Origin of the sequence: Streptomyces sp. SM18, assembly GCF_002910775.2 — a bacterium.
GTDB classification, from domain to species: Bacteria; Actinomycetota; Actinomycetes; order Streptomycetales; family Streptomycetaceae; genus Streptomyces; species Streptomyces halstedii.
Genome location: NZ_CP029342.1, coordinates 1,887,457 through 1,999,219 on the forward strand (window position 1 = coordinate 1,887,457; position 111,763 = coordinate 1,999,219).

Consider the following 111,763-nt stretch of genomic DNA (forward strand, 5'->3'; position numbering starts at 1 on the left):
ATGCGCTGCTCCAAGGCGGCACGGCGCTCGCGGAGAAAGGCGACCCGGTCCTGGTCGGAATGGTCGGCGCGCAGAATGGCGACGAAATCTCGCAGGTCCGCGATGCCGAGGCCGGCCTCACGAAAGCATGTGACCAGACCGATCCAGAAGACATCGTCCTCGGTGTACTGCCGGTGCCCGCCGGGGGAGCGTTTGATCGGGCCGATCAACCCCTCACGCTCGTAGTAGCGCAGCGTGTCAAGGGAGACACCGGTCCGGTCGGCAACGGCCGCCGGAGTGAGGAACGTGGTCATCGGGTCCCCTCCCTGACCGCTGTTACCGCGCCTCGGCGAAGCGCGCGAGGTGCTCGTCACCGAGCCGCACATGGCATGCGGCGAGCGCCTCCTCGATCTGCTCCACCTGGCTCGCGCCGACGATGGGGTCGATCCCCTGCCGCATCAGCCACGCGAGGACGACTTGGTTCCTCGTGGCCGACAGCTCTCCGGCCGCGTCCTCAAGGACCGCGAGCACCCGGCCGTTGCCGGGGTGATCATAAGTCGGCGGAAGCGGTTTGTCCCGGCGCACATAGGAACCCCACATCAGCGAGGTGTACGACCACACGCTGAGCCCCTCCGACCGCGCGAAGTCCAAGTCCTCGTCGGCGAGCAGCCGATGACCTGCCTCCGTAAGGAGAGTGAGTGGGCGCGGCTGGACCAACGAGTACCGCAACTGCAGGGCTGTCCACGGCTCGACGCCCTGCTCCCGGGCCAGCGACCGAGCACGCTCGACGCGCCAGGCGGCATGATTGGCCGCCCCGACCTGCCGAGCCGCTCCCTTCGCGACCAATGCCCCGAAGGCGCCGACGGTCTCCTCCAGCGGCACGGCGCGGTCCTCGGCGTGGGCCCAGAGGAGATCGACGTGATCGACTCCGAGACGCCTCAGGCTGTCCTCGACACCGGTCTGTACGGCACGGGCGGAAAGGCCTTCGGCGCTCTGCGGCCAGGAGTGCGGGACGAGCGGATTCTGCCGGACCTTCGTCGCGATCCGCACCACGTCGCGCGCACCGGGGCGGGCACGGAGCCACGCTCCGATGACCCGCTCGCTGGCACCGCCGACGCCGCTCGAATCGGCCCAGAAGGAGTAGCAGTTCGCGGTGTCGAGCCATACACCCCCGCCGGCGACGAAGCGGTCGAGGATCGCGAAGGCGTCGTCGGCGTCGACGCGGGTGCCGAAGTCCATCGTGCCGAGGACGATTTGGGGGCTGGTGATGGTGAGGTCCATGCCCACCATGCTCCGACCTGGTGCGCACTCCAGGTCAAGCGCGGTCGCGAAGAAGCGTCGCGCGCCGGGCGGAACGCGGTCCGGGTGGCGGACACACGAGACGACGTGCCCACCGACGGCGACCCTGTCGAGCGGCCGCACGGATCACGTCGGCCGCCCGCCACAGTGCGAGTCGTGCGCGGGACGACACCCACGCCGTCCCTGCCGCTGTCCGGTCGCACACCCGGGCCTCCCGGGAACCGCCGGTCCTTTCGGCGGCCCAAGGGCCCTTCCGGCCCCCGCCCGTTCTCCCGGGCGGAGGCTGACCGGGCTGCTGTCGCGGTCTGCTGAGTGGGTGTCAGGGCGGTGTGAGGGCGTCGAGCCGGTCGGCGAGGTGCGGGTGGACGGCGGCCAGACGGAAAGGCGTACGAACGGATGCTGGAGAAGGTCCGCTACGAAGGCGCCTACCCCACCCGCGAGAAAGCCGAGGAAGCTGTCCGTCTGGTCCTCGCGGGACTGGGACGCCGGCGGGACGCACCCTCCTGCCTGGGGAACGACACCGGCGCGACGGCCCCGCTTAGGGTGGTCGCCATGTCCGATCGCCGCAGAACTCAGACCATGTCGCCGGCGCTGCTCGGCGTGGCTGACGGTGACTGGTCGCGTGTCACCGCGGGTGAGTCGGGAGCGACCGTCTTTCGCAGCGCGGACGCCACTCGGTACGCCAAGTGCGTGCCCGCCGCAGATGCGGCCGACCTGGAAGCCGAGCGCGACCGGACGGCCTGGCTGAGCGGTCAGGGTGTGCCTGGTCCCCGCGTGCTCGACTGGCGGTCCGGTGACACCGGGGCCTGTCTGGTGACAAGTGCCGTCCCGGGCACACCCGCTGACCAGGTGTCCGCCGAGGACCTGCGGACCGCCTGGGCACGGATCGCGGACGCGGTCCGCCGACTGCACGAGGCGCCGGTGTCCCAGTGCCCCTTCCGCCGGGACCTGGACACCATGGTCACCATGGCGCGGGACGTCGTGGCCCGTGACGCCGTCAACCCCGAGTTCCTCCCCGTCGACCAGCAGCAGACCCCCACCACGGAGTTGCTGGACCGCCTCACCCGGCAGGTCTCACGGCGACGGGCGCAGGAAGCGGCCGACACGGTCGTCTGCCACGGGGATCTGTGCCTGCCCAACATCATCCTCGACCCGCAGACCCTCGACGTGTCGGGCTTCATCGACCTGGGCCGCCTCGGACGGGCCGACCGCCACGCCGACCTGGCGCTGCTGCTCGCCAACGCGCGCGAGACATGGCCCGACGAGGAGCGGGCTCAAGCCGCGGACCTGGCCTTCGCCGAGAGGTACGGCACCGCCCTGGACCACGACCGCCTGCGCTTCTACCTCCACCTCGACCCGCTCACCTGGGGCTGATCGACTCCCCGGGGATCAACGGGCGTCGGTGGCACTCACCCGGTCCACCGCATCGCCGCGCGGGACGCGGTTCTACCTTCTTCGCAGCGCCGAGGGCAGGTACAGCACCACCGCCACCACGATCGCCACCAGGTGTTCCTTTCCCGCCAAGTTGGGTTTGACGACCATCTCGACCAGCATGGCCGCGACCACCAAGGCGGCGGTGAACCACGCGCGGAAGCGGAGGCAGAGGAAGACCGTGAGTCCGACGACGGCACCCGACGGGCCGGTGTCGACGACCAGGGCGTCGTCCGCCGGGAGTCCGAGCGCCCCGCCCGGACCGATCGCGAGGCCCAGCCGGGCGTACAGGGAACCCGCCAGCGTGCAGACGTAGGCGATGAACAGCGTCCGTGGTCGGCCCAGCGTGATCTCCGCGATCCCGAAGGCCAGGAGTACCTGGACCAGCGCGCCCCACACCGGCAGATCGGCGGCCGGCACGAACAGCGACAGCGGAAGGCGCAGAAGCGCGAGCCACCAGGGGTCCGCCGCCCGTACGAATCCGATGTCCTGGACGAGTCCGTAGCCCCAGTACCCCTTGTGCTGCTGGGCCACCTGGAACAGCACGATGAGGCAGAGCGCCGTGAGCGTCAGAGGGATCGCTCGCAGCCCCCGGCCGGCGATTCCGGAACGTACGGCCGCCCGGACGGGGCCCCATTCCCGCTGCGCGAAGAGGGTCACGATGCCCACCGGACGCCGCATCAGGAACCGCTGTGTGCGGGGCGGGGGGCTCGGCCCGTCCGTCGTGCGCGGTCCCCGGGCAGATGCCCGGCCCTCCCGAGGCACGCGGGGAAAGCACACGCCGGACCGGCGGGGGTCAGTTCCCCGCGCGGGGAGCCGGGCACAGGGTTCGACCGGGAGGGGCCGACGACTGGCTGGGGCCGGAGGACCGGTCTCTCGGCCCACTGTGAGCCGGGTGCGTTGATCATCGGGCCAGCCTGACATCACGGTTCCGCCTACGCACCCCAGATGTCCGGTCCGCTTCCGGCGCGACCGGCATCCGGGTGTTCAGGCCGGTCATCGCCTCGGCCCCCCATGGCCCGTACGACGCCGGTGCAGCCACTTCGGCAGGCTCGGCGCTCCGAGGAATCCCTCGGCGCGAGCGCTCGCCACGGTGATGCGCAGCACATCCGCGCTCTTCTCGAACAGCAGGTAGCGCGGTTCCCAGATGGGCCGGTACTTGGCGTTGGCCCGGTACAGCGACTCGATCTGCCACCAGCGGGAGAAGAAGCTGAGAAGCGAGCGCCACAGGCGGAGCACGGGTCCGGCTCCGAGCCGGGAGCCGCGTTCGAACACGGAACGGAACATCGCGAAGTTCAGGGAAATCTGACGGATCGACAGTTCGTCGGCCCGCTCGATCAGTTTGAGCACCATGAACTCGAAGAGGCCGTTCTCGGAGTCGCGGTCCCGCCGCATGATGTCCAGGGACAGCCCTTCGTCGCCCCAGGGTACGAAGCTGAGCAGGCCGCACAGGCGTTCTCCGTCGCGACAGAGCACCATCACGCAGCGGCCGTCCTGCGGGTCGCCGAGACGCCCCAGCGCCATGGAGAAGCCGCGTTCCGTGTCACCGTCGCGCCAGTCGTCCGCGAGGCGGACCAGCTCGGCCATCTCCTCGGGCGGGATGTCCTCGTGGCGGTGGACGCTGACGTCGTAACCCGCCCTGTCGATACGGTTGTAGGCCTGGCGCACACCGCGCATCGCACGGCCTTCGAGGGTGAACTCGTCGAGGTCGACGATGGCCTCGTCGCCCAGTTCCAGTGCGTTCAGACCGTGCCGGGCGTAGATCGTGCCGCCCTCCTCGCTCGCTCCGATCACCGCCGGGGCCCACCCGTGCAGCCGGGCCTGGGCGAGCCAGCGGTCGATCGCCCCCGGCCAGGCCTCCGGATCGCCGATCGGGTCGCCCGATGCCAGTGACACCCCACTCACCACCCGGTAGGTGACGGCGGACTTGCGCGACGGGGACCAGACCACGCTCTTGTCGTGGCGCAGCGCGAAATAGCCGAGGGAGTCACGGTTCCCGTAGCGCTCCAGCAGTGCGCGCAGGCCTCGCCGGTCCTCTTCGGTCATTTCCTCCACGGCCCGCCGGGAGCGGAACGCCGCGTACAGGACCAGCAGGACCAGCAGCGTGCTCATGATGTTGATCAGCACTCGGGCCCAGCCGGGCGTGGTGATGTCCCCGAAGTGGATGTCGTCGTAGGCGAGGGAGACCATGCGGAGTACCCCGTAGTGCCACCGTTGCACGAAGGTCGAGCGTCCGGGGTGGGGGTCGGTGTTGGACACGGTGACCAATGCGGCGGCGAGCAGTGAACACGTCAGGAATCCCACGACCGCGACGACGGCGGCCAGTTTCGGATTGGACCGGTCCCCCTTGGCACGGAACTCGCGCCGCCCGCCGAGCAGTAGGGCGATGAAGAGCGCGGTGACGGACACCGAGACCCAGTTCTGGACGTGCTGGCGGTAGACGGGAAGCCCCAGTGCCAGGACCGCCAGGGCCAGAAAGAGGCCGGCCAGCACCAGGTTGAGGATCCACGCCGCCCGTTTGCGGCGCCGCATGGTGATGGCGAGGAAGAGGGAGATGGAACCCGAGAAGAATCCCGCCGTCAGCAGATAGGGCGTGAAGAACTCGTCGTCGTTGTGCCGCCGGATGTCGTTGCCGAACGAGACCCACACCGCGGCGAGGAAGTTGACGAACGCGACGGCCCGCAGGTACCAGAGCACCGACAGATAGCAGAACCGCGACAGGCTCGTGCGGTCACCGTCTGCCCGCCTGCCCGGTTGAACACGCCCCATGGGGTGACGATAGGACCTGAAAGAGCCACATGCGCGTTCTGCGGCGTTGCCGGTGAGTTGTCCCGCTCCTTGGGCTGTCCCGTCATCCCTTAAGGTGACCCCGTGCTTCTCGGGATGGTGTGCGCCCTGGTCTCGGCCGTCTGCTACGGAACGGCCTCCGTCCTGCAGGCCATGGCCACGCGTTCCGCCGGACCCGGCACCGGATCCGGCCTCGACCCCGCACTCCTGTCCCGCGCCGTGCGGCACTGGCGCTACCCCGCCGGCCTCGCGCTCGACGCGATCGGCTTCCTGCTCCAGATCGTCGCGGTGCGCTCCCTGCCGCTCTACGTGGTGGGTACGGCGCTCGCCGCGAGCCTCGCCGTCACCGCCGTGGTCGCCGCGCGATGGCTCGACGTCCGGCTGGGCCGGTCCCAGTGGGGCGCGGTCACAGCGGTCTGCGCGGGGCTGGCGATGGTCGGCCTCACTTCCGGCCCGGCCGGCGTCAAGGCCGCTCCCGCCGCTCTGGGCTGGTCGCTGCTGGCCACCGTCGTCGTGATCCTCGCCTCCGGGACGCTGCTGGGCCGCCTCTCCGCCGGCCCGCGCGCCCTGGCGCTGGGGCTCGGCGCCGGTCTGGGATTCGGTGCGGTGCAGGTCGCCATCCGGCTGTTCGGCTCCCTGGGCGCTCCTGAGATCCTCATCGGGCCGACGCTGTACGCCCTGCTCGCCGGGGGAGCGACCGGATTCCTGTTCCTCACCTCGGCGTTCCAGCGCGGTTCGGTCACCGTGGCGACCGCCGGCATGGTGCTCGGCGAGACGATCGGCCCCGCCCTGGTGGGTGTGGCCTGGCTGGGCGACCGGTCTCGCCCGGGTCTGGAGTGGCTGGCGCTGGTGGGGTACGCGGTGGCGGTGGGAGGGGCCCTGGCGCTCGCGCGGTTCGGCGAGCCGCCGGTGGGGGAAGCCGGGGCGCGGAACGGTTGACCGCGGCGGGCGCGCCGACGGGCCGCGTCCCTCCGCGCCCGCCGTTCCGCACGTGGCGGCGGCGGTCGTACGCCGACCGGCTGCCGACGCCGGGACCGGTGAGGGCTGGGCGCCCTCGTGCGCCCAGCCCTCACCCCGCGTGGCCCGCTAGGAGCTGGGCGGAGTCAGCACGCCGTCGATCACGTACACCTTGCCGTTGGCCGTGGTGATGTCACCACAGGTGATGGCGGCTGTCTTGTTGACCTTGAAGGAGGTGCCGGAGCCCGTCGTGGTGAGCTTGCCGCCCTCCATCGTGGTGAAGTCGCCGTGCGGCAGCTGGTCCGGGCTGATCTTCTCGCCGACCACGTGGTAGGTCAGGAGCTTCTTCAGCTCGGCCTTGTTCTTGAGCAGGGCGTCCACCTTCGCCTTGCCCATCTTGTCGAACGCCGCGTTGGTGGGCGCGAACAGGGTGGTGTCCTTCGCCTTGTTCAGCGTGTCGGTCAGACCCGCGGCCTTCACCGCGCTCACCAGGGTGGAGAGGTTCGGGTCACGGGCCGCGGCCGTCGCCAGCGGCTCCTTGGCCACCGCGTCGCGCGTGCTCTTGCTGAACGCGGAGCAGTCCGGGCCGAACGGCTTGGTCGCGCCCGGCGACGCCGAGGGCGAGGAGCTCTTGTCGGTGGACGGGCTGGGGCTCGACGTGTCGGCCAGCGCCTGCGGCACCAGCGCCCCCAGTGACAGCGGGAGCGCGAGGGCCGCGGCAGCGGCCACGGCGATGGTCCGGTGGTGAGTGATCTTCATGCCGTTTCCCTCATCCTGAAGGGGGCGGGTCGGGGTGCGGGCCCTGGAGGCCGGCGGGAAGACGACGGCTTCGTCGCTTCGTGGGTGGCTCGGCCGGGGTTGGCACTCGTGCCGCCCGGTCAACCGGGTCGGATGGATCCGGCCACCACTCACCAGTGAAACGGCGTGTACTCCATTCGGCATCTTGGGCGGCCTGCGCCCCGTGACCGCCCTGGTCACGGGGCCATGGGGCCGCCTTGTGCTGCCCCGGCGGCGGCCTCGGTGGCGTATCCCGCCGGTGAGGGAGCCCGTACCGTACCGACGGGTACCGGACGCGGCGGGTGCCGCTCGGACGGCTCACCCGCCGGGCGACGCCGAGGGTCCGCTCCCGTGCAGGTTCCAGAAGACTCCGGGCTGGGTCTGCGCGTCGCACCTGATCAGGGCGAGCCGGGGAGTGCGATCCTCTCGCGAGTCCCATCGCGGGGGAAGGTGCCGGTCGTCCTGGTAGAGGCATCTGTCCTTCGCGCCCGCGATGCGCCACGCCGTACGTTTCCAGGTGGTGCTCTGCCACGGCTTACGGGCCCACCGCTGTTCCGCGTCCGCCGGGGAGCACCGGGCGAGTCCCACACCGGCCTTCACCAGGGTGAGGCAGTGGCCGTGGAAGTGCTGCGACCTGATGGTGCCGTCGTCCCGGATGTCCCACTTCTGTTGAGCGGCACCGTCACAGCCGTTGAGCCTGACGGCACCGTCCTCCGCTTCCGCCCGCACCGCTTCGAGGCACTGCTCGGGGTTTCTGCCCGAGTAGGCGGTGGTCCGTCCGATGTCCGCCAGGATCTCGCCCGGCCGGGGATCGCGGTGGACCTGCTGGTACTGGCGGTGGACCCACTTCGACGCGTCGGACGGCAGCGGCCCCTCGTAGCGGCCCGTCGCGTCGCACTCGCGGGAGCGGCACTCGGCGTGCGCCAGATAACGCCTGATGCTCGCCTCCTTCGGAGGCACGCGGTTCTGGGGAAGGTTGGGACCCAGCGACGACATCGTGTACCCGAGGTAGGAGGACACGGGGATCCCGACGACGTATCCCGCCTGCCTGAAGTAGCGGGCCCCGATGCCGTGGTCGCTGTGGTCGACCCTTCCGCTGAGGCCGAAGGCGAACGAGGCGTTGTCGTGGTCGAGGGTGAGGATCCTCTGCGCCTTTTCCTGCCGGGCCAGGGTGGACAGGGCGCTCACCAGCTGTCCTCCGGTGACGGTCTCCTCGCTCTCGAAGAACGGGATGCTCCGGCGGGTGCCGGTGAACAGTTTGAGCATGCTGTCCGCGCCCTGTCCTTCGGGAAGACCGTCGTGGAGCCCGAAGAAGACCAGGTGTACCGGGGCCGGGGAGGCGTCGAGCGTGAGTGACCGGATGCCGCGGCCGTCGACCTGTACGGTCCTCTCGGTCCAGCGGTCGGGTACCCCGGCGATCACGGCGTAGGCCGCGCGTACGCCCGCCTCTCTCCTCGCGACGTAGTCCAGGGCCGCCCGCAAGGGCCTCTTGCCGTCGTCGCCCGCGGTGAGATAGACGGTGGTGACCGGGCAGCCGGCGCGGACGGTTTCGTGGATCTCCGGATCGATGAAGTAGAGGTCGTCGTCAGGATGGGCCACTCCCACGAGAGTGCGCTCACAGGCTGGGGCGGCCTTGGTGGCAGAGGGGGCCCCTGAGCTGCACGACGCTCCCGCCAGGGCGCACAGGGCCGCCGACGAGGCGAGTACCGTCCGGCGTACCCGGCGGAGCTTCGCCCCGGCCTCTCCCCTCATAGGGCCGCACCTCCTTCGGATTCGTACGACGTCCGTTCCGCCCCGAGGTATACCGGGCGAGCGCCCCGTCCGAGGTGCGCAGCGCGCTCCGGTGGAGTGGCTTCACCCGCTTGCGAAGGGCTGTCCCGTCGGGGAGGTGCTCCGTCGTGGGGGGTGCTCCGTCGTGGGGGGGTGCTCCGTCGGGGCGGGTGCTCCGTCGGGGCGGGCACGGATACACCACGGCTGTGTCGATCCCGCCCCCGCGTTCTTGCGTCCGCGACATTGATCAGCATGGTCGACAGTCGCGGCGATAGTCATGCGGGACCAGGGGGCCCACCCGGCCCGGACGCTCTGTTGCCGGGGCTGGGCCAGGAGCAACTGGGCTCCCTGGACAAGATCGGGCGGGCGTGGGGGCAGGTGTCGGCGCCCCCCGAAGTGTGGCGGGACGCCCTGCCGGTCGATCCGAATCTGGGCACGTTCCCCCCGCCGACGGAGATCCGGGCGGCGCGTGCCGGCCGTGTCCTCCCCATCCCTCCGCTGGGGGGAAGCCCGGGGGAACGGCTCGACGTGGCGGAGCCTCCGCGGGGACGGGCCGGCCGTGCCAGGGTCTGGGCCCGCCGGGCGGCGCTCGGGGAGGCGCTGAGGAGTTCCGCCCTCGTGACGGAACGGATGCGCAAGCTCACGGCACTGCCCGTGCTCTCCGCCGACGCGCTCTCCTCGGTCGCGTACGGTCCCGAGGCGATGGTGGCGGTACTGGTCCTGGCGGGCTCGGCAGGCCTGGCGTACGCGTTTCCCGTCGGCGGGGCGATCCTGTTCCTGATGCTCGCCGTGGGGCTGTCCTACCGTCAGACGATCCGGGCCTACCCGCACGGCGGTGGTTCCTACATCGTGGCGAGTGACAACCTCGGCCAGGTTCCCGGCCTGTTGGCGGCCGCGGGGCTGATGACCGACTACGTCCTCACGGTGGCCGTGTCCATTGCCTCCGGTGTCGCCGCCATCACCTCGGCGCTGCCTTCCCTGGCGCCGGACACCGTCCTCATCGGCGTCGGTGTGATCGTCGTACTCCTCGTCGGCAATCTGCGGGGCATCCGGCAGGCCGGGGCCCTGTTCGCCGCCCCCACCTACGCGTTCATCGCCGCGATGCTGCTTCTCATCGCCTTCGGTCTCGCCGACGCGGCCGGCCGGGGTTTCGAACCGCGTCCGGCCTCGCCCTCCTCCGCCACGGAGTCCCTCGGCCTGCTGCTGATCATGCGGGCGTTCTCCTCAGGCGCCACGGCGATGACGGGCATCGAAGCCATCTCCAACGCCGTCCCGGCGTTCCGGCCCGTCGAATGGCGCAACGCCCGCACCACGTTGACGTGGATGGTCGGGCTCCTCATGGCGATGTTCGCGGGAATCATTCTGCTGATCCATCTGACCGGTGTGGTAACGAGCGCACACGAGACGGTTCTCTCGCAACTCGCGCATCTCACCTTCGGTTCGGGATGGCTGTACGTCTTCATCCAGGCGGCCAGTGCCGGGGTGCTGCTCCTCGCGGCCAATACGGCGTACAACGATTTCCCGCGAGTGCTCTCCCTGTTGGCCAGGGACGCGTACGCACCACGCATCTTCATGCGTCTCGGTGACCGCCTGGCGTACAGCAACGGCATTCTGCTGCTCTCGCTGGCCGCCACCCTGGTGTTCGTCGCCTTCGGGGGGCAGACGGCCGCGCTGATCCCGCTGTACGCGGTCGGGGTCTTCCTCGCGTTCACGCTCTCCCAGTCCGGAATGGTGGTCCACTGGTGGCGGCTACGCGACCGGCACTGGCGCAAGAGCCTGGTCTTCAACGCCGCCGGAGCGCTCCTTTCCGCGGTCGTCTTCATCACGGCGGGCGTGAGCAAGTTCTTCTCGGGCGCGTGGGTCGCCATCATCGCGGTCGGACTGTTCCTGCTGATCACCCTACGCATCAGGCGCCACTACGAGACGGCTTCGTCAGCCCTCCACCTGCGGCCGCACACCGCCGACCTGCCGACGCACACGGCTGAGGAGGCGTCACTCGCGCAACAGCGACGGATCCTCGCGGGAGGAAATCGCCGAACGGTAGCCGTCGGAGGTGAGACGGAAGAACTTCCCCAGGAGATCAATCTCCTCTCGGTCGTGGCGGTCGCCACACTCGACCTCGCGAGCATGCGGGCCCTGGCCTACGCGGCCTCGTCCCTCCAGCCCGTCCTCGCGGTCCACATCAGCGTCACCGAAGAGGAAGCCCAGCGCTTCAGGGGGTACTGGACCCGGTGGGGCGATCACCTGCCCCTGGAGATCGTCGTCTCTCCCTACCGCGCCACCGTCGTCCCCCTCGTCCACTACGTCGAAGCCCTGCACCGCCAGCACCCGGAACTGACGCTGACGGTGATCCTCCCGGAGGTGGTCACCCGCCATCGACGCCACCAGTTCCTCCACAGCCGCACCGCCGCCCGCCTGCGGCGAGCACTGCGCCCCCTCCCCAAGGTCGTCGTCACGACCGTGCCCTTTCACCTGTGAACGCCCGTGCCGGGCGGCGACAACCCGCTCGCACACCGCTCCGCGCACTCGCCGCACGCCTGTGATGGGGATCCCCGGAAACGCGGTACCCCGCTTCATCTCTGTCGATACGATCTTCCCGCCCATCCTGGCCGTCCTGGAGGAGCAGATGTGACGCAGCAGAACACGGACGAGCGGCCGGGTGTCGCCGCCGCCGTCGTCGTCCACGAGGGCCGTGTGCTCATGGTCCGCCGCCGGGTGAGCGAGGGAGAGCTCTCCTGGCAGTTTCCTGCCGGTGAGGTCGAGCCGGGCGAGGAGCGTGAGGACGCCGCCGTGCGAGAGACCCAGGAGGAGACCGGGCTGACCGTGGCGGCGGTGAAGCTGCTCGGTGAGCGCGTGCACCCGAAGACGGGCCGCCTCATGTCCTACACCGCCTGTCAGATCCTGGGCGGCACGGCTCATGTCGCAGACACCGAGGAGCTGGCCGAACTTGCCTGGGTCGCCCACGGTGAGATCCCGGAGTACGTGCCGTACGGACTGTTCCAACCCGTGCAGGAGTACCTGGACGCGGCCCTGACCTCCTGAGAGCGGCTTCGGGCCCCGGCCGCCGTCCTTACCCGCGCATGGGGGCACCCTCCAGGGGCCGCGTCCGCTTCGAGGCCGCCGTCGCTGTTGTACGAGGAGGCGCTGCCTCCGACGCGGGCCGGAGGCCCTTTCCCAGGCACAACCGCAAGTAGCGGCAGACGAGTCGGGCTGTACGCCGGGTTCTGTCACCCGGTCGCCTCGCGGCGGCCGGGGAGACGGCCATCCATCTAGGACCGGCATTGCTGCCGGCCTCGTGCGGTCTACCCGCGAACTCGGGCGGGCCGCCCTCGAACGTTCGCGCAGGAGCACCGGAGTGCTCCCTCTTGACCTTGCTCCGGGTGGGGTTTACCTAGCCGCCTGAGTCACCTCAGGCGCTGGTGGTCTCTTACACCACCGTTTCACCCTTACCCGGGACCGGAGTCCCGGGCGGTCTGTTTTCTGTGGCACTGTCCCGCGGGTCACCCCGGGTGGCCGTTAGCCACCACCCTGCCCTGTGGAGCCCGGACGTTCCTCGGGAGGATCCGGGGATCCTCACGCGGCCGTCCGCCCGGCTCGTCTGCCGTGCCCGCCATGTTACCCGGCGGGGCGGTGCTCTTCGTCCGGCCCCCGCGGCCGGGCCGGGCTTGACCTTGTCGTGGCATCAAGGTTTCTACTGGGTGCCATGCGCATCGGAGAGGTCGCCGCACTCGTGGGAATCACGTCCCGTGCGGTCCGCCATTACCATCACATCGGCCTGTTGCCGGAGCCCTCGCGCCGTGCCAACGGTTACCGCGCCTACACCGTGCGCGACGCCGTCCTGCTGGCCCGGATCCGGCGGCTGACCGAGCTGGGGCTCGGGCTCGACGAGGTACGCGACGTCCTGGCCGACGACGCCGGACGGGATCTCGCCGAGGTGCTGGGTGAGCTGGACGCCGATCTCGCCCGCCAGGAGCGGGAGCTCGCGGAGCGGCGGCGGCAGCTGGCCCGGCTGCTGGACGGGCCCCTGTCCGACCTGGGGCCCGTCTCGCCGGAGCTGGCCGAGCTGCTGGGCACGGCCGCCGCGACCGACTCCCCCACCGCCGTGAAGGACCGCGAGCACCTGGTGCTGCTGGACGGTGCGGGCGGCAGCGCCGAGGTGTACGCCGCGCTGCGGCCACTGGCCGAGGATCCCGCCGTGGTGGCCCTGTACGAGCGGCTGGACGAGCTGGCCGGGGCACCGGCGGACGATCCCCGGATCGGCCCGCTGGCCGCCGAACTGGTCGCCGCCGTACCCGCCGGGGTGTTCGACGCGATCCCGTACGGCGGGGACCCGCACCCGGGCATCGGCGCGGCCCTGCTCGCGGACTACCCCCCGGCCCAGGCCGAGGTGGTGCGCCGGGTGATGGCGGCGATGACCGCCAGGATGCGGGAGCGCCGATGAGCACCCGGGGTGGACGGGATGGACGAAATGGGCGAGGCGTACGGCTCGCGCGCGGCGTGGCCTGGGCCGTCCTGCCCGCCGAACTGGCCCTGGTCGTCTGCGTGGTGGCGGGTGTGCCGGTCCCGGCGGCCGTGCTGTTCGGCGCGGAGGCCGCCGTGCTCGCCGTGCTGGTCCTGGAGGCCTGCGTGCTGTGGCCCCGCTACCGCGCGGAGCGGCGCCGGACCGGGCGGCGGGCGGCGCTGCGGTCGGTGGTGCGGGAGGTGGTGCCCGAGGGGGCGCGCCGGCTGGTCGCGCACGAGGTGCGGGCGCTGCACAGCCTCGGCCTGTGGGTGCTGCGCCGACGCCACGGGGTGCCCCGGGGAGCGGTCGCCTTCGCGTACACGGGCCCGCAGACGGCGATGATGTACGGCCTGCTCTTCGTCGCCGTCGTCGAGACGGTGATGTTCGCCCTGCTGGTGCCCTGGCCGGTCGTCCACCGGATCCTGCTCGTGGTGGACGTGTACGGGGTGGTGCTGGTCCTCTCGCTGCACGCGGCCTGTGTGGTCCGCCCGCACGTGGTGGGCGCCGACGGTTCGCTGCGGCTGCGGTACGGCGGGCTGTTCGACCTGCGGATCCCCGCCGCCTCGGTGGCCCGGGTGCGGGTGGACCGGCGTTTCCCGGACGGCTCACCGGTACGGCTGGGTGGAGACGGGGTGCTGGATCTGTCGGTGGGGAGCCAGACCACGGTCACCGTGGAACTCACCGGTCCGGTCGGGTTCGTACGGCCGCTGGGGAAGCCGGGGCGGGCCCACACCGTGCGGTTCCACGCCGACGACCCGCGCGCCGCCGTCTCCGCCCTCACCGAGGCCCTCGCCCGGTGACCCGTAACCTTGCCGGAGGGCTCCCAGGTGCGGAGTCCCGTGCCACCGCCTGAAGGAGAACGTCTGTGCTCGTGCTGTTGCCGCCCTCCGAAGGCAAGGCCGCACCGGGGCGCGGAGCACCCCTGAAACCCGAGTCCCTGTCCCTGCCGGGTCTTTCCGGCGCACGGGCCGCGGTCCTCGACGAGCTGGTCGAGCTGTGTGCGGCCGACGAGGAGAAGGCCCGCGAGGTGCTCGGCCTGAGCGAGGGGCTGCGCGGCGAGGTCGCGAAGAACGCGGAGCTGCGCACGGCCGCCACCCGGCCCGCCGGGGAGATCTACACCGGGGTGCTGTACGACGCCCTCGGACTGGCCTCGCTGGACGCGGCGGCCAAGCGGCGGGCCGGTACGTCCCTGCTGGTCTTCTCCGGGCTGTGGGGCGCGGTGCGTGTGGGTGACCGTATCCCCTCGTACCGCTGCTCGATGGGGGTGAAGCTGCCGGGGCTGGGGGCGCTCGGCGCCTACTGGCGCGCCCCCATGGCCTCGGTCATGCCGGAGGCGGCGGGGGACGGGCTGGTGCTGGACCTGCGCTCGGCGGCGTACGCCGGGGCGTGGAAGCCGGTGGGCGAGGTGGCCGAGCGCACCGCGAGCGTGCGGGTGCTGCACTCGCGGACGGTGGACGGCGTGGAGAAGCGGTCGGTGGTCAGCCACTTCAACAAGGCCACCAAGGGCCGGATGGTCCGCGATCTGCTGACCGCCGGGGTGCGGCCGAAGGGCCCCGCGGAGCTGGTGGAGGCGCTGCGGGACCTCGGGTACACCGTCGAGGCGCAGGCTCCGGCACGGGCGGGGCGGGCGTGGACGCTCGATGTGGTGGTCACCGAGATCCACTGAGACCGGCACCCAACTGAGACCGGCACCCAGACGTTGCAGCATGCGCAACGTTCGTTGCGCGGGATGTGGTCCGACGGCAGGATGAGGACATGACCTCCCCCGCGCCCTCCCCCGGGTCCTCCGCCACGTCCGCGTCCGTCCTGGACCTCGCCCCCGTCGTCCCCGTCGTCGTCCTGGAGGACGCGGCCGACGCGGTTCCGCTGGCCAGGGCGCTGGTCGCGGGCGGGCTCCCGGCGATCGAGGTGACCCTGCGGACGGCCGCCGCGCTCGACGCGATCCGGGCGATCGCCGCCGAGGTCCCCGAGGCCGTGGTGGGCGCGGGGACGGTGATCTCGGTGGCGCACGTGACCGACACCGTCGCCGCCGGGGCGCGCTTCCTGGTCAGCCCCGGCTGGACGGACACGCTCCTGGACGCGCTGAAGGCGTCCGGGCTGCCGTTCCTGCCGGGGGTCTCGACCACCTCGGAGGTGGTGGCGCTGCTGGAGAGGGGCGTCACGGAGATGAAGTTCTTCCCGGCCGAGGCCGCCGGTGGCACCGCCTATCTGAAGGCCCTGGCCTCACCCCTGCCGCAGGCCCGGTTCTGCCCCACCGGCGGCATCTCGCTCGCCTCCGCGCCGTCCTATCTGGCGCTGCCGAACGTCGGCTGTGTGGGCGGCAGTTGGATGGTCCCTGGCGACGCGGTGGCCGCGCGGGACTGGGCGCGGGTGGAGCGGCTGGCGGCCGAGGCGGCGGCACTGCCGCGCGGCTGAGGCGTCCAGGGCCCGGCCGGGCGGCAAGGTCCGGCCCCGGCCGGGCGAGCCGCCGGCCGGTTGCCCCGCGCCGGTCACCCCGCGCCGGCCGAGCCGCGGGGACAGAGCCCGGTCAGCCCAGGTGGGACGTGTCGTTCAGCAGTCGCAGCGAGGGGTTGCCGTCCGCGTAGTACGCCACCACCGAGAGGGAGGCCGGCGACAGCTCCATGCGGAACAGGGATTCCGGCGGGGCCCCCAGCGCCAGCCTGACCAGCGTCTTGATCGGCGTGACATGGGTGACCAGCAGCGCGGTGCGACCCGCGTAGGCGGCGACCAGGCGGTCGCGGGTGGCCGCCACCCGCTCGGCCACCTCCGTGAAGCTCTCGCCGCCGCCCGTGGGCGCCACCTCCGGGGAGGCCAGCCAGGCGCTCAGGTCCGAACCGAACCGCTCCCGCACCTCCGCGAACGTCAGCCCCTCCCACGCGCCGAAGTCCGTCTCGCGCAGCCCTTCCTCGATCCGGACCTCCAGGCCGAGCCGGTCGGCGACGGCGGCGGCCGTCTCACGGCAGCGGCGCAGTGGGGAGCTGACGATCTCCTGGACCGTGCCACGCTCGGCGAAGGTCTCCGCCGCGCGGGCGGCCTGGTCGCGGCCGATGGCCGACAGTTCGGGGTCGCTGCCGCCGCTGCCGGAGAACCGCTTCTCCGGGGTGAGGACCGTCTCGCCGTGCCGGAGCAGCACGAACGTGGCGGGCGAACCGAGATCAGGCGCACTCCCCCAGCCCACCTGCGGAGCCTGCGCGGCCTGCGGGACCTGCGGGGATTCCGGTGCTCGCGCGGGCGTCGGCGACGGGCGGGCGGCGGCCATCGCGGCCCGGACCTTGGCGGCGCCCGCCGCCGCGTCACCGGGCGGACCGGACGGCTCCGGTTCCGGGGCGGCACGCGGCGTGTCCAGGTCGGCCGTCGAGGACGAGGGCTCCCACTGCCCGCCCCGGCGCCCCGCGTCCATGGCCTCGTTGGCGAGCCGGTCGGCGTGCTTGTTCTCGGCGCGCGGGATCCATTCGTACGTCACGGAGGACGCGGGCAGGATCCCCGCGGCCCGTGCGGCGAGCGGCTTCATGTCGGGGTGCTTGATCTTCCAGCGGCCCGACATCTGCTCGACCACCAGCTTGGAGTCCATCCGGACCAGGACCCGCACGTCCGTGTCCGGGAACAGGTCCCGCACCGCCGTGAGACCGGCGATCAACCCCCGGTACTCGGCGACGTTGTTGGACGCGACGCCGATGAACTCGGCGGCCTCGGCGAGTACCTGCGCGGTGTCGGGGTCGATGACGACCGCGCCGTAACCGGCGGGGCCCGGGTTGCCCCGGGATCCCCCGTCGGCCTCGACGACCAGCTGGCGGGGAGCGGGCATTACAGGCCCGACTCCGAGGTACGGACCAGGATGCGGCGGCAGTTCTCGCACCGCAGCACGGTGTCGGGGGACGCCGCCTTCACGTCGTTGACCTCGGTGATGTTCAGTTCGAGGCGGCAGCCCTCGCAGCGGCGCTGGTACAGCCGGGCGGCGCCCACCCCGCCCTGCTGGGCGCGCAGCTTGTCGTAGAGCTTCAGCAAGTCGGCGGGGACGGCTCCGGCGACGACCTCGCGGTCCTTGGTGACGGTGGCGGCCTCGGCGTCGAGTTCCTGGGTGGCGGCGTCCCGGCGGGCGGTGGCGTCGTCCACCTTCGCCTGCACGGCGCCGACGCGTTCGGTCAGCTCGGTGACGCGCTCCTGGGCGGACTCGCGGCGCTCCATGATTTCGAGGACGACGTCCTCCAGGTCACCCTGGCGCTTGGCGAGCGAGGTGATCTCGCGCTGGAGGTTCTCCAGGTCCTTCGGCGAGGAGACCGCGCCGGAGTCGAGCCGCTGCTGGTCGCGCACGGCGCGCTGGCGGACCTGGTCGACGTCCTGCTCGGCCTTGGTCTGCTCGCGGCTGGTGTCGCTCTCCTCGGTCTGCGAGGCGACCAGCAGGTCGCGCAGTTGCGCGAGGTCGCTGGTGAGCGAGTCGATCTCGGCGTGCTCGGGCAGGGAGTTGCGCTTGTGCGAGAGCTGCGAGAGACGTACGTCGAGGGCCTGGACTTCGAGGAGTCGGATCTGGTCGGCGGGCGCGGCGTTCAGTTGGGGGCTCCAGAAGAGTGGTGGGTGGTCCAGGGGTCGGTGACCTGCTTCGAGACGTGGACCCGCAGGTCCCATCCGTGGCGGTCGGACAGTGCGTCGAGCTGCGCGGCGGCCTGCTCGCACCAGGGCCACTCGGTGGCCCAGTGCGCGGCGTCGACCAGGCCGAGCGGCGAGTGCTGGACGGCCTCGGAGGCCGGGTGGTGGCGCAGGTCGGCGGTGAGGAAGGCGTCCACCCCGGCGGCGCGTACGGCGTCGAAGAGGCTGTCGCCGGAACCACCGCTCACCGCGACCCGTCGCACGACGGCGTCCGGGTCGCCGGCCGTCCGGATGCCCTGCGCGGTGGCGGGGAGCCGGGCGGCGGCGCGGGCGGCGAAGTCGCGGAGGGTCTCGGGCCGGTCCAGTTCGCAGATCCGGCCGAGGCCGCGGCGGCCGCCGGGGTCGGTCGGGTCCGGTACGAGGGGGCCGGTCACGCGCAGGTCGAGTGCGCCGGCGAGGGCGTCGGAGACGCCGGGGTCGGCGGTGTCGGCGTTGGTGTGCGCGACGTGCAGGGCGATGTCGTGCTTGATCAGCCCGTGCACCACCCGGCCCTTGAAGGTGGACGCGGCGACCGTCGTCGTCCCGCGCAGGTAGAGCGGGTGATGGGTGACGATCAGCTGGGCGCCGAGGGTACGGGCCTCGTCGGCGACCGCCCCCACGGGATCGACGGCGAAGAGGACCCGGTCGACCTCGGCGTCCGGGTCGCCGCAGACGGTGCCGACCGCGTCCCATCCTTCGGCCCGCTCGGGGGGCCAGAGGACGTCGAGTTCGGCGATGACTTCAGACAGACGGGGCACGGGGAAAGGCTACCTGCCCCTGGTACCCCGTCGTCCCTGGCCGGGGCGAGTGACCCGGTCCGCGGCCCGTGGCCCGGCGGCGGGCGCCCTGCCCGGCCCGGGGCACCCCTTCACGGGGCCCCCGGGCCGGGCACGGAACGTCATGGACCGGCTACTTCACCAGGTCGGCGCGGAGGTCGTCCAGGACCAGGTCGGCGGAGGTGACGCCGAGGCCCAGGTACCAGGTCTCGTCGGAGACGTCCTTGGCGCGGCCGGCCTTGACCGCCTCCAGGTTCTTCCACAGCGGGTTGGACCGGGCGGTGTCGCGCTTGGTGGCCTTCGGGTCCCCGTAGACGCCGGTGAAGATCCAGTCGGCGTCGGCCTGGTCGATGTTTTCGGGGCTGATCTCCGCGGCGAGGTCGTCGATCTGCTGGTTCTTCGGCCGGGGCAGGCCCACGTCCTCAAGGATCGTGCCGATGAAGGAGGCCTTGGCGTACAGGCGGATGCGGTCCGGCAGGTAGCGGACCATGGAGATGGTCGGCTTGTCCGGGCCGATGTCCTCGCCCAGCTTCACGGCCTTCGCCTCGTAGGCGTCCAGCTCGGCCTTCGCCTCGGCGGACTTGTCGAGCGCGGCGGCGTTGAGGAGGTAGTTCTCCTTCCAGGTGAATCCCGGGCGGATGGAGAACACGGTCGGCGCGATCTTGGACAGCTCGTCGTACTTGTCGGCCGCGCGCAGCTGGCTGCCGAGGATCAGATCCGGCTTCAGCCCGGCGATCGCCTCCAGGTTGAGGTTGTTGATCGTGCCGACGTTCTTCGGGGCGCCCGCGTCCTTCTCCAGGTACGAGGGGATGGCCGCGTCGCCCTCGGAGGGGGCGTAGCCGACCGGCTTCACACCGAGCGAGACCACGTTGTCGAACTCACCGACGTCGAGGACGACGACGCGCTTGGGCGCCGCCTTGAGCTGGGTGGTGCCCATGGCGTGGGTGAGCGTACGGGGGAACTCGCCGGCCTTCGCGTCCGTGCCGTACTCCGCCGTCTTCTTCGCCGCGTCCCCGAAGTCCTTGCCGCCGGTGGCGACGGCGGCCTTCTTGTCGCCGCCCGCGGCGTCGGCCCCGCCCGCACCGCCGGCCCCGTCGTCACCGCAGGACGAGAGGGTGAGAGCGGCGGCTACGGCCAGGCCGACTGCGGCTGCGCCGCGGCGTCGAGGGGACATGTTCTGCTCCAGATCGGGGGGCACACAGGAAACGTTAAGGAAAGGCTCACCTTAGTCAGACAGATCATCCGCAGCACACTCACCCCCTGCCTCTCAGTCGATTCCGAACATCGCCACCCTTATGTGTGAAGTGCGGTGACTCTTGTTGTTCGGCAGGAAGTGCGATACCTAGCTTCGGTTGCCGGAGGTGACCGCAGGATGACTGCCTGTGCCGTCGAGAAGGAGACCGCCGGGGCCGCGAAGGCCGCCACGGCGCTGGAAGCCGCGTCCGGGCCGACGGAACCCGAGGAACCCGCCGAGCCCGAGGAACCCGGCACCGCCGGTACGCCGGGCGCCGAGGCGGCGCGCGGCGAACCCGGCACGAGCGCCGTGGTGAGCCCCGGCGTGGGCGCTGCCGTGGGCGCCGTGGTGAGCCCCGGCGCGGGCGCGACCGCCCGCGCGCCCGGGGCCGCCCCCCGTACCGGCGGCGGATGGACCCGGGTGGCCGCCGCCCCCCGCAGGGGCGGGGAATCCGGCACCGGCACCGACATGTCCACGGGCGCCGTACACCCCCCGGGCCCCGCACGGGCGCCCCAGGCGCCACGTCCCCACGCGCCCGCACCGCACCACCACCCCGAGCCGCACCACCGGCCGGAGCGGCCCGCGTCCGTCCCCCAGGCGCGCGCCGAGGCGCCCGTGCCGCACCCCCGCGCCGCCGAGGGGCACGGCCGGGCCGAGCCGTCCGACCGTCCCAGGACCGCCACCGGCCGTCCCGAGCCGCACCGTCCGGACGACACCCCGGGCTACTTCCGGGTGACCGTGGGGCCCGGGTCCGGCGGGGCCGCGACCTTCGGCGGGGCCGCCACGGCGCACGGCACCGACGCGGACGGGGTCGCCGCCGTGTCCGCCCGGCTCGGCGGCGACAGCCAATCCCTCGTGCCCCTCCCGCCCGGTTCGGCCACCCTCGCCCCGGCCGGGCCGCGTACGGCACCGCACCCGGCGGCCCCGCCCGCCGACACCCCCCGCCCCCATCCGGCCCACCCCGCCCCGCCACGGCCCGCCGCCCCGAGCACCGTCCCGCCCGCCGCCGCCCGCCCCGGCGCGGAGAGCCCGCGCCTCACCGGCGCGCCGGCGCCCGCCGCGGGCCACCGTGCCGCGCCGCTCCTCACCACGCCGGGCGCACGCCCCAGGCCGGACGTACGCCGGGTGCCGCCCGCCCTCGTCCTGGCGGCCGACCACGCCTACGCGGCCCGCCTCACCACCGCACCCGGGGGCCGGGAGGCCGTGGACCCCGCCTGGTACGCGGAGCGGTGGACGCTCGACGGCCCCGAGCCCTACGCCGTCCCCCTCCCCCTGGACCAGCCGGAGGAGGCCGCGTCGGATGTGCTACCGCTCTCCGACGGGCGTGTGCTGATCCGGCGTCGGGTGGCGGACCGGCACGCGTTCTCGCTGCTCTACCCCACCGGCCCCGGCACGGGCGAGCTTCCGCTCGGCGATCTCGCCTGCGGCGAGCTGACCTTGCTCCCCCCGTCCCCGGACGGGCTCAGCGCCTACGCCCTGGTGCCCGGGGACCGTTCCACCGCTGTCTGGCTGGTGGCGGGCGGGGCCTTCGGCCCGGAGCGGGTCGCGGAGGTACCGGGCCGGTGTTCGGGCGGTGTCTGGCTGGACCGGGAGGGGCGGCTGCTGGCGCTGGACCGGCGGTGGGGGCCCGGCTCACCGGTGAAGGCCGTCGCGGTGGACCTGGAGCGGGGCGGCGAGGTGACCCCGCTGCTCCAGATCGCCCCGGAGAGCGACGACCGGCTGCTGCTGGCCGATCCGGACAGCGGGCTGCTGCTGATCCGCTCGGACGCGCCCGGTGAGGACCGGCTCGGCTGGGGCGTGCTCGGCAGTTGCCTGCCGGTGCGCTTCCCGGAGTGCCTGCGCCTCCCGGACCTGACGCTGACCCCGTTCGCCGTGCAGCCCGGTCAGATGCTGATGCCGGAGAGCTGTGCGGTGGCCCTGCGGATCGACGGTCCGGCCGGTGGCTGGGTGGGGGTCTGGCGGCCGTCCGGACGCAGGCTGGTCCCGTACGCGGCGCCCGCCGGATGGCAGACCGGCTCCGGCTTCTGGTCCCGTGACGCCGTGCTGCACCTGCCGTACGCGCAGGACGGCGCGCCCTGTGGCGTGGCCCTGCTGGAAGCAGCGGCGGACGAACCCCACCAACCCGCCACGAACGGAACGGAACCGTCCGGGGCGGAGCCGACTCCTGGTCCGTGCAGGCCCGTTCCGCTCGGCGAGGCGCCCCTGATCCGTCGTGCGGTGCCTGGATAAACTCGGGTCCGCGCTGCGCAGCCGTTCCGTGCGGGTGCCGACGGTGACCGCGTCGGGGGACGGTGGCGGGGCTGCGACCCACACACCAGCGATCGCAACGGAGTGACTTCCCACATGTCTGAAGCCCGAACCGACACGACCCGGACGCGCCCGCCGGAGGCGGACGCGGAGCGGGCCGCAGCCGGCGGCTCCGGAAAGCACCGAGGGGGCGCGTCGGCGGAGAACGCCGCCGCACAGCCGAACGGCCGCCACCGGCGGCAGTCCGAGGGGGGTGGCAGCGCGGCGGCCTGAGCCGCGCCGACACGGTGTCCAGGGCCGTCCCGGTCGCACGACCGGGGCGGCCCTCGGCGTACCGGGGGCCGGCCGGCCCCCACGCCCCCAACCCCCGGCGGGCACCCAGGACATCTGTCACGGGTGACCGCGTACATGTGCCCCTGCCGCCCGGCCCGCACGCTCCGTAACGTCATCGGCATGACGCGGACAACGGGGAAACGGGCAGCGGGAATCCAGAAAGCGGCGGGCCAGGCAACGAGCACACCGGGAGCAAGGCCACCGGGAACAGGACCACAGGCAGCGGGAAGTCCGGCGGCGGACAGCACACCGCCCGGCCCCGCGGTGGTCTTCACGGCGGCGGTCAAGACGTTCGGTACGCCGGGCGGCACCGTCCGGGCCGTGGACGGTATCGACCTCACCGTGGAGCGCGGCGAGACGGTCGCCCTGCTGGGGCGCAACGGCGCGGGCAAGTCCACCACCATCGGGCTGCTGCTCGGCCTGGACACCCCGGACTCCGGCACCGTCCGGCTGCTCGGCCGCGACCCGGAGGCGGCGGTACGTGCCGGGCTGGTCGGGGCGATGCTCCAGGAAGGGCGCCCGATCCCCCGGGTGACGGTGCGGGAGCTGGTCGGCTTCGTCGCGTCCACCTATCCGCGCCCGCTGCCGGTGGCCGAGGCGCTCGCGCTGGCCGGGGTGGCGGCGTACGCGGACCGCCGTGTCGACAAGCTCTCCGGCGGCCAGACCCAGCGGGTCCGGTTCGCCGTGGCCCTGGCGGGTGACCCCGAGCTGATCGTGCTGGACGAGCCGACGGCCGCCCTGGACGTGGAGGCGCGCCGCGCGTTCTGGGAGTCGATGCGGTCGTACACGCGACGCGGTAACACGGTGCTGTTCTCCACCCATTACCTGGAGGAGGCGGACGAGAACGCGGACCGCATCGTCGTCCTGGACCGGGGCCGGATCGTGGCGGACGGCAGCGGAGAGGCCATCAGGGACGCGGCGGCCGAGAGGAGCGCGGCGGCCGGGGGCCAGGTCTCCGTCGATCTCCCGGACGACGGGGCGCAGGGGCTGGAGCTGCTGCCGGGCGTCCTCGCGGTCGAGGTACGCGGGGGCCGGGCCCTGCTGCGGACGGAGGATCCGGACGCGACCGTGGTGGAGCTGGCCCGGCTCGGCGCCGTACGCGGCATCGAGGTCGGCAGGGTGACGCTGGAGGACGCCTTCCTCTCCCTGACCTCGCCATCGCCCTCAACCTCGCCCTCGCCCGACGGGCGGGCCGGCCACCCGAAGGAGACCGTCTGATGTTCGCGTACGTCGTGCTGGAGATCCGGCGCACCCTGCGGGACACCGCGTTCCTGGTCCTCGGGACGGGAATGCCGGTGCTGATGTATCTGCTCTTCACCAACCTGGGCGGGGCCGGTGACTACGACGAGTGGAAGGCCGCGTCGATGGTCGGTATGGCGGCGTACGGGGCGCTCGTCTCGGCCATGTCCATCGGTACGGGCATCGCCTCGGACAAGTCCCTCGGCTGGCTACGGCAGTTGCGGGTCATCCCGCTGGGGCCCGGCCGGGCGGTGCTGGGGCGTGCGGTCAGCTGTGTGGTGACGGTGCTGCCGACCGTGGTGGCGGTGCTGCTGGCGGGGGCGCTGGTGAACGACGTGCGGCTGGCCGTGTGGCAGTGGGTGGTCCTGGTGCTGCTGCTGTGGATCGGCGCGCTGCCCTTCTGTCTGCTCGGCATCGGCAACGGATACCGGCTCACCCCGCAGAGCACGGGGGTCGTCAACATGGCCTGTCTGATGGGTTTCGCGGTCGTCGGCGGACTGTGGTTCCCGCTGGAGGCGTTCCCCGGCTGGCTGGGCTCGATCGGTGAGTTCACCCCGGCGTACGGCTTCGCGGAGCTCGGCCGGTCAACCGTGGCCGCGGAGCTCCCGACGGCCGGTCCGGTGGTGATGCTGGGCGTATGGCTGGTGGTGTTCGGCGCCTACGCGGTGGCCTCGTACCGTCGGTCCGCACGGACCGTGTGATCGGAGTGCCCATGTCCCTCGCAGCGCACCTCACCCGCCCCCCGAAGGGCCCCCGCCGTGGCAGACGGCTGCGGCGGCCGGGCCCTCCCGGGCCGTACACCCTGCTGCCGTGGCTGCTGCTGGGGCTGGGCGCCTTCTCCAACCTCTGGCAGGGCGAGACCCCGAACCCCTGGATCGGCGCCCTGGGGCTTCTCGCCTTCAACTCCCTTTATGTGTCGGTGGTGTTCCGGGGCTTCGATCGCCACAAGAGGGACAGCCCCACCTCGTACCGGCTGCTGGTCGCCATGGGCGCCATCACCTTCTCCCTCGCGATCGGCTACGGGGGGAACTGGCTGCTGTTCTTCCCGCTGCTCTCCCTGGCCTGCGGCACGATCCTGCGCGGCCGGTGGCTCGGGGCCGGGCTGATCACCCTGGCTCTGTGCGCGAGCGCCGTGGCCGCGTGGCGGGGCGACCACCCTTCCGAGTCGTGGACGATCGGCTACGGGACCTTCATCTCCGGCGCGGTGACGGCGGCGATCCTCACCCTGTCCGAGACGGTGATGGAACTGCGCGCCACGCGGCAGGAGTTGGCCCGGAGCGCGGTGGAGCAGGAGCGGCTGCGCTTCTCCCGCGACCTGCACGACCTGCTGGGGCACACGCTGTCGGTGATCGTCGTGAAGTCGGAGGCCGCGCGCCGGCTCGCTCCCCACGACCTGGACGCCGCGCTCGAACAGGTCGAGGACATCGAGTCGGTGGGGCGTCAGGCGCTGACCGAGATCCGGGAGGCGGTGACGGGCTACCGGGAGGGGAGCCTGTCCACGGAGCTGGAGCGGGCCCGCTCGGTCTTGACCGCCGCCGGGATCGAACCGGTGATCCGCCGCTCGGGCCCGCCGCTGGAGCCGGGGACGGAGACGCTGTTGGGCTGGGTGGCCAGGGAGGCGGTGACCAACGCCGTACGCCACAGCGGCGCGACCCGCTGCGTGTTCACGGTCGGCTCGACACCCGACCAGGTGCACCTGACCGTCACGGACGACGGCGCGGGCCCCGTGGACTCCGGCGCCACGGTGGGCGGTACGGGGCTGAAGGGGCTGGCCGAACGGCTCGCGGCCGTGGGCGGCTCGCTGGAGTCGGGTCCCGGCGCGGAAGGCGGCTTCACCGTCGAGGCGCGGCTCCCGCACGACACCGCGTACACGGGCCCGCGGGCGGCGGAGGCGGAGTGCGGCTGAGCGGGGGCCTCGCCCCGCCGCGCCCCGTCACGCGGCGCATGGCGGGGCGGGCGGGGGCCGTACGGAGGCCGACGCGTCAGACGGTGGAAAGCGCCTCGCCCCGGACGCCCGCCATGAACGCGGCGAAAGCCCCGGCGCCCACATCCAGCACCGGGCCGCCCGGACGCTTGGAGTCACGGACGGGGACCACACCGCGCGAGGCGGCCAGGTTGACGGCGACCTCGACACAGGCGCCACCGTTGTCGCTGTACGAGGAAGTGAACCAACGGGGAGATTCGGTCGTCACAGGATGCCCTTTCGTCGCTGACAGGACTGACAGGACTGACAGGTCGTGGCCGCCCCGCTCAGACGGTGCCGAACGCCCCCGCCCGGACGCCCGCCACGAACGACGCGAACGCACCGGAGGCCACACCGAGCACCGGGCCGCGCGGATCCTTGGAGTCGCGGACGGGGACCACACCGCGCGAAGCGGCCAGGTTGGTGGCGACCTCCACGCAGGCGCCACCGTTGTTGCTGTACGAGGACGTGAACCAACGGGGGGATTCGGTCGTCACGGGGTGCCCTTTCGCAGCTGGCGGATCATGGCCACGGACGACGCCTGGGAGGGCGCCTCGGCCTGTAACTGATGGTAGGCCGTCAACAGGGGGACAACGGAAGTGCTTTCCCGTTCGAGATGGCCTTGTTGGGCGGACTCGGCATATGACATCAGGGACCGGTCCGGCATCGTCAGTATGTAAAGCGGCAGGTCGAACGGACGCCGCTCCCCCATTTCGAACGGCACCACCTGGAACACGGTGTTCGACAGCCCGGCGAACTCCTCCAGTCGCTCCAACTGCACGTCCATGACCCCCGGTCCGCCAATGGGCCGCCGGATACAGCTCTCGTCCAGCAGCGCGAAGACCAGCGGCGGGCTGGACCTGACGAGCGCGGTCTGTCGTTCCGCGACGAGCGCCACCCGTTCCCTCGCCTGGTCGGCCGTGATCGCGCCCCGCTTCACCGCGCTGTCCGCGAGTACGGAGGCGTACTCCGGGGTCTGGAGCAGGCCGGGCACGACGCCCACCTCGTACAGCCGGATCTCGGCCGCCCGGCCCTCGTACCCGACGAACTCGGGGAATCCCTCCAGCAGGCTGCCGTGCCGGATCTCGCGCCAGGCCCGCTCGAAGGTGTCGGCCATACCCCCCGTACCGAACACGCGATCGAGGCCCCGCACGAGACGCAAGGTCGGAAGCTTGCGCCCGGTTTCGACGGAGGAGAGGTGGGTGCCGGAATAGCCCACCTGTTCCCCCAGCCCCTCCTGCGTCCAGCCCAACTCTTCGCGTGCCACGCGCAGACGTGCGCCGAAGGCCGCCTGCGGGCTGCTGTCGGGGTTCAAGTCCTTACGGTTCACCGGATGACCACCAACTGTCCGTCCTCAACTGACACGTTGAACGGTCCTCGACTCTAGGCCACGCTGACCGCCCCGGTAGTCGCGTCACTACGGAGAGGAACGGTCGTGGCCGACAGCATCGCCCCGTCCAAGGAGCCGGAACCCCCGCGTGTCCCCGAGCGCGGCACCCTCGTGGTGGACACCACCAGGGGTGACCTGGTGGGTGAGTTCCGAGGGGTGGCCGGGCCGTACTGGTCGCTGCGGCCCATACGCGGCGGGCCCGAATGGGAGGTGGACCCCGCGCACGTCCGCCTCGCCGGTGCCGGGGAACGCCTGCGCGCCGAGACCGCCCGCGCGAACGCCCGGAGCCGGGGAGCCGTGCTGTGACCGGCCTCCACCCGAGCTGCGCCGGTGACGCTCCGTGAGCGGAGATTCACCGGAAGGTGTCATGCCCGCCCTGCCCGTCACGCCCGGTCCCGCGCGCCGTCTGCCCGACCGGGCACCCTGTCCCGCCCCACCGACGAAAGCCGCACCCGTGAACCAGTGCACCGGCTTACTGTTCCTCCCGCCCCCGGACCATGTCGCCCGGCTGGCCACCCCTGACCGCCCCATGGAGGCCGGGTACGTCCTGTGCGAACTCGGGGAGGGGCACGGGGGCGTCCACGCGGGCGCGTTGTGGGATGACGACGCGAACGACGGTGCGGTGTGGGCGTGTTGGGACGGGGACGGCAGATGCCTCGCGGGGCTTCCCTGGTGCCCCGCGACCACCGGCGGGGGCGACGCGTGCGGCCTGTTCGCCGGCCATCCCGCCGGACACTCCTGGGAGGTGGTGGACCCGACCCAGGAGGCGGTCCTGGCCCATCTGGAGCGGGAGCACCCCCATCCGTGGCGACGCCAGGACGGGGCGGGTTGAGGCCCGCCGTACGGTCACCGCCCGAGCGGGACGCGGGGTGGCCGCCCGGGACCAGCGCGCGGAGTGGCCGCCCGGACCACCCCGCGCGCCCCTGTCACTCCTCGTCGCGCAGCCGGGCCGCCAGCGCTACCAGCGGCTCGCTCTCCTCGGTGTGGCCCAGGGCGGTCAGACGGGAGACCGCCGCGTCCAGGCGGCTGAGGGCGGCAGCGGTGCGCTCCAGGTAGACGCCCTCCACCGCGCCCGCGAGCCGGACGCACTCGGCCCACTCTCCGGCGCGGTCCTTCTCCTCCCCCGGCTCGCCGAGCAGCGCGAGGGCCTTCTCCAGGGCGGCCAGGGAGTCCTCGTGGGCGCCGGCGTAGGCGTTGACCCGTCCGTGTTCGTAGGCCAGGGCGCTGTCCAGGGAGCGGCCCCGGGCCTCGTACCCGGCGGTGCGGGCCTCGTCGGCGATCCGGCCGGCGTCGGCGAGGTAGGCGAGGGCGTCGGCCAGACCGTCGGCGCCCTGCCGCTCGGACTGGAGGCGGGCGAGTTCGCGCAGGCAACCGCTGAGCTGCTCGTAGCGCGGGGACCGTGCGTGGGCGGCGAGCGCCTGGTCCGCGGCCTGCCGGGCCCGGCCGAAGTCACCGGTCTCACCGAGGAGTACGGCCGTCTCCGCGGCGATCATGGCGTGGCTGGCCGGGTCGTCGTCCCAGCCGGCCGACTCGGCGGCGAGGGCGACGAACTCCACCGCGGCGGCCTTGAGGTCCTCCCCCGCGTGCAGTGCGCGGGCCCGGGTCAGGCGCAGTTGGGCCACGAGCCGGTCGTCCAGCTCTCCGGCGGCGACGTCCGGCTCGGCCAGGAGGGAGTCGAGCAGGGCGATGCAGTCCTCGACACGGCCCAGGTCCAGGCTGAGCTGGGCGGCGCTGCTGTACGCGCAGTACGCGTCGGTCCGGCTGCCGTTGCGCAGGTCCGCCTCCGCCGCGCGCGTCAGGTGGCGCAGGGCCTCCTCGGGGCGGCCCAGGTGCATGCAGGCCTCGGCCAGAGCGCCGTGGAGACGGGCGGTGTCCACCAGGTCGGCCGGCCAGTCGGCGGCCCGTCGCAGTGCCTCGGCCAGGTCGTCGTACGCCGCCCGCGCGTCCCGGAGGCCGAGCTGGACGCTGCCGCGCAGCCCGAGCGTGCGGGGCAGGTGCCAGGCGGGGCCGTCCGTCCTCAGCCGGGCGAGGAGGGCGTCGACCTCGGTGAGCGCGGCGGGCAGGTCACCGGAGAGGGCGTGCGTGTTGGCCCGCAGCAGCCCGGCGCCGGAGATCTGGACGAGGACGCCGTGCCGGGTGGCGAACTCCTGGAGCAGGTCCGCCTCGGCGAACACCGGCGCGATGTGTTCCTGGCTGCCGGACGTCTGGAGGCGCAGGCCGAGCGCGGTCGCGCGGAGCCGCAGCAGCCGGGCCTCCTGGTACGGGGCGAGGCCGGATGTCTCCTCGTGCAGACGGACCATGGTGGCGTGGGCGGCGGTCAGCGCGGCGGTCTTCGCCTCGGCCCCGTCGTCGGCGCCTTCGGCGGGGATCTCGGCGGTGGCGAGCAGGGCGCAGGCGCGGGCGAGCGCGGCGTGCCCCGGGGCCCCGGCGTCCTCGTACAGGCCCGCCGCCTCCTCGTGCAGACCGGCGGAGTCGGCGTGCGCGTCCTTCTCGCCGGCCAGGGTCGCCTCGTCGTCCAGCAGGTCCGCGCGCAGGCGGAGGAGCGGGCCCACGGCCGGGTCGTCGGGGTGGGTGTAGTCGCGGGCGGCGACGAGCGTACGCAGCCGCGCCCAGCAGGCCTGGGCGTCCGGGTGCCCCTGCTCGTCCAGCTCCCGCGCCCGGACCACGAGCGCGGGCAGCGACTCGGGGACGGCGGGGGCCGTACCGGCGGCGGGCTCGGGCGCCGGGGCGGCCGGGGCCATCTCGTCGAGGCCGCGGGTGCGCAGGGTCAGTTCCAGCGCGTCCAGGAGCGGGGCGCGGTCGAGGCGGGCGCGGCGGCGGTCGGTGTGGGTGGCGGTTCCGTTACGGGCGTCGAAGCGGGCGGCGAGGTCGTCGGCCCGGTCGCGCACCTCGGCGCACAGACCGGCCACCGTCCAGGTGCGGCCCGCGTATCCGGCGGCGGGCAGTGAGCCGTGGCCGAGGAGTTCGACGCGGCGGAGGAAGACCTCCACGCCGGTGAGGAAGTCGAGCAGGTCCAGCGGCGAGTCCACCTCGTCGAAGAGGTTGCGGTTCTCGGCGAGGAGTTCCAGGCCGCGCGCCTCGTTGCCGGTCAGCGCGCAGAACTCCAGGTGGCGGCCGACCTCCCCGGCCATCGAGGGGTTGCGGCGGCAGGCCCGGTAGCCGGAGAGGTGCAGTGCGCGGGCCTCGTCGGCGCGGCCGGTGCGCAGCAGGGGCAGCAGTGCGTGGGAGATGGAGCGGGCCGGTTCCTCCTGGCAGGACTCCTTGCCGGCCAGGACGGGTTCCCAGGCGCGCAGCGCCCGCTCGTCGTCGCCCGCCGCGAGGTGGTGGAGGGCGCGCTCGCAGGTCTCGCAGGCCTCGCAGTCGCTGAGCGGGGTGCGGGTGCGGGCGGCCCACAACTCGTAGGCCAGGGTGGTGTCCTCGCCCCGGTGGGCGGCGAGCTGGTACGCCTGCCCGTAGTAGGGCTGGAGGTCCAGTCCGGCCTTCTCGTAGCGGTCGCGCATCTCCGTGAGCCACTGGCGCAGGCTGGCCAGCGGTATCTCGGGCAGCGCCCGCAGGGCGTTGGCCACCCACTTGAACCGCCAGAACAGCTGGTGGCGCAGGCGTGCGTCGAAGACGTCGGGCTGCTCGTCGAAGAGGGTGAGCAGGCGGGCGAAGACGACGGGCGATTTACGGGGTTCGGAGCCGTAGGTGTACGCCTCCTGGAGTTCGAGGAGGGCGTGGGCGAGCGGGACGGGTTCGTCGAACCGCTCGGCGGCTTCGACGAGTTCCTCGGCGGTGACGGTGCGGGTGCGGCCGTAGGGGCGCCCGTCGTTGTCCTGGAGCGCCTGGTACAGCTCGTCGGTGGTCTGGGGTGCGGTCGGCATCGTCAGCTGTCCTTGCGGAGGGCGTGGGCGAGGAGGTCGAGGAAGGAGCGGTTGATGAGGCTCGACTCGGAGGGTCTGAGGGGGCGCCGGGAGAGCAGCGCGGCCTGCCCGTAGAGGGCTTCGGCGCTGGTCCGGGCGAGTTCGGGTTCGTCGATGGCGACCGCGGTGCGGACCAGCGGGTTGAGCTGGTTGAGGATCAGCTGCGCCCGCGGGGCCTCCTGGCTCAGGGCGCCCAGGATGTCGCCCCACAGACCGCCCTCCTGCTCACGGGCGATCTGGGAGCGGGTGCGCTCGTGCCGGGCCTCGCGGCTGTCGACGAGGAGGGCGGGGGCGGAGGCGGGCTGGAAGGCGCGGAGCGCGACGTCGCAGTCGAAGACGGCGAGGGCGTCGCGGGCCTGGGCGACATAGGCGGCGGCCGCCAGTTCCGTGTCCCGGTCCACGGGGTCGAGGTGGGCGGTGAGGGTCGCCGGGTCGAGGTCGGCGACGGTGGCCTCGGGCCTGATCTCGGGCAGCCGGTGGACCAGTTCGCGGTCGTAGGTGTAGCCGCCGTTGACGACGCCGAGTCCGGCGGCCGAGGCGATCGCGGCGACCTGCCGGAACTCCTCCACGCTCGACGTCACGAGCACGGTGCGGTGGGCGCGGGCGAACGCGTCGAGGGTGGTGTGCCCGTCGGTGGTCTCGAACGGCAGCCAGGGCAGCAGCATCCGCAGGATCTCGTCGTCGTGCACGGCGAGCGACTTCACGGCCAGGTGGTGGGCCTGGAGGAAGCGGGTGAGCAGGTCCGGGTCGCTGGCGGCGGCCCGGCTGATCCAGGCGCGCAGCCGCTCGGCGAGGGCGTCGCGGACGGCGGCGAGGGTGTCGTCCTCGTAGAGGGACTCGCGGGACGCCGTGGGGCGCAGGCTCTCGGCGTCGATGACGCAGCGGACGAAGAACGCCCATTCGGGCAGGATCTCCTCGGCCTGCTCGGAGAGCAGCATGCCCTTGACGTGCACCCGGTGGCCGTGGCGGCGTCCGGCCGGGACCGCCTCGGGCAGGACGCAGGCGATGCCCTTCAGCCCGACGGCCGGCAGGTCGAGGTCGATGGTGTCCAGCGGGGTGAACCCGAAGACGTCCTCGCCGTACGCGGCCAGTGCGCGGGAACGCGTCCCCGGCGTGGGGTACGTCCGGGCCCAGGGGGCGGGCTCGGGGTTGACGGACGCTCCCGGACCGCCGGTGCCGTCGTCGAAGGTCACCGGGTGGCGCAGCAGGGAGCCGAAGTGCCGGGCCAGTGCGTGCACCCGCTCCGGCCGGGTCCATTCGCCTGCGTCGGCGCGCGGGGTCAGGGTGACGGTGGTGCCGGGCGCGGGGCGGGCGGCGGCGGGCAGGGTGCGGACGGTGTAGCTGCCGTCGCCGCGTCCCCGCCATTCCACGGTGGGCGCGTCGGGGGTGCGGGCGGAGCGGCTCACGACGTGGATCTCGTCGGCGACGAGGAAGCAGGAGAGCAGGCCGATCCCGAACTGGCCGATGAAGTCGGCGCGTTGCTCAGCGATCCGTTCGGCGCGCTTGCTGCTGCGGCCGATCGTGGCGAGGAAGGCGTGGACGTCGGCCTCGGTGAGGCCGACGCCGTCGTCCTCGACGCGTACCACCGAGGCGTCGGCGTACAGGCGGATACCGAAGGCGTCGGCGGGGGCGGCCGGGTCGAGGCCGTGCCGGGCGGTCAGCGCGTCCACGGCGTTCTGCAGGAGTTCGCGCAGGTAGACGCGCGGGCTGGAGTAGAGGTGGTGGGAGAGGAGGTCGACGAGGCCGCGCAGGTCCACCTGGAAGGTGTGGTCGGCGGCCGGGTTCGCGGCGGGGTCGGGCAGAGTCATCGGGCAGTCCGAGGTGGGAGGGCGAGAGGGGCGGGGCGGGGCCGGTGTGCGTTCAGCCGCGCTGTCGGCGGGCGAACTCCTTCTCGGGCTCCGCGAAGTAGGTCCAGGGCCAGCTGGTGTAGGCGCCGTCGAGCTCCTGGAAGACGCGGCGGACCGTGTGCCGCTCGTCGGCCAGCGACAGGGCCATGGCGAACAGGTGCAGGTCGTGCCGCCAGCTCGGGCCGCGCACATGGCCGGGGTGGAGGACGCTGTGATCGGCGGCCGCCCGCAACTCGGCCTGGACCTCCGGGTTTTCGAGGACGTGCGCGTCGTCCGACTCGACCCATTCCTCGATGTGGGCCATGGCGATCACACAGCCGAGCCGGTGGCCCTGCGGGGCGCGGGCGAGCGCGTCGCGGGCGAACTCCAGGGCCTGGCCGGGCTCGCCGCTCCACCGGGGCTGGAGCTGGGACACCCAGGCGAGGTGGGTCTCCAGGTCGAGCGGGTCGCGGCGCAGGGCGGCGTCGAGCCGGGTCTCCGTGACGGCGCGGTCCAGCGACATGCCGCGGCCGGAGGTGAGGAGCTGGCTCCACGGCGTGACCCAGTCCGGCCGCGCCTCGGCGGCCTCGAACAGGTGCTTCTCGGCGATGCGGAGCCGCTCGTGGAAGATCCGCCACTGGTCCTGGGTGACGTGCACGGCACGCTGGGCGGTACGCGCCTCCCAGCCCCAACTGATGTGGCGGGCACCGGATATGAGCAGGGCGGTCGCCCGGTGCTCCTTGTCCTCCTCGACGGCCCGGCCGATCCAGTCCTGCACGCCGTCCAGTTGGGCCAGCTCGGCCAGCACCTGGTGGTCGCGGCCGAGGTCGAAGGGGGCCAGTGCCGCCTTGACGCCGTCCCAGTCGCCCGCGTCGGCCGACTCCACCAGGTCGAGCACCCGCGTGTCCCCGAGGGCGCGCAGCGTGTACGTCCCGTTCTTCTGTCTGCGCGGGACGGGGAGGGCGTACGGATCCGCCGTCGGTCTCTCCCGGCCCCCACCGAACAGCTTGCCGAACATGCCGTGCCTCCCCTGGTCCCGCGTGATCGTCGGGTGCAGCATAAGCGGACCCACCGACATCGCTTCCACAGGGTATTCACGGGTACTTCACGATTCCGAGGGCGTGGTTCCGGTCCCGCTTCCGGCCGTCCTCCGGCCGTCTCCCGGCCGTCCTCCGGCCGGTGCGCGGGGAGCGCGTCCGGGTCCGGACCACCGCCGCCCCGCCCGCCTACGCTGTCTCCCGTGACCGAAATGCCGCAGGACCACCGCCCCGCCAGGTCCGTCCGCGTTCTGCTCGCGGAGGACCAGGGCATGATGCGCAGCGCGCTGGCCCTGCTGCTGGGCATGGAGCCGGACCTTGAGGTGGTCGCGCAGGTCGCGGCCGGGGACCAGATCGTGGGCGCGGCGCTCACCTCACGCCCCGACGTGGCCCTGCTGGACATCGAACTGCCGGGCCTCAGCGGCCTGGACGCCGCCGCCGAGCTGCGCACGGAGGTGCCCGACTGCCGGGTGCTGATCCTGACGACGTTCGGCAGGCCGGGCTATCTGCGGCGGGCGATGGAGGCCGGGGCGGCGGGGTTCCTGGTGAAGGACGGGCCCGTGGAGGACCTGGCGAAGGCGATCCGGCGGGTGCTGGCCGGGGAGACCGTGGTCGATCCGGCGCTGGCCGCGGCGGCCCTGGGCGCGGGCCCGAGTCCGCTGACCGCCCGGGAGCGGGACGCGCTGAACGCCGCCGTGGACGGGGCGACGGTCGCGGACATCGCGGCGAAGCTGCACCTGTCGGAGTCGACCGTACGGAACTACCTGTCGTCCGCCATCGGCAAGACGGGGACCCGCAACCGCATGGAGGCGGTACGGGCGGCCCGTCAGCAGGGCTGGCTCTGAGCCGGGGCCCCGCGCGCGCCGACGAGACCGGCCCCGCGACCTGACCACGCGCCGACGAGACCGGCCCCGGCGACCTGACCGCGCCGACGAGAACGCACCGATGACCCGCCCGCGGGCCGGCCGCCGTCTTCCGCCCGCGCCGACGAGACCGGCCCCGGTGGCCCGCCCGCCGGAAGGGGCCGCCCCGCGCAACCCCCCGCGGCGGTCCCGCCGTCAGGCGGACGGGTCCAGCGACCGCTCCGGGGCCGTCTCCGTACGCTTCTCCGCGCTGCGTTCCACGCGCCCCGCGGGACGTCCCGACGTGCGCCCCGGCAGCCACAGCAGCATCAGGACCGCCCCGGCCAGCAGCACCACCGTGGCCGTACGGAAGGCCAGGGCGTAGCCGGCGGTCATCTCCGCCGCGCCCGTGGCTCCCGCGGTCCGGGCGGCGGCGACCGTGGACAGCACCGCGAGTCCCAGGGCGCCGCCCATCGTGCGGGAGGTGTTGACCAGGCCGGAGACGAGCCCGGCGTCACCGGGTGCCGCGCCGGAGGTGGCCAGCGTGGCCAGCGGGGTGGAGGCCAGCCCGGAACCGGCCATCATCAGGATGCCGGGCAGACAGATGGCGGTGAGGTACGCGCCGTGGGACCCCATCGTGGACTGCCAGCCGAATCCGGCGGCGGCGACCAGCACCCCGGCCACCGCGAGGGGCTTGGTGCCGACGCGCGCCATCAGCCGGGGCGCGGCCTTCGAGCCGAGGACGACGGCGACCGAGGTCGGCATCAGGGCGAGACCGGCCTCCAGCGGCGTGTAGCCCAGGACGTTCTGGGCGTAGACGGTCATGAAGTACCACATGCAGAAGGTCGCCGAACCCAGCAGCAGCATGGACACGTTGGCGGCGGCGACCGCCCGCACCCCGAGCACCCGCAGGGGCATCAGCGGGGCGGCGGTCCGGGCCTCCACCAGGACGAACAGGCCCAGCAGGGCCAGGCCGCCGAGCAGCGGAACCAGGGTGTCCGGGGACGTCCAGCCCGCCGCCTCGGTCTGCACGATGCCGTACGCCACCGTGGCCAGGCCCGCCGTGACGAGCACCGCGCCCGCCAGATCGACGCGGCGCCGGTCGCCCGCCCGGCCCTCGGCCAGCCACAGCGCGGCGCCGACCAGGACCAGCACGCCGACGGGCACGTTGATGAGCAGGACCCAGCGCCAGGACAGGACGTCGGTGAGGACCCCGCCGACCAGCCCGCCGGCCGCGCCGCCGCCCGCGCCGACCGCCATCCAGGTGCCTATCGCCTTGGTACGCGCGGGGCCTTCGGGGACGGCGGCGGTCAGGAGGGTGAGCGTCGCCGGGGAGAGGACCGCGGCTCCCAGCCCCTGGCCGGCGCGGGCGGCGAGGAGCTGCCAGCCCTCCTGGGCGAGGCCGCCCGCCAGGGACGCGGCGGTGAACAGACCGAGCCCGATCAGGAACATCTTCTTGCGGCCGTAGATGTCGGCGGTGCGCCCGCCCAGCAGCATGAACCCGGCGAACGCGATCGAGTAGGTGTTCAGGACCCATTGGAGCCCTGACGCGCTCAGACCCAGGTCGGCGCGCATGGAGGGCAGCGCCACGTTGACGACGGACACATCGAGGAGCACGAGGAACTGCCCGGTGCAGGCGGCCACGACCACGGCCCAGGTGCGGGTCCTGGAGCGGGCGGGCAGCAGCGGGGGCGGGGAGACATCAGCCATGACTGTCATACTCTCAGGCGCCCTGCACCCCGTACATCCGCTGGTGGCCCGCCCCGGGCTCCGCCCAACGGCGTAGGACCTCTCACCGCCCGTTGTGTGAACCGGCGCGTGTTTCGCTCCCGTTCATCGGAAAATCCCGGGAATTCAGCGGAATACCGCGTCCGTACGGAAGGTTTCAGTGTGCACTTAGTTGGTGGCCTGGTGCCGCCCGCCCGGGGTGTGCCGCCGCATGCCCCGGCACCGTCCTGTCCTGCCCCTTCTTCCTCACCCGGAGGCCGTACGTATGCAACGGACGACGCACGAACAGCGAACCGGGGAGCTCCCGGACCCGGGAAAGGGCCGAAGCTCCGGTGTCGTCCCCGTCCTCGCGTTCGCGGGCATCACCGTCGCGGTGATGCAGACCCTGCTCGTCCCCGTCATCAAGGACCTGCCCGCCCTGCTCGGCACCGATCCGGCCAATGCGACCTGGGTGATGACCGCCACCCTGCTCGCCGGAGCCGTCGCCACCCCGATCATGGGCCGGCTCGGTGACCTCTACGGAAAGCGGCGGATGCTGCTCTCCAGCCTCGCCGTCATGGTGGTCGGCTCGCTGATCTGCGCCTCGACGGACGATCTCGTCGTCATGATCACCGGCCGGGCGCTCCAGGGCTTCGCCATGGGCGCGATACCCCTGGGCATCGGCATCATGCGTGACGTGCTGCCGCGCGAGAAGCTCGGTTCGGCGATGGCCCTGATGAGTTCCTCGATCGGTGTGGGCGGCGGGCTGGCCCTGCCGGCCGCCGCCCTGGTGGCGCAGCACGCCGACTGGCACGCGCTGTTCCTCGCCTCGGCCGGGCTCGGTGTCCTGGCCATGACCCTCACCGTCCTGGTCGTCCCGGAGTCCGCCCTGCGCGCTCCGGGCCGCTTCGACCTTCCCGGGGCGCTGGGGCTCTCGCTGGGCCTGGTCTGCCTGCTGCTGCCGGTGACCAAGGGGAGCGACTGGGGCTGGACGTCCCCGCTCACGCTCGGACTGATCGCCGCGTCCCTGGTGATCCTGGTCCTGTGGGGCCTGTTCGAGCTGCGCAGCCCGGCGCCGCTGGTGGATCTGCGCACCAGCGCCCGCCGCGAGGTGCTGCTGACCAACCTGGTGTCGATCATGGTCGGGGTGGCCTTCTACGCGGTGTCGCTGGTGCTGCCGCAGTTGCTCCAGCTGCCGTCCTCGACCGGGTACGGGCTCGGGCAGTCGATGGTGGTGGCCGGGCTGTGCGTGGCGCCGCTGGGCCTGACGATGATGTTCGTGGCCCCGCTGTACGCCCGTCTGTCCGCCCGCCGCGGTCCCAAGACCACCCTGATCCTGGGCATGCTGGTGATAGCCCTCGGCTACGGGGCGGGCCTCGGCCTGATGAGCGCCCCCTGGCAGACCGTGGTGATCGCCGTGGTGCTCGGGGCGGGGATCGGGCTCGCCTACTCCTCGCTGCCCGCCCTGATCATCGGCGCCGTGGACGCGTCCGAGACGGGTGCGGCCAACGGCCTCAACACCCTCATGCGTTCGATCGGCACCTCGCTGTCGAGCGCGGTCATCGGCATGGTGCTGGCGAACACCTCGGTCCGCGCGGGCGGGGTGGACATCCCCTCCATGGAGGGGTTCCGCACCTCGTTCGTGATCGCGACGGGGGCGGTGCTGGCCGGCCTGGTCCTGGCGTCGTTCCTGCCGTCGCCGCGTCCGGAGCGCCCGGTCCTGATGGCGAGCAGCGCGGGCGACGCCCGCGCCGCCTCGCCGTCCGTGGCGGAGTCGGCCGCCGTCAGCGCGCCGGGGCGTCGAACCGCGGCTCCGTCGTCAGCAGACGGGACACGTCCGTCCCCGTAGCCAGCTCCTGGGGCGGGGTGCCACGGGTGAACAGCCGTGCGGGGCGGGCGCCTTCGACATGGGCGACGCCGTCCCGCACCCGGAGCCAGGAGCCCTCGCGCAGTCCCAGCACGGGGACGTCGTTCTCCTCCAGGAACTCGGTGAGCCGCTCCTCGCGGGTCTCGCCCTTGTGGGTGCTGTCCGGGTCCGGGTCGAGGTAGTGCGGGTTGATCTGGAAGGGCACCAGACCCAGCGTCTCGAAGGACGGCGGCTGCACGATGGGCATGTCGTTGGTGGTACGGAGCGTCGGCGCGGCCATGTTGGTCCCGGCGCTGGCCCCCATGTAGGGGAGCCCGCCGCGTACGGCGTCGCGTACGGCGTCGCGCAGCCCGGTGCGGCAGAGGGCGGAGAGCAGCCGGAAGGAGTTCCCGCCGCCGATGAACACCGCGTCGCTCGCGGCGAGTTGGGCGACGGGGTCGGCGTGCTCGTGGATCCCGCGCACGGTGATGCCGGACGGTTCCAGCGCGTCGCGGACCCGGGCGGTGTAGGTGTCGTGGTCCGCGAGGGCGTACGGGACGAAGGCGAGGCGCGCGTTCTCCGGCAGGAACGAGGTGACGGTGTCGAGCGCGTGTTCCAGGTAACCGCGGCCGTACTGGGTGGAGTTGGAGAGCAGCAGCAGATTCAACGGGATTCCTCGGGTCGAACGGGTGGGGCGGGTCGGGCGGTTCAGGTGGCCGTGGTGGTGCGGGGCCGGCCCGCGCGGCCCTTGGGCCGCTGGGGCGGGCGGGTGAGCCGCTGTTCCAGCAGGTGCGCGGCGTGGCGCAGGGCGTCGAGCCGGTCCTCGGGCGCCCCCCGGAACCGGTCCTCGCCCCCGCCCAGGCTGAGGCTGCCGTACGGCTCGCGCCCCAGGAACACCGGTACGGCGACGGTCGCGATGCCGGTGTCGTACTCGCCGACCGTCCAGGCGTACCCCTGGGCGCGGACCTTCAGGAACTCCCGCTCCAGCAGGTCGGGGTCGGTGACGGTCCGCTCGGTGAAGCGGGCCATGGGGCGGCCCCGGAAGAGCCGGTGGCGCTGGTCGTCGGGCAGATAGGCGTAGTACGACTTGCTGGTGGCCCCGGCGTGCGCCGGGTAGAGCTCACCGACCAGCGGGTAGTAGCGCAGCGGCCCGGTCTCGCCCTCCTCGGCGGCCACGCACCGCATGTGGAAGCTGTCCGGGAGGCAGAACAGGACGGTGTCGCCGGTGGTGCGGCGCAGCTCCTCCAGGACCGGGGCGGCCAGCAGCTCCAGGGACCCGGAGCGTTCCCAGAGGCGGCCGAGGCGCAGCACGGCGGGGCCGATGCGGTAGCGGCGGGTGACGGGGTCGGAGACCAGGAAGCCCCGGCCCGCGAGGGTGGCCAGCAGGCGCTGGGCGACCGAGGTGTCCCAGCCGAACTCCTCGGCGACCTCGGTGACGCCCCAGTCGGGCCGGGTGCGCTCGAAGGCGAGCAGCACCAGCAGGGCCCGGTCGACGGTTTGCAGGGCTCCGGCGGGGGTGCGCCGGTCGAGATCGAAGTCGGCCATCGCCATCTCACCATTCAGACCTGAATTGCAAATAACGGGAAACTGTTGCGCTCCACGGTAGCGGATCCCGAATGTGGCTCCAGCACCCCGCCCGGCGCCTCCCCCGCCGGAGCGCCGGGCGGGTGTCCCGCTCTGGAGAAAGGCCCCCCATGCTGAAGTACGTACTGGACATCGTCGAGCTGCTGGACGATCCGCAGGCCTGCGGTAAGGCGGTCGTCGGGTACCTCGACTCCGTCGCGGGGGCCGAGGGCTCGTCCGCCCAGGTCACGACCGTCACCGGCGAGCGGGGGTCGACGGACTTCGTACTCGTCCGTATCCCGGGCTCCCGGGGACGCGCCTCCGGCGGCGACGCCCGCACCCTCGGTGTCGTCGGCCGGCTCGGCGGCGTCGGCGCCCGCCCCGAGGTGACCGGACTGGTGTCCGACGCCGACGGCGCCGCCGCGGCCGTCGCCACGGCCGCCAAGCTGCTGGACATGCGCCGCCGGGGCGACGTCCTGCCCGGCGACGTGGTCGTCGCCACCCACATCTGCCCGAACGCGCCCACCGAGCCGCACGACCCGGTGCCCTTCATGGGCTCGCCCGTGGACATCGCCACGATGAACCGGCACGAGGTCACCGAGGAGATGGAGGCCGTGCTCTCCATCGACACCACCAAGGGCAACCGGATCATCAACCACAAGGGCCTGGCCCTGTCGCCCACCGTCAAGGAGGGCTGGGTGCTCCGGGTCTCCGAGCAGCTCGGCGAGCTGCTCGCCGTGGTGACGGGTGAGCCGTTGGTCACGTACCCCGTGACCACCCAGGACATCACCCCGTACGGTAATGGTGCACACCACATCAATTCGATTCTCCAGCCGTCCACCGCGACCGCCGCTCCGGTCGTCGGTCTCGCGGTCACCTCGGCCGCCGCGGTACCCGGCTGCCAGACGGGCGCGAGCCACGAGGGCGACATCGCGTCCGCCGCCCGGTACGCCGTGGAGGTCGCCAAGGCCTACGGCGCCGGAACCCTGGACTTCCACGACGCGGTGGAGTTCGACAACCTCGTCAACCGCTACGGGTCCCTGGCTCACCTCCAGACCTTCGGCCGCACACCCCAGGAGTCCTGATGGCATCCGCCCCCCGGGCCGACGCCACGGCCACCGAGGCCAAGAGCATCGGCAGCGACGACTACTCGCTCTCCCGTGTCCCGCGCGACAAGCGCTTCGGCTTCTGGTCGATGCTGCTCCAGTGGCTCGCCCAGTCCGGTTCGATCTCGCAGTTCACGCTGGGCGCCACCATCGGTGTCGGCATGACCTTCGGGAACGCCTTCCTCGCCTTCACGCTCGGCGCGGTCATCCTGGAGATCGTGATCTTCGCCATCGGCCTGGCCGGGATGCGCGAGGGCCTCGCCACCCCGATGCTGACCCGCTGGGTGGGCTTCGGCCGCAACGGCTCGGCGCTGGTCAGCTTCGTGATCGCGGTCAGTCTGGTCGGCTGGTTCGGCGTCCAGAACACGATCTTCGGCAACAGCGTCTCGGCCCTGATCGGCGGCCCGTCCTGGATGTGGTGTGTGATCGCGGGCATCGCCATCACCGCCCTGGTGATCTTCGGCTTCCGCTACATGGCCCTGTTCGCGAAGATTGTCACCCCGCTCTTCTTCGGCATGGTCGCCTGGTCCGTCATCTCGACGCTCAAGGACCACTCGATCAGTGACCTGATCAGCTCACCGCCGCCCGGCCAGACGATCCCCCTGGCGGTCGCCGCCACCGCCATCGCGGGCGGCTACATGACCGGCGCCATCGTGTCGCCGGAGATGACCCGCTACAACAGGAAGGGCTCGCACGTCTTCGTGCAGAGCGCGTCCTCGATGATCCTCTCCGAGTACATCGTCGGCATGACCGGTGTGGTGCTCGGCCACCTGGTGAAGTCCAGCGACGTCTCACACATCGTGCTCTCCACCTCGGGCGCCTTCGGTGTCCTGGTGGTCCTGATGTCCACCGCCAAGATCAACGACTGGAACCTGTACGGCTCCTCCCTCGGCGTCGTCAACTTCTTCCAGGTCGTCTTCGGCCGCCGGCTGCACCGCGGTGTGGTCACCGTGGCCCTCGGCGTCGCCGGGACCCTGCTCTCCGCGGTCGGCATCATGACCCACTTCACGGAGTTCCTCTCCCTGCTGGGCGTGATGATCCCGCCGATCGGCGGCATCATCGTCGCGGAGTACTGGGTCGTGAAGCGGATGCGCAAGCCGCTGGACGAGACCCGCGAGGCCCAGACCCTTCCGGCGACGTCCCCGACCTGGGTGCCGATGTCCCTGGTCATCTGGCTGGTGGCGTTCTGCGTCGGCAAGTTCTACGACGGCGGCATCCCGGCCCTCAACTCGCTGGTCGTCGCCTTCCTGCTGTACTGCGTCCTCGGCCTGCTGGGCTGGATCAAGCCGTACGGCACCTCCACCCTGGACGACGACGAGGCGCACGCCCCCGCCCCCGCCACCCACGCCACCACCCCGGCAGGAGCAGCATGAGCACCACCCCCGCCTCCGCGCAGGCACAGGACGAGGTCGTCGGCCTCTGCGCCGAGCTGATCCGCTTCGACACCTCCAACCCGACCAGCGACGAACGCGCCGCCGCCGACTGGGTGGTCGCCCGCCTCTCCGAGGCCGGCATCGACTCCGAACTGGTCGAGTCCGCCCCCGGCCGGGCCAGCGTCATCGCACGCCTCGCCGGGGCCGACCCGGACCGCGGTGCCCTGCTGGTCCACGGCCACCTCGACGTGGTCCCCGCCGACGCCGCCGACTGGCAGGTGCCGCCGTTCTCCGGCGAGATCCGCGGCGGCTACCTCTGGGGGCGCGGCGCGATCGACATGAAGGACACGGTGGCGGTCATGCTGGCCACCGCCCGGCACTTCGCCCGTACCGGCACGCGGCCCGCCCGCGACGTGGTCCTCGCCTTCCTCGCGGACGAGGAGGCGGGCGGGAAGTTCGGCGCGCACTGGCTGGTCGAGCACCGGCCCGAGCTGTTCGCGGGCGTCACCGAGGCGATCGGGGAGGGCGGCGGCTTCTCCTTCGCGATCGACGACACCCGCCGCCTCTACCCGATCGAGAACGCCCAGCGCGGCATGGCCTGGATGGAGCTGACCGCCACCGGGCGGGCCGGCCACGGCTCCTCCCCCAACGACGAGAACGCCGTCACCGACCTCGCCGAGTCCCTCACCCGCATCGGCCGCGAGACCTTCCCGATCCGGCTGATCGAACCGGTCCGCGCCCTGCTCGAAGAGGCCGCCCGGCTGTACGGGGTGGAGTTCGACGAGGACGACATCGAGGGCACCCTGGAACGGCTCGGCCCGGTCTCCGACTTCATGCAGGTGGTGCTGCGCAACTCCGCCAACCCCACCATGTTCGACGCCGGTTACCAGACCAACGTCATCCCCGGGAAGGCCACCGCCCGGGTGGACGGCCGCTTCCTGCCGGGCCACGAGCAGGAGTTGACCGACACGATCGACCGGCTGCTGCTCCCCTCCGTCACCCGCGAGTGGGTCAACCACGACATCGCGATGGAGACGACGTTCGACGGCCCGCTGGTGGAGGCGATGTGCGAGGCGGTCCGCGCCGAGGACCCGGACGGCCACCCCGTGCCGTACTGCAACCCCGGTGGCACCGACGCCAAGGCCTTCACCCACCTGGGCATCCGCTGCTTCGGCTTCAAGGGGCTGAAGCTTCCGCACGACCTGGACTACGGCCGGCTGTTCCACGGCGTGGACGAGCGCGTCCCGCTGGAGGGCCTGCGCTTCGGCGTCCGCGTCATGACCCGACTCTGGCAGAGCTGCTGACCTGATCCGGCAGCTCCGCCAGGGGCCCGCCCCGACCCGGGCTCACCCCACCCGTACGCCCCCGCCGACGCCTTCGGCGGGGGCGTACGGCACGATGGGACGCCTTCGTCCCCCGCCCCCACCAGGAGGAACCCCGTGGCAGCCGAGCCCCAGCCGGAGATTCTCGCCGCGTTCCAGGCGGCCAAGGGCTTCATGCCGCCGGGTGAGGGCCTCGCCCTGTACGCCGCCGCCACCGAGGCCGCCGCGCTCGGCCTGCCCCTGCTGGAGGTGGGCACCTACTGCGGGCGGTCCACGATCCTGCTCGCCGACGCGGCCCGCGCGGCCGGGGTGAGCGCGCTCACCGTGGACCACCACCGGGGCAGCGAGGAGCAGCAGCCGGGGTGGGAGTACCACGACCCGTCCCTGGTGGACCCGGAGGTGGGCCTGACGGACACCCTGCCCACTTTCCGCCGGACCCTTCGCCGGGCGGGCCTGGAGCAGCACGTGGTGGCGCTCGTGGGCCGGTCCCCGCAGGTGGCGGCCGTCTGGGGCGGGCGGCTCGGCTTCGTCTTCATCGACGGCGGGCACACCGACGAGCACGCGACGGCCGACTACGAGGGCTGGGCGCCCAAGCTCGCCGAGGGCGGTCTGCTGGCGGTCCACGACGTCTTCCCCGACCCGGCGGACGGCGGCCAGGCCCCGTACCGGATCTACCGACGGGCCCTGGAATCGGGGGCGTTCACGGAGATCTCGGCCACGGACTCGCTGCGCGTGCTGCGGCGTACGGGGGCCGGGATCTGAGGGACGCGGATAGCATCGCGGCGTGCGTGACGACGACAGCCCTCCCCCCACCTCCCCGGCGCCCGCGCGCCGCCGTCCCGTGGCCGGTGCCGCGGTGCTGGCCGCGGTGTGCCTGACCGCCGCGGGCTGCGGCTCCGGCGGCGCCCTTCCGCAGGCCGGTCCGCCCGCCTCCGACAGCACGTCCTCGGCGCCGCCCGAGCCCTCCGCGTCCACGTCCGCGTCCCGGTCGCCGTCCGGCCCGGCGAGCCCGTCCACGGCCCCCCTGCCCTCGGCCACCTCCGCGAAGGCGCTGCCGAAGGGGCCGCTCACCGGCCGGACCGTGGTGATCGACCCCGGGCACAATCCGGGCAACCGCGAGCACACCCGGGAGATCAACGCCCAGGTGGACATCGGCACCGGGCGCAAGGAGTGCGACACCACGGGCACCGCCACCGACTCCGGTTACGCGGAGGCCCGCTTCACCCTCGACGTGTCCCGCAGGCTGCGGACGCTGCTGGAGGCCGAGGGGGCGAAGGTGGTCCTCACCCAGGACGACGACCGCCCGTTCGGCCCGTGCGTGGACGAGCGGGCCCGGATCGGCAACGAGGCGCGCGCCGACGCCGTCGTGTCGGTCCACGCGGACGGTTCGGCGGCCGGCAACCGCGGCTTCCACGTGATCCTGCCCGCGGCGGTGAGCGGGGGCGGCGCGGACACCTCGAAGATCGTGGTGCCCTCGCGCGACCTCGGGGAACGGATCGCGGGAAAATTCGTCCGGGCCACCGGAAGCGCGCCTTCCAATTACATCGGCGGCGGTACGGGACTGGACACCCGGAACGATCTCGGCGGACTGAATCTCTCGACCGTGCCCAAAGTCTTCATCGAATGCGGCAATATGCGTGATCCGAAGGACGCCGCCCTGCTCACGAGCGAGGACTGGCGTCAACGGGCGGCCGCCGGCATCGCCGAGGGCATCGGGAGCTTCCTCGCGAGGTAGTTCTGCGGTGATGGTGGCGACTTCGGGGGGATGAGGCGTCCGTGGTCCGGGCAGGGATACAACCCGCCCAGGCAGACGATAGATTCATCCGTACGATGGGGAGCCGCCCCCGAGCTTCGCGCCGTGCCCGCCGTACCGGCGGTGTCGACGACCGCCCCGACGAGACGACCGACTAAGGACCTTCACGTGAATATCCGCTCCCTCACTCGAGGCGACGGCGTGGTGATCGGAGCAGCGGTCGTGCTGTTCATCGCCTCTTTCCTCAACCTCTTCGGTGTCGACTGCCCCCGGGGCATCGACTGCTCCGGCTACCGCTCCAACGCCTGGGACTCGCTCTCCCTCCTGATGAGCATCTACCTGGCCGGCATCATCGGCGCGGCGCTGCTCATCACGAGCCGCGCCATGCCGGGCCGCAAGGTGGCGGGGCTCGACCTCGCCCAGTTCGGCGCCGCGTTCACCGTGTTCGCGCTCTGGACCATGTTCTGGACGATCATCGACGCCAGCAACGCCGGTGCCGGTCTGATCCTCGGCCTCCTGGCGACGATCGCGCTGGCGGGCGGCGCGCTGGCCACTCCGCTGGTCCCGGCGCTCAAGGCCCCGCTGATGGGCGCCCCGCGTCCGGCGCAGCCCGGACACCCGGGCCAGCCGCAGTTCGGCCAGCTCTCCCAGGGGTACGGCTACCCCGGCGCCCAGCAGCCCTACGGCGCCCAGCCGGGCCAGCCCCAGCCGTACGGCGCCCAGCCCGGTACGCCGGACGCCGCCCAGCAGGCCCCGCAGACCGGCGGCGGCGCGCCCTCCGGTGACTTCACGCCGTTCTGGTTCGCGGTGCCGGTGGCCCGTCCGCTGTACGGCGAGGACGGCGCCGCGACGCCGATCGCCGAACTCGCCCCCGGTACCTGGTACCTGGCGGTGGAGCAGCGCGGCTCCGGGCTCATCGCCCAGACCCAGGACGGCCGTCGTGGGGTCCTCCAGGACACCTCGGGCATCCAGCGCGGCTGACCCTTCCGTACGCCACCGTGGCCCCCGCCCCTTCCCGGGCGGGGGCCACGGCCGTGTCAAGGGGCCTTCCCCGGCGGGGTTTCACTCCGCGTGGAGCGGCAACCCGCATTCCATGTCCTACAGATCAGGCACAGGAAGCAGTACCGCCGCCCGCGTCATCGCCGTCGTGGCGGACGTCATGGCGTTCATCCTCGTCGCGTGGATCCTGATATACCTGCTCGACGCCAACCGGGGCAACGAACTGGTGCGTGTGGTCCACGAGTCGGCCAACTGGCTGGCGGGCTGGTCGTACGACCTGTTCACCTTCGACGAGGCGTGGGCGCGGGTCGTGGCCGGATACGGTCTGGCCGCCGTCGTCTACCTCTTCATCGGTCACGCCCTGGCGGGCCGGATCCGCCGCTGAGCGGGCGGACGGTCAGCGGCAGCAGTCGGGTTCGAGCCCGGTCGGCAGCCGCTCGCCGCCGAAGACCGCCGTGGTCGCCTCGTCACCGCCGAGCGCGGCCACCGCGAGCAGCAGTGAGCCCGCCGTCCAGGTGGTGAGTTCCGGCGGCCAGAAGGCCCGTTCGCCCTCGAAGACGTATCCGGTCCAGTACAGGCCGCCCTCGGCGCGCAGGTGCCGGAGGGACTGGAGGATCTCCAGGGCCCGGTCGGACTCTCCGGTCACCCAGAGCGCCAGGGCGAGTTCACTGCTCTCGCCGCCGGTCACCCAGGGGTTGGGCAGCACACAGCGCACCCCGAGGCCGGGCACCACGAAGCGGTCCCAGCCCTCCTGGATCCGCGCCGTGGCGGCGGGTCCGGTGACCGCGCCGGCCAGGACCGGGTAGTACCAGTCCATCGAGTAGCGGCTCTTGTCCAGGAAGCGTTCCGGGTGGCTGCGGACGGCGTGCCCGAGCGCGCCGGCCGCCAGCTCCCAGTCGGGCTGCGGCTCCTCACGCTGCTCGGCCAGGGCCAGGGCGCAGCGCAGGGCCTGGTAGACGGAGGAGCAGCCGGTCAGCAGGGCGTCGGTGACCGGGGTGCCGTCGGCCTCCCGCTTCCACCCGATCTGGCCGCCGGGCTGCTGGAGCCGGAGCACGAACTCGACGGCGGCGTAGACCGTGGGCCACATCCGGTCGGCGAACGCGTCGTCACCGGTGGCCAGGTAGTGGTGCCAGACGCCCACGGCCGCGTAGGCGCAGAAGTTGGTCTCGCGCCCGAGGTCGGTGGGCCGCTCGGGGTCGCCGTCGTGGTAGGCGGCGTACCAGGAGCCGTCGCCGTTCTGGTGGCGGGCGAGCCAGTCGTAGGCGCGGGCGGCGGCCGCGTGCTCGCCGGCCGCGTCGAGGGCCATCGCGGCCTCGGTGTGGTCCCAGGGGTCGAGGTGATGGCCGCGGAACCACGGCAGGGCCCCGTCACGGCGCTGCACGGCCCGCAGCGCGGCGACGGTCTCGGCGGCCTGGTCGGCGGTGAGGACTCCGGGCAGGACGAGGTGCTCGGTCCGCTCGGGGGTGCTCACGCCTCGGCCTTCGGAAGGTGCGGCTTGGTCGCGTAGGCCACGAAGCTCTTGCCGACGACCGGGTTGAGGAGCTGTTCGGTGACCCGGGTGGCCAGGGGCTTCTTCATGATGTCCCAGACCAGCAGCTTGTGGTAGGCGCGGACCGGCAGCGCCGCGTCCTCGCCGTCACGGCCCACGCCGAACGCGCACTTGAGCCACCAGTAGGGGCTGTGCAGGGCGTGCGCGTGGTGGGTGCCGTAGGGTTTGAGCCCAGCCTCACGGATCTTTCCGAGCAGTTCGTCGGCCTTGTAGATCCTGATGTGCCCGCCCTCGACCTCGTGGTACGCGTCGGAGAGCGCCCAGCAGACCTTCTCGGGGCCGTAGCGGGGCACGGTGACCGCGATCCGGCCGCCGGGCCTGAGCACCCGGACCATCTCGGCGAGGACGCCCTTGTCGTCGGGGATGTGCTCCATCACCTCGGAGATGATCACGACGTCGAACGAGGCGTCGGGGAACGGCAGGTTGAGCGCGTCGCCCTGCATCGCGGTGGCGGTGGCGCCCGCGGGGGCCTCCCCCTCCTCCTTCATGGCGGCGAACCACTTCGCGACCTCGCGGATCTCCTCGCCGTTCTGGTCGAGGGCCACGACCTGGGCGCCGCGCCGGTAGCACTCGAAGGCGTGGCGTCCGGCGCCGCAGCCCAGGTCGAGCACCCGGTCGCCTGCGGCGAGCGGGAAGCGGGTGAAATCGACGGTCAGCACGGGGGCCTGCCTTCGAGGTCGGGGGCGGGGGTTGCGGAAGTCGCGGGATCCGGGGGAACCACGGGAGTCACCCGCGTGCCGCGCGGGCGGCGATCGCCTGACGGTACAGCTCCGCGGTGCCGGCGGCGGCCCTGGCCCAGGTGAAGTTGGCCAGGACCCGTGCCCGCCCGGCGGCGCCGAGGCGGGCGCGCAGCTCCGCGTCGCCGAGCAGTCTGCCGAGCGCCGTGGCCAGGGCGTCCGCGTCGCCGGGGGGCACGGCGAGGCAGGCCTCGCCGTCGGGTCCGGTGACCTCGGGGATCGCGCCGCCGGTGGTGGCCACCAGCGGTGTCCCGGTGGCCATGGCCTCGGCGGCGGGCAGCGAGAACCCTTCGTACAGCGAGGGCACGCAGGAGATCTGGGCGCCGCGGACCAGGTCGACCAGTTCGGCGTCGCTGATGCCCTTGACGAACTCGACGGCGTCCGTGAGCCCGTGCCGCTCGATCGCCTGGGCGACCGGGCCGTCCTCGGCCCGCTTCCCGACGACCACCAGATGGGCCCCGGGGTTCCCGGTGCGGACCTTGGCGAGCGCCTCGACCAGGTGGACCAGGCCCTTGAGCGGGACGTCGGCGCTGGAGGTGGTGACGATCCGGCCGGGCACCTCGGCGACCGAGGGGTCGGGCGACCAGAGGTCGGTGTCGGCCCCGATGTGCACGACCTGGACCCGTTCCGGGCGGACCCCGAGGTCGTCCACGATCTCCTGCCGGGAGGAGGCGGAGACGGTCAGCACGGACGGCAGCCGCCGGGCCACCCGCTTCTGCATGCGGGTGAAGGCGTACCAGCGGCGTACGGAGAGGCGGCGGACACGGGAGTCGGCGGCCTCCAGGTCGAGGCGGCGGTCCACGGTGACGGGGTGGTGGATGGTGGTGACGAGGGGGGCGCCGAGATCCCCCAACAGGCCGTAGCCGAGCGTCTGGTTGTCGTGGACGACGTCGAAGTCACCGCGCCTGCCCAGAAGATGGCGGCGGGCCCGCAGGCTGAAGGTGAGGGGCTCGGGAAAGCCGCCGGTCCACATGGTGGCGACCTCGGCGGCATCGATCCAGTCGCGGTACTCGCCGCGCCCGGGGGTGCGGAACGGATCGGGCTGGCGGTAGAGGTCGAGGCTGGGCAGCTCGGTGAGCGGGACGCCCTCGTCGAGGACGGGGTAGGGCTGGGCGCCGATCACCTCGACGCTGTGGCCGAGCCGGGCCAGCTCGCGGCCGAGGTGGCGTACGTAGACGCCCTGACCGCCGCAGTACGGGTTGCCCTTGTAGGTCAGCAGCGCGATGCGCAACGGCCGGTCACCCTCGGTGCCCGACGCGCCGCCGCCCGCGAGGGGGCCAGACTCCACGGCCTCAGCGGTCACACTCGGTCCCCTTCTCGCTGCGGTGTTCGCCGGAGCGTAACCGGTCGCGCTAATCTAGAACAAGTTTCAGACCCGTTCGTTCAGCAACCACCGAATCTACCGGCAGGTAGCGTCGGTGGGGCGGCCGGATCAGGTGATTCACGCCACGACGGGCCCACGGCCCGGCGGGGCCGCGCCCCTCCGGCCGGCCCGCCGGGACGAGGAACCGGTTCCCGTCCCGGCGGGCACGCGGTGCGAACGGAAGCCTTGGATGGGAGACATGGCAGCGGACCCCGGACCACCGGCGCCTGTCCTGACGCCACGCCAGGAAGCCCGCCGACGCCGCATCCTGCACGCCGGCGCCCAACTCGCCGGCCGGGGCGGCTTCGAGGCGGTGCAGATGCGCGAGGTCGCCGACGCGGCCGGGGTCGCCCTCGGCACGCTGTACCGCTACTTCCCCTCCAAGGTCCATCTGCTGGTCGCGCTGATGGAGGACCAGCTCCAGCGGCTCCACGCGGCGCTCCGCAGACGGCCCCCGTCCGCCGGGTGCGCGGACCGACGGGTGGCCGAGACCCTGATGCGGGCCTTCCGGGCACTCCAGCGCGAGCCGCACCTGGCGGACGCCATGGTGCGGGCGCTGACCTTCGCCGACCGGGGGGTCAGCCCCGAGGTGGACGCCGTCTCCCGGCTGACGACGGCGATCATCCTGGACGCGATGCGACTGGAGGAGCCCACCCGGGACCAGCTGGCAGTGGTCCGCGTCATCGAGCACACCTGGCTCTCGGCGCTGATCACGTGGCTGTCGGGCCGGGAGTCGATCGCCCAGGTGCGCCGGGACATCGAGACGGTGTGCCGGCTGATCGACCTGCCGGAGGCGGACCCGCCCGACGGGGCGGCCTGACGGGCCGCCGTTCCTGACTCTCCATCAGTCCTCTTGCTGTGTGAACCTCTTGAGGGCTCCCGCCGGACAGCCGCACGTCGCCCCGCCGAGTCGTGCCGGAGTCTCGCCGCGACGCGAGTCCTGCTCGACACACCGACGTGAGGAGCCCGAGATGACCGAAGGACCGGATCCGCGCACGTACCCGCGCAGCGTCCCCCACGCCGATCCGGGAGCGCCGGACCACCGCGGCCCGGCACGCTACCTCTGGTGGCTGGTCAGGACGCAACGCGAGCGGGTCGCCCTCGGGGCCCTGTGGGGCAGTTCGTGGATGTGCGCGCTCATGCTGCCGCCGCACATCATGTCCCAGGCGATCGACCGCGGTCTCCACGCGGGCGACCGGGGGCAGTTGGTCCTGTGGATCTCGGTCCTCCTCGTGGTCGGCGCGGCCGTCGCCGTCCTCGGCATCCTGCGCCACCGCACCATGACCCTCATCCGGACCGACGCGGCGTACCGCACGGTGCAGGTCGTCGTCCGGCACGTCACGCACCTGGGTGCGGCGCTGCCCGGCAAGGTGTCGGCGGGCGAGCTGGCCCATCTGCAGGCGGGCGACATCGGCCGGATCGCCCAGACCCTGACCGTCACGGGGCCCGGGGTGGGCGCGGTCATCGCGTACGCCGTGGCCACCGTGCTGCTGTTCCGCATCTCCGCCCTGCTGGCGCTCGTGGTCCTGCTGGGCGTCCCGCTCCTCGCGGTGACCATCGGCCCCCTGCTGGAGAAGCTGCACGGGGTGGAGGGGACCTACCGGGAGAAACAGGGCGAACTCACCGCCCAGGCGGTGGACATGGTGACCGGGCTGAGCGTGCTGAACGGCATCGGCGGGAAGCCGATGTTCGCCCGCCGCTACCGGGAGCGGTCCCAGGCACTCCTCACCGACGGCTACCGTGTCGCCTCCCTGACCAGCTGGGTGCAGTCCCTCGGCGCGTGCCTGCCGGTGATCTTCCTCGCCCTGGTCACCTGGATCGCCGCGCGGATGGCCGCGAGCGGCGCCATCACGGTCGGTGAACTGGTGGCCGTCTACGGGTACGTCGCCGCGCTCCTGGCGCCCGTGACCTTCTTCATCGAGGGCGCCGACGACCTCCCGCGCGGGCTCGTCTCCGCGCGCCGGGTGACCGACATCCTGGCGATGAGACCCGACGTCGAGGACGGCAGGACGCTGGTGCCGCGGCCGAACGGCCCCGCCGACCTGCGCGATCCGGCCTCCGGACTGGTGGTTCCCGCAGGCCGGACGACGGCCCTGGTGAGCGCCAGGCCCGACGAGACCCGGGCGGTGGTCGAACGGCTGGGCCGCTACACGGACTCCGACGTCACCTGGGGCGACGTCCCGCTGGCCGGCATAGGGCTCGCCGAGGTGCGCCGGCACATCCTCCTCGCCGACAACGACACGTACCTCTTCGGCGGTTCGGTCCGCGCCGCCGTCTCCGTACGGGACTCCCACTCCGAGGAGGACATCGGGCGGGCGATACGCGCGGCGGTGGCCGAGGACATCGTCGAGTCGCTGCCGGACGGGCTCGAATCCCGCCTGCGCAACCGGGCTCTCCATGTGTCCGGCGGCCAGCGGCAGCGGCTGCGGCTCGTGCGGGCGCTGCTCGCCGACCCCGAGATCCTGCTGCTCGTCGAGCCGACCTCGGCCCTGGACGCGCACACCGAGGCCACCGTCGCATCGCGGGTCAAGGCCGCCCGCCAGGGCCGCACCACCCTCGTCGTCAGCACGTCCCCGCTGCTGCTCGGCCACGCGGACCAGGTGTCGTACCTGGTGAACGGCCAGGTCGTCGCGACGGGCACGCACGGTGAACTGCTCGCGCGGCAGAGCGACTACCGGGCCCTGGTGTTCCGCGGCACCGACGAGAACGCCCCGGACGAGAGCGAACCGTCCGTCCGGGCAGCCGGTACCCAGGAAGGAATCAGCCGATGAGCGGCTCGTACGAGGTACCGCGGCTCCCGGTCGCCGACGCCCGAGCCGTGCGCCGGGGCACCTGGGGGCTGCTCACGGCCGACGGCCCCGCCATGGTCAAGATCATCGCCCTGACCTGTCTGGCCTCTCTCGCGGGCCTCGCGGGCCCGTGGCTGCTCGGCAGGATCGTCAGCGGGGTCGAGCAGGGCAGCATCACGACCGAGGGGGTCGACCGGCTGGCGATGACGGTACTCCTCGTCGCCGTGGCCCAGTTGGTGCTGACCCGGTACGCCCGGGCCCACTCCCACCGGTTCGGCGAGCGCGCGCTCGCCCGGCTGCGCGAGGAGGTCGTCGACCGGACCCTCGCCCTGCCGGCCAAGGTGGTCGAACAGGTCGGCACCGGCGATCTGGTGACCCGCACGTCCGTGGACGTCGACACCGTGGCCTTGACGCTGCGCAATGCGGCGCCCGACGTGTTCATCGCCCTTGTGCAGGTGTTGTTCATCTTCGTCGCCGTCTTCGTGCTGCATCCGCTGCTGGGGCTGTGCGCGCTCGTGGGCCTGCCGTTCGTCTGGTGGGCCGGCCGCTGGTACCTCGCCAGGGCCAGGGACGCCTATCTCGCCCAGGGCGCGGCCGCGTCCGACGTCGCCGAGGCGCTGAACGCCACGGCGCAGGGTGCCCGCACCGTCGAGGCGTTCGGGCTGCGCGAGAGCCGGGTGCTGCACACGGACAGGACCATCGACACGACGTACCGGGCGGCCCGGCGCACCCTGTTCCTGCGCACCGTGCTGTTCCCCGTCACCGGGTTCGCGCACACGCTGCCCCTGGCGCTGGTCCTCCTGGTGGGCGGGTTCGCCTATCTGAACGGGTCGGTCGCCCTGGGTGTGGTGGTGGCCAGCAGCCTCTACATGTGGCAGCTCGTCGACCCGCTCGACCGTGCGCTGGCCTGGGTGGAGCAGCTCCAGCGCAGCGGGGCCTCCTTCGCCCGGGTCAAGGGCGTCGGCCTGGTCACCGACACGACCGTGCCGGACTCCCGGCAGCCCGCCGACGGCCGCATCGAGGTCTCCGGAGTGCGGTACGCGTACTCCGGCACGCACGACGTGCTGGACGACGTCGACCTGACGGTGCGTCCCGGCGAACGGCTGGCGGTGGTCGGCTCCTCGGGCGCGGGCAAGTCCACCCTCGGCAAGCTGATGTCCGGTGTGGGGGCTCCGCGTACGGGGTCCATCGAGGTGGGCGGCGTCTCGGTGGCGGCCCTCGCCGCGGCGGGCGCGCTGGGCAACCGCATCGTCCTGATCACCCAGGAGCACCACGTGTTCCTGGGGACCCTCCGGGAGAACCTCACGATGGCGGCGCCGGACGCCGCCGACGGTGCCATGCTCGCCGCGCTCGCCATGGTGGAGGCCGACTGGGCCCAGGAGCTCCCGGACGGGCTCGACACCCGTCTCGGCGTCGGCGGGGTTCAGCTCGACGCCGCCCAGGCCCAGCAACTCACCCTGGCACGGGTGCAGTTGGCGGACCCCCATACCTTGATTCTCGACGAGGCGACCGCACTTCTCGATCCCACGACGGCACGGCACGCCGAACGGGCGATGGCCGCCGTCCGCGCCGATCGCACGGTGATCGCCATCGCGCACCGGCTACAGACCGCGCACGACGCCGACCGGGTCGCGGTCATGGAGGACGGCCGCATCGTCGAGCTCGGCACCCACGACGAACTGATCGCCGCCCAGGGGCCGTACGCGGCACTCTGGCGGTCCTGGAACGGCCAGGGCGGCTGAGGGGCCGCAGGTCCCGCCGGTGTGCCCGCCCATCACCCCGGCGCGCCCGCCCACGGCGCCCCGCCCAGGAACTCCGGCTGCTGGTACGGCTCCCACCACAGGGTGAGCCCCCACACGCCCAGCGCCAGCGACACCGCCGCCGCGGCGAAGGCCAGCCACGGCCGGTGCAGTCGGCGCAGGACCAGCATCCAGACCAGCAGCGGAAGCAGCGCCCCGCCGAGGGCGATCAGCGGGAGATCGACGTAGAGCACGCTGAGGTCGCGGCGCGACTGCTCGAAACCACCGGTGACGCTGACACGGGCGAGCGGCGCCCAGGCGAGGGTGGCGATCGCGGCACCCGCGACGGCGAGCAGGCACCCCGCGGAGCCCTGGTTCGGCTGGTCCATACCTCCCACGACGCGCTCTCCCCGCCCACGGTTCCGGCGGAGCGGCCCCCTCACGGCGCGGCCGGGTCGGTGTACTCGTCCCGCACCTCGCCGGGCACCTCGCAGCCGTCCTCGACGCCGGTGAACGTGACGCTCCGCGTACGGTCGGGTCCCAGCAGCGCCCAGGAGCGGGCGTAGAGCTTCCAGCCCCGCTTGGCGAAGGTGCGGAAGACCGCCTCCCCCTCGGCGTGGCTGGAGACGATCTCCCAGTCGTGCGAGCGCAGCCGCTCCTCCGTGCCCTCGAAACCGGCGGCTGCCACGTCCTCGGGCACCTGCCCGGACCAGGGCACGACGCACGCCCGCCAGCCGCCCTCCGGCAGACCGTCCAGGGACGTGTCACCCTCCGGGAGCCCGGCCGCCGTGGTGTAGGCGGATATCTCCCCGGCCACCGTCTCCCCGGTGAACGGGGCGGGCGGCACCCGCGAGGGTTTCGCCGCGCCCGCCTCCTGCCCGAGGAGCCCGCAGCCGGAGGCCACGCTCATGAACCCACTCACGGCGACGGTCACGGCCGCCGTTCTTCCTCTGCGCACAGGTGCTTCCCGCCCGGTCTCGACCCGCTCCACGGGCACCGCCCGTGTGATTTCCGCCGGAGTGTCGCATGTGCCCTGACCTGCTGTGAAGCCCCCACCCATGGTTCGCCGCCACGGACCGCCGGGTACGGCGGCAGGGGGCCGGCCCGCGCTCACACCGCCCCCGGTAGAGTGAGCGGGTCGTCCTCATGCCCGTACGGGGGGAAGCCGGTGCGAATCCGGCACTGACCCGCAGCCGTGTCCTCCCCCCGCCGGGTGGCCAGTCGGAATGCCCCGCACGTCAGCGTGACCGGCTCGTGCCACCGGAACCCCGGTGGGCGGCACCGTCGAGGTACACGGGGCCGGAGCCCGGCGCCATCCGTGCGCCCGTGCCCGGCCCTCGCAGGAGAGGCCCACCCAAGCCATGACCGTACGCCGCCGCGCGGCAGCGCTCGCGATCACCGCCGTGCTCGGTGCGGCCACCGCCCCCACCGCGGTCGCCGCCCCGTCCCCCTCCCCGTCCACCGACCTGCCCGCAGGCCTGTACGGCACCAAGGACCCGACCTACGACGGCGTGTGGCGCCAGTCGATGGCCTTCCTGGCCCAGCGGATCGAGCTGGTCACCCCCGCCACCGAGTCGGTGAACTGGCTCGTGGGCCAACAGTGCGACAGCGGCGCCTTCGCCGCCTACCGGGACGCCTCCCGCCCCTGCGACGCCGAGACGCTGGCCGACACCAACGCCACCGGGGCCGCGATCCAGGCGCTGATGGAGCTGGGCACCAACCGCCCGGCCGTGGACAACGGGGTCAGCTGGCTGAAGTCCGTCCAGAACGAGGACGGCGGCTGGGGCTACAACCCCGGCAGCCCCAGCGACGCCAACTCCACCGCCGTGGTGATCGGTGCCCTGGCCAGGGCCGGGGTGCCGCTGGCCGACCTCACCACCGCCGACGGCAAGACGCCGTACACGGCGCTCCAGTCGTTCGCCCTGCCGTGCGGCGGCGAGGACGGCGGGGCGTTCGCCTACCAGCCGGACAAGGACGGCACGCTCACCGCCAACGCGGACGCCACCGCCGCCGCGGTGCTCGGCGCGATGGGCAAGGGCATGGCGACGGGCAACTCCAACGCCGTCAAGGACCCCGTCTGCCACAAGGGCACCGGCCTCACCCCCGAGCAGTCCGCGCAGAACGGCGCCTTCTACCTGGCCGGAGCGCTCGCCGGGTCGGGCCACCTGGACACCCCGCCGATGCCCGGCGCCGAGGACTCCGACCCACAGCCCGACTTCGGCAACACCGCCGACGCGGTCGTCGCGCTGGCCGCGTCCGGCCACAAGGACAAGGCGGCGAAGGCGGTCGCCTACCTGGAGAAGAACGCCCAGGGCTGGGCGAAGGAGGGCGGCCCGGCCGCCACCGCCCAACTGGTGCTCGCCGCCCACGCGACCGGCACCGACGCCCGTGACTTCGGCGGCGTGGACCTCGTACGGCAGCTCAACGCGACGGGCCCCGCGCCCGCCGCCACCGCCGTGCCGTCCCCGACCGCGACCGACTCCACGCCGAAGAACACCAGCAGCGGCGACGGCGGACTCGGCGTCTGGTGGCTCGTCGGCATCGGACTCGCCTTCGGGGCGGGCATCGGCTTCCTGCTGAGCGGACGCCGGAAGAACCAGCAGCTGTGAGGCACCCGCGCGGCACGGCCGTGCTGCTCCTCCTGGTCGCCGCGGCCCTGACCGTGCTCGGCGCCGGGAACGCGCAGGCGGCCGGATACCGCTACTGGTCCTTCTGGGAGGGCGACACCGGCACCACCTGGACGTACGCCACCCAGGGGCCCTCCCTGGTCCGGCCCGACGACGGCACCGTGCAGGGGTTCCGTTTCGCGGTCAGCGAGGACTCCCAGGACGCCGCCCGGCCGCGCCGCGCCCCGGACTTCGCCGCGATCTGCGCGGGCACCCCGGCGCAGGACGGCCGCAAGCGGGTCGCGCTGGTCATCGACGCGGGTACGGCCGCCGACGCGCCGGACGGCGAGACCCCGCCCGCGCCGCGCACCGCGTGCGCCCGGGTGGCGCCCGACGCGAGCACCGCCCAGGCGCTCGCGTCGGTGGCGAAGCCCCTGCGGTACGACAGCTCCGCGATGCTCTGCGCGATCTCCGGCTATCCGCGTTCCGGCTGCGGTGAGCAGGTCTCCGGGGACAGCGGCGCGGCGGAGTCCACCGCTCCGGCCGGCAGCCCCGACGCCTCCCCGACCGCCGCCGCCCAGGGTTCCGGCGACGACGGGGGCGGCCCGTCCGCCGGGGTCCTCGCCGGGGGCGTCGCGGTCCTCGTCCTCGGTGCCGCCGCCGTCCTGCGGGCCCGCCGCCGCCGATGAACCGTTCCACGGGCCTCGCCCGGCTCCCCCATGCCCTGCGGGCGCCCGCCGCGAGCCGCAGCAACGCGGTGCCGGCCGGGGCCTGGTGGCTGTGGGCGCTGGGGCTGGCCACCGCCGCCTCCCGCACCACCAACCCACTGCTGCTCGGGCTGCTGGTCGGGGTGGCCGGCTATGTGGTGGCGGCCCGCCGCACGGACGCGCCGTGGGCCCGCTCCTACGGGGCGTTCGTCAAGCTCGGCCTGTTCGTCGTGGGGGTGCGGCTGGTCTTCTCGGTCCTGCTCGGCTCCTCGGTCCCGGGGACCCGGCTGCTCTTCACCCTCCCCGAGATCCCGCTGCCCGACTGGGCGCAGGGTGTCCGCGTCGGCGGCCAGGTCACCGCCGAGCAACTGGTCTTCGCGCTGTACGACGGGGCGAAGCTGGCCACGCTGCTGATCTGCGTCGGCGCCGCGAACTCGCTCGCCAACCCGGCCCGGCTGCTCAAGTCGCTGCCGGGCGCGCTGTACGAGGCGGGGGTGGCCGTCGTCGTCGCGATGACGTTCGCGCCGAACATGGTCGCCGACGTGCTGCGGCTGCGGACGGCCCGCCGGCTGCGCGGCCGCCCCACGGGCGGGGTCGCGGCGGTGCTCCAGATCGGGCTGCCGGTCCTGGAGGGCGCCCTGGAACGGTCGGTGGCGCTCGCCGCGTCGATGGACGCGCGGGGGTACGGGCGTACCGCCCAGGTCCCGCCCGCCGTCCGGCACACCACCAACGCGCTCACGCTCGGCGGACTGCTGGGGGTGTGCGCCGGCACGTACGGGCTGCTGGCCGCGCAGGGCGCGGTGTACGGGCTGCCGCTGCTGGGGGCCGGGCTGGTCGCGGCCCTCGCCGGGCTCAAGCTCGGCGGCCGGCGCTCGGTGCGCACCCGGTACCGGCCCGACCGGTGGGGCGCGCGGGCGTGGCTGGTCGCGGGCTCGGGCGTCCTGGTCGCGGCGGCCCTGATCGTGGCCGCGGGTGCCGATCCGGAGGCGCTGCACCCCGGTGTCGTACCGCTGAGCCCGCCCGTCCTGCCGCTGTGGCCCGCCGCGGCGGTGCTGGCCGGGCTGCTGCCCGCCGTCGTCGCGCCCGTCCCGGCGGCGGCCTCCCCCGTGGACCCCGAGGAGCAGGCGTGATCCGGTTCGAACAGGTCGCGGTGCGGTACGCGGACGCGGACCGCCCTTCGCTCTCGGGCGTCGACCTCACCGTCCCGGAGGGCGAACTGGTCCTCCTGGTCGGCCCGTCCGGTGTCGGCAAGTCGACACTGCTGGGGGCCGTGTCGGGTCTCGTCCCGCACTTCACCGGCGGGGTGCTGACCGGCCGGGTGACGGTGGACGGCCGGGACACCCGCACCCACAAGCCCCGTGAACTGGCCGACCTGGTCGGCACGGTGGGCCAGGACCCGCTCGCCCACTTCGTCACCGACACGGTCGAGGACGAGCTGGCCTACGGCATGGAGTCGCTGGGTCTGGCCCCCGACGTGATGCGGCGGCGGGTCGAGGAGACGCTGGACCTGCTGGGCCTGGCCGAACTGCGCGACCGCCCCATCGCCACGCTGTCCGGGGGCCAGCAGCAGCGCGTCGCGATCGGCTCGGTCCTCACCCCGCACCCGAAGGTCCTGGTCCTGGACGAGCCGACGTCCGCGCTGGACCCGGCGGCGGCCGAAGAGGTGCTGGCGGTGCTCCAGCGGCTGGTCCACGACCTGGGCACCACGGTGCTGATGGCCGAACACCGCCTGGAGCGGGTGGTGCAGTACGCCGACCAGGTCCTCCTGCTCCCCTCGCCGGGCGCCGCCCCGGTGCTGGGCCCGCCCGCCGACATCATGGCGCTCTCGCCCGTACGCCCTCCGGTGGTGGACCTCGGCCGCCTGGCGGGCTGGGACCCGCTCCCCCTGTCGATCCGCGACGCCCGCCGCCGCGCGGCACCGCTGCGGGCCCGGCTGGCCCCGCTGACCGGCCCAGACGCGGACGCGGGGCAGGGTCCGGGTCCGGGTCCGGTGGACGGCTTGGCCGCGCCGGACCACCCGTCCGGCGCCGAGACCCCGGCGCCGGTGGAACCCCCCGCTCCCCGAAGCGGTTTCCTCGCCCGGCTGCGGGGACGCCGCCGCCCCGCCACTGGCGTACCAGGAGCCCCCGGCGTACCCGGAGACGCGCCGCTCCCCCGGGGCGGTGTCGTCGCCCGTGCCGACGGGCTCGGGCTGCGGCGCGGGCGGGTGGAGGCGCTGCGCCGGGTGACGCTGTCCGTGGCACCGGGTGAGACCGTCGCGCTGATGGGACGCAACGGCGCGGGCAAGTCCACCCTGCTGTCCGCGCTCGTCGGCATGCTGGAACCCACCTCGGGCTCCGTGCTCGTCGGCGGCCTGCGCCCGTCCCGTACGGCCCCCCGCGAGATGGTGCGCCTCGTCGGGCTCGTCCCCCAGGAGCCCCGCGACCTGCTGTACGCGGACACGGTCGCCGCCGAGTGCGCGGCGGCCGACTCCGACGCGGGCGCGCCCCCCGGCAGTTGCCGCGCCCTGGTGTCCGAGCTGCTGCCGGGCGTACCGGACGCCACCCACCCCCGCGACCTCTCCGAGGGCCAGCGGCTGGCGCTGGCCCTGGCCCTCGTCCTCACCGCCCGGCCCCCGCTCCTCCTCCTGGACGAGCCCACCCGCGGCCTCGACTACGCCGCCAAGGCCCGGCTGGTCGGTGTCCTGCGCCGACTGGCCGGCGAGGGCCACGCCATCGTCCTGGCCACGCACGACGTGGAACTGGCGGCGGAGTCGGCCCACCGGGTGGTGATCCTCGCGGACGGCGAGGTCGTCGCGGACGGCCCGACCGCCCGGGTGGTGGTCTCCTCCCCCGCCTTCGCCCCGCAGACCGCGAAGATCCTGGCCCCCCAGGAGTGGCTGACCGTGACCCAGGTCCGTACGGCCCTGGAGGCCGCCCCGCCGACGGAGCCCCCCGCATGACCGGCCCCCGCCCCGCACGCCCCGTCCGCCTCGGCCCGAGGGCCGTCGTCGCGCTCGTGCTGGTCGGCGCGATCGGCCTGATGGCGTTCGGCTGGCCGCTGCTGGCGTCCGGTACGAGTGCCGGGGTCGCCCACCCCCAGGACGCGCCGTGGCTCTTCGCCGTGCTGCTGGTGCTGCTCGTCGGGGTGGCCGTCGCGACCGTCGCGGACGGCGGCCTGGACGCCAAGGCGGTGGCGATGCTCGGCGTGCTCGCGGCGGTCGGTGCCGCGCTGCGCCCGCTGGGCGCGGGGACGGCGGGCCTGGAGCCGATGTTCTTCCTGATGGTGCTGAGCGGCCGGGTGCTGGGACCCGGCTTCGGCTTCGTGCTCGGCTCGGTGACGATGTTCGCCTCCGCGCTGCTCACCGGCGGGGTCGGGCCGTGGATGCCGTTCCAGATGCTGTCGATGGGCTGGTTCGCCATGGGCGCGGGCCTGCTGCCGGGCGCCGAACGGCTGCGTGGCCGGGGTGAGCTGCTGATGCTGGCGGGGTACGGCTTCGTGGCGGCGTTCGCGTACGGCACGATCATGAACCTGTACGGCTGGACGATCGTGCCGGGCCAGGCCTCGGGCATCTCCTTCGTCCCGGGCGACCCGCTGGGCGAGAACCTGGTCCGGTTCCTCGCGTACTGTCTGGCGACCTCGCTCGGCTGGGACCTCGGCCGGGCGGCCCTCACCGTGGTGCTGACCCTGGCGATCGGGCCGACCCTGCTGAAGGCGCTGCGCCGCGCCACCCGCCGGGCGGCCTTCGAGGCCCCGGTGACGTTCGAGGCCCCCGAACGGTAGGGGCGGCGCGCGGGCCGTACGGTCGCGCCCGCGCGCCCGCCGTCAGGTCGTCCGGCCCGCCGGTGCGGCCACCGGCTCCTCCGTACCGCCGCCGGACCCCGGGCCCGTCCCGGCGCCCTCGTCCGTACCCTCCACCGCTTCCGTCCCCCGCGTGCTCGCGGCCTCTTCCGTCCCCTTCGCCTCTTCCGTCGCCTCCGTCTCAGGCGTCTTCGGGAGGAGCCGGCGGGGTCCGGCCAGGGCGTACGTCAGGCCGAAGCCCAGGCCCACGACGGTCGCCCCGCCCACCGCGTCCAGGATCCAGTGGTTCCCGGTGGCGACGATGCACGAGACCGTGAACAGCGGGTGCAGCAGGCCCAGCGCCTTCATCCACCCCTTCGGGGCCAGTACGAGGATCACCAGACCGCACCAGAGAGACCAGCCGAAGTGCAGCGAGGGCATCGCCGCGTACTGGTTGGTCACCGCCGTCAGCGCCCCGAAGTCCGGACTCGAAAGGTCCTGCATCCCGTGGACGGTGTCGATGAAGCCGAGGCCCGGCATCAGGCGCGGCGGGGCCAGCGGGTAGAGCCAGAAGCCGACCAGGGCGAGGACCGTGGCGAAACCGATGGAGCTGCGGGCCCAGCGGTAGTCGGAGGGCCGCCGTACGTACAGCACGCCGAGGATCGTGAGCGGCACGATGAAGTGGAACGTCGAGTAGTAGTAGTCGAAGAACTCCCGCAGCCAGGGGATGCCGACGACCGTGTGGTTGACCCAGTGTTCGACGTCGATGCGCAGCCACTGCTCCAGGGAGTGGATCTGCCGGCCGTGTTCCTCGGCGGTGGGGCGCCCCACCGCCGCCGCGAGCCGGACCTTGGCGTAGGCGGAGTAGACGACCCGGATGAGCAGCAGTTCCAGCAGCAGGTTGGGGCGGCTGAGCACCCGCCGCCAGAACGGCAGCAGCGGCACCCAGGAGAACCGGGACGCGACCGGGACCGCGTAGTCGGTGGGGACGGGCCGCTGCCAGTGGGGCGAGGTGCGCGGCAGGAACGGCGCCACGCAGGCGGCCCCGAGCGCCGCGATGAGCAGCACGTTGTCGCGTACGGGCAGGAGGGCCCCGATGTTCGGCAGCAGCATCTTGCCGGGCAGGGTGAGGACCAGCACCACGACGGCGGGCCAGACCAGCCGGTCGGAGGCCTTGGTGCCGACCCGGCCGACGACGGCGAGCAGCACCCAGAGCAGCTGGTGCTGCCAGGTGGTGGGCGAGACGGCGACGGCCACACAGCCGGTGACGGCGACGGCCAGCAGGAGTTGCCCGTCGTGGGCGTAGCGGACCGCGCGCCGCAGCCCGAGGACGGTGACGGCGACGGCCAGGACGAGGAAGAGCACGATCTCCAGCGGCCCCTGGAGCCCGAACCGGAGCAGCGCCCCGTGCAGGGACTGGTTGGCCAGGCTGTCCGGGTTCCCGCCCAGCCCCGCGCCCGCCACATGGTGCACCCAGTACGTCCAGGAGTCGTGCGGCATCGCCGCCCAGGCCAGCGCCGTGCAGAAGGCGAAGGAAGCGCCCCCGGCCACGGCGGCGCGGCGCCTCCCGGTAAACCAGAACAGCACGGCGAAGAGCAGCACGGCCGGCTGGAGGGCCGCGGCGAGCCCGACGAGCACCCCGGACAGCCGCTCCTGCCGGACGGCGAAGAAGGCCAGCAGCACCAGCAGGACGGGGAGGATGCTGGTCTGGCCGAGGTACAGCGTGTTCCGGACGGGCAGCGAGACCATGAACAGGGTGACCGCGACGGGTCCGGCCAGATAACCGGTGCGCCGGGCGACGGGCCCCGGCAGTCCCCGCGCGGCGACGAGGCCGAGCGCCACCACGAGCAGCAGGCTGCCGAAGGTCCAGACGACACCGAGCGCCTCTTCGGCCGAGGTCGTCAGGGGTCTCAGGACCAGCCCGGCGAACGGAGTCCCGGCGAACCGGCCCGGTTCGTAGAGGGACCCGGTCACGTGCAGGATGCCGTCCTGGCCGGTCCAGCTCTCCAGGTCGAGGAGCTTCTCACCGGGGCGCCGGTCCAGCACCGCCGCCATCTGCCGTACCCCGAGGACGGCCACGACGAGCCAGAGCACCGCCCGGACCACCCCGGCTCTCGCCCCCGGTTCCGCCGTCACGTCCCCCCGCGCACCGCGCTCCGCCTCTGCCACTTGGCGCCGCCCCTCCCAGAGATCCGCACACGGTCCCGGTGGGTCCGGGTATGTGCGGATGAAGCCTGCCATTACCTTGTCCGGCAGACCCAATCAACCCCCTCTTCGCCTGACTGTCACGATGCTTTGGCGGGAAACGGGCGCACCGAGCCCGCATACGGCTCCGGGGCCCCCGTCCGGCAGGACCGCCCTTAATAGTTCGTCACGTCGTCCACCTCGTGGCCAGAATGGCCCGATGACCTGGACGGTGGCCCCCGAGCGCTTCGACAGCCCCGACGCGGCGCTCCTGCGACGCGCGTACTACGACGAGGTGGCGAGCCGCTACTGGGGGCGTCCCGCGACCGCCGGGGAGATCGACGCGGGTCTGGCCGGGGACGGGGCCGAGCGGCTCACCCCGCCCACCGGGGAGTTCGTGGTGGGGCGCCACGGGCAGCGGCCGGCCGCCTGCGCGGGTCTGCTCCTCGTCGACGGAACGACCGCCGAGCTGACCCGGGTGTTCGTACGTCCCGCGTTCCGGTCCACGGGCGGTGGCGGGCTGCTGCTGGCGGCGGCCGAACGCGCGGCGCGGGCGTTCGGGGTGACGCGGATCCGCCTCGACACCCGGCACGACCTGGTCGAGGCACGGGGGCTGTACGCGAAGCACGGCTACGTGGAGGTTCCGGCGTTCAACGAGGGTCCGTACGCGGAGCACTGGTTCGCCAAGGAGCTGTGAGCCCGCGCCCACCGGACCGCCGGCGCCCACCGGACCGCCGGGGCCCGCCGGGCCGGGGGCCCGCCCGACGGCTCGGCCCACCGGGTCGCCCGCTCAGGCCGAGTGGTCGCGGCGCGGTTCGGGCATGTGCGGCCGCTCCCGGCTGGAACCGCTCACCTCGGCGGTCAGCTCGGTCACCAGGCGGACGAGGTCGGTGGGCCGGTCCGGGCCCCACCAGTCGCCCAGCAGCTCGGCCAGTGAGTCCTCACGGGCCCGGGAGAGCCGGACCACCGCCTCGGCGCCCGGTTCGGTGAGCACCAGCTGCACCCCCACGCGCCGGACCAGGCCGCGCTCCTCCACCTGGCGGGCCGCCTGGCTGATCACCCGCAGCGGCACGGGGGCGACCTCGGCGAGACGGCCCGGTTCGACGGTGCCGTGCCGTTTGATGCGCAGCAGCAGCCAGCTGGCGGCGGGCAGCAGGTCGTACCCGGCCTGCTCGGTGATCTTCTCGTAGATCTCCCGGCGCCCCTCCCGGGTGGCCAGTACGGACAGGGCGCGGGCGCATTCGTCCAGCGAGGAGCGCTGGACCGGGTTCGAGGCGAGCGTCTCGCTGGGGTCGGGGGCGGTCACCGAGCCGCGCAGCGGGTCCTCCCGGAGGAACCAGGCGAAGAGGAAGGCGACGAGGACGACCGGGACCGCGTAGAGGAAGACGTCCGTGATCGAGTTCGAGTAGGCGTCGAGGACGGCGGGGCGCAGGTCGGCCGGGAGCCGCCCGAGGGCCCGGGGGTCGGCGGCCAGGGACCCGGCGTCCGTACCGGGCGGGAGCGAGCGGCCGGAGAGCGCGGCCTGGAGTTTGCCGGTCAGCCGGTTGGTGAAGATGGTGCCGAAGACGGCCACGCCGAACGACGCGCCGATGGACCGGAAGAAGGTCGCGCCGGACGTGGCGACGCCGAGGTCCTCGTACCCCACGGCGTTCTGCACGGCCAGCACGAGCACCTGCATGACCAGGCCGAGCCCGGCGCCGAAGACGAAGAAGTAGAGGCTCATCGTCCAGGTGGAGCTGGACCGGGACAGCTGGGAGAGCAGCAGCAGGCCGACCGCGGTGAGGGCGGTTCCGGTGACCGGGAAGACCTTCCAGTGCCCGGTGCGGCTGACGATCTGTCCGGAGCCGGTCGAGGTGATCAGCAGGCCGAAGACCATCGGCAGCATGTGCACCCCGGACAGGGTCGGGGTGATGCCGTGCACGACCTGGAGGAAGGTCGGCAGGTAGGTCATCGCCCCGAACATCGCGAACCCGATGACGAAGCTGATGACGGCGACGAGGGTGAAGGTCCGGATCCGGAACAGTTTCAGCGGCAGCACCGGTTCGACCGCCCGGCGCTCCGTCGCGACGAACGCCACGAGGAGGACGACGGCGAGGACGGCCAGGGCGATGATCTGGAACGAGCCCCAGGCCCAGGTGGAACCGCCCAGGGACGCCACGAGGACCAGGGCGGTGGCGACCGCGGCGATGAGGAAGGTGCCCAGGTAGTCGATGGTGTGCTTGGTGCGGCGGACGGGGATGTGGAGGACGGCGGCGATGACGAGGAGGGCGACGACGCCGATCGGCAGGTTGATGTAGAAGACCCAGCGCCAGCTGAGGTGCTGGGTGAAGAAGCCGCCGAGGAGCGGGCCGAGCACGCTGGTGACACCGAACACGGCGCCGAACAGACCCTGGTACTTGCCGCGTTCGCGCGGCGTGACGATGTCGCCGACGATCGCCATCGACAGGACCATCAGCCCGCCGCCGCCGAGTCCCTGGAGGGCGCGGAAGCCGATGAGCTGGGGCATGCTCTGCGCCAGGCCGCAGAGGGCCGAACCGACGAGGAAGATGACGATGGCCGTCTGGAAGAGCTTCTTGCGCCCGTACTGGTCGCCGAGCTTGCCCCAGAGCGGGGTCGCCGCGGTCGCGGCGAGCAGATAGGCGGTGACCACCCAGGACAGGTGGTCGAGGCCGCCGAGGTCGCTGACGATGGTCGGCAGCGCGGTGGAGACGATGGTCTGATCGAGTGCCGCGAGCAGCATGCCGAGGAGCAGCGCGCCGATGGCCACCAGGACACTCCGCGTGGACCGTCCCTCGCCCGGCGCTGCGGCGGGCGGGCTCAACTCCTGGGCCATGACCATCTCCTCGGATCCACTTTCCCCCATCCTGGCCGTTACATCCCGTTATGGCCTGCCGAGAAGGAGATGCGAGCGTGGGGCTTGCCCATGACGGCCTGCATAATCGCAGGCAGTTCACAGGGGAGGGGACCCACAATGACCGGACATATGTGCCCGGAGTGCGGTGGCGATCAGGGCGCGAGACCCGGCTGCGGCTGTGTGGCCGTCGCGGGCACGGCCCGGCAGGACGGCGGGCCGGAGCAGTGGACGGACCACGGGCACGTGGCGGCGCGCACGGCGGAGATGGCCGCCGCCGAGGACTTCGACCCGCTGCGGATCCGGCCGTACGTGACACTGCCGAACGACGCGGCGCACCACGGCACGCACGACGGGCCGGGCGGCGGGGCGTCGGGTGGCACGCACGACGGCACGTCCGGCGGCACGGTGGGCGGCACTCACGGCGGCACGTCCGGCGGGCCGGGCACCGGGGCGTACGACGGGTCGAACGGCGGGACGCGGGAGCACGGCGCACCGGCCGAGGCCCCGACGATGGCGCTCTTCCTGGGCGACGCGGCGGCGAGGGGCGCGGCGGGCGGCACACCGGACCCCGGGGCCCCTGGCACCCCCGGCCGGCCCCGGCGGCGTACCCCCGACACCTACGCGGCCGAGGCTCCGGACCCCGTACGCCCCCGGCGTCGCAAGCCCCTCGCCGCCATCGCGGTGGGCGCCGCGGTGGCCGCGGTGGTGGGGACCGCCGCGTTCGCGAGCGGGCTGTTCGGCGGCGACGAGCCCGACGAGGAGGCCCTGCCCGAGATCACGACGAGCGTCCCGGACGTCACCGACGAGCCGGCCGCCTCCGTGTCCGCGTCCCCGTCGGCGTCCGGCTCCCCCACCCCCTCCCACTCGGCCTCCGCCTCCCCGTCGGCCTCCGCGTCCTCCTCCCCCTCCGCCTCGCCGAGCGCCTCGGCCTCCCCCAGCGCCACCGCCGCGACGGAACCGCCGCCCTCGGCGTCCGCCTCCGCGTCCCCGAGCACGGCACCGGCCGCACCCCCGGTCCAGGCCACGGGCGGAACACTGCGGCGCGGCGACCAGGGACCGGAAGTGGCGGAGCTCCAGCGCCGGTTGCAGGAGAAGTGGATCTACATGGGACCGGACGACGCCCACTACACGGACCGGGTGGAGCGGGCGGTGCGTGAGTTCCAGCGGTGGGTCTCGGTCAGCACCGACCCTCCGGGTGTGTACGGCCCGGAGACCCGCAGGGCGCTGGAGGCCGAGACGACCGGTTCGGGACGGCCGTACTGACGCCCCGGGCCCCCGCACGAGGTCCGCGACGTGCGGGACTGGCATTCGGGCGCCGGTTTTTGTATCGTGATGGAACAAAGTAGCCTCCGCCCGTTTTCCCTGACCGGCGGGCGGGGCTGCTTGTTCTCCCGCCCCGCAGCCATGGGCTGCCCGCACCACCGCGCTCTGGAGCCTGCCCATGTCGGCCACCGTCCTCGAAGCCCGCGCCCTCCTCCTGGACATGGACGGCACGCTCGTGAACTCGGACGCCGTGGTCGAGCGCTGCTGGCGCCGCTGGGCCCAGAGGCAGGGACTCGCCCCCGAGACGGTCCTCGCCGTCGTCCACGGACGCCAGGGGTACGCCACGATGGCCGCCCTCCTGCCGGACCGCCCGATGGAGCAGAACCACGCCGAGAACCGGGTCATGCTCGCCGAGGAGACCGCCGACACCGAGGGCGTGGTGCCCATCGGCGGCGCCGCCGCGTTCATGGCGTCGCTCGCCGGACTGCCGCACGCGCTGGTGACCTCCGCCGACGAGGCGCTCGCCCAGGCCCGGATGGGCGCGGCCGGCCTTCCCGTACCGAGCGTGCGGGTCACCGCCGAGCACGTCGGCGCCAGCAAGCCGGACCCGGAGGGCTTCCTCAAGGGCGCGGCGGACCTGGGATTCGACCCGGCGGACTGCGTCGTCTTCGAGGACTCCGAGGCGGGCATCACGGCCGGACGCGCGGCCGGTATGCGGATCGTGGGCATCGGCCCGCGCGCGGCGGCGTTCTCGCCGGACGTGTACATCGAGGACCTGACCCGGCTCCGGGTGGAAGCGACGCCCGAGGGCCGCGTCCGCCTGCACATCGACGCCGCGCGCTAAGGGCCCGCCCTCAGACAACCCACCCCTCGCCGGACGCCTGCCTCCTGGGTAGGCACCCGCCTCCCGCGCGGACGTCCGCTCCCGGTGGCTCCGGCCACCCGGTGGGCTCCGGCCTCCCGCCAGGCACTCCCTCCCGGTGGGCGACCGCCCCCGCCGCACACCCTCCCTCCGGCGCCCGTCCGCACCGCACCACCCGTTCGCCCTCCACCGCCCGCCGGCAGGCAACCGCCTCCCGGCGGGCGTTCGTTCGCGCGTCGCCATCCGCTGTCCGGCGGGCGCCCGTTCGTACGCGGTGCGCCCCGTTCCGCCGCACGGTGAGCCCCGCGAACGCCCCGTTCCACGGCCGACGCGCGGACAGACAGCGCCCGTTGACCCTCTCATCGGCCGACGCCTCGGTCCGAACGAACTACAGACGGAACGTCAGAGCTATGCCCGTACCCCTTGATGTGACGTGCGCATGTCGCCACTCTGTTACCTGACGACCACCACACGGAAACCCGGTATCGCCACGATGACCGGGCCACCGCACGTCGTCCGCAGGTTCCCCCCACATCAAGGGAGTTCACATGCTCGGCATCTACGCGCGTCGCATAGCCGTCGCCGCCTCCGCCGCAGCCCTCGCCGCCACCACGGTGCTCCTCACCGCCCCGGCCGCCCAGGCCGCGATGCCCACGCCGATCGCCGCATCGACCGCCCGTACCTACCTCAGCCAGCTCACCGTCTCCGCCGAGGGCTCCTCCTCGGGCTACAGCCGCGACAAGTTCCCCCACTGGATCACCCAGTCCGGCACCTGCAACACCCGCGAGGTCGTCCTGAAGCGCGACGGCACCGGCGTCGTCCAGGACGCCTCCTGCGCCGCGACCAGCGGCAGTTGGTACTCGGAGTACGACGGCGCCACCTGGACGGCCGCCTCCGACGTGGACATCGACCACATGGTCCCGCTCGCCGAGGCGTGGCGGTCCGGCGCGAGCAGCTGGACCAACGCCCAACGCCAGGCGTACGCCAATGACCTGACGCGCCCTCAGCTCATCGCGGTGACGGACAACGTCAACCAGTCCAAGGGCGACAAGGACCCGGCCAAGTGGATGCCGCCGCGCACCGCCTACCACTGCACGTACGCCCGCGCCTGGGTGCACGTGAAGCACTACTACAACCTCAGCGTGGACTCGGCCGAGAAGACCGCGCTCCAGACCGCGCTGAAGGGCTGCTGAGCCCCCGCCGCACCAGGCCGGAATCCCCGCAGGGACCCCGGCCGCACCAGGCGGGGTTCCCGGTCACGCCCTCCGGGAACCCCGCCGCACCGCCCTGATGACCCGCCACACCGCTCCGATGGCCGCCCGGGGATCCCGCCGCGCTTCGCAGGCGGGGCCCGCCCGGGGCCCCCGCCGCACCGCCGGGAAGGCGAAGCCGCCCGCCCCATCGGGGAAACCACCCGCGTAAGGCACACCTCGGCCATCATCTGGAGCCCCCTCCGCTCATAAGGTGCAGGCAGGCGGCCGAAGGCGTGCGTATTTTCGGCCGAGTACAGAGCCGGTGCCGGGCGCCCGGACGGCCCCCGCCCCGGCCCGGGAGCGCTCATTGGTACGCACGGTCGGCAATGCCCGGCGGATGCGCGAAAAAGGGCTCCGCAGAGCCGGTCGCCGCCATCTCGACGCCCGCTGGAATCCCCCTCGGCGACGGCCGCCACACCTCCCCCGCGACGCCAGGGGCCGGGACCGCGTCCCCCGGCCGGGCAGGCACCTCCACCGCGGGGAAGGCGCGCGGCCGGAGACCCGGGCGGACCCGGCGGGAGAGCGCGGCACGCCCGTGACCTGGCACATCACACGGGCGCACCCCCTGAGCGTTCCGCCGCCCGTCCACCGCTCTGCGGAACGCCGGCCGGGGCCGTGACCCCCTGATGACGGTTTGCGCCCTCCCGGGCGATGTGCACCATGTTCATGTCACCCGGCCCCTCGGCCCCAGAAGTCACCGGCCGACACTCGGGACCCCCGCCTCCCCTCGCTGACCTGCCCTCCCGCCCACAACTCCCCCTTCACGCCCCCGAAGACAGCCCTCCGACCCGACCAGGACCGGCCGGACCGGTGCATTCAGCACGCATCGAGCCGCCACGGGTACGCCGGGCCGGGCCCGGCGCACCGACGCGGCACCAGCCGGTCCGGCCGGACGATCAGCTGATGACACTCCCCCGCCGTGACCGGAATTCCCGGGCCGCCATTGGTTCAGGCCAATCGGCGATCCACTGGTCCACCAGCGGTCACGGCCCGGACGGGCGAGCGGAATTCGAACGCGTGAAAACTTTTCGGCCAGCTTGACGAACTGTTTAAGTTGCAAGCACTTGTGAGGCAAACCTAACCTGTCGGATCCGATCGGTTCACGTCCCCGTACCGAAGGAGCCCACCCCCACATGTTCACGCATCTGAACAGGGCACAGCCTTACGCCCTCGCGCTCTTCCGCATCGTGATCGGCTTTCTCTTCGCCTGCCACGGCGCGGCCTCCCTCTTCGGCATACTCGGCGGCGCCATGGGCGGAGGTTCCATACCCGTCGGCACCTGGCCCGGGTGGTACGCCGCGGTGATCCAGCTCGTCGGCGGCACCCTGGTCGCACTCGGCCTCGGCACCCGCGTCGCCGCCCTCGCGGCCTCCGGATCGATGGCGTACGCGTACTTCAGCGTTCACCAGCCCGATTCGCTGTTCCCCCTGCAGAACGGGGGCGAGTCCTCGGCGGTGTTCTGCTGGGCCTTCCTCCTGCTGGTCTTCACGGGCCCCGGCGCCGTGGCCGTGGACCGGCTGTTCTCCACCCGCACCGCTCCCCCGCGTGAGGAGGAGCGGACCACGCGCGAGAAGTCACCGGCCGTCCCGGTCTGACCGGCCCCGACGTCCGATACGCCCCGCCGGCCCCACCCGAGGCCGGCGGGGCGTACGTGACCTGCACAACATCGCTACCCACCGGCGAACTTCACCTGAACCCCAGAAGTATCCTGGAGTGCTGGCCTATCGTCGGCCTGCCGCTCCGGCCGCTCCCTGCGACGTCGCGGTGTCTACACGCGGCGACACGAACGGGGAGTGGAACGTGCTTGAGAGTGTGGGTGCGCTGACCGGCAGCCCATGGATCTACGCGGTGGTCGCCCTCTCGGTGCTTCTGGACGTGTTCCTTCCTCTTCTGCCCAGCGGTGTGCTCGTGATCGCGGCCGCGACGGCCGCGGCGGCGAGCACGACGACGGTCACCGCGGCGGCCGGCGGTGCCACCCGGCAGGTCCCGTCCCTGCTGGTGCTGATGCTGTGCGCGGCCACCGCCTCCGTACTGGGCGACCTGGTCGCCTACCGTCTCGCCTGGCGCGGCGGAGCACGCCTGGACCGGGCGATCGCCCGGTCCCGCCGCCTCACCACCGCGCAGGAACGCCTCGGAGCCGCCCTGAGCCGCGGTGGGGGCGCGCTCGTCGTCGTGGCCCGCTTCGCCCCGGCCGGCCGCTCGGTGGTCTCCCTCGGCGCGGGCGCCGCCCATCGCCGGGCGAAGGACTTCCTGCCCTGGTCGGCCCTGGCGGGCGTGGCCTGGGCCGCGTACAGCGTGGGCCTCGGCTACTTCGGCGGCCAGTGGCTGGGCGCGACCTGGCTGGGCACGGCCGTCTCGGTGCTCGCCCTGTTCCTGGCGGGTTCGCTGGCAGCCGTCGTCGTCCGGCGCCCCGCCCGCGACCGGCGGCCCACCCCGACCGGAGTCTGAGAGCCGGCCCAGCCCCTCAGACTCCGGGCACAAGGGCACCCGGGCACCTGCCGCGCACGCGGACGGCGGCTCCTCACACGTGGGCCGAAGCGGCTCCCCGTATCTCCAGACCGTCCAGCAGCCGGGCGGTAGCCTCCGCGACCTCGGCGACGGCCCGGTCGAAGACCTCCTGGTTGTGCGCGGCGGGCGCCCGGAAGCCCGACACCTTGCGCACGTACTGCAAGGCGGCGGCCCTGATCTCCTCCTCGGTGGCTTCCTCGGGGATGGCGGGCGGACGAAGGGTCTTGATGTTGCGGCACATGTCTCCAGTGTGACGCGTACCACTGACAGTCCGCCCGAACGCTAGGCCCCGGCGGCCCGTTCCACAGCGGGCAGAGCGTACGTACGGTCGAGAACCGCCTGGTCAGGGGCGTACATCCGCATCACCAGCCGGAAGCCGCCGGAGGGTGCGGGCAGCCAGTTCGCCGCCCGGCCCGCCTCCCTGGGCCGCTCCCTGGCGATGTGCAGGGTCACCGCGCCGCCGTCCTCGTACACCAGGCCCGGCGTCCGGGATCCGATCGCGTACCGCTCCTCCGGCCCGGCGACCAGGTGGTTCCCCGGGAGTTCGTACACGCTCAGCGACCAGAAGGCCCCCACGGGTGGCGGCGGGTCCAGCCGCAGGAGGTAGCCGTGGGCGCCGTCGAAGCGGTGCCCACGGGCGTCGCGGACGGCGGACGCGGACATCGCCTCGTACCCGTGCGGTTCCCAGAGCGCCCGGCGCGCCGCCACCGCCCGCACCAGGTACGCGGCCTCCCGGTCCGGGACCTGCCACCAGGGCGAGCCGAGGGTGCCGACACCGAAGTGGTCCAGGTTGTAGTCGTGCAGGTGGGGCTCGGCGTACCAGGCCTCCGGCCGCTCCGGGAACCGGCTCGCCGCCGCCACCCGCGCCCGGCCCAGCTCCAGCCCCCGCGTCAGCGCCTCCACGAGCGCGGGCCCGGGCGACACGTACGGCGAGAGGCCCTCCTCCAGCAGCCCCAGGGGCTGGAACCGGGCCTGGTGGTCGAGGTCGGCCGGGGCGGGCGGGAAGTCCGCCGCCCACACCCGCATCCGCTCGAAGAAGCCCAGCGCCACCGGCACGTCGGAGTCCGGCGCGGGCACCCCCGTCCGGTGCGCCCGGTCGCCGAGGTGGGTGAGGGTGAGTTCCTGCTGGAGGGCGCGTACCCGGGGCAGGTCCTCGGGCCCGTGGCAGGCGATGCGGCCGACGAGCGACACGACGGACGTGGGGGCGTCGATGACGCCCGTCTCCACGTCGGGCACGGTCCCGGCCCAGCCGGGCGGCACGAGCAGAAAGTCGCCCTCCCGCGTACCGGTGGCCCGGCTGCCGACGTAGGCGAAGGTGTTGGTCCAGGCGTCCACGAACTGGAGCACGTAGTACTCCCCGCCGGTGTCCGGCACGTGCAGCCGCACCGGCCCGCCGGACAGGTCGATCTGGGCGAGCGCGTCGACGAGGTCGGGGGCCGCGCCCGGGACGTGCGCGGCGGGCGTGGCCGGGCCCTCCGCGTGGGCGAAGTCGTTGAACGGCGTGGGCCCGAGGGTGCCGTACCCCTGCTGGAGGAAGGCCCGCACCGCAGCCATCTGGCGGACCAGCGCCGAGCCGTAGACGTAGGCGTCGGCGGCGAGACGGGCGGTGTCTTCCGGCCCCGTGCCGCCCGGTTCCCGGCCGTCCTGCCGCCCGTGGCCCACCTCAGACGACCGGCCTCGTCCGGGAGGTGCACAGGGCCCAGATCACGAACGTGTCGATCGCGATGGAGACGATGGCCCACACCGGCTGGTAGGGCAGCCAGATGAAGTTGGCAACGATGTTGAGGGCCGCCAGCACCACACCCACGAACCGGGCCCATCCGGCGCCCCTCAGGATGCCGAGACCGACGATCATCAGGACGATCCCGAGCGCGAGGTGGATCCAGCCCCAGGCCGTGACGTCGAACTTGAACGTGTAGTTCCTGACGCGTGCGTAGACGTCGTCGGACGCGATACCGGCGATGCCCTTGAAGACGTCCAGTACGCCGTCCACGAACAGCAGGACACCGGCGAACATGGTCCCGCCCGCCGCCCACGGGCTGCCCGGCGGCCCGGGGCGCCGGGGCGGTCGGGTGTCGCTGGACGAGGGTGCTGACTGGGTCATGGGATCCTCCACTCGACGGGCGGGAGGCCCGTCGCCGTCAGGTGGACGGGCAGCTCCGACCCTGGAGGACGCCCACCTCCACGACGACCCGGACGCACCCGTTCGGGTGAGCCGGTCAAGGGGCCGTCACGGTCAGCACCCGGCCTCGGGAGTCGACGGTGAGGGCGATGCGCTCGACCTTGTTCGTCCACGCCAGGGCGGCCCAGGCCACGCCCCACACGCCACACGAACACACCGTGAGGAAGGCGTGCAGCACGTGGTTGACGGGCTGCCCGCGCACCAGGACGGCCTGGCTCCCGGACCGCGACTCCACCCGCCATCCGGTCGCGATCCGCCGGCTGACGACCCAGTCCAGGATCAGCCCCCGCTGGGTGCCACCGGGCGTCGGTCCTTCGGCTCCGTAGTAGCCGGGAGGCGGCTCCAGCGAGGTCTCGACGGCCCGGGACGCTCCACGGAACCACATGGCGCTCACCTCCAGGTGTCCAGGTCCCCGCCCCGCCACTCGATCAACTCCGGCTGGTCGAGGTCGATCTCCTCGACCCCTTCGGCGAAGCCCGCCCGCCGCAGGAACGCGGCGACGTCCCCGCGCCCGAGTGCCGTACCCACGATCTGCCCGCGCACGGTGACCCGCCGCCCACCGGACGACGAGGGCGGATACACGATCACGGGCGGGTGTCCGGACATACCTCCACGGTCCCCCGCACCCCACGAAACCGCATCCCGGACCCGCGTTCCGGTCAGCCGAGCGCCTCGATGGCCTTCACGATCAGCGCCCGCGCGGCCGCCCCGTACACGGCCGACCGTCTCAGGTCCTCGAAGGCCCGCACGTACAACGCGATCTCGCTGGGCTGTGTGATCCGCACCTGCGCGGAGACCAGCTCGACGGAGACCAGCGTGTCGTCGTACACGTGGAAGGTCTCGCGCGGCCACTGGTCCTGCCGCTTCGTCGCCGCCGGGACGATGCCGAGGGACACGGCCGGCAGGGCACCGGCCGTGAGGAGGTGACCGAGCTGAGCGGCCATCGCGGCGTCGTCACCGACCCGGTAGCGCAGCACCGCCTCCTCGACGAGGAGGACGAACCGATGGCCACGCTCGTGGACGATGCGCGAGCGATCGACCCGGGCGCGGGCGGCTTCGACGCTGTCGTCCACGGGAAGGTCGCGGAAGCGGGCGCTCATCCCCAGGACGGCGGCGGCGTATCCCTCGGTCTGGAGGAGGCCGGGGACGAGGGTGGAGGAGTACACACGGAACAGTTCGGTCTGCCGGAAGAACGTCACCGCGCTGTCCTGCAGTTGCTTCAGCCCGCTGCGCGTCCGGTGCCGCCACTCGCTGTACATGGACTCGGCGTGCAACGACTGGACGATCAGGTCGTCGGCCTGGCCCTCACTGCCGACCGTACGGCACCAGAGCCGGATGTCCGTGGCGGTCGGCGCCGTCTTCGCGTTCTCGATCCGGGACGTCTTCGCGTGGTGCCACCCGCAGCCGCGCGCCAGCTCGACGACGGTGAGCCCGGCTCCCTTCCTCAGGTCACGCAGGCGCCTGGCCACGACGGCGCGTGCGGATTGCGCGGAAGAGGAAGGGAGCGTCATATGGCCTGTCCAGGGCTCGGTGTCAGCGGATCGTGTACTGGTCGTGCGGCACAGCGCGCTCCCACACCGTCTCGAACGCGGCGGCGCACAGCTCCACCGCACGGGGGCTGTCGGTGATCTCCGGGCCCTCGGACGAGCCGTCACCGGAGAAGTGGTTCCACTGGACCACCTGGCCGTCGAACAGCCAGAAGTCGTTCCCGGGCAGCGCGATGTCCGAGGCCTCGCGGCGGGACAGCCAGCGGACCTGCTCGCCGGCGGCGACGTTGGTGAACGTGCTGGAGTGCTCGTACCGGATGTACTCGCTGACCGGCTCGGACACGATGCGGGCCCGCCGTATGACGACTCCGCGGTCCACCGTCTCGGTCACGAGGTCGAGCCAGGGCCGCCACCAGGACGCGCGGTCGGCGGGATCGGGCCGGATCCCGGCGCGCCAGTCCGCGAACGGTCCGGTCTCGTAGTCCACGGCGTAGGCGTCGCGCATCTCCAGGTGCGTCGCGGACCGGGTGCAGTCGGCGAGGAGGTCACGGAAGGTCCGCGGCACGCTCGACGACATCGCACGCCTCCCTGACCATGTGCACCATCCTCGCGGGGATGCGTATCACCGCCTCGGTGTCCGGGATACCGGCGGCGTGGCCGGGGAGTTGGAGCGCCCCGCACTCGGCTTCGAGCTCCGGATCGGCCCTCCAGCCCTGGAGGACGAGCTCCTTCTTGCCGAGATCGGCCCAGACCGTGGGGCTCTCGTGGTCCCCGGTGTTCGGGTCGATCCCGATGAAGAGTAAGGACATGCTGGTCTCCGTCAGTCGGCTGTGCGTCGGATGTGCATCTGTGTGCTCCACGGTCGGGGAACCCCCTGCCTCCGTCAAGCCCGCCTGGGCGCAACTCCCCCTGGCGAGAGGCTTGTATGCACACTTCTGCACACCACTGGTGCGCAAGCGATTCCGCTCCTTACCGTCACCGGCATTCCCACTGAGGCCGACGGAGGCTCGTCCGTGATGACGTTGAAGGTGTATGTGGTCGACCGAACGGGACGGCAGACCCGGTTGATACGGCCGAAGGCGGAAGTGACGCCGGTGGACGTGATCCAGCCGTCCTCGGCGTTCCCACCGTGTCGATGCGACCGATGCGAGGCGCCCGCACCATGAGGAGAGCGGGACCGCCGCTCTGTCGGCTCTGTCGGCTCTGTCGGCCCCTGTCGGCGAGGCCCGCGCCACCCGTGCCCGTGCCCGTGCGACCGAGGCGGTCACACGGGCACGGGGTGTACCCGGGGCGGAAGGGCTACGCGCCCCTGCTGGGGATCAGGCCCTCATCCCCACTCCTCACGCGCCCGTCACGCGGGGCCCGCGCCGACGCAGAACTCGTTGCCCTCCGGATCCGCCATCGTCACGTGATGCCCGTCGAACCTCTCCAGGACGGTCCCCCCAGCCGCCACCAGGCGCGCGGACTCCGCCTCGATCCGCGCCCATCGCTCGTCCGGGCTGCCGTGCCCCGGCACCCGGACGTCGATGTGCAGCCGGTTCTTCGCCACCTTGGGCTCGGGAACCTTGAGGATGCTCAGCCGAGGTCCGCGCCCCTCGGGATGGCAGAGCCACGCCCCGTCGTCCACGGACTCGTCCTCGGGCAGGTCGAAGTGCGCGAACCACTCCGCGCGGGTCGCGAAAGGAGGCGGAGGCGGCTCGTCCACGTAACCGAGGGCCGTCCTCCAGAAGGTGGCGAGCAGCTGCGCGTCCGCGCAATCAAGCGTCAAGTCGAATCCGGCTGTCATGGGGGGACCGTACTGCCCAGGTCTGACAGTCGGGGGACGACGGAAGGGGGCCCGGCCGGATGCGCCTGGTTCCTGGCATACCTCATGCGGTTCGAGGTGGCCCTCGTTCCCAGGTTGTCGCAGAGTCCGCGTCACAACCCGACTCCGTCCTCTCGCCCCCGACGACACCTGTGCCGGACGCATGCCCGCGGGAGTGCTTGTCGCCGTTCTCGCCTGACCTGTTGTCAGTGGCCTGCGGCATGATGCGGCGCATGCAGGTCGCTCGCTCGGGCCTGGCGGGCTCACGGTCGTCGGGACCGAGCGGATGTCGGTTCAGGCTGCCGTGTACTGGTGCGCCCGGTCCCCGTACTCCTCGGCTGGCGTCGGTTGTGACTGCGCCCCCTGCTTCGTCATGCCCTACGGGTGTCGCAAGCAACGCGCCCCCACTTCTCCGTCTGCGTCTGCTGCAATCCGGTGCAATCGGCCCCCACGCACTCCTGGCGGTCTGCATGCTGAGGGTCCACCCGCAAGAACGGAGCCCTCTGTGACGCTCAAGTTCCTCGGCACCACCAGCGACAACGGCGACTGCCCCACCCTGTACGAGGTCGAGGCGACCGGGGACATCCTCGTCCAGGGCGACCGGGTCACGGACCCCGGCCAGCTCGCCCGGCTCCGGAACGTCAAGGAATCCGAGACGTTCGTGGTCGTCCCGCGCGACCTGCTCATCCGCTTCGCACCGCGCACCGAGGCCCCCGAGATGGTGCCGTTCTCCGATATCCGCGACCTGTTCGCGGAGTTCAAGCACACCGCCTGGCGGCTGGAGACCCGTCGGAGCTACGCCACGGACCGCCGGAGCCCGAAGTGGGATCGGTGGAAGGCAGGCGCGGACATCGCCGCCGAGCCGGTCGACGCGTGGCGTGCGAACGTCCAGCAGCAGGTCGCCGCCGGGAAGCGGTTCGAGCGGGTCCGCCTCGTGGACGAGCCCCTGACCGAAGGGCAGGCGTTCCTTCTCGCGTCCAGCCCCGGCAACGTCTCGGCAGGCGAAGACATCCGCAACCTGACCCGCAGCCGGGCCGAGGCGCTGGGACTGCCGGACTACGACTTCTGGCTCTTCGACTCCCGCACCGTGGCACGTCTCGTCTTCGACGAGGACGACACCACCCTGGGCGTCGTCCTGTCCCAAGACCCGGCCGAGGTCGCAGCGGCCTGCCAGGCCCGGGATGCCGCTTGGCACCACGCCATGCCCACCCTCCAGTACACGGAACAGGTACGTTCCTTGGCGTGAGCACGGACTTCCAGGCCAGCCGTGAGGCTCTTGGCGCGAGACTGCGGGAGCTACGCGCCAGCACAGGCCTGAACGGCAACGCGTTCGCCGCGCGGTTGTCCTGGCCGGCATCGAAGGTGTCGCGTCTCCAGAACGGCAAGCAGACCCCGAGCGCTGCCGACCTGGAGGCATGGGCCACCGCCGCAGAACGCCCCGAGGTACTGGCCGAGTTGAAGGCGCGTCTGTCAGGGCTGGACACCACCTACCGGTCCTGGCGCCGCCAACTCGCTGTCGGCCACCGGCCCCGTCAGGATGAGGGCATCGCCGAGACCTCCGTCACCAGCCACATCCGTGGCGTCGAGGTGGTGCGGGTGCCGGGCCTGTTCCAGACTCCCGACTACGCCAGGCATCTGTTCGAGCAGAACGCCGAGTTCCGGCAGACACCCCGGGACATCGAGGCTGCGGTGAGGGCCCGTGTCCAACGTCAGGAAGCGCTGTACGACCCTGACAAGCGGTTCGAGTTCCTGATTTACGAACCCGCCCTGCACGCCCGCACCAGTCCTGTCCCCGTGCACGCCGCCCAACTCGACCGGCTCATGGGCGTGATCGGCCTCGACACCGTCAAGCTCGGCGTCATCCCTCTCGGCGCCCGCCTGCGCCGCGCCCCTTCGCACGGCTTCTGGATCTACGATCGGCGGCTCGTCATCGTCGAGACCATCAACACCGAGATGTGGCTGGAGGACGCGCCGACCATCCAGCTCTACGAACGGTCGTGGGAGTGGCTGACCGAATCCGCGGTGTACGGCGAACGAGCCCAACGTCTCATCGGCCGTGTACGAGCCACGCTCACCGCGCCCTGAGCAATTTTGCGCACCCGTTCTCCGGCCGCGCGCAATCCGGTGCAATCCACAGAAATCTCTCCGGTGCCCGCCTCTACGGTCAGCGGTACCAACTCGCCGCCCGTGAACGGGGAGCCGTGACCACCACCGCGTTACCGCACGTGCCCGACCCTCTGACCTTGTCCGACGCTCAACAGCGCGGGGCCTCCTGCATCTGGTGTACGGCCCCACTGGCCAACGCAACGGCGCCCGACCTCGGCGCCCGCCCGCTCGACGCGCACGAAGTCTCGGTCCTCTGGTTCCCCCGCTGCTGCCGCACCTGCCAGAAAGCCCGGTCATGACAACGAAGACAGCAACGAACGCCGAAGCCGCGTACAAGATCTGGCTCGGACACACCATCCAGTGCACCGCCTGCCGGACCACTCCCTGCGTAACGGCCGTACGGCTCGGCCGCGCCTGGCGGGAGGCCCGCCGATGAGCCGTACTGCCAAGACGAAGCCGCCCACCCCGAAGCCGACCGAACGAGACCCGGTACTGGAGAACCTGATCTGGCTCCAGCAGACCCGTGAAGCGCGGCTGGCTGCGGCGCGGGCGCAGCGGGCCCGCTGACAGCCTGCTCGATGGGGTCGTACACGGCGAGGCCGCCACCAGCACGGGGCGGGCTCCGGACCCGAGGAAGCCGAGCCGTCCCCGCCAGCCATGGAGGATGAAGGCGGGCGCGCACCGCAGACGCGGACGCGCGCGCCGTGCGCAGCGCCTTGATGAAGTAGAGAAACCCTTACCGCATTACGGACCCGTGGCTTCAAGAGTGGCGCGGTTGGCGTCGATACGTGCTGCGAGGGCGATGAGCGAGCACGCGACTCGGGCCCCTGGGATCGGCTCGAAGTCTGTCACGGCAGGTGCTGTGGAACGGTAGTCGGAGGGGTGGATTCCCCAGGCTTCGATCAGGCTCCAACCAGCTTGGACCTCGGCGGTCTCCCCATCGGCGGATGTCACACGAAGCCAGGCCGTGCACTGGTCGGAGAAGTCGTAGGGCAGGTAGACGGTACCGCCCCCGTCTCCGAGGCCGGCGACCTGCGAGTTCCACTGCTCCAGCAGACGCGAGAGCCTGAGGCCAAGGCCACCGGGAACGATCGGAGAGTCGTCCAACGCGAAATAGTAGGAATCACATCGGTGTTCATAGCGGCCCATACGCAACCGCAGGTCATCGTGCGACCCCTTGGTGCGGACACGGTCAAAGTGCAGCGCGACCTCTGCTGACATGAGCGGCTTCCTGGCGGATTTCAAGGGCCGTCGCAACACCGGCGGAGCGTTGCGACGGCCCTAGAAGGTGCGGGTGAGGGCCTGGACGAGCTGATCGACGGTGGGCACGCCTGCGAGGCCGCCCGGGGTCGAGTAGACACGGCAGGTCAGACCGTACGAATCGGAGGCGGCGGGAAATGGGTCCCGGCCGTCGATGTGAATCGTGGGAGAGCCGGGAAAGCGCACTGCCTGGGCCTCCTCATCCGTTTCGACGGCGCGGAGCTTCACGTCCACATCGGAGCGGCCTGCGGCGGCGAGTGCCGCGGTGAGGTGCCCCTGAGCGACGGTCCAGTTCGGGCAGCCGGCGAAGTAGAGCAGTTCAATGTCCACGCGCCCATGATGCCTCTGGATCACATCGGGGTGTCGGGCAGGCGTGGGAACCGCTGAGCTCGGGCTTCCGGCCGAGCGTTGTGCATGGCCGACTGTTGAGTCCAGCGGAACTCGGGGACAAAGGAGGCCCGGCTCGGCGGCCGGTCAGCAGTGGGTGCGGGTGCTCATCACCCTCTACGATCACCGGCATGATTCGTGCGGCGGTGTTCGACGTGGGCGAGTGCTTGGTGGACGAAACGCGGGAGTACGGCACATGGGCCGACTGGCTGGGCGTACCCCGCCATACGTTCGCCGCGATGTTCGGCGCGGTCATCGCCCAGGGGCGCGACTACCGGGACGTGTTCCAGGAGTTCCGGCCCGGTTTCGATCTGTACGCCGAACGCGAGGCGCGAGCAGTCGCGGGGCAGCCCGAGCACTTCGGTGAGGAGGACCTGTACCCCGAGGTCCGGGACTCCCTGGCGGCGTTGCGGGCGGACGTGCTCTGGCTCGGCATCGCCGGGAATCAGACGGTCCGCGCCGGTCGGATCCTCCGGGAGCTGTTCACTCAGGACGTGGATTTGATCGCCACGTCGGACGACTGGGGCGCGAGCAAGCCAGATCCGGCGTTCTTCCACCGGGTTGCAGAGGTCGTGCCGGTTGAGCCCGAGGAGATCCTGTACGTAGGCGACCGCATCGACAACGACCTACGTCCCGCCGTCGCGGCGGGCATGCACACGGCCCTCGTCCACCGTGGCCCATGGGCGACGATCCAGTGGCGTAGCGAGGAGGCAGAGAAGCTCCCGACCTTCCGGATCGAGAGCCTGCTTGAACTGTCCCCAGCGATCCGCACCTTCAACGAGCAAGAGTGCTGAACGAACGTGCGGGTGATCCCGTGCCCGTCACGCTCCCATCCTCACAGCGCGGCCAGGCGTGCGGTGATCTCTTTCTCCGCCGACCGTTCCTTGCCCACGGTCGGCTCCCTTCGGTCAGCGGTGCCTGGATCCCCGCAAGACCCCGGCCGACCGGTGCATCGTGACAGGGGCGCATCGCCCGCCTGAGCGGTGTGGCCGGCGCCGCTGCTGGTGTCATCGCGCTCATCGCAGGACACGGCACTGGGCCCCTGTCCTGACTTCGGCCGGGACCGGGGGCGCCTTCGTGCATTCCGGCCCGTAACCATCACCCCCGGCGGCACGATGGTCCGAGCACAGCCATGCAGACGCATGGCATCTGCCGCCGGTGGAGGCGATCGTGACCTTACATTTCATCGCGAAAGACCCAGACACGAACGGGGACCACTGCCCAACCATGTGGTTCGACGACGAGAAGCAGGAGTTCGTCTTCCAGGGATGGAAGGCCGACGCCGCCCTGGAGACACGATGCCGGAAGGCCGGTCCCATCCCCGAGACGGAGGCCGTGGTCCGGCTCCCGGCTCGGATGGCTGACGCGCTGAAGGAGTTGCTCGATGTCGCCCGCACCGCCCCCGTTCGCTGAACTCCTCGCTCAGTGCACCACCTCGGCCGTGCACCTGGAAACCCGGGATGTCTACGCGGTCGATGAGGAGGACCAGGACCTGAAGGCCTGGCGCGCGGGCGAGCTGGCGAGCGTCGCCGATCGAGCGGCGTGGTGGGGGCCGTTCCACGACGCGGTCGCCGCTGCGGTCGGACGGGGCGTCGCCGTCCAGCGGGCCCGCGTCATCTCCACACCGGCCACGGAGTACATCCGGTTCGAGCACGCCTGCACCGCACGCAACGTGGCCGCAGGCGAGGAGGTGCGGTGGCTGCCACGCGTCCAGGCGCTCGGCCTGCTCCTGCCCGCCCACGACTTCTGGCTGTTCGACGGTCAGCTGGTCCGGTGGCACCACTTCGCAGGTGACGGCACGCACGTGCGCGACGAGCTCGATGACCGCCAGGACGTAGCCGCCCGGATCGCGGCCACGTTCGGCGTGGTGTGGAACCGGGCCGTGCCGCACCAGGAGTTCGCGATCAGCTGATGGCACCCTCCCCGTCAGCCCGCGTCCAGGAGGCGCGCGACCGCATCGCGGTCCGCCTGCGTGCTCTCCGGGCCGACGCGGGCCTGACGGGGCAGCAGTTGGCGGAACGCACCGGCTGGCAGGGCTCGAAAGTGAGCCGCCTCCAGAGCGGCCGCTCGCAGCCGTCCGACGAGGACATCCGCGTCTGGTGCCGGGCCTGTGGCGCGGAGGAAGAGGCTGCGGACCTGATCGCGGCTGCCCGGCAGGCGCAGCAGATGTACACCGAGTGGCGCCGCGTGCAGCGTGCCGGGCTTCGCGGAGTGCAGCAGGCTCGACGGCCGCTGTACGAGCGGACCAAGGTCATGAGGGTGTACAGCTCCAGCGTCATTCCGGGGATGCTTCAGACGCGGGCCTACGCCACTGCCCTGCTGTCGGAGATCGCCCGCTTCAACCGGATCCCCGACGACGCGTCGGCGGCCGCCGACGCCCGGCTGGAGCGGTCACGAATCATCCGGCAGGCCGGGCGCCGGTTCCCGATCCTGATCGAGGAGGCCGCTCTGCGCCGTCAGATCGGCGGCCCGGACGTGATGGCCGAGCAACTCGGACATCTGCTCCGGGCGGCGGCGCTGCCCTCCGTAACGCTGGGAATCATCCCCTCCGAAGCCGGACCGCTCTGGCCGCTGGAGACCTTCACGATCTTCGACGCCGAGCAGGTGTCGGTCGAGCTACTGACGGCCGCGATCACCATCACCACCCCGTCCGAGGTGGCCCAGTACATCGCCGCGCACGACGAGATGGGCGCGGGAGCGGTTCACGGACCAGGGGCTTTGCGGCTGATTACGCACGCGGGCTCCGGGCTCGCGTAGAAACTCGTAGAAACCGGAACCCGGGACGACCGGGCTGTCCCTACCGTCAGCCGTACTACTCACCTACAGCAACCGGGGAGACGGCCATGGTCACGGTTCCTGATGAGTTGCCCCTGCCCGACCCTTTGACCTTGTCCGACGCTCAACAGCGCGGGGCGTCCTGCATCTGGTGTACGGCCCCACTGGCCAACGCCACCGCACACGACCTGGGCGCCCGCCCGCTCGACGCGCACGGGGTCTCGGTCCTCTGGTTCCCCCGCTGCTGCCGCACCTGCCAGAAAGCCCGGTCATGACGACGAAGACAGCAACGAACGCCGAAGCCGCGTACAAGATCTGGCTCGGACACACCATCCAGTGCACCGCCTGCCGGACCACTCCCTGCGTGACGGCCGTACGACTCGGCCGCGCCTGGCGGGAGGCCCGCCGATGAGCCGTACTGCCAAGACGAAGCCGCCCGCACCGAAGCCGACCGAGCGGGACCCCGTACTGGAAGACCTGATCTGGCTCCAGCAGACCCGCGAGGAACGCCTGGCCGCAGCGCGAGCGCAGCGGGCCCGCTGAACTCACCGACCGTACGCGGCCGAGGTGCGGGCAGGGCCTACTTCCGGACGAGGTCAGCCAACGTGCCAGCGCCACGGATCCCACACCGAAAGGTGACGAACAACAGCTGCCCCGTGGGACATCCATGCGGCATCGATCATGGAAACGGCCGTCCAGTCTGGCCGGGTTGGAGGGCCTTAACCGGGTTTTCCTAGGGTGGGCTCGGACAAGTACGACAACGACGTCTACTTTGCAAGTTCGACCCCAGCCCGCTTCCGTTGGTGTCCTCGACTGGTGCGGCGGACGGACAGAGTCGCTGATATACGCACTTGCTAGATTGCCTGATGGTTGAAGACCGGTCAGAGAGCCTTCGAGGTCCGCGGTCAAGGGGGGTGGGCATAAAGGTCCCCGGGAGCCACCTCGGGACTATGTTGCAGGCCGTAGATCCCCGCCCCCCTCTCCTCCCTGAGGCATTGGCCTGCGTGGACTCTCGCATGTACGCGCCTCGCCCCATGCTGAGCGGGGTGATGGCGGCGTCGATCTTGCTCTCCGGGACTGCACCAAGCTACTCAAGCGTCTTGAGTGACGAACGACAACTGTTCTGGGGGGATGCGGACTCTTAGAGCTCCTAACACAATGAGGTAGTCACCAGCAGGCGACGCACTGGGTGCGATCCTCCGACAGGAAGATCGTGAAACGTCTCTGCGATCCAGTGACGGTCGCCATGTAGACCCGAGCTGTTCCTGCGGCCTGGAGTCCGGCGATGGCTTCGTCAAGGCCGGGCCGAGGTCTGACACCCGTGTCGAGCATGACTTCGTGCCGCCAGGACCAGATGTCCCAGAGCTGTTGCGCAGAAGCCGTTTGGTTCAGGAAGACCTCGAAGTCCGCGCCTGCCTCCAACTCGGCCAGAGCTGCGCGTGCAGAGATGCAGCCATCCTGGGACAGTGCGGATTGCAGGGCGTCTCGGTTCATGCGATCAGTTTGCCGGGCCGTCCAAGGACAGCACCCGGCGGTGGGTGATCAGGCAGCACGCAAGCTTGAGGAAGGCTTCGTGGATGTCGGCTCGGCGTTCCCAGCGGATGCGGAGTCGTTTGAAACCATGGAGCCAGGCGAAGGTACGCTCGACCACCCATCGGTAGGCGCCCAGGCCGCTGCCATGGGCTGTGCCGCGGCGGGCGATGACGGGGATGATCCGCCGGGCCCGGACTTGGTCGCGGTAGATGTCGTGGTCGTAGCCGCGGTCGGCGAAGACCGACTCCGGCTTGCGGCGGGGCCGCCCGGGTCTGCCTCGGACGGGTGGGACGGCATCGAGCAGGGGCATGAGTTGGGTGACGTCGTTGCGGTTGCCGCCGGTGAGGATGACGGCGAGCGGGGTGCCGTGGCCGTCGGTGATCAGGTGGTGCTTGGAGCCGGCCCGTCCCCGGTCGACTGGCGACGGGCCAGTCTGGAGCCCCCTTTTAACGCTCTGACGTGGCTGGAGTCGACGACCGTCCGCGACCAGTCGAGCCGGGCGGCGGCGTTCAGCTCGGCCAGCAGCACCTCATGCAGCTGTTGCCAGACTCCGGCCTCGTTCCAGTCCCGCAGTCGACGCCAGCACGTCATACCGGACCCGAAGCCGAGCTCCTGGGGCAGGTGTTCCCACTGGATGCCGGTGTGCAGCACGAACAGGATCCCGCACAGCACCTGCCGGTCCGGGACCGGCTTGCGGCCCGGGTATCTGAACCGTCTCTCCCGCTTCGGCAGGAGTGGCTCGATCCACTCCCATAGGTCATCCGACACGGTCCACGGTGAAGCCCCCATGGCCGGGCAACGCCGATCCCGACGACCGGACACGGTCACCAGGACCGATCCACCTCATTGTGTTAGGCGTTCTTAGTGGACTTCGGCCACAAGAAAGCCCCCCGACCGGGACCGGTCGAGAGGCTTCAAACAGGCTCTCACCTGCTGTTTATCACTGGTGGGCGCGGACGGTTTCGAACCGCCGACATCTGCTTTGTAAGTTCGCTCAGGCATCCTGCTCCCAGGCAAACAGCCCAGACGCCGGCGTTCTGGACGGCCGACCTGTACCGCCTCTGTACGCCATCGTTGATGTCAGTTCTAGATGTCATGTCACCGCGGTACGAACACCGGAGCCGTTCGATCGCGGGGGAACTTAAAGCATCCCTGCCCAACGAGAACGGCGGTAGCGACCATCCGCGACACGGAAAACCCGGACCGGCAATTCGATTTCACCGGGCCAGATAATACTCATCACGAGCCGCATTCAATAGCTGATCGGAGAATAGATCGATAAGGTATCGAACCGAATCTAGCCGCTCTTCTGCATCTTGGCGATCAAATTTCGCCAGCTCTCCGTGAGCCACTTGATTTCGCCCGTATAGCAGCTTTTCATCAATGAAAGCATTGCGGGTTTCATATTCATCCAAGTAATCAAGCCCAAGGCCTTGCACGAGCGCCTTAAACACAACGGATGATAGATTACTCTCAGTATCGAAGCACTTCTCTGGCCTAGCCGAAAAGGTCTTCTTTCTGTCTACGTCGATACAGTCAAGCAAGTCGCCGAGAAAGTAATTTTTAGAGCTAACCGAAGCCTGCTTGAAGCGCGATGCAACATAAGCCGCCTGGAAAGGATACTTAAGTCGCCCAACTGGCAACTGGCGGGAATTTATGTGCTTCACATAGAAGGCGCTGCCAGCCTTCACGAATCCCTCCCAGTGCGCATAAGAAATCACTACGGCAGCACGATGCAAGAGTTCCTGATGGGACTGATCTTTCCCTTCCTGGAATAGGATAGAGAATCGCGACAGCTCGACCTTTCGCAAGGACAAATCTCGCTGCACCTTGTCGCTGAATCTTTCCAGATCCACGTGCCCCTCCGGCGCTAGCTGGAAAAGAGTTGACGTCCGAACGGGATGGTGATCTTCATTCGCTGATCTGCCCTGACGCCGGTAGCGTGACCTGCACTGAAACGGCTGTCCGACCAGAGAAGGGATCGCTTTTCCTGAATCTTATCGGAACTTGGCAACTCGCCCGGCAGGTGAAACCCCAGCCCTAGAGCAAGCGCCTCAAACGCCGTAAGAGAGAAGGGGCCCTCAGATCGTTCCCGCGCAGCGTTGAAACGCCTCAAGACGTCGGCTCCACCGGCCTCACGCAACGCCTGGAAGGTAGCCCTAAAGGCTTCACTCTCCTCGTCGAGACGCTGGTCATCATATTCGACCAAGGAGACGATCTCGGAGGTCAAAAAGTCTCCGATGTTGCCCACAGTGGAGAGTTTTTCCTTTGGGATCTTCCGCAGGAGCACGAACCGCAGAGCGAGTTCCATATGGTAGCGCTCATTGATCAGCCGTTCCGGCAAATCAACGACTCCAACAAATGACCGATCCTGCGAAATGCCAGCAAGCCATTGATAATGCTTATCACTGAGACTCACAAGTAGGCAGTTTCGAAGCTCTTGCGGAGTCGCCAGAGAACCGAATGAATTAAGCCTCTGAAACAGATCGTACTTTGTTCGATTGTCACTTTCTCGCTTGATGATTTTCACATCAATGCGCGCACGCTTAAAGTCAATCCTTTGGGCAGGAGTCAGGTTCCTCTGGGCACCTTCACGCTCCTCATATGCGCAGCCCTCAAGTTGACTCAAAAAGGGCGGCTTAGTACAGACAAGAGGATCGTGAAGATTTCCGCCCTCATCTTTCAAAATACCCATGAATTGGAAAATCGTAGACATGCGCTGGACCCCATCCACAACATCCCAGACGCCCTTCTCGTTTTGGGCGACAAACATGCTCGGAAGAGGAATTCCAAGGAGAATACTTTCAATTAGACGGCTACTCTGTTCAATCCTCCAGCGAAAAATCCTCTGGAACTCAGGGTGAATGTCAATCTCACCATCTTTGTAGAGGTTTGCCAGCTCACCAATGGACATTGGATAAGAATCCGTTGCGATCCTGCGGCGATACTGTTCGATTTCATTTTCAAGCGTCATATCAAGAGGCTAGCAGCTCGCGCGAGCGGCCCGCGGGTCTTCGCAACCATCGCCACCAAGCCCCAGATGGGCGTCTATGCCAGCAGCGCTATGAAGCAACTCGTGGCGGGATCGTCCACTGCGCCTGGCGGACCTCTGGTTCCGACCGCTAACTGGAGAATCCTCAGGTCACACGAGGCTTCAGCCCTTCCCCACCACCCACCTCAGCTCCCATCCCGTCTGCCTTCGCCCCACACACCGTGGAGCGGTCGTGGTTCAGGGCGTCAAGGTGGAGCGCGCCGCTGTACGAACGACCTTGACGCCCTGGGCCGCGACCACTCGGCTCTGCCTGGGTCGAAGGTGGTCGGGATGGGAGCCCCACGACGCCCGCCCTGCTCCGGCCGGCACTCGCGAACGGCGCCCCTCCCATCCCGGAGTCTGAGCGCCCCCGCCGGAGGCATCGTCTTGAAGCCGCGGGCTTGGTTCTCGTCTCATGCCCCCGGGCCTATCCAGTTGTGGACGCGCGTCGGCGGCGGCAGCGCCGAGCGGGCCGAAGGCAGGAGCGCGGGCGCAGCCAGAGCCGGGAAGCGCGCCCGGCGGAGCGCAGCGCAGCCGGGTGCCTTGATGAGGTAGAGAAACCTGTAACAACCCACCTATGCGGCAGGCTGTCAGATGCTTGGCCCGGGACCGATTCCGTCTGCGATGTCCTGCCATGGAATCGGTGATCGCTTCGGCCCGTGCTCGGGCGAGCGCCTGGCGCCTGGCGCCTGGCGCCTGTGACCCTTATTCGCGTGGTCGAATCGATGAACTTCTACGCCCACGTCGTCCAGGACTCCCAGCGCGAGGCCGTGAGTCACCTCGACCGGATGTTGAAGCGGCAGCGTCCCGACCGTGGGTGATCGTGCCCGTTGATGTCAGACGTAGATGTCAAAGACCCCCAGCCACGATCGGCTGGGGGTCTTTGTGCTGGTGGGCGCGGACGGTTTCGAACCGCCGACATCTGCTTTGTAAGAGCAGCGCTCTACCCCTGAGCTACGCACCCGTGGATGAGCCAACAGGTTACATGGCCCCAGCCCCCCGACGGCAATCGGTTGCCCCGGGACGAGGACCGGGGCCAGGGCCGGGACGAGGACCGCGACCAGGGCCGCCACGAGGCCCCCGCCCCGGCAGCCCTCGCCCCCCGTGCGCCGGGCGACCCGTGCGAGGCTCCGCCCGCCCGCCCCCGGGACGCGCACGCCCTCCTCGCCGCGCCCCCGGGGCGGGCGGGCAGGCGGGCAGACGGGCAGCGCGGCCAGGCCCGGCCCCGATACGGGGGATATCCCCACCCCGAGACGGTAGCCGCCCGGATCGTACCGGGGTGGTGGCGCTGCATACGGTGAGGGCACATTCGGCAGCACGCGGCACCGCTTCGCAACCGCTTCGCAGGGGGACTCGATCACCATGACCATCCGTACCGGCAGCAAGGCGCTCATCGCCTCCGGGGGCACCGTCCTGCTCGTCGCCGCCCTCAGTGGGTGCGGTTCCACGGACGTGGAGGACGCGCCCGTCGAGACGAAGTCGTTCGCGTACAGCGGCTCGTCCCTCACCATCGACGCGGAGAACTCCGTCGTGGACGTCGTGCCCGCCGACGTGAAGGAGATCGAGGTGACCCGCCAGGTCGACGGGTGGGCGCTGCTCGGCAGTGGGCCCAAGCCCGTCTGGAAGCTGGAGGGGGACAAGCTGACGTTCCGGGTCAACTGCCGGGCGTTGATCAGCGACTGCGGGTCACATCACCGTGTGAAGGTGCCCCGGGGCATCGGCCTGTCGGTGGAGGCGGACAACGGGAAGGTCACCGCGTCCGGGTTCGACACCAAGCTCGCCGTCTCCTCGGACAACGGCGGCGTCGTGGTACGGGACTGCAGCGGGCCGCTGGACCTGAGGAGCGACAACGGTTCCGTCCTGGCCGAGCGGTTCACCGGGACCTCCCTGATCGCCCGGTCGGACAACGGTTCGGTGAAGCTCGGGTTCAGCGCGGTCCCGAAGCTGGTGGACGTCACCAGTGACAACGGCGGTATCACCATCGACCTGCCGGCCGGGGGCGAGGAGTACGCGGTGTCCGCCTCGGCCGACAACGGGAACGTCTCCGTGGACGTGCCCCGGAGCGACAAGAGCCCCTATGTCGTGAAGGCGAACAGCGACAACGGCGAAGTCAAGGTCCGAAGGGCGAACTAACCGGCCCCCGTGTTCGTCCTTACTGGTGCGAGAATGAACCGGGCAGGGCAGATCGGCACGGGAGAGGGATGTGACGGCGACGCACAGACGGCCGCGGGTACGGGCGAGGGGCGGCTCGGCCGTCCGGGACGTCCTGGGGCTGATGCTGCTGCCGGTGCCGCTGGTCGTCGCCGCCCTGCCGGGCGCCTTCGCCGGCGGGGGCACCCGGCGTTGGTTCGGCGGCCGGGGGGAGAGCCAGCGGGCCGACGCGCAGGCCGCGAAGGACGCCGCCGCCGCCGCGTTCTACGAGCTGGACACCGCGCAGCGGGATCTCAACATCTCGATCGAGACGATCACCGCGGTGGACAGTTCGCCCCGGGCCCGCAAGGCGGTGGAGGACTTCGCCGCGCTGGGCCGGCGGATCGACGAGGCCAGCCACACCTACATCACCGCGGTCGACGAGCACGATCTCGACCGGGACGACCTGGAGCAGTCGGTCGCGGCCGCCGCGAAGACGCGGCTGACCCGGGCCAAGGACGATCTGCTGCGGGTGAAGGCCGACCTGGACCGTTTCGCCCAGGGGCTCGGGCCGTTGCTGGGCAGCGCGGAGACCCAGTTGGCGCGGCTCGCCCCGGCCGTGGAGCGGGCCCGCCAAGCCCTTCTGGGGGCGAGCAACGCCCTGGACGCGGTGCGGGCGTCCGGGCTGCGGGCCGACGACCTCGCGGCCCGGCTGGCCGCTCTCGCCCCGGAGCTGACCAAGCTGAACCAGGGCGCCGGGCAGCACGGCGTGGCCGGGACGCTCCAGCGGGCCGACCAGGTGCTGCGCGACGCGGAGGCCGTACGGGCGGAGGCCGAGCGGCTGCCCGAGCGCGCCGCCGAGATCGACCGCCGCCTGGTGACGCTGCGGACCCGCGCGGAGGCGCTGACGACCCGCGCCGGGCAGGTGGAGCCGGTGCTCAGCGAGCTGCGGCGGCGGTTCGCGGCGGCCTGCTGGCAGGACCTCCAGCCCGTACCCGAGCAGGCGGCGACGAACGTGCGGCAGGCCGAGGAGAAGCTGGCCGAGGCCTCCCGGGCGCGGTCCGAGCAGCGCTGGGCCGACGCGACTGCCCGGCTCAGCACCGTACGGGCCCTGCTGAACGCCACCGACGAGGCGGTCTCGGCCGCCGGTGACCGGTTGAACCGCCTGAACGCCGTGTCGAAGGACCCGCAGGCGGAGATCGAGCGGACCCGGTTCGCGATCCGGGACGCCCAGCGGCTGGCCATGGCCGGACGGCAGACCCCCGATCCGCGTCACGCCCGGCCGCTGGACGACGCGGTGGCCCGGCTGGAGCGGGCGGTCGCCGGTCTGGAGGGCCGCCACCCGGACTACTGGCACTTCCTGACCGAGACGGAGGCCGTGCGGCAGACGGCGACCCGGGTGGTCTCCGCGATCCGGGACGAGATGAGCGGCAGCGCCTGACAAGCTGAGCATCGGCGCCTGACAGGCTGAGCGGCGGCGCGCTGACGAGCTGAGCGGCGGGGGCCCGAGGCCGGGCCGCGAGGCCCGGACTTGTCACCCGCCGCCCCCGGGCCGAAGCTGGACGTACGGGAACTACCGGGTACCCGGGTCACCGGGTGCCCCCGGAAGTACGTACGTACGTCCACCCGGCGGCTTCTGTCCGGTCCGTCGTGTCCGGGCCGCGCCAGCCGTACGGGGGCGAGGGGAGACCGTGATGGTCACGCATGTCCCGCATCCGCATCCCACCCGCGCGCACGCCCATGATCCGGGCCGGCGCCCCTCGCGGAGCCGGTGGCGTCGCGGGGCCATCCGGCTCGACGAGCAGTTGCCGGTGGACCACAGGCTCAGCCGGGTCTACCGGATCGGGGCCGGTCTGATGGGACTGTTCCTCATCGCGTTCGGCATCCTGGGGCTGATCGACCGCATCGGCTTCTTCGACACCGGCGGCGACACCGTGGCCGGGCTCAACACGAACGGCACGCTCAGTGTGCTGTCCATCTGCATCGGTCTGCTGCTCTTCGTCGGCCGCGTCGTCGGCGGGAACTTCGCCTCGACTCTGAACACGGTGCTCGGCGTCGCCTTCATCCTCAGCGGCTTCGTGAATCTGGCGTTGCTGGACACCAGCATGAACTTCCTGGCCTTCCACATGCAGAACGTGATCTTCAGCTTCCTGGTCGGGCTGTTGCTGATGACGTTCGGGATGTACGGGAGGGTGAGCGGCGGTCTGCCCCACGACAACCCGTACTGGCGGGCCCGCCACCCCGAGCAGGTGGCGCGCGACGACGACCTGCCCGACGACCTGCGTACGGAGCTGCGGCCGGGCCCGGCACGGCCCGAACCACCGCCCGACAGCTCCCAGGACCACCCCCGGAAGCCCGGCGCCTGGCGGAGGAGAAGGGCGCGCCACTCCTGAGCGAGCCCGTGGGCGCCGGGCCGGGCCGTGGGGCGCCGGGCGGGCGTGTGGGCGTGCGAGGCGTGTGGATTCACGCATCGCGCGCGGGCGCCCGTCCCCCGGGTGAAGGGCAGCGCCAAGTCCCCCACCGCCCGGAATCGATCATCTAATCTGGGGCCATGCCCCGTTACGAGTACCGTTGCCGCCCCTGTGGCGAGACCTTCGAGGTCAGCCGTCCCATGGCGGAGTCGTCCGCCCCGGCCGCCTGCCCCGCCGGGCACGAGGACACCGTGAAGCTGCTGTCGACCGTCGCGGTGGGCGGCTCGTCCGCGCCTTCGGCGTCCTCGGCGCCGGCCGCCCCCGCGGGCGGCGGTGGCGGCTGCTGCGGTGGCGGCTGCTGCGGCTGACCCCGCAGGACGCCCGCTCACCTGCGGCTGACCGCCCGGGGACGCCGGCTCACCCCCGGCGCGCCCGGGGACGCAGGCTCACCCCCGGCTGACCACCCAGGGGCGCCCGCTCACCTGCGGCGGGAGAGCGTCAGCCCGTCCGCCACGGTGAGCATGACGCTGTCCATCCGGGCGTCGTTGAGCACATGGTCGTTGAACTCCTTGATCGCCGCCGTCGATCCGGTCGCGTACGGGTCGGTGACGCCCCCGTGGTAGAGGACGTTGTCGGTGACGATCAGGCCACCGGTCCGCATGCGGGGGACCAGCTCCTCCCAGTACGGGAGGTAGTTCCCCTTGTCGGCGTCCAGGTAGGCGAGATCGATGTGCGGCTCGTCCGGCATGGCCCGCAGGGTGTCCAGGGCGGGGGCGATCCGCAGGTCGATCCGGTCGGCGACGCCCGCCTCCTCCCAGGCGGCCCGGCCCACCGCGGTCCACTCCTCGGAGACGTCGCAGGCGATCAGTGTGCCGTCCGGCGGGAGCGCCTGGGCCATCGCCAGGGCGGAGAAGCCGGTGAACGTGCCGATCTCCACGACGTGGCGGGCGCCGACCAGCCGGACGAGGAAGGCGAGGAGCGGCCCCTGCTCCTCCGAGGACTGCATGCCCGCGCGGTCGGGGAACCCGGTGCGGGTGGTCTCCACCAGCTCACGCTGTACCGCGTCCAGGGGCGGGTTGTGCGCCAGCATGTAGGCGTACAGCTCGTCGGTGATCTTGGTTTCGTTCCCTCGGGTCACGGCGCCCTCTTCCTCGTACGCGGCAGGATGCCCTCAGTCTGCCGAAGACGGGCGGCCGTAGACCCCTCACCACGCGCTCAGCGGGTCTCCGCCCTGCCGCCGGACGCCGTGGTGCGCAGGAAGCGGCGCAGGATCTCCTCACCGGCGGCGACGCCCCGTTCCTCCAGCGCCTCGGTGTTCGGCGCGTCCCAGCCGCTCTCGGCGAGTTCGCCGTGGGCCGGGCGCCAGGCGTGGTCGGCGGCGAGCAGCAGGTCCGAGTCCAGCAGGGAGTCGCCCGCCGCGAGGGTCGTGGTGGCGCCGCACCGGCGGGCCACCTCGCGCATCGCGGCGCTCTTGGTCAGCGGCTGGGGGACGGCGTAGATCTTGCGGCCCTGAAGGGAGACGGTCCACCCCCGGGGGCCCGCCCAGGCGGCCAGTTCCTTCACCCAGCCGTCGGGCAGGGCCGCGCGGTCGACCACGAGGTAGGCGAAGACGTCTTCGGCGACCCGTTCCTTGAGCAGCCACGCGGGGTCGGCGGTGGCGAGGAGGTGGGCGCGTACCTCGGCGAGGGGGGCGCACTCGGAGGCCAGCCGGGCGGCGACCTGCCGCTGCCAGTCGGGGTCGGAGACACCGTCGACCAGGAGGTGTCCGCCGTTGGCGCAGATCGCGTACCGGGGCGGGGGGCCGGGGAGGTGGATGCGGTGGTACTGCTCGCGGGTCCGGGTGGTGGTGGGGACGAACACCGTGGTGCGGGCCAGGGTGTCGAGGAGAGCGGCGGCCTCCTCGGTCATGTACGAGAGGGGCGCCCGGTCGTAGACCTCGACGCAGAGCAGCCGCGGGGCCCGCGCGTCCTCCATGGTGAGCTGGAGGGCCGCGGCGGAGTAGATCAGCGTCCGGTCGAGGTCGCTGGCGACCAGCGTCACGCCGGCCACGGGAGGCGCCGGGGCCATGGCCGCCGGGGTGTCGGGCGCGGTCACTTCTCCGTCACCTCCGGTACCCCCGCCACCGCCGTGCCGGACGCGCCGGTCGCACCGCGGTTGTACTTCGGGTGGATCAACCCCACGCAGGTGTACGGGAGTTCGTCCACCTCCTCGACCGGCACCCCGCGCTGTTCCGCGAGCAGCCGCACATGGGCCAGGTCCGCGCCCGCGCCGCGCTTGGCGAGGATCTTCCAGGGGACGCGGCGCAGCAGCACCCGGGTGGTCTCCCCGACGCCGGGCTTCACGAGGTTGACGTCGTGGATGCCGTACTCCTCGCTGATCCGCTCCACGGCGGCCCAGCCCTCCCAGGTCGGGGCGCGGTCGGCGGCGAGCAGCTCCTTGGTCTCGGCGTCGACGGCGTCCACCACCTCGTCGAAGCGGGCGACGACCGTGTCCAGGAAGTAGCCGGAGACGTCGGCGTCCGCGAGTTCGCGGTAGAACTTGGCGCCGTGGAAGTCGTTCGGGCCGACCAGGTCGGAGCGCAGGACCGTACGCGAGACCAGGCCGGAGACGGTGGAGTTGAGGCAGGCGGACGGGATGAGGAAGTCCTCGCGCGTCCCGTAGGTGCGTACGCAGCCGCCGGGGTCGGCCAGGACCGCGATCTGCGGGTCGAAGCCGTCGAACTCCTCCAGGGCGGCGGCGAGTTCACGGGTGATGGCGCCCTTGCCGGTCCATCCGTCGACGAAGACGACGTCGGCCGGGTCGTGGTGGGCGGCCAGCCAGCGCAGAGCGTTGGCGTCGATGCCGCGTCCCCGGACGATGGAGACGGCGTAGTGCGGCAGGTCGATACCGTGCCGGTGCCGGGCCCAGCGGCGCATCAGGACCCCGACGGGGGTGCCGGCGCGGGCGAGGGAGACCAGCACGGGCCGGGAGCCCGGGTGTTCGGCGAGGACGGTCTCGGTGACGGTGCCCACCGCGCGGGCGATACGGGTGGCGGAGGTGGCCAGGGCCGCCCTGAACAGTTCCTGGTACTGCGGGGTGGGCTGGTACTCGACCGGCAGCGACTCCGCGTAATGGGCGCCGCCGCTCTGTATCGCCTCCTCGCGTTCCTCGGTGGGAGCCTCCAGCGCCGTGTCCGAGAGGTCCTGGAGCAGCCAGCCGACCTCGTCCGCCGCGTAGGAGGAGAAGGCGGGGCCCCTCAGGGGTTCGGGCAGCATGGCGGCGTCCTGCCTTTCGGCGGGTGGGGGCGTGGGGACGTACGAGGGGACGACCGCGAGCAGGACGCGGCCGGTGTGTCCGGCGAGCCGGTCCAGCAGGCCGCCGGGGGCGTGCAGGGCGGGGGTGTCGGCGACCGAGTCGACGACGGCGACGACCGCGTCGAAGCCGGCTCCGGCCACGTTGTACGCGTACCGCTCGCCGGGGCCGTCGGAGGGGGTGTCGTGGGCGGGGAAGACCAGCTGGGTGCGTATGGCGTAGCCGGGGTCGTCCACGGCGAGGACCGGTGAGCGGGTGGTGGTGGAGTACCGCACCTCGGCGGTGGTGGCGTCCTCCAGGGCGGTGCCGAGCCGCAGCGGCGCGTACATCAGCTCCTCGAAGCCGAGCACGAGCACCCGGCGGGCGTCGCCCAGGGCGTCGGCGAGACGCGCCACCATGTCCGGCAGGGCCGCTTCCAGGGCGGCGCGGTGGACGGGGGTGAAGCCGTGGCGGCCCCCGTCGGGGACCCCGGCCGGCCAGCCCAGCTCGACCCGGACGGGGGCCGGGCGGGCTTCGCGGGCCGGTGGCGGCTCCTCCTGGTGGGCGCCGGTCCGCTCGGCGAGCTGGTCGGCGACCAGGCCGAGGCCCTTCTCCAGGACCCCGTCCGGCAGGCGCACGGTCCCCCGGGCACGGGCCACGAGGTCCACGCGGGCGCCGATCTCCCGGGCGAACGCGGTGAGCGTGGCCCGGTCCTCCGGTGACCGCATGTCCACGAGGGCCACGATGACGTACCGGTCGCGGGGGTAGCGCTCGTGGAGGGCGCGGATGGTGTTGAGCACGGTGTTGCCGGTGGAGAACTCGTCGTCGACCAGGACCAGGGGGGCTCCCGGGGTGGCGCTGAGCAGGCCGGGCCGCGCGGGGAGCAGGAGGTGGGAGGTGGCGTGGGAGTGGGACTCCTCGAAGCCGCCCGCCCGTGCGACGCCCTCGACGGGGCGGCGGGTGGAGTGCAGGTAGGGCGCGACCCCGAGGCCGTCCGCGACGGCGTGCCCGAGGCCCGTGGCCGTCTCCGCGTAGCCGAGGACGACCGCGCGGCGCGCCTCGGCCTCGCCCAGCAGGTCGCGTACCCGCTCGCCGAGCTCGTACCCGGCGCCGTACACGACGGACGGCCGCTGCGGGACGTGCTTGCCCAGGACGTTGGACACCAGCAGATGGGCGCGCTTGGGGTTGCGCCGCAGGGCGAGGCCCAGCAGGTCGCGGAGTTCCGAGTCACCGACGAGTTCGACACCCAGCCGCTCGGCGACCCAGTCGCCCGACCAGTCCACGTCCACTGCCACTTCTTTCCTCACCGCTGTCCTGTGCCGGGCCGGCTCATCTCCGGCCGGTCCGATGTGCGCCGGTCCGGTGCGGGCCGGTCCTGTGCGGGCCGACGCGCCTCCGGCCGCTCGCGTCCGGGCCGCCCGTGCCGGCAGGGGGCCCCGCTCATCCATGATGCCGCTCAGTCCGCCAGCCCCGCGGCGAGGAGTTCCACGAAGCCGATGTCCTCCCGTGCCACGCCGAACACCTCGGCCCGGCGCAGGGTGCGCTCCGCCCAGGCGCGGTGCGGCTTCACCTCGTTCATCTTGTTCGTGTACGCCGAGCGCAGCACCCCGCCGCCGCCCCGCTCGGGCCGCAGGATGTCCTGCGCGTCCGTGTACTCCTCGTGGCTGACCACGGACAGTGCGTGCACGGGCTGGACGTGGGAGGGGTGGATGCAGGTCTTGCCGAGGAGGCCGTTGGCCCGGTCGAGCTCGATCTCGCGGAGGAGCCCGTCGAGGTCGTGCTCGATGAGCGCGGTACGCAGCTCGTCGGCCGAGCGCCCCATGAAGGGGCTCCGGCGGAGCTGGGGCTTGAACATGCGCTCCTGGACGCGGAAGTACTCCCACACGGGCCCGGTGATGGTGTACCCGGTGCCGTCGGAGCGGCCCAGCACATTGACGACGTCGCCGATGACGGAGCTGACGATCTGGACGTCGTACGCCGTCATGTCGGGTGACCGGCGCAGTCCGTAGGCGGAGCAGAAGTCGGTGACTCCGAGCCGCAGCGCGAGGACGCGCTCGCGGTACCGGTCCACGGTGCGGGCGATGCCCCGGAGCGTCTCGGCCCGGCTCTCCAGGTGCAGCAGTTCCGGGGATTCCAGGACCGGCATCGCGAACAGCCGGTGCCCGCTGGCGGATTCGGCCTCTGCGAGGGCTTGGAGGAACTGCTCTCCCCGCTGGGCGGTGAATTTGGGAAGTACGAATCCGGACAACCATTGCGCCGAATCCCCGAGGCGCTTGACGAGGTCGGTGATCTGCTCCGGTTCGCGCACCCTGATGAAGAGCAGCGGCATCTCGGCGGCGCGCTCCGCGATCTCCGCGAACTGCCGTACCAGGTTCGCCTCGGCGCCGGTCACTTCGGCGTCGTCGATGGAATCCTCCAGGCAGAGCACCATGGAGACCACTCCGCGCCCCGCCTGCTTGAGCACGTCGTCGGCCAGCCGCGGCCGGGTCGCGGGGCTGTACAGGGTCGCGCCGAGCGCGGTCGAGAGCACCTCGGGCGAGGATCCCGCGTCGAACGCGCACGGCTCCTTGAAGAAGAGGCGCTCGCGGGCGACGGGCGGTATGTGCCCGAAATGACGCATGTGTATCCCCCGTACTACCTGAAGGCCTGGCAACGTATGACCGGTAATAGTACGTTCGGACGGGTGTCGCTGGTTCCCCGCCCGCGTGAACTTCCGGTGGCCCGGCCTTTTCCCGCTTCCCTCGCGGCGTGTTCACGCGTGCCGTTCCGGACGGGTCCTGGCCTACTGGTCCCTACCCCCGCGTTGTCCGGCGGGGCCTCCAGCAGGCAGGATGACCGGCATGACGCACGCGATGCTGAAGGGCTCGAACGTCCCCCTCGACGCCACGGCGGTACGGGCCGTGCTGCGCTGGACCCCGGGGCCCGAAGTCCCGGACGTGGACGCCTCCGCCCTGCTGCTCGGCGCCTCGGGGCAGGTGCGTTCGGACGAGGACTTCGTCTTCTACAACCAGCCCCGGCATCCCTCGGGGCTGGTGCGGCGGCTGCCCAAGCGCAGCGCCCCCGAGGGGCTCACGGACACGGTCGAGGCCGACCTGTCGGCGCTCGACGCCTCCGTGGACCAGGTGGTCATCGCGGCCTCCTGTGACGAGGGGGCGTTCGAGCAGGTCCGCGACCTCCGGATATCGCTGTACGACGCGGCCTCCTCGGACGGCGAGCCGCTCGCCGTCTTCGATGTGCGCGCGGAGACCGGCGAGGAGACCGCCGTCATCTGCGGCGAGCTCTACCGGCGCGGTGAGGGCTGGAAGTTCCGGGCCGTGGGCCAGGGTTACCCGACCGGACTGGTCGGCCTGGCCACCGCGTTCGGGATCTCGGTCGACGAGGCGGACGCGCAGTCCGAGGCAGGGCCCGAGCCCGAAGCCGGGACCGGGGCCTTCGAGCCGGAGCCCGTGCCGCCGGCTCCCGTCACGCCTCCGTCCGTCCCGCCGCCCGCCACCACCGCGCAGGTGCCCGGCTCCCCCGGGCCCGTCGCGCCGACGCCCGACGAGCAGGCCACGGTCGTCCACCAGCAGCCCGCGTACGGCTATCCCCAGCCCGCCGCGGCGCCGCAGCCCGCCTACGGCTACCCCCAGCCGGTCCCGGCGCCCCAGCCCGCGTACGGCTATCCCCAGCCCGCGGCGGCCGCGGCGTACGCCCCGGACCCCGGCTTCGTACTGCCGCCGCAGGGGCCGCAGTTCATCCGGCCCTGAGCCGTCCCGTCCCGGCCGCCGGGCGCGGCGGTCCTCAGGTCCGTGACTTGTAGCCGCGCCCCCACTGCATCCCGAAGCCGTACATCCGGTCCAGCTCCGACTGGAAGCCGTACACGAACTTCACCTCGCGGCGCACCACCAGCTCGCCCTTGACGTTCTCCACCGTGAACACGGCGCACGAACGGGCCTCCGGCGCGCGCTCGTCCAGCTCGATCTCGATCCGCGGGCCGTTGCCCGGGTAGAGCGTGACCATGGCGTGGGTGCGGTCGAAGGCGGGGGTCTGGTCGTAGATGTACACGAAGAACAGCAGCCGCTTGATCTCGTCCCGCTGGTCGAGGTTCACGTAGACCGTCTCGCCGGACGGCGCCCCGAAGCGGTCGTCCCCGCTGAGCCTGATGTAGGGCGGGGCGTTGAGGTCGCCGGTGAGGTTGCCGAGCGGCTGCACGACCCCCTTGGTGCCGTCGCTCAGCTCGTACATGCAGCCCAGGTCCAGGTCGACGTTGACCATGCCCTGGGTGTGGGCCTGGACGACCTCGGGCTGGAAGAGCTTGAGCGGGCGCAGCAGCCGGCTGCCCTGCTGGGAGCGGCCGCCGATGTCCGACGTACGCATCCGCCACGAGAGGTTCACGCGCAGGTTGCCCGAGAGGGCGCCCTGTTTGTCCAGGGATATCGTCGCGTTGCGCCGGGTGAGCACGATCGAGCTCGTCGCCCCCGAACCCGCGTCGAACTGTGCCGCGCGCAGCGGCCTCAGGCCGTCCCAGAAGCCCATCCCAACCCCCACCTGTCTCCGCCGGACCCACCTGTCCCGGTGCGCCCCCGCACGCCGCCGCGGGGCGGCCACCGGGACGGGTCCGGGCTGTTCCCGGAAGTACCGCCGCCGTGGGCCGCCCCGCAGAGAGAGCGTTCCTCAATCCTGGCCGGGTCACACCCCGGAGGACACCTCGGCCTTGGAATCGGTGCTGCCGCCGTTGCCCTCGGCCGCGGCGAGCGCCTTGTTGCGCCGCAGCGAGGACCAGAAGGACCAGGCGATCAGCACGACGCCGACGAGGCCGGTGATGATCTCGTTGATCTCGTACCGGATGGTGACCAGCAGGATGACCGCGAGCGCGCCGATCGCGTAGTGCGCGCCGTGCTCCAGGTAGACGTAGTCGTCCAGCGTGCCCTGGCGGACCAGGTACACGGTGAGCGAACGGACGTACATGGCACCGATACCGAGGCCGAGGGCCATCAGCACGATCTCGTTGGTGACGGCGAAGGCGCCGATGACGCCGTCGAACGAGAACGACGCGTCCAGGACCTCCAGGTAGAGGAACATGAAGAACGCGGCCTTGCCCGCGAGAAGGACCGCGGACGCCGGCTTGCCGCTCTTCCTGGCCTCTTCCTCGGCCTCCTGCTCGCGCTCCTCCTCCTCTTCGAGCTTGTCCTCGAAGTAGCCGGAGAGACCGCCGACGATGAGATAGGTGATCAGGCCGGCGATGCCCGCGAGCAGCACCGTGGACGCCTTGTCGGCGTGACCACCGCCGTGCTGGTGCGCCTGGGTGGCGAACGTCATGGAGGCCACCAGCAGCACGATCAGCGCGACGCAGACCGACAGCATGTCCACCTTGCCGAGCTTGGCCAGCGGACGCTCGATCCAGCGGAGCCACTGGATGTCGCGCTCCTCGAAGACGAAGTCGAGGAAGATCATCAACAGGAACATGCCACCGAAGGCGGCGATGGCCGGATGGGCGTCCGTGACCAGTTCCTTGTAGCGGTCGGGGTCGTTGAACGAAAGGTCGATGGCCTCGATGGGCCCGAGTTTGGCGCTGATGGCCACGATCACGACGGGGAAGACCAGTCGCATACCGAAGACCGCGATGAGCACACCGACGGTGAGGAAGATCTTCTGCCAGAAGGCATTCATCTTCTTCAGGATTCCGGCGTTGATCACCGCGTTGTCGAAGGACAGCGAGATTTCCAGGACCGACAGGATCGCCACGATCCCCAGCGCCTGCCACCCCCCGTAGAACACCGCTGCGACCAGGCCGAGCGCGGTGACCGCGAACGACCAGCCGAAGGTTTTCAGAAGCACTGGCTACCCCATCGTGTGTGTAACGGGTCTCCCGGTTGGGTACGGGGCTCCCCCGCGTCGTGCGCGGCTTTACGAAACGTTGACCCCGAAGTCTAGAGCGATGCCGCGGAGCCCCGACGCGTACCCCTGTCCCACCGCACGGAATTTCCACTCCCCGCCGTACCGGTACAGCTCACCGAAGATCATCGCGGTCTCCGTGGAGGCGTCCTCGCTGAGGTCGTACCGGGCGAGTTCCTGGCCGTCCGCCTGATTCACCACGCGGATGAAGGCGTTGGCGACCTGCCCGAACGTCTGACCGCGGTTGTCGGCGTCGTGGATCGAGACCGGAAAGACGATCTTGTCGCAGTGTTCGGGGACCTGGGTGAGGTTCACGATGATCGACTCGTCGTCGCCCTCGCCCTCGCCCGTGAGGTTGTCCCCGGTGTGCTCGACGGAGCCGTCGGGGCTGGTCAGGTTGTTGTAGAACACGAACCACTCGTCGCCGATGACCCGGCCGGACCGGCACAGCAGCGCGCTGGCGTCGAGGTCGAAGTCGGCTCCGGTGGTGGATCGTGCGTCCCAGCCGAGCCCCACCAGCACCTGGGTGAGATTGGGTGCGGCCTTGGAGAGGGAGACGTTGCCTCCCTTGGCGAGCGTGACGCCCATGCTGTGTCCTCCCCGAGTCGATGGACGGTTGCGGACGCCCCGGGGTGGGGGCGCCCTGCCTAGCACGTCCGGCGCCGCACAGGGTGCGGCGCCGGACGCGGTGGAGCGGTGTGGCTCAGACGTTGACGCCGAAGTCCTGCGCGATGCCGCGCAGGCCCGAGGCGTACCCCTGGCCGATCGCGCGGAACTTCCACTCCGCGCCGTTGCGGTAGAGCTCGCCGAAGACCATGGCGGTCTCCGTCGAGGCGTCCTCGCTCAGGTCGTAGCGGGCCAGCTCGCTGTTGTCCGCCTCGTTCACCACGCGGATGTAGGCGTTGCGCACCTGGCCGAAGCTCTGCTGGCGGGTCTCGGCCTCGTAGATCGAGACCGGGAAGACGATCTTGTCGACGTCGGCCGGGACGGCCGCGAGGTTCACCTTGATGACCTCGTCGTCGCCCTCGCCCTCACCGGTGAGGTTGTCACCGGTGTGCTCGACGGAGCCGTCGGGGCTCTTGAGGTTGTTGAAGAAGACGAAATTTCCGTCGCTGCCGACCTTGCCCTCGGCGTTCGTCAGCAGGGCGCTGGCGTCGAGGTCGAAGTCACCACCGGTGGTCGTCCGGGCGTCCCAGCCCAGACCCACGATGACCGCGGTCAGGTTCGGCGCGGCTTTGGTCAGCGAGACGTTGCCGCCCTTGCTGAGGCTGACTCCCACGAGTCCTCCAAGATGGTTGAGAGGGCCGGCAGACACCAGCGACCCCGTTCGTGCGTTGGCATCGGATCAACGATTGGATCCTAGTGACCGGTTCCCGGCCAAAACAGGCTTTTGGCGGGGTGCCACCGTCGGATTCCCGGATCGGCCCGTCGCGGGCCCGGGTCCCCGGCTCAGAGCGAGTCGAGGGCCTTGACGTAGTCGTTCAGGTCGCGCGCGTCCGGGAGGCCGTTGACGACCGTCCAGCGGACCACGCCCTCCTTGTCGATGACGAAGGTGCCGCGCACCGCGCAGCCCTTGTCCTCGTCGAAGACGCCGTAGGCCCGCGAGGCCTCGCCGTGCGGCCAGAAGTCGGACAGCAGGGGGTAGGCGAGGTCCTCCTGCTCGGCGAAGACGCGCAGGGTGTGGATCGAGTCGTTGGAGACGGCGAGCAGCTGGGTGTCGTCGTTCTCGAACGTCGGCAGCTCGTCACGGAGCGCGCACAGCTCGCCGGTGCACACCCCGGTGAAGGCGAACGGGTAGAAGAGCAGCACCACGTTCTTCTCGCCGCGGAAGTCGGAGAGCCTCACCGTCCGCCCGTGGTTGTCCTTCAGCTCGAAATCCGGAGCCTTCGTGCCGACCTCGATCGCCATGAGAGCGGTCCCTTCGCAACGTCTTCACTGTCCCGGTCTGAGCCGTCCGGGTGAGACCCACCCTACGCAGGGCGCCTCACGGTGACGGTCCGGGTCCGCGCGGGACGTACGAAGGCCCCCGGCGGCGCGTGCCGCGCGGGGGCCTCGGTTGACGATGGAGCCGCGTCAGCGCTTGGCTTTCGCGCCCTTGGGGGTGACCAGACGGCTGCCCGTCCAGTCCTTGCCCGCGTTGATGCTCTTGGTCTGGGCGAGACCCGCTGTCTGGGCAGCCTCGTTGATGTCGCTCGGTTCGACGTATCCGTCGCGGCCGGTCTTGGGCGTCATCAGCCAGACCGCCCCACCGTCCTCGATCAGACCAATGGCATCCACCAGCGCGTCCGTAAGGTCGCCGTCCTCGTCGCGGAACCAGAGCAGGACGACGTCAGCGACGTCGTCGTAGTCCTCGTCGACGAGTTCCTGGCCGATTGTGGCCTCAATGCCCTCACGGAGCTCCTGCTCGACGTCGTCGTCGTAGCCGATCTCCTGGACCACCTGTCCGGGCTCGAACCCAAGCCTCGCGGCCGTGTTGGTCCGTTCCTCCGCGTGGTCCGCGGTCGCGCTCACGGGTTGCCTCCTGATCATGTTTCGGAAAATGCTTCAGCCACGCGCGTGCGCGGGGCGTTGGCCGTAGTCCACACGGGCTGGGCGAATCGCGCAAGTACCCGGCGTACGAGACCGCCTAAACGGTGACGTTCCCTGCCACATCACCGCAACTCCCGGCATGTCGCCTCAGGGGCCCGGGGATGGTGTCCGGACCCTTTACGTCCTTCCTCAGCTTATGCCGTTTCGGTCCGGCATAAGGAGTCGAACAGCCTTTGGGAACACTTGGACGCCTTGGGCGTATGGTTGCGTTTTGGGCCGGACCGCCCGCACGCTGCCGATACTCGTGCCCCGGCGCGCCCGGCGGGAACCCTGTGTTACCCCACAGTAGAGATGACGTGGGGGGCCTCGCGGTACACGATGGAGGCGGCGTACAGCGGCCTTCCGGGGGTACGTTCCCCGCTACCAGGCCCCGAAGAGCACCACCGACCAGCGAAGGAACAGCGTGGCTTCCGGATCCGATCGCAACCCGATCATCATTGGCGGCCTTCCGAGCCAGGTCCCGGACTTCGATCCCGAAGAGACCCAGGAATGGCTGGACTCCCTCGACGCCGCCGTCGACGAGCGAGGCCGTGAGCGTGCCCGCTACCTGATGCTCCGGCTCATCGAGCGCGCGCGGGAGAAGCGTGTCGCCGTGCCGGAGATGCGCAGCACGGACTACGTGAACACGATCGCCACGAAGGACGAGCCGTTCTTCCCCGGCGACGAGGAGATCGAGCGCAAGGTCCTCAACGCGACCCGGTGGAACGCGGCGGTGATGGTCTCGCGCGCCCAGCGTCCGGGGATCGGCGTCGGCGGGCACATCGCCACCTTCGCCTCCTCCGCGTCCCTGTACGACGTGGGCTTCAACCACTTCTTCCGGGGCAAGGACGACGGCCTCGGCGGCGACCAGATCTTCTTCCAGGGGCACGCCTCCCCGGGTATCTACGCCCGCGCCTTCCTGCTCGACCGGCTGAGCGAGGCGCAGCTCGACGGGTTCCGCCAGGAGAAGTCGAAGGCGCCGAACGGCCTGTCCAGCTATCCGCACCCGCGGCTGATGCCGGACTTCTGGGAGTTCCCGACCGTCTCGATGGGCCTCGGGCCGCTCGGCGCGATCTACCAGGCGCGGATGAACCGCTACATGGAGGCGCGCGGCATCGCGGACACCTCCGGGTCGCATGTGTGGGCCTACCTCGGTGACGGCGAGATGGACGAGCCGGAGTCGCTCGGCCAGCTCTCCATCGCGGCCCGCGAGGGGCTGGACAACCTCACCTTCGTGGTCAACTGCAACCTCCAGCGCCTCGACGGCCCGGTGCGCGGCAACGGCAAGATCATCCAGGAGCTGGAGTCGCAGTTCCGTGGCGCCGGCTGGAACGTGATCAAGCTCGTCTGGGACCGCACCTGGGACCCGCTGCTCGCGCAGGACCGCACGGGCATCCTGGTCAACAAGCTGAACACCACGCCGGACGGCCAGTTCCAGACGTACGCCACCGAGACCGGCGCGTACATCCGGGAGCACTTCTTCGGTGGTGACCCGCGGCTGCGCGAGATGGTCAAGGACATGTCCGACGAGCAGATCCTCCACCTGGGCCGCGGCGGACACGACCACCGCAAGGTCTACGCGGCCTACGCGGCGGCCAAGGCCCACAAGGGCCAGCCGACGGTGATCCTGGCCCAGACGGTCAAGGGCTGGACGCTCGGCCCGAACTTCGAGGGCCGCAACGCCACGCACCAGATGAAGAAGCTCACGGCCGACGACCTGAAGCGGTTCCGTGACCGGCTGCACCTCCCGATCGCGGACAAGGAGCTGGAGGACGGCAACCCGCCGTACTACCACCCGGGCCGCGACTCGGCCGAGATCCAGTACATGCACGACCGCCGCAAGGGGCTCGGCGGTTACGTCCCGACCCGGGTGGTGCGCGCGAAGCCGCTGCCCCTGCCTGGCGCGAAGACGTACGCGACCGCGAAGAAGGGGTCCGGCCAGCAGTCGATCGCCACGACCATGGCGTTCGTCCGCATCCTCAAGGACCTCATGCGGGACAAGGAGATCGGCAAGCGTTTCGTGCTGATCGCGCCCGACGAGTACCGCACGTTCGGCATGGACGCCTTCTTCCCGAGCGCGAAGATCTACAACCCGCTCGGTCAGCAGTACGAGTCGGTGGACCGTGATCTGCTGCTCACGTACAAGGAGTCCCCGACCGGGCAGATGCTGCACGACGGGATCTCCGAGGCGGGTTGCACGGCCTCGCTGGTCGCCGCGGGTTCCGCGTACGCCACGCACGGCGAACCGCTGATCCCGGTGTACGTCTTCTACTCGATGTTCGGTTTCCAGCGGACCGGTGACCAGTTCTGGCAGATGGCCGACCAGCTGGCGCGCGGTTTCGTGCTGGGTGCCACCGCCGGACGCACGACGCTGACCGGTGAGGGGCTTCAGCACGCGGACGGCCACTCCCAGCTGCTCGCCTCGACCAACCCGGCCTGTGTCGCGTACGACCCGGCCTTCGGGTACGAGATCGCGCACATCGTCGAGGACGGTCTGCGCAGGATGTACGGCGGCACCCCCGAGGAGAACGAGGACGTCTTCTACTACCTCACCGTCTACAACGAGCCGATCCAGCACCCGGCCGAGCCGGCCGACGTGGACGTCGAGGGCATCCTCAAGGGTGTGTACCGCTTCCGCGCCGGTGACAAGGGCACGATCCCGGCCCAGATCATGGCCTCGGGCGTGGCGGTGCCGTGGGCGGTCGAGGCCCAGCGGATCCTGGCGGACGAGTGGGACGTCAAGGCGGACGTGTGGTCGGCGACCTCCTGGAACGAGCTGCGCCGTGAGGCGGTGGACGTCGAGCGGTACAACCTGCTGCACCCGGAGGAGGAGCAGCGCGTCCCGTACGTGACGCGAAAGCTCTCCGGTGCCCAGGGCCCGTTCGTGGCGGTGTCGGACTGGATGCGTTCGGTGCCGGACCAGATCGCCCGCTGGGTGCCCGGGGCGTACCAGTCGCTGGGCGCGGACGGTTTCGGGTTCGCGGACACCCGTGGCGCGGCCCGCCGTTTCTTCCACATCGACGCGCAGTCGGTCGTGCTCGCGGTGCTGACCGAGCTGGCGAAGGAGGGGAAGATCGACCGTTCCGCGCTGAAGACGGCGATGGACCGCTACGAGCTGCTGGACGTGGCCGCCGCGCACCCCGGTGCGGAGGGCGGCGACGCGTAACACGTGTCCGCCCCCCAGGGGCGGAGCCAGAGGGCGGCGGGCCGTACGGCTCGCCGCCCCTCGGCGTTCCGGTGCGGGGCGGCGGCGTCAGTTCTCCCAGATCTTGAAGGCCCGCACGGTGTACGGCGACCGGGGCGTCCAGGTCCCGCCGCCCGGATAGGTCTCGAACTCCCCGGTCTCCGCGCAGGTGGCCGACTGGTACGTGGTGACCGGGCGTCCGGTGCGGTTGGCCAGGGCCTGGGCGGTGGAGCCGGAGGCCAGTGGGGTGCAGCTCTCGATGTCCACGGTGGCCAGTTCGTGGGTCTGCCGGGCCCCTGCGAAGTCGGGCTTCGTCCAGAGGCAGAGCTGTCCCGCCCCGCAGGGGGCGAGCCCGGCGGGCGTGGACCGGCCGGCGGGGCGGGCGGTGTCCTGTCCGGCGGGCCGGTGCGGTGCCTCGGCCGCGGTGCCGGCCGGCGCGGTGGCCGGGATGAGCGCGGTGGCCGCCAGGGTGGCGGCGAGAACGGTCGTACGCATGGTGGTTCAACCCCCGTGGTCGAGCGAGCCGGATGGTTCGCGATGTCCGCACCCTGACCTGCGGGGCCGTGCGTCCGGAAGGGGCCGGGCGGTGGACCACCCTGATAGGCGACAGCCCCGCCGGAACCGTCCGGCGGGGCTGTCGTATGCGCTGTGTTGACGTCGGTCACCAGGAGTGCGCCGGGGTGTGCGCCCGGGGTGCGCTCCGCGCGGCCGAGGGTTCAGATGTGGCCGGCGCCCATGCCCGCCTCGGCGTTCTCGCCGCGCTTGGTGAGCAGGGCGACCAGTGCGGCGACCACCGCGACGCCGCCCGCGGTCAGGAACGCGAAGCTCATGCCCGACACGAACGTGTCATGGGCGACGTCCGTGATCTTCGCCGCGATCTCCGGCGGGGTGCCCGGCTGGACCGGCGGCATGCCGACCTCGATGGCGGAGGAGGCCTGCTCCAGTTGCGCCGCGTCCACCGGGGGGAGGTCCGCGGCCTTCCAGTTGTCGCCCAGGTTGGAGTCCACCTTGGTGGCCATGACCGCGCCCAGGACGGCCGTACCGAGGCTGCCGCCGACCTGCATCGCCGCCTGCTGGAGGCCGCCCGCGACACCGGAGAGCTCCATCGGGGCGTTGCCGACGATGACCTCGGTGGCGCCGACCATGACCGGCGCGAGCCCGAAGCCGAGCAGGGCGAACAGGAGCGACATGGTCAGCGTGCCGGTGTCGACACTCAGCTGGGACATGCCGAACATGGCGACCGCGACGCAGACCATGCCGCCGACCAGCGGGACGCGCGGACCGAACTTGGTGATCGCCGCCCCGGCCAGCGGCGAGCCGACGATCATCATCGCGGTCAGCGGAAGCAGGTGCAGACCGCTGTCCACGGGGCTCATGCCGTGGACGTTCTGGAGGTAGAAGGTGACGAAGAACAGGCCGCCCATGAAGGCGAACGCCATCAGCACCATCAGCACCACACCGGCCGACAGCGCCACGGACCGGAACATCGCCAGCGGGACCAGCGGTTCGCGGACGTTGTTCTGGGACAGCGCGAAGACGAGGAAGAGGACCACCGCGGCACCGAGGAAGCCGAGCGTCTTGACGTCCCCCCAGCCCCACTCCGAGCCCTTGATCAGCGACCAGATCAGACAGAACATCGCCTGCGACAGCAGCACGATGCCGCCGATGTCGAAGGACCTCGGCGCGTTCTCGGCGCGGTGGTCCTTGAGGATCACCAGGCCGAAGACGAGTGCCAGCACCCCGACCGGCACATTGATGAAGAAGACCGACTGCCAGCTGACGTGCTCCACGAGCACACCGCCGAGGATGGGCCCGCCCGCGGTCGAGGCGCCGATGACCATCCCCCAGATGCCGATCGCCATGTTCAGCTTCTCGGCGGGGAAGGTGGCGCGCAGCAGGCCGAGCGCCGCCGGCATCAGCAGGGCGCCGAAGAGTCCCTGGAGCACCCGGAAGAGGATCACCAGGGTGACGCTGCCGGAGAAGCCGATGGCCGCCGAGGCCGCGGCGAATCCGGCGATGCCTATGAGGAAGGTCTGGCGGTGGCCGAAGCGGTCGCCGAGCTTGCCCGCGGTGATCAGCGAGACGGCGAGGGCGAGCATGTAGCCGTTGGTGATCCACTGGACGTCGGCGAGCGAGGCCTTGAGGTCCTGCTGGATGGCGGGGTTGGCGATCGCGACGATCGTGCCGTCGAGCGCCACCATCATCACGCCGATGGCAACGGCGAAGAGCGTCAGCCAGGGGTGGCCGCGCAGGCCCTTCGCCGGTGCGGGAAGGATGGTGTCTTCGGGCTCCCGCGGCGCCTTCTCGACAGTGGTCTGACTAGTCATGGGCCGAGATTAGTGTCAGCTTCTGACAGTTAACAAACCATTTCACATGACGGTAACTGTCGCGTAGGTCACAGGTAGGCTGAGCCGGTCAAAGCGGCAGAAAGAGGTCCGATACGTGACGAGCAGGCAGACAGTCGGGGCTTCGCTTCCCGGGCCCCCGGCCGGATTGCGTGAACGCAGGAAACAGCGCACCCGCGAAGCCCTACTGCACACCGCTCTCGAACTCTTCACCACCCGGGGGTACGACCGGACCACCGTGGACGAGATCGTGGCGGTCGTCGACGTCTCCCAGCGCACCTTCTTCCGCTACTTCCCGAACAAGGAGGCGGCCGCCTTCGCCGCGCAGGACGCCGTGGAGTCGCGCTTCCTCCTCGAACTGCGCCAACGCCCGTGCGCGGAAGCCCCGTTCGAGGCCATGCGGCATGCGGCACTGAACACCTGGAAGAGTATCGCGGACGCCGACGGGAGTGATCTCCCGGTCGAACTCCGGCTGCGGACGTACCGGATGATCGAGTCGACGCCCTCGCTCGTCGCCGCGCACATGCGGCGCGGTGTCGAGCTGGAGCGGAAGACCGCGCTGCTGATCGCCGAGCGGGAGGGGCTGGACGTGGAGGCCGACCCCCGCCCCCGGGTCGCCGTCGCCGCCTTCTCCGGGGTGATGCGGCTGACCGGGCAGTCG

Annotated in this window: 110 protein-coding genes, 1 tRNA gene, 1 other RNA gene, 1 pseudogene and 1 riboswitch (2 of these 114 running past the window's edge); of the genes and pseudogenes, 58 read left to right on the forward strand and 55 right to left on the reverse strand. The window is 71.8% G+C overall.

What is annotated here, in order from left to right:
- Both B9S64_RS08375 and B9S64_RS08380 read right to left on the reverse strand, forming a co-directional pair.
- Positions 1-293, reverse strand: partial view of a MerR family transcriptional regulator gene (locus tag B9S64_RS08375; protein ID WP_103491680.1) — the 5' portion only. 58 nt of this gene lie to the left of the window's left edge; the window shows 293 of its 351 coding nt (coding positions 1-293); the start codon lies at positions 291-293; the stop codon falls past the left edge of the window.
- Positions 294-315: 22 nt separating this feature from the next.
- Positions 316-1,260, reverse strand: a complete 945-nt coding sequence (locus B9S64_RS08380) for an aldo/keto reductase (protein WP_103491684.1) — start codon at positions 1,258-1,260, stop codon at positions 316-318.
- Positions 1,261-1,674: 414 nt separating this feature from the next.
- Here B9S64_RS08380 and B9S64_RS34740 point away from each other — a divergent pair.
- Together B9S64_RS34740 and B9S64_RS08385 are read left to right on the forward strand one after the other, a co-directional pair.
- Positions 1,675-1,767: pseudogene (locus tag B9S64_RS34740) on the forward strand (DUF2267 domain-containing protein); the annotation flags it as partial.
- A 63-nt stretch (positions 1,768-1,830) separates the two neighbouring features.
- Positions 1,831-2,652 carry an APH(3'') family aminoglycoside O-phosphotransferase gene (locus B9S64_RS08385; RefSeq protein ID WP_103491685.1) on the forward strand — a complete coding sequence of 274 codons (822 nt, stop codon included), beginning with the start codon at positions 1,831-1,833 and terminating at the stop codon, positions 2,650-2,652.
- Between the two features lie 72 nt (positions 2,653-2,724).
- Here B9S64_RS08385 and B9S64_RS08390 read toward each other — a convergent pair whose 3' ends face one another.
- Together B9S64_RS08390 and B9S64_RS08395 are read right to left on the reverse strand one after the other, a co-directional pair.
- Complete coding sequence (locus B9S64_RS08390) at positions 2,725-3,390, reverse strand: hypothetical protein (RefSeq protein WP_103491681.1); 666 nt, start codon at positions 3,388-3,390, stop codon at positions 2,725-2,727.
- A gap of 315 nt (positions 3,391-3,705) precedes the next feature.
- Entirely contained in the window at positions 3,706-5,478 is a 1,773-nt protein-coding gene (locus B9S64_RS08395; protein ID WP_103491682.1) for a phosphatidylglycerol lysyltransferase domain-containing protein, read from the reverse strand.
- Positions 5,479-5,580: 102 nt separating this feature from the next.
- Here B9S64_RS08395 and B9S64_RS08400 point away from each other — a divergent pair, with 102 nt between their 5' ends.
- Positions 5,581-6,435, forward strand: coding sequence for a hypothetical protein (locus B9S64_RS08400; RefSeq protein ID WP_375153029.1), 855 nt, complete (start codon positions 5,581-5,583; stop codon positions 6,433-6,435).
- A gap of 147 nt (positions 6,436-6,582) precedes the next feature.
- Here B9S64_RS08400 and B9S64_RS08405 read toward each other — a convergent pair whose 3' ends face one another.
- Both B9S64_RS08405 and B9S64_RS08410 read right to left on the reverse strand, forming a co-directional pair.
- On the reverse strand, positions 6,583-7,212 hold the full coding sequence (locus tag B9S64_RS08405; protein ID WP_028439960.1) for a fasciclin domain-containing protein: 630 nt from the start codon (positions 7,210-7,212) through the stop codon (positions 6,583-6,585).
- A 336-nt stretch (positions 7,213-7,548) separates the two neighbouring features.
- The gene (locus B9S64_RS08410; RefSeq protein WP_258037765.1) at positions 7,549-8,829 is read right to left on the reverse strand and encodes a ricin-type beta-trefoil lectin domain protein; all 1,281 of its coding nucleotides are present in this window, start codon (positions 8,827-8,829) and stop codon (positions 7,549-7,551) included.
- Positions 8,830-9,252: 423 nt separating this feature from the next.
- Between B9S64_RS08410 and B9S64_RS08415 the strand changes: the two genes are divergently transcribed.
- Positions 9,253-11,478 (forward strand): APC family permease, encoded by a 2,226-nt coding sequence (locus B9S64_RS08415; protein ID WP_181012211.1) that lies wholly within the window; start codon positions 9,253-9,255, stop codon positions 11,476-11,478.
- Positions 11,479-11,628: 150 nt separating this feature from the next.
- On the forward strand, positions 11,629-12,042 hold the full coding sequence (locus B9S64_RS08425; RefSeq protein ID WP_103490180.1) for an NUDIX hydrolase: 414 nt from the start codon (positions 11,629-11,631) through the stop codon (positions 12,040-12,042).
- 155 nt (positions 12,043-12,197) lie between these two features.
- Here the strand turns inward: B9S64_RS08425 and rnpB are convergent.
- Positions 12,198-12,597: RNase P RNA component class A (rnpB, locus tag B9S64_RS08430), an RNA gene on the reverse strand.
- Between the two features lie 106 nt (positions 12,598-12,703).
- On the opposite strand from rnpB, the gene B9S64_RS08435 reads away from it, so the two are divergent.
- The 4 genes from B9S64_RS08435 (at position 12,704) to eda (ending at position 15,916) form a co-directional block, all read left to right on the forward strand.
- The gene (locus B9S64_RS08435) at positions 12,704-13,441 is read left to right on the forward strand and encodes a MerR family transcriptional regulator (RefSeq protein WP_103490181.1); all 738 of its coding nucleotides are present in this window, start codon (positions 12,704-12,706) and stop codon (positions 13,439-13,441) included.
- Entirely contained in the window at positions 13,438-14,301 is an 864-nt protein-coding gene (locus tag B9S64_RS08440; RefSeq protein ID WP_258037766.1) for a hypothetical protein, read from the forward strand. Before B9S64_RS08435 ends, B9S64_RS08440 begins: the two co-directional genes overlap by 4 nt.
- 65 nt (positions 14,302-14,366) lie before the next feature.
- Entirely contained in the window at positions 14,367-15,167 is an 801-nt protein-coding gene (gene yaaA, locus B9S64_RS08445) for a peroxide stress protein YaaA (protein ID WP_103490183.1), read from the forward strand.
- Between the two features lie 89 nt (positions 15,168-15,256).
- Positions 15,257-15,916 (forward strand): bifunctional 4-hydroxy-2-oxoglutarate aldolase/2-dehydro-3-deoxy-phosphogluconate aldolase, encoded by a 660-nt coding sequence (gene eda / locus B9S64_RS08450; RefSeq protein ID WP_109492013.1) that lies wholly within the window; start codon positions 15,257-15,259, stop codon positions 15,914-15,916.
- Between the two features lie 112 nt (positions 15,917-16,028).
- Here the strand turns inward: eda and B9S64_RS08455 are convergent, their stop codons facing one another.
- The 4 genes from B9S64_RS08455 to B9S64_RS08470 form a co-directional block, all read right to left on the reverse strand.
- The gene (locus B9S64_RS08455) at positions 16,029-17,306 is read right to left on the reverse strand and encodes a bifunctional RNase H/acid phosphatase (RefSeq protein WP_103489295.1); all 1,278 of its coding nucleotides are present in this window, start codon (positions 17,304-17,306) and stop codon (positions 16,029-16,031) included.
- Entirely contained in the window at positions 17,306-18,049 is a 744-nt protein-coding gene (locus tag B9S64_RS08460; protein WP_228872213.1) for a zinc ribbon domain-containing protein, read from the reverse strand. Before B9S64_RS08460 ends, B9S64_RS08455 begins: the two co-directional genes overlap by 1 nt.
- Positions 18,046-18,882: a Nif3-like dinuclear metal center hexameric protein gene (locus tag B9S64_RS08465; RefSeq protein ID WP_103489297.1), complete on the reverse strand. Its 837-nt coding sequence runs from the start codon at positions 18,880-18,882 to the stop codon at positions 18,046-18,048. Before B9S64_RS08465 ends, B9S64_RS08460 begins: the two co-directional genes overlap by 4 nt.
- A 151-nt stretch (positions 18,883-19,033) precedes the next feature.
- Entirely contained in the window at positions 19,034-20,074 is a 1,041-nt protein-coding gene (locus B9S64_RS08470) for an ABC transporter substrate-binding protein (protein ID WP_103489298.1), read from the reverse strand.
- 879 nt (positions 20,075-20,953) lie between these two features.
- Here B9S64_RS08470 and B9S64_RS34915 point away from each other — a divergent pair.
- From B9S64_RS34915 to B9S64_RS08490, 5 genes are all read left to right on the forward strand, one after another.
- On the forward strand, positions 20,954-22,363 hold the full coding sequence (locus B9S64_RS34915; protein ID WP_375153041.1) for a hypothetical protein: 1,410 nt from the start codon (positions 20,954-20,956) through the stop codon (positions 22,361-22,363).
- Between the two features lie 114 nt (positions 22,364-22,477).
- Positions 22,478-22,654 (forward strand): hypothetical protein, encoded by a 177-nt coding sequence (locus tag B9S64_RS34365; RefSeq protein ID WP_181012153.1) that lies wholly within the window; start codon positions 22,478-22,480, stop codon positions 22,652-22,654.
- A gap of 324 nt (positions 22,655-22,978) precedes the next feature.
- Positions 22,979-23,932 carry an ABC transporter ATP-binding protein gene (locus tag B9S64_RS08480; RefSeq protein WP_103489352.1) on the forward strand — a complete coding sequence of 318 codons (954 nt, stop codon included), beginning with the start codon at positions 22,979-22,981 and terminating at the stop codon, positions 23,930-23,932.
- Positions 23,932-24,654 (forward strand): ABC transporter permease, encoded by a 723-nt coding sequence (locus B9S64_RS08485; protein WP_103489351.1) that lies wholly within the window; start codon positions 23,932-23,934, stop codon positions 24,652-24,654. Before B9S64_RS08480 ends, B9S64_RS08485 begins: the two co-directional genes overlap by 1 nt.
- Positions 24,655-24,665: 11 nt before the next feature.
- Entirely contained in the window at positions 24,666-25,859 is a 1,194-nt protein-coding gene (locus B9S64_RS08490) for a sensor histidine kinase (RefSeq protein WP_103489350.1), read from the forward strand.
- A 76-nt stretch (positions 25,860-25,935) separates the two neighbouring features.
- Here the strand turns inward: B9S64_RS08490 and B9S64_RS08495 are convergent, their stop codons facing one another.
- Genes B9S64_RS08495 through B9S64_RS08505 form a run of 3 tightly spaced genes read right to left on the reverse strand, consistent with a single transcriptional unit; the run spans position 25,936 to position 27,246 of the window.
- Positions 25,936-26,145 carry a DUF397 domain-containing protein gene (locus tag B9S64_RS08495; protein WP_103489349.1) on the reverse strand — a complete coding sequence of 70 codons (210 nt, stop codon included), beginning with the start codon at positions 26,143-26,145 and terminating at the stop codon, positions 25,936-25,938.
- A gap of 58 nt (positions 26,146-26,203) precedes the next feature.
- Entirely contained in the window at positions 26,204-26,413 is a 210-nt protein-coding gene (locus B9S64_RS08500) for a DUF397 domain-containing protein (RefSeq protein ID WP_103489348.1), read from the reverse strand.
- A complete protein-coding gene (locus tag B9S64_RS08505; RefSeq protein ID WP_103489347.1) occupies positions 26,410-27,246 on the reverse strand; it encodes a helix-turn-helix transcriptional regulator in 837 nt (278 codons plus the stop codon). The genes B9S64_RS08500 and B9S64_RS08505 overlap by 4 nt, the downstream gene beginning before the upstream one ends.
- 105 nt (positions 27,247-27,351) lie before the next feature.
- Here B9S64_RS08505 and B9S64_RS08510 point away from each other — a divergent pair, with 105 nt between their 5' ends.
- The gene (locus B9S64_RS08510; protein WP_164345503.1) at positions 27,352-27,612 is read left to right on the forward strand and encodes a hypothetical protein; all 261 of its coding nucleotides are present in this window, start codon (positions 27,352-27,354) and stop codon (positions 27,610-27,612) included.
- A 148-nt stretch (positions 27,613-27,760) separates the two neighbouring features.
- Entirely contained in the window at positions 27,761-28,138 is a 378-nt protein-coding gene (locus B9S64_RS08515; protein ID WP_103489345.1) for a hypothetical protein, read from the forward strand.
- Between the two features lie 94 nt (positions 28,139-28,232).
- Here the strand turns inward: B9S64_RS08515 and B9S64_RS08520 are convergent, their stop codons facing one another.
- From B9S64_RS08520 to B9S64_RS08530, 3 genes are read right to left on the reverse strand one after another with little or no spacing between them, the layout of a single operon-like run.
- A complete protein-coding gene (locus B9S64_RS08520; RefSeq protein WP_103489344.1) occupies positions 28,233-31,169 on the reverse strand; it encodes a hypothetical protein in 2,937 nt (978 codons plus the stop codon).
- A 2-nt stretch (positions 31,170-31,171) separates the two neighbouring features.
- Entirely contained in the window at positions 31,172-33,016 is a 1,845-nt protein-coding gene (locus B9S64_RS08525) for an HSP90 family protein (RefSeq protein WP_103489343.1), read from the reverse strand.
- A gap of 52 nt (positions 33,017-33,068) precedes the next feature.
- Entirely contained in the window at positions 33,069-34,052 is a 984-nt protein-coding gene (locus tag B9S64_RS08530; protein WP_103489354.1) for a hypothetical protein, read from the reverse strand.
- 231 nt (positions 34,053-34,283) lie between these two features.
- Here B9S64_RS08530 and B9S64_RS08535 point away from each other — a divergent pair, with 231 nt between their 5' ends.
- Positions 34,284-34,916: a response regulator transcription factor gene (locus B9S64_RS08535; RefSeq protein WP_103489342.1), complete on the forward strand. Its 633-nt coding sequence runs from the start codon at positions 34,284-34,286 to the stop codon at positions 34,914-34,916.
- Between the two features lie 213 nt (positions 34,917-35,129).
- Here the strand turns inward: B9S64_RS08535 and B9S64_RS08540 are convergent, their stop codons facing one another.
- Positions 35,130-36,632 (reverse strand): MFS transporter, encoded by a 1,503-nt coding sequence (locus tag B9S64_RS08540; RefSeq protein ID WP_103491687.1) that lies wholly within the window; start codon positions 36,630-36,632, stop codon positions 35,130-35,132.
- A 274-nt stretch (positions 36,633-36,906) separates the two neighbouring features.
- On the opposite strand from B9S64_RS08540, the gene B9S64_RS08545 reads away from it, so the two are divergent.
- The gene (locus B9S64_RS08545; protein WP_103491688.1) at positions 36,907-38,469 is read left to right on the forward strand and encodes an MFS transporter; all 1,563 of its coding nucleotides are present in this window, start codon (positions 36,907-36,909) and stop codon (positions 38,467-38,469) included.
- On the opposite strand, the gene pepE is transcribed toward B9S64_RS08545, so the two are convergent.
- Together pepE and B9S64_RS08555 are read right to left on the reverse strand one after the other, a co-directional pair.
- Positions 38,405-39,133, reverse strand: a complete 729-nt coding sequence (gene pepE / locus B9S64_RS08550) for a dipeptidase PepE (protein ID WP_028439938.1) — start codon at positions 39,131-39,133, stop codon at positions 38,405-38,407. The genes B9S64_RS08545 and pepE overlap by 65 nt on opposite strands.
- Before the next feature lie 41 nt (positions 39,134-39,174).
- The gene (locus B9S64_RS08555; protein WP_028439937.1) at positions 39,175-40,011 is read right to left on the reverse strand and encodes an IclR family transcriptional regulator; all 837 of its coding nucleotides are present in this window, start codon (positions 40,009-40,011) and stop codon (positions 39,175-39,177) included.
- A 149-nt stretch (positions 40,012-40,160) separates the two neighbouring features.
- Here B9S64_RS08555 and B9S64_RS08560 point away from each other — a divergent pair, with 149 nt between their 5' ends.
- From B9S64_RS08560 to B9S64_RS08590, 7 genes are all read left to right on the forward strand, one after another.
- The gene (locus B9S64_RS08560) at positions 40,161-41,114 is read left to right on the forward strand and encodes a DUF1177 domain-containing protein (protein WP_028439936.1); all 954 of its coding nucleotides are present in this window, start codon (positions 40,161-40,163) and stop codon (positions 41,112-41,114) included.
- Positions 41,114-42,508, forward strand: coding sequence for a cytosine permease (locus B9S64_RS08565; protein WP_103491689.1), 1,395 nt, complete (start codon positions 41,114-41,116; stop codon positions 42,506-42,508). Before B9S64_RS08560 ends, B9S64_RS08565 begins: the two co-directional genes overlap by 1 nt.
- Entirely contained in the window at positions 42,505-43,812 is a 1,308-nt protein-coding gene (locus B9S64_RS08570; protein WP_103491690.1) for a M20/M25/M40 family metallo-hydrolase, read from the forward strand. The genes B9S64_RS08565 and B9S64_RS08570 overlap by 4 nt, the downstream gene beginning before the upstream one ends.
- A 192-nt stretch (positions 43,813-44,004) precedes the next feature.
- Positions 44,005-44,592, forward strand: coding sequence for a class I SAM-dependent methyltransferase (locus tag B9S64_RS08575; protein ID WP_374936076.1), 588 nt, complete (start codon positions 44,005-44,007; stop codon positions 44,590-44,592).
- A gap of 22 nt (positions 44,593-44,614) precedes the next feature.
- Positions 44,615-45,565, forward strand: a complete 951-nt coding sequence (locus B9S64_RS08580; protein ID WP_103491692.1) for an N-acetylmuramoyl-L-alanine amidase — start codon at positions 44,615-44,617, stop codon at positions 45,563-45,565.
- 186 nt (positions 45,566-45,751) lie between these two features.
- On the forward strand, positions 45,752-46,564 hold the full coding sequence (locus tag B9S64_RS08585) for a hypothetical protein (protein ID WP_103491693.1): 813 nt from the start codon (positions 45,752-45,754) through the stop codon (positions 46,562-46,564).
- Between the two features lie 112 nt (positions 46,565-46,676).
- The gene (locus tag B9S64_RS08590) at positions 46,677-46,967 is read left to right on the forward strand and encodes a hypothetical protein (RefSeq protein WP_103491694.1); all 291 of its coding nucleotides are present in this window, start codon (positions 46,677-46,679) and stop codon (positions 46,965-46,967) included.
- A gap of 12 nt (positions 46,968-46,979) precedes the next feature.
- Here B9S64_RS08590 and B9S64_RS08595 read toward each other — a convergent pair whose 3' ends face one another.
- The 3 genes from B9S64_RS08595 to B9S64_RS08605 form a co-directional block, all read right to left on the reverse strand.
- On the reverse strand, positions 46,980-48,053 hold the full coding sequence (locus B9S64_RS08595; protein WP_103491695.1) for a prenyltransferase: 1,074 nt from the start codon (positions 48,051-48,053) through the stop codon (positions 46,980-46,982).
- Positions 48,050-48,790 carry a class I SAM-dependent methyltransferase gene (locus tag B9S64_RS08600; RefSeq protein WP_037876814.1) on the reverse strand — a complete coding sequence of 247 codons (741 nt, stop codon included), beginning with the start codon at positions 48,788-48,790 and terminating at the stop codon, positions 48,050-48,052. The genes B9S64_RS08595 and B9S64_RS08600 overlap by 4 nt, the downstream gene beginning before the upstream one ends.
- A 67-nt stretch (positions 48,791-48,857) precedes the next feature.
- A complete protein-coding gene (locus B9S64_RS08605; protein ID WP_103491696.1) occupies positions 48,858-50,171 on the reverse strand; it encodes a glycosyltransferase family 4 protein in 1,314 nt (437 codons plus the stop codon).
- Positions 50,172-50,430: 259 nt separating this feature from the next.
- Here B9S64_RS08605 and B9S64_RS08610 point away from each other — a divergent pair, with 259 nt between their 5' ends.
- The 3 genes from B9S64_RS08610 to B9S64_RS08620 all read left to right on the forward strand — a co-directional run bounded on the left by B9S64_RS08610 (position 50,431) and on the right by B9S64_RS08620 (position 54,762).
- Positions 50,431-51,051 carry a TetR family transcriptional regulator gene (locus B9S64_RS08610; RefSeq protein ID WP_181012320.1) on the forward strand — a complete coding sequence of 207 codons (621 nt, stop codon included), beginning with the start codon at positions 50,431-50,433 and terminating at the stop codon, positions 51,049-51,051.
- Between the two features lie 151 nt (positions 51,052-51,202).
- Positions 51,203-53,002, forward strand: coding sequence for an ABC transporter ATP-binding protein (locus B9S64_RS08615; RefSeq protein ID WP_103491698.1), 1,800 nt, complete (start codon positions 51,203-51,205; stop codon positions 53,000-53,002).
- On the forward strand, positions 52,999-54,762 hold the full coding sequence (locus tag B9S64_RS08620) for an ABC transporter ATP-binding protein (protein WP_103491699.1): 1,764 nt from the start codon (positions 52,999-53,001) through the stop codon (positions 54,760-54,762). The genes B9S64_RS08615 and B9S64_RS08620 overlap by 4 nt, the downstream gene beginning before the upstream one ends.
- Before the next feature lie 32 nt (positions 54,763-54,794).
- Here B9S64_RS08620 and B9S64_RS08625 read toward each other — a convergent pair whose 3' ends face one another.
- Complete coding sequence (locus B9S64_RS08625; protein ID WP_103491700.1) at positions 54,795-55,148, reverse strand: hypothetical protein; 354 nt, start codon at positions 55,146-55,148, stop codon at positions 54,795-54,797.
- A gap of 50 nt (positions 55,149-55,198) precedes the next feature.
- The gene (locus B9S64_RS08630) at positions 55,199-55,693 is read right to left on the reverse strand and encodes a hypothetical protein (RefSeq protein ID WP_103491701.1); all 495 of its coding nucleotides are present in this window, start codon (positions 55,691-55,693) and stop codon (positions 55,199-55,201) included.
- 196 nt (positions 55,694-55,889) lie between these two features.
- A riboswitch (cobalamin riboswitch) is annotated at positions 55,890-56,012 on the forward strand.
- A 108-nt stretch (positions 56,013-56,120) separates the two neighbouring features.
- Between B9S64_RS08630 and B9S64_RS08635 the strand changes: the two genes are divergently transcribed.
- From B9S64_RS08635 to B9S64_RS08655, 5 genes are read left to right on the forward strand one after another with little or no spacing between them, the layout of a single operon-like run.
- A complete protein-coding gene (locus B9S64_RS08635; RefSeq protein WP_103491702.1) occupies positions 56,121-57,368 on the forward strand; it encodes a prenyltransferase/squalene oxidase repeat-containing protein in 1,248 nt (415 codons plus the stop codon).
- On the forward strand, positions 57,365-58,054 hold the full coding sequence (locus B9S64_RS08640; RefSeq protein ID WP_109492014.1) for an SCO2322 family protein: 690 nt from the start codon (positions 57,365-57,367) through the stop codon (positions 58,052-58,054). The genes B9S64_RS08635 and B9S64_RS08640 overlap by 4 nt, the downstream gene beginning before the upstream one ends.
- On the forward strand, positions 58,051-59,202 hold the full coding sequence (locus B9S64_RS08645) for a cobalt ABC transporter permease (protein ID WP_103505200.1): 1,152 nt from the start codon (positions 58,051-58,053) through the stop codon (positions 59,200-59,202). Before B9S64_RS08640 ends, B9S64_RS08645 begins: the two co-directional genes overlap by 4 nt.
- Complete coding sequence (locus B9S64_RS08650) at positions 59,199-61,013, forward strand: ABC transporter ATP-binding protein (RefSeq protein WP_103488659.1); 1,815 nt, start codon at positions 59,199-59,201, stop codon at positions 61,011-61,013. The genes B9S64_RS08645 and B9S64_RS08650 overlap by 4 nt, the downstream gene beginning before the upstream one ends.
- On the forward strand, positions 61,010-61,834 hold the full coding sequence (locus tag B9S64_RS08655) for an ECF transporter S component (RefSeq protein ID WP_103488658.1): 825 nt from the start codon (positions 61,010-61,012) through the stop codon (positions 61,832-61,834). The genes B9S64_RS08650 and B9S64_RS08655 overlap by 4 nt, the downstream gene beginning before the upstream one ends.
- 42 nt (positions 61,835-61,876) lie before the next feature.
- Here the strand turns inward: B9S64_RS08655 and B9S64_RS08660 are convergent, their stop codons facing one another.
- Positions 61,877-64,000, reverse strand: coding sequence for a bifunctional glycosyltransferase 87/phosphatase PAP2 family protein (locus tag B9S64_RS08660; protein ID WP_258037674.1), 2,124 nt, complete (start codon positions 63,998-64,000; stop codon positions 61,877-61,879).
- Positions 64,001-64,235: 235 nt separating this feature from the next.
- On the opposite strand from B9S64_RS08660, the gene B9S64_RS08665 reads away from it, so the two are divergent.
- Positions 64,236-64,712: a GNAT family N-acetyltransferase gene (locus tag B9S64_RS08665; protein WP_103488657.1), complete on the forward strand. Its 477-nt coding sequence runs from the start codon at positions 64,236-64,238 to the stop codon at positions 64,710-64,712.
- 93 nt (positions 64,713-64,805) lie between these two features.
- Here the strand turns inward: B9S64_RS08665 and B9S64_RS08670 are convergent, their stop codons facing one another.
- Positions 64,806-66,878, reverse strand: a complete 2,073-nt coding sequence (locus tag B9S64_RS08670; protein ID WP_258037673.1) for an MFS transporter — start codon at positions 66,876-66,878, stop codon at positions 64,806-64,808.
- Between the two features lie 108 nt (positions 66,879-66,986).
- Between B9S64_RS08670 and B9S64_RS08675 the strand changes: the two genes are divergently transcribed.
- The 5 genes from B9S64_RS08675 (at position 66,987) to B9S64_RS08700 (ending at position 72,695) form a co-directional block, all read left to right on the forward strand.
- Positions 66,987-68,132 (forward strand): peptidoglycan-binding protein, encoded by a 1,146-nt coding sequence (locus B9S64_RS08675; protein WP_103505201.1) that lies wholly within the window; start codon positions 66,987-66,989, stop codon positions 68,130-68,132.
- A 178-nt stretch (positions 68,133-68,310) separates the two neighbouring features.
- Entirely contained in the window at positions 68,311-68,976 is a 666-nt protein-coding gene (locus tag B9S64_RS08680; protein ID WP_103491768.1) for an HAD-IA family hydrolase, read from the forward strand.
- Positions 68,977-69,542: 566 nt separating this feature from the next.
- On the forward strand, positions 69,543-70,187 hold the full coding sequence (locus tag B9S64_RS08690; RefSeq protein WP_103491766.1) for an HNH endonuclease family protein: 645 nt from the start codon (positions 69,543-69,545) through the stop codon (positions 70,185-70,187).
- A 1,193-nt stretch (positions 70,188-71,380) separates the two neighbouring features.
- Positions 71,381-71,842 carry a DoxX family protein gene (locus B9S64_RS08695; protein ID WP_028439913.1) on the forward strand — a complete coding sequence of 154 codons (462 nt, stop codon included), beginning with the start codon at positions 71,381-71,383 and terminating at the stop codon, positions 71,840-71,842.
- Between the two features lie 205 nt (positions 71,843-72,047).
- Entirely contained in the window at positions 72,048-72,695 is a 648-nt protein-coding gene (locus B9S64_RS08700) for a DedA family protein (protein WP_103491765.1), read from the forward strand.
- A 73-nt stretch (positions 72,696-72,768) separates the two neighbouring features.
- Here B9S64_RS08700 and B9S64_RS08705 read toward each other — a convergent pair whose 3' ends face one another.
- The 9 genes from B9S64_RS08705 to B9S64_RS08745 all read right to left on the reverse strand — a co-directional run bounded on the left by B9S64_RS08705 (position 72,769) and on the right by B9S64_RS08745 (position 78,210).
- Positions 72,769-72,996, reverse strand: coding sequence for a DUF2277 domain-containing protein (locus B9S64_RS08705; protein WP_103491764.1), 228 nt, complete (start codon positions 72,994-72,996; stop codon positions 72,769-72,771).
- Positions 72,997-73,037: 41 nt separating this feature from the next.
- Positions 73,038-74,417 (reverse strand): DUF1254 domain-containing protein, encoded by a 1,380-nt coding sequence (locus B9S64_RS08710; protein ID WP_258037901.1) that lies wholly within the window; start codon positions 74,415-74,417, stop codon positions 73,038-73,040.
- Position 74,418: 1 nt separating this feature from the next.
- The gene (locus B9S64_RS08715; RefSeq protein ID WP_103491763.1) at positions 74,419-74,859 is read right to left on the reverse strand and encodes a hypothetical protein; all 441 of its coding nucleotides are present in this window, start codon (positions 74,857-74,859) and stop codon (positions 74,419-74,421) included.
- 115 nt (positions 74,860-74,974) lie between these two features.
- A complete protein-coding gene (locus tag B9S64_RS08720; RefSeq protein WP_103491762.1) occupies positions 74,975-75,322 on the reverse strand; it encodes a hypothetical protein in 348 nt (115 codons plus the stop codon).
- A 5-nt stretch (positions 75,323-75,327) separates the two neighbouring features.
- Entirely contained in the window at positions 75,328-75,543 is a 216-nt protein-coding gene (locus B9S64_RS08725; protein WP_028439907.1) for a hypothetical protein, read from the reverse strand.
- Positions 75,544-75,596: 53 nt separating this feature from the next.
- Complete coding sequence (locus B9S64_RS08730; RefSeq protein WP_028439906.1) at positions 75,597-76,448, reverse strand: helix-turn-helix transcriptional regulator; 852 nt, start codon at positions 76,446-76,448, stop codon at positions 75,597-75,599.
- Positions 76,449-76,470: 22 nt separating this feature from the next.
- A complete protein-coding gene (locus tag B9S64_RS08735; RefSeq protein WP_103491761.1) occupies positions 76,471-77,001 on the reverse strand; it encodes a DUF6879 family protein in 531 nt (176 codons plus the stop codon).
- The gene (locus B9S64_RS08740; RefSeq protein WP_028439904.1) at positions 76,970-77,233 is read right to left on the reverse strand and encodes a hypothetical protein; all 264 of its coding nucleotides are present in this window, start codon (positions 77,231-77,233) and stop codon (positions 76,970-76,972) included. The genes B9S64_RS08735 and B9S64_RS08740 overlap by 32 nt, the downstream gene beginning before the upstream one ends.
- Before the next feature lie 542 nt (positions 77,234-77,775).
- The gene (locus B9S64_RS08745; RefSeq protein WP_028439903.1) at positions 77,776-78,210 is read right to left on the reverse strand and encodes a VOC family protein; all 435 of its coding nucleotides are present in this window, start codon (positions 78,208-78,210) and stop codon (positions 77,776-77,778) included.
- 523 nt (positions 78,211-78,733) lie between these two features.
- Between B9S64_RS08745 and B9S64_RS08750 the strand changes: the two genes are divergently transcribed.
- From B9S64_RS08750 to B9S64_RS34920, 4 genes are all read left to right on the forward strand, one after another.
- Positions 78,734-79,474 carry a DUF6879 family protein gene (locus B9S64_RS08750; RefSeq protein WP_103491760.1) on the forward strand — a complete coding sequence of 247 codons (741 nt, stop codon included), beginning with the start codon at positions 78,734-78,736 and terminating at the stop codon, positions 79,472-79,474.
- Entirely contained in the window at positions 79,471-80,313 is an 843-nt protein-coding gene (locus B9S64_RS08755) for a helix-turn-helix transcriptional regulator (protein WP_103491759.1), read from the forward strand. Before B9S64_RS08750 ends, B9S64_RS08755 begins: the two co-directional genes overlap by 4 nt.
- Positions 80,314-80,629: 316 nt before the next feature.
- On the forward strand, positions 80,630-80,770 hold the full coding sequence (locus B9S64_RS34370; protein WP_181012324.1) for a hypothetical protein: 141 nt from the start codon (positions 80,630-80,632) through the stop codon (positions 80,768-80,770).
- The gene (locus B9S64_RS34920) at positions 80,767-80,901 is read left to right on the forward strand and encodes a hypothetical protein (protein ID WP_258037900.1); all 135 of its coding nucleotides are present in this window, start codon (positions 80,767-80,769) and stop codon (positions 80,899-80,901) included. Before B9S64_RS34370 ends, B9S64_RS34920 begins: the two co-directional genes overlap by 4 nt.
- A 177-nt stretch (positions 80,902-81,078) precedes the next feature.
- Here B9S64_RS34920 and B9S64_RS08765 read toward each other — a convergent pair whose 3' ends face one another.
- Entirely contained in the window at positions 81,079-81,555 is a 477-nt protein-coding gene (locus tag B9S64_RS08765; RefSeq protein WP_103491757.1) for a hypothetical protein, read from the reverse strand.
- A 60-nt stretch (positions 81,556-81,615) separates the two neighbouring features.
- A complete protein-coding gene (locus B9S64_RS08770) occupies positions 81,616-81,924 on the reverse strand; it encodes a thioredoxin family protein (RefSeq protein ID WP_103491756.1) in 309 nt (102 codons plus the stop codon).
- Positions 81,925-82,112: 188 nt separating this feature from the next.
- On the opposite strand from B9S64_RS08770, the gene B9S64_RS08775 reads away from it, so the two are divergent.
- The 7 genes from B9S64_RS08775 (at position 82,113) to B9S64_RS34925 (ending at position 85,299) form a co-directional block, all read left to right on the forward strand.
- On the forward strand, positions 82,113-82,775 hold the full coding sequence (locus B9S64_RS08775; RefSeq protein WP_103491755.1) for an HAD family hydrolase: 663 nt from the start codon (positions 82,113-82,115) through the stop codon (positions 82,773-82,775).
- 433 nt (positions 82,776-83,208) lie between these two features.
- On the forward strand, positions 83,209-83,394 hold the full coding sequence (locus tag B9S64_RS08785) for a hypothetical protein (RefSeq protein WP_237517642.1): 186 nt from the start codon (positions 83,209-83,211) through the stop codon (positions 83,392-83,394).
- Positions 83,366-83,893: a DUF6879 family protein gene (locus tag B9S64_RS08790; protein ID WP_103491753.1), complete on the forward strand. Its 528-nt coding sequence runs from the start codon at positions 83,366-83,368 to the stop codon at positions 83,891-83,893. The genes B9S64_RS08785 and B9S64_RS08790 overlap by 29 nt, the downstream gene beginning before the upstream one ends.
- On the forward strand, positions 83,893-84,738 hold the full coding sequence (locus tag B9S64_RS08795) for a helix-turn-helix transcriptional regulator (RefSeq protein ID WP_103491752.1): 846 nt from the start codon (positions 83,893-83,895) through the stop codon (positions 84,736-84,738). The genes B9S64_RS08790 and B9S64_RS08795 overlap by 1 nt, the downstream gene beginning before the upstream one ends.
- Positions 84,739-84,869: 131 nt before the next feature.
- Positions 84,870-85,031, forward strand: coding sequence for a hypothetical protein (locus B9S64_RS08800; RefSeq protein WP_258037899.1), 162 nt, complete (start codon positions 84,870-84,872; stop codon positions 85,029-85,031).
- Positions 85,028-85,168, forward strand: a complete 141-nt coding sequence (locus B9S64_RS34375; RefSeq protein ID WP_181012324.1) for a hypothetical protein — start codon at positions 85,028-85,030, stop codon at positions 85,166-85,168. Before B9S64_RS08800 ends, B9S64_RS34375 begins: the two co-directional genes overlap by 4 nt.
- The gene (locus B9S64_RS34925) at positions 85,165-85,299 is read left to right on the forward strand and encodes a hypothetical protein (RefSeq protein WP_258037898.1); all 135 of its coding nucleotides are present in this window, start codon (positions 85,165-85,167) and stop codon (positions 85,297-85,299) included. Before B9S64_RS34375 ends, B9S64_RS34925 begins: the two co-directional genes overlap by 4 nt.
- A gap of 624 nt (positions 85,300-85,923) precedes the next feature.
- On the opposite strand, the gene B9S64_RS08805 is transcribed toward B9S64_RS34925, so the two are convergent.
- The 4 genes from B9S64_RS08805 to B9S64_RS08815 form a co-directional block, all read right to left on the reverse strand.
- Positions 85,924-86,250: a hypothetical protein gene (locus B9S64_RS08805; protein ID WP_103491750.1), complete on the reverse strand. Its 327-nt coding sequence runs from the start codon at positions 86,248-86,250 to the stop codon at positions 85,924-85,926.
- Positions 86,251-86,254: 4 nt separating this feature from the next.
- Positions 86,255-87,078 (reverse strand): IS5 family transposase gene (locus tag B9S64_RS35520; RefSeq protein WP_375153042.1). Its coding sequence is split into 2 segments (ribosomal slippage): positions 86,255-86,752 and positions 86,755-87,078, totalling 822 coding nucleotides; the frame shifts between segments, so codons are not numbered across the junction.
- A 428-nt stretch (positions 87,079-87,506) separates the two neighbouring features.
- Positions 87,507-88,145, reverse strand: a complete 639-nt coding sequence (locus tag B9S64_RS34140; protein WP_146060128.1) for an MAE_28990/MAE_18760 family HEPN-like nuclease — start codon at positions 88,143-88,145, stop codon at positions 87,507-87,509.
- Between the two features lie 14 nt (positions 88,146-88,159).
- The gene (locus tag B9S64_RS08815; RefSeq protein WP_103491748.1) at positions 88,160-89,263 is read right to left on the reverse strand and encodes a DUF262 domain-containing protein; all 1,104 of its coding nucleotides are present in this window, start codon (positions 89,261-89,263) and stop codon (positions 88,160-88,162) included.
- Positions 89,264-90,033: 770 nt separating this feature from the next.
- Here B9S64_RS08815 and B9S64_RS34145 point away from each other — a divergent pair.
- A complete protein-coding gene (locus B9S64_RS34145) occupies positions 90,034-90,141 on the forward strand; it encodes an integrase (protein WP_146060127.1) in 108 nt (35 codons plus the stop codon).
- A gap of 68 nt (positions 90,142-90,209) precedes the next feature.
- Here B9S64_RS34145 and B9S64_RS08820 read toward each other — a convergent pair.
- Positions 90,210-90,284 (reverse strand) — tRNA-Val (locus tag B9S64_RS08820).
- A gap of 398 nt (positions 90,285-90,682) precedes the next feature.
- Between B9S64_RS08820 and B9S64_RS08830 the strand changes: the two genes are divergently transcribed.
- From B9S64_RS08830 to B9S64_RS08845, 4 genes are all read left to right on the forward strand, one after another.
- On the forward strand, positions 90,683-91,453 hold the full coding sequence (locus B9S64_RS08830; protein WP_103490275.1) for a DUF4097 family beta strand repeat-containing protein: 771 nt from the start codon (positions 90,683-90,685) through the stop codon (positions 91,451-91,453).
- A gap of 70 nt (positions 91,454-91,523) precedes the next feature.
- Positions 91,524-92,891, forward strand: coding sequence for a hypothetical protein (locus tag B9S64_RS08835; RefSeq protein WP_103490276.1), 1,368 nt, complete (start codon positions 91,524-91,526; stop codon positions 92,889-92,891).
- Positions 92,892-93,144: 253 nt separating this feature from the next.
- Positions 93,145-93,843 carry a DUF4383 domain-containing protein gene (locus B9S64_RS08840; RefSeq protein ID WP_103490277.1) on the forward strand — a complete coding sequence of 233 codons (699 nt, stop codon included), beginning with the start codon at positions 93,145-93,147 and terminating at the stop codon, positions 93,841-93,843.
- 158 nt (positions 93,844-94,001) lie between these two features.
- Positions 94,002-94,229 carry a zinc ribbon domain-containing protein gene (locus tag B9S64_RS08845; protein WP_037876859.1) on the forward strand — a complete coding sequence of 76 codons (228 nt, stop codon included), beginning with the start codon at positions 94,002-94,004 and terminating at the stop codon, positions 94,227-94,229.
- 110 nt (positions 94,230-94,339) lie between these two features.
- Here the strand turns inward: B9S64_RS08845 and B9S64_RS08850 are convergent, their stop codons facing one another.
- From B9S64_RS08850 to B9S64_RS08865, 4 genes are all read right to left on the reverse strand, one after another.
- Positions 94,340-94,999: an O-methyltransferase gene (locus tag B9S64_RS08850; protein WP_103490278.1), complete on the reverse strand. Its 660-nt coding sequence runs from the start codon at positions 94,997-94,999 to the stop codon at positions 94,340-94,342.
- Between the two features lie 77 nt (positions 95,000-95,076).
- The gene (locus B9S64_RS08855) at positions 95,077-95,928 is read right to left on the reverse strand and encodes an HAD family hydrolase (RefSeq protein WP_103490300.1); all 852 of its coding nucleotides are present in this window, start codon (positions 95,926-95,928) and stop codon (positions 95,077-95,079) included.
- A gap of 23 nt (positions 95,929-95,951) precedes the next feature.
- Positions 95,952-98,420, reverse strand: a complete 2,469-nt coding sequence (locus tag B9S64_RS08860; protein WP_103490279.1) for a phosphoribosyltransferase — start codon at positions 98,418-98,420, stop codon at positions 95,952-95,954.
- Between the two features lie 167 nt (positions 98,421-98,587).
- A complete protein-coding gene (locus B9S64_RS08865; RefSeq protein WP_103490280.1) occupies positions 98,588-99,751 on the reverse strand; it encodes an HpcH/HpaI aldolase/citrate lyase family protein in 1,164 nt (387 codons plus the stop codon).
- Positions 99,752-99,971: 220 nt separating this feature from the next.
- On the opposite strand from B9S64_RS08865, the gene B9S64_RS08870 reads away from it, so the two are divergent.
- Positions 99,972-100,877: a TerD family protein gene (locus B9S64_RS08870; protein ID WP_181012216.1), complete on the forward strand. Its 906-nt coding sequence runs from the start codon at positions 99,972-99,974 to the stop codon at positions 100,875-100,877.
- Positions 100,878-100,911: 34 nt separating this feature from the next.
- On the opposite strand, the gene B9S64_RS08875 is transcribed toward B9S64_RS08870, so the two are convergent.
- From B9S64_RS08875 to B9S64_RS08900, 6 genes are all read right to left on the reverse strand, one after another.
- The gene (locus B9S64_RS08875; RefSeq protein WP_028439888.1) at positions 100,912-101,646 is read right to left on the reverse strand and encodes a Tellurium resistance; all 735 of its coding nucleotides are present in this window, start codon (positions 101,644-101,646) and stop codon (positions 100,912-100,914) included.
- A 153-nt stretch (positions 101,647-101,799) separates the two neighbouring features.
- Positions 101,800-102,948, reverse strand: a complete 1,149-nt coding sequence (locus B9S64_RS08880; protein WP_103490282.1) for a DUF475 domain-containing protein — start codon at positions 102,946-102,948, stop codon at positions 101,800-101,802.
- 69 nt (positions 102,949-103,017) lie between these two features.
- Positions 103,018-103,593 carry a TerD family protein gene (locus B9S64_RS08885; protein ID WP_028439886.1) on the reverse strand — a complete coding sequence of 192 codons (576 nt, stop codon included), beginning with the start codon at positions 103,591-103,593 and terminating at the stop codon, positions 103,018-103,020.
- Positions 103,594-103,708: 115 nt separating this feature from the next.
- Positions 103,709-104,284, reverse strand: a complete 576-nt coding sequence (locus tag B9S64_RS08890; RefSeq protein WP_028439885.1) for a TerD family protein — start codon at positions 104,282-104,284, stop codon at positions 103,709-103,711.
- Positions 104,285-104,454: 170 nt separating this feature from the next.
- Positions 104,455-104,913 carry a peroxiredoxin gene (locus B9S64_RS08895; protein ID WP_103490283.1) on the reverse strand — a complete coding sequence of 153 codons (459 nt, stop codon included), beginning with the start codon at positions 104,911-104,913 and terminating at the stop codon, positions 104,455-104,457.
- A gap of 165 nt (positions 104,914-105,078) precedes the next feature.
- Positions 105,079-105,516 carry a DUF3052 domain-containing protein gene (locus B9S64_RS08900; RefSeq protein WP_028439883.1) on the reverse strand — a complete coding sequence of 146 codons (438 nt, stop codon included), beginning with the start codon at positions 105,514-105,516 and terminating at the stop codon, positions 105,079-105,081.
- Between the two features lie 481 nt (positions 105,517-105,997).
- On the opposite strand from B9S64_RS08900, the gene aceE reads away from it, so the two are divergent.
- On the forward strand, positions 105,998-108,739 hold the full coding sequence (gene aceE / locus B9S64_RS08905) for a pyruvate dehydrogenase (acetyl-transferring), homodimeric type (RefSeq protein ID WP_103490284.1): 2,742 nt from the start codon (positions 105,998-106,000) through the stop codon (positions 108,737-108,739).
- Positions 108,740-108,826: 87 nt separating this feature from the next.
- Here aceE and B9S64_RS08910 read toward each other — a convergent pair whose 3' ends face one another.
- Together B9S64_RS08910 and B9S64_RS08915 are read right to left on the reverse strand one after the other, a co-directional pair.
- Positions 108,827-109,252, reverse strand: coding sequence for a peptidase inhibitor family I36 protein (locus tag B9S64_RS08910; RefSeq protein WP_103490285.1), 426 nt, complete (start codon positions 109,250-109,252; stop codon positions 108,827-108,829).
- A gap of 221 nt (positions 109,253-109,473) precedes the next feature.
- Positions 109,474-110,961, reverse strand: a complete 1,488-nt coding sequence (locus B9S64_RS08915) for an MFS transporter (protein WP_372454105.1) — start codon at positions 110,959-110,961, stop codon at positions 109,474-109,476.
- Positions 110,962-111,199: 238 nt separating this feature from the next.
- On the opposite strand from B9S64_RS08915, the gene B9S64_RS08920 reads away from it, so the two are divergent.
- A protein-coding gene (locus tag B9S64_RS08920) for a TetR/AcrR family transcriptional regulator (protein WP_103490287.1) crosses the window boundary here: on the forward strand, positions 111,200-111,763 show its 5' portion. 180 nt of this gene lie beyond the right edge of the window; 564 of the gene's 744 nt are visible here — the first part of the coding sequence; its start codon is at positions 111,200-111,202; the stop codon falls past the right edge of the window.

What these genes read in the sequence shown, in the direction of transcription:
- B9S64_RS08380 (WP_103491684.1), bottom strand. Translation starts at nt 1,260, where the DNA reads ATGGACCTCACCATCACCAGCCCCCAAATCGTCCTCGGCACGATGGAC.
- B9S64_RS08385 (WP_103491685.1), top strand. Translation starts at nt 1,831, where the DNA reads ATGTCCGATCGCCGCAGAACTCAGACCATGTCGCCGGCGCTGCTCGGC.
- B9S64_RS08390 (WP_103491681.1), bottom strand. Translation starts at nt 3,390, where the DNA reads ATGCGGCGTCCGGTGGGCATCGTGACCCTCTTCGCGCAGCGGGAATGG.
- B9S64_RS08395 (WP_103491682.1), bottom strand. Translation starts at nt 5,478, where the DNA reads ATGGGGCGTGTTCAACCGGGCAGGCGGGCAGACGGTGACCGCACGAGC.
- B9S64_RS08405 (WP_028439960.1), bottom strand. Translation starts at nt 7,212, where the DNA reads ATGAAGATCACTCACCACCGGACCATCGCCGTGGCCGCTGCCGCGGCC.
- B9S64_RS08415 (WP_181012211.1), top strand. Translation starts at nt 9,253, where the DNA reads ATGGTCGACAGTCGCGGCGATAGTCATGCGGGACCAGGGGGCCCACCC.
- B9S64_RS08435 (WP_103490181.1), top strand. Translation starts at nt 12,704, where the DNA reads ATGCGCATCGGAGAGGTCGCCGCACTCGTGGGAATCACGTCCCGTGCG.
- B9S64_RS08440 (WP_258037766.1), top strand. Translation starts at nt 13,438, where the DNA reads ATGAGCACCCGGGGTGGACGGGATGGACGAAATGGGCGAGGCGTACGG.
- eda (WP_109492013.1), top strand. Translation starts at nt 15,257, where the DNA reads ATGACCTCCCCCGCGCCCTCCCCCGGGTCCTCCGCCACGTCCGCGTCC.
- B9S64_RS08455 (WP_103489295.1), bottom strand. Translation starts at nt 17,306, where the DNA reads ATGCCCGCTCCCCGCCAGCTGGTCGTCGAGGCCGACGGGGGATCCCGG.
- B9S64_RS08470 (WP_103489298.1), bottom strand. Translation starts at nt 20,074, where the DNA reads ATGTCCCCTCGACGCCGCGGCGCAGCCGCAGTCGGCCTGGCCGTAGCC.
- B9S64_RS34365 (WP_181012153.1), top strand. Translation starts at nt 22,478, where the DNA reads ATGTCTGAAGCCCGAACCGACACGACCCGGACGCGCCCGCCGGAGGCG.
- B9S64_RS08485 (WP_103489351.1), top strand. Translation starts at nt 23,932, where the DNA reads ATGTTCGCGTACGTCGTGCTGGAGATCCGGCGCACCCTGCGGGACACC.
- B9S64_RS08490 (WP_103489350.1), top strand. Translation starts at nt 24,666, where the DNA reads ATGTCCCTCGCAGCGCACCTCACCCGCCCCCCGAAGGGCCCCCGCCGT.
- B9S64_RS08520 (WP_103489344.1), bottom strand. Translation starts at nt 31,169, where the DNA reads ATGCCGACCGCACCCCAGACCACCGACGAGCTGTACCAGGCGCTCCAG.
- B9S64_RS08525 (WP_103489343.1), bottom strand. Translation starts at nt 33,016, where the DNA reads ATGACTCTGCCCGACCCCGCCGCGAACCCGGCCGCCGACCACACCTTC.
- B9S64_RS08530 (WP_103489354.1), bottom strand. Translation starts at nt 34,052, where the DNA reads ATGTTCGGCAAGCTGTTCGGTGGGGGCCGGGAGAGACCGACGGCGGAT.
- B9S64_RS08535 (WP_103489342.1), top strand. Translation starts at nt 34,284, where the DNA reads ATGCCGCAGGACCACCGCCCCGCCAGGTCCGTCCGCGTTCTGCTCGCG.
- B9S64_RS08540 (WP_103491687.1), bottom strand. Translation starts at nt 36,632, where the DNA reads ATGACAGTCATGGCTGATGTCTCCCCGCCCCCGCTGCTGCCCGCCCGC.
- B9S64_RS08545 (WP_103491688.1), top strand. Translation starts at nt 36,907, where the DNA reads ATGCAACGGACGACGCACGAACAGCGAACCGGGGAGCTCCCGGACCCG.
- B9S64_RS08555 (WP_028439937.1), bottom strand. Translation starts at nt 40,011, where the DNA reads ATGGCCGACTTCGATCTCGACCGGCGCACCCCCGCCGGAGCCCTGCAA.
- B9S64_RS08560 (WP_028439936.1), top strand. Translation starts at nt 40,161, where the DNA reads ATGCTGAAGTACGTACTGGACATCGTCGAGCTGCTGGACGATCCGCAG.
- B9S64_RS08565 (WP_103491689.1), top strand. Translation starts at nt 41,114, where the DNA reads ATGGCATCCGCCCCCCGGGCCGACGCCACGGCCACCGAGGCCAAGAGC.
- B9S64_RS08570 (WP_103491690.1), top strand. Translation starts at nt 42,505, where the DNA reads ATGAGCACCACCCCCGCCTCCGCGCAGGCACAGGACGAGGTCGTCGGC.
- B9S64_RS08575 (WP_374936076.1), top strand. Translation starts at nt 44,005, where the DNA reads ATGCCGCCGGGTGAGGGCCTCGCCCTGTACGCCGCCGCCACCGAGGCC.
- B9S64_RS08590 (WP_103491694.1), top strand. Translation starts at nt 46,677, where the DNA reads ATGTCCTACAGATCAGGCACAGGAAGCAGTACCGCCGCCCGCGTCATC.
- B9S64_RS08610 (WP_181012320.1), top strand. Translation starts at nt 50,431, where the DNA reads ATGGCAGCGGACCCCGGACCACCGGCGCCTGTCCTGACGCCACGCCAG.
- B9S64_RS08615 (WP_103491698.1), top strand. Translation starts at nt 51,203, where the DNA reads ATGACCGAAGGACCGGATCCGCGCACGTACCCGCGCAGCGTCCCCCAC.
- B9S64_RS08620 (WP_103491699.1), top strand. Translation starts at nt 52,999, where the DNA reads ATGAGCGGCTCGTACGAGGTACCGCGGCTCCCGGTCGCCGACGCCCGA.
- B9S64_RS08625 (WP_103491700.1), bottom strand. Translation starts at nt 55,148, where the DNA reads ATGGACCAGCCGAACCAGGGCTCCGCGGGGTGCCTGCTCGCCGTCGCG.
- B9S64_RS08635 (WP_103491702.1), top strand. Translation starts at nt 56,121, where the DNA reads ATGACCGTACGCCGCCGCGCGGCAGCGCTCGCGATCACCGCCGTGCTC.
- B9S64_RS08645 (WP_103505200.1), top strand. Translation starts at nt 58,051, where the DNA reads ATGAACCGTTCCACGGGCCTCGCCCGGCTCCCCCATGCCCTGCGGGCG.
- B9S64_RS08655 (WP_103488658.1), top strand. Translation starts at nt 61,010, where the DNA reads ATGACCGGCCCCCGCCCCGCACGCCCCGTCCGCCTCGGCCCGAGGGCC.
- B9S64_RS08665 (WP_103488657.1), top strand. Translation starts at nt 64,236, where the DNA reads ATGACCTGGACGGTGGCCCCCGAGCGCTTCGACAGCCCCGACGCGGCG.
- B9S64_RS08670 (WP_258037673.1), bottom strand. Translation starts at nt 66,878, where the DNA reads ATGGGGGAAAGTGGATCCGAGGAGATGGTCATGGCCCAGGAGTTGAGC.
- B9S64_RS08675 (WP_103505201.1), top strand. Translation starts at nt 66,987, where the DNA reads ATGACCGGACATATGTGCCCGGAGTGCGGTGGCGATCAGGGCGCGAGA.
- B9S64_RS08680 (WP_103491768.1), top strand. Translation starts at nt 68,311, where the DNA reads ATGTCGGCCACCGTCCTCGAAGCCCGCGCCCTCCTCCTGGACATGGAC.
- B9S64_RS08690 (WP_103491766.1), top strand. Translation starts at nt 69,543, where the DNA reads ATGCTCGGCATCTACGCGCGTCGCATAGCCGTCGCCGCCTCCGCCGCA.
- B9S64_RS08695 (WP_028439913.1), top strand. Translation starts at nt 71,381, where the DNA reads ATGTTCACGCATCTGAACAGGGCACAGCCTTACGCCCTCGCGCTCTTC.
- B9S64_RS08705 (WP_103491764.1), bottom strand. Translation starts at nt 72,996, where the DNA reads ATGTGCCGCAACATCAAGACCCTTCGTCCGCCCGCCATCCCCGAGGAA.
- B9S64_RS08715 (WP_103491763.1), bottom strand. Translation starts at nt 74,859, where the DNA reads ATGACCCAGTCAGCACCCTCGTCCAGCGACACCCGACCGCCCCGGCGC.
- B9S64_RS08720 (WP_103491762.1), bottom strand. Translation starts at nt 75,322, where the DNA reads ATGTGGTTCCGTGGAGCGTCCCGGGCCGTCGAGACCTCGCTGGAGCCG.
- B9S64_RS08725 (WP_028439907.1), bottom strand. Translation starts at nt 75,543, where the DNA reads ATGTCCGGACACCCGCCCGTGATCGTGTATCCGCCCTCGTCGTCCGGT.
- B9S64_RS08730 (WP_028439906.1), bottom strand. Translation starts at nt 76,448, where the DNA reads ATGACGCTCCCTTCCTCTTCCGCGCAATCCGCACGCGCCGTCGTGGCC.
- B9S64_RS08735 (WP_103491761.1), bottom strand. Translation starts at nt 77,001, where the DNA reads ATGTCGTCGAGCGTGCCGCGGACCTTCCGTGACCTCCTCGCCGACTGC.
- B9S64_RS08740 (WP_028439904.1), bottom strand. Translation starts at nt 77,233, where the DNA reads ATGTCCTTACTCTTCATCGGGATCGACCCGAACACCGGGGACCACGAG.
- B9S64_RS08745 (WP_028439903.1), bottom strand. Translation starts at nt 78,210, where the DNA reads ATGACAGCCGGATTCGACTTGACGCTTGATTGCGCGGACGCGCAGCTG.
- B9S64_RS34370 (WP_181012324.1), top strand. Translation starts at nt 80,630, where the DNA reads ATGACAACGAAGACAGCAACGAACGCCGAAGCCGCGTACAAGATCTGG.
- B9S64_RS34920 (WP_258037900.1), top strand. Translation starts at nt 80,767, where the DNA reads ATGAGCCGTACTGCCAAGACGAAGCCGCCCACCCCGAAGCCGACCGAA.
- B9S64_RS08765 (WP_103491757.1), bottom strand. Translation starts at nt 81,555, where the DNA reads ATGTCAGCAGAGGTCGCGCTGCACTTTGACCGTGTCCGCACCAAGGGG.
- B9S64_RS08775 (WP_103491755.1), top strand. Translation starts at nt 82,113, where the DNA reads ATGATTCGTGCGGCGGTGTTCGACGTGGGCGAGTGCTTGGTGGACGAA.
- B9S64_RS08785 (WP_237517642.1), top strand. Translation starts at nt 83,209, where the DNA reads ATGTGGTTCGACGACGAGAAGCAGGAGTTCGTCTTCCAGGGATGGAAG.
- B9S64_RS08790 (WP_103491753.1), top strand. Translation starts at nt 83,366, where the DNA reads ATGTCGCCCGCACCGCCCCCGTTCGCTGAACTCCTCGCTCAGTGCACC.
- B9S64_RS08795 (WP_103491752.1), top strand. Translation starts at nt 83,893, where the DNA reads ATGGCACCCTCCCCGTCAGCCCGCGTCCAGGAGGCGCGCGACCGCATC.
- B9S64_RS34375 (WP_181012324.1), top strand. Translation starts at nt 85,028, where the DNA reads ATGACGACGAAGACAGCAACGAACGCCGAAGCCGCGTACAAGATCTGG.
- B9S64_RS34925 (WP_258037898.1), top strand. Translation starts at nt 85,165, where the DNA reads ATGAGCCGTACTGCCAAGACGAAGCCGCCCGCACCGAAGCCGACCGAG.
- B9S64_RS08805 (WP_103491750.1), bottom strand. Translation starts at nt 86,250, where the DNA reads ATGAACCGAGACGCCCTGCAATCCGCACTGTCCCAGGATGGCTGCATC.
- B9S64_RS08815 (WP_103491748.1), bottom strand. Translation starts at nt 89,263, where the DNA reads ATGACGCTTGAAAATGAAATCGAACAGTATCGCCGCAGGATCGCAACG.
- B9S64_RS08830 (WP_103490275.1), top strand. Translation starts at nt 90,683, where the DNA reads ATGACCATCCGTACCGGCAGCAAGGCGCTCATCGCCTCCGGGGGCACC.
- B9S64_RS08840 (WP_103490277.1), top strand. Translation starts at nt 93,145, where the DNA reads ATGGTCACGCATGTCCCGCATCCGCATCCCACCCGCGCGCACGCCCAT.
- B9S64_RS08845 (WP_037876859.1), top strand. Translation starts at nt 94,002, where the DNA reads ATGCCCCGTTACGAGTACCGTTGCCGCCCCTGTGGCGAGACCTTCGAG.
- B9S64_RS08855 (WP_103490300.1), bottom strand. Translation starts at nt 95,928, where the DNA reads ATGGCCCCGGCGCCTCCCGTGGCCGGCGTGACGCTGGTCGCCAGCGAC.
- B9S64_RS08865 (WP_103490280.1), bottom strand. Translation starts at nt 99,751, where the DNA reads ATGCGTCATTTCGGGCACATACCGCCCGTCGCCCGCGAGCGCCTCTTC.
- B9S64_RS08870 (WP_181012216.1), top strand. Translation starts at nt 99,972, where the DNA reads ATGACGCACGCGATGCTGAAGGGCTCGAACGTCCCCCTCGACGCCACG.
- B9S64_RS08875 (WP_028439888.1), bottom strand. Translation starts at nt 101,646, where the DNA reads ATGGGCTTCTGGGACGGCCTGAGGCCGCTGCGCGCGGCACAGTTCGAC.
- B9S64_RS08885 (WP_028439886.1), bottom strand. Translation starts at nt 103,593, where the DNA reads ATGGGCGTCACGCTCGCCAAGGGAGGCAACGTCTCCCTCTCCAAGGCC.
- B9S64_RS08895 (WP_103490283.1), bottom strand. Translation starts at nt 104,913, where the DNA reads ATGGCGATCGAGGTCGGCACGAAGGCTCCGGATTTCGAGCTGAAGGAC.
- B9S64_RS08910 (WP_103490285.1), bottom strand. Translation starts at nt 109,252, where the DNA reads ATGCGTACGACCGTTCTCGCCGCCACCCTGGCGGCCACCGCGCTCATC.
- B9S64_RS08915 (WP_372454105.1), bottom strand. Translation starts at nt 110,961, where the DNA reads ATGATGGTGGCGCTCGACGGCACGATCGTCGCGATCGCCAACCCCGCC.